Raw genomic sequence first — 115,343 nt, forward strand, 5'->3', positions numbered from 1 at the left:
TTGGTGTAGAAGAAACACGAGGTCACTTAACAGATCATTATGATCCAAGAGTGAAAACGGTTAGACTTTCTTCAGAAAATTATCATGGTCACTCTGTTGCAGCTGCTGCGATTGCTGCGCATGAGGTTGGACACGCGATTCAAGACGATCAAAATTATGCATTTTTACGTTTTAGACATGCATTAGTTCCTGTAGCGAGTCTAGGATCTAATCTATCTTGGATTTTAATTATGGTTGGTATTTTTGCTCAAATTAGTGGGTTGCTTTTATTAGGTATCGTCTTCATGGCGGCAGCCGTAGTTTTCCAGGTTGTCACTCTGCCAGTGGAATTCAATGCTTCCAATCGTGCCATGGATCAAGTGGTTTCGATGGGAATCATTCGCAATGATGAGGAAAGAGAAACAAAACGAGTGCTAGATGCAGCTGCACTAACGTATGTGGCAGCGGCGGCAGTTGCTGTTCTTGAATTAGTGCGTCTGGTATTAATATATACCGGTATGGCAAGAAGTGAAGAGTAAAACAACAAAAAAACAGCCTATGGCTGTTTTTTTTAATGCTCAATTGGGCGTTTGTTTTCATCTAGAGTAAAACCTTCACCTAATACATCATGCACCATGGTAACCGAAACAAATGCGTGAGGATCTACAGAAGTAATTACACGCTTCAATAGAACAATCTCGTTCCGACCAACAACGCAATAGAGAACCTCTTTTTCTTGTTTTGAATATGAACCATGACCTTTTAGAACCGTAACACCACGTTCCATTTCTGTCATTATTTTGTCAGCAATTTCTTGGTTTTTCTCGGAAATAATGATGGCCCCTCTGGCAGAATAAGCACCTTCCTGCATGAAATCAATGACTCTAGCACCAACAAACACGGCAACAAGGGTATACATCGCTTCTTGGTATGTAAGGTAGAAAATTAGGGATAAGGTAATAACAACAACATCAAATAAAAACATCGTCTTACCCATGCTCCAGCCGATATATTTATGGACAAGGCGTGCAATAATATCCACGCCACCGGTCGTGCCACCAAAGCGAAAAATAATTCCTAGACCAACTCCGATGAACACACCCGCAAACAGTGCAGCAAGAGTTAAGTCGTCTTTAAGTGGCATATTGATTTGATAGCGTTGAAAAATCCATAAAAACACAGAGACAGCAAGTGTGCCGATAAGTGTATAATAAAAGACATTTCTTCCTAATAATCGCCAGCCAATAATAAATAAAGGAATGTTTAAGAGAAGATTTGTGTAAGAAGGATCCAAATTAAATAAAAAATATAGTAATAGGGTTATGCCTGTAAAACCACCTTCAGCTAGATTGTTTTGCATATTAAAATGAACAATACCAAAGGAAAAGATAGCGGAACCAAGCAGAATAAAGAAGATGTTCTTCAGTTTAAGCGTAAAAAGCATGTTGTTGACCTCACTTTATAAACGGAAATTTTTAGCTATTTCATTAGTGCGTTTTTAATTATAAGGGAAATCAAAGTTTAAACGCAATATGATAGCTGTTAATCATTGGAACCTGTAATCTAACATATATTCATGATCCTTATTAAAATATTTGTAAATAGTGGTTCTTTTAGCTAACATTGTAATGATAGGTGTAGAGAAAATTGGCTACACACGATATGATATGAGGTGAATACCTTTGGAAAACAATAATAAGTCGATGAAGCAATTGCAAGAAGAAGTAGATACATACATTAGCCAGTTTAAAGAGGGTTATTTTAGTCCACTTGCCATGCTTGCAAGAATGACTGAAGAGTTGGGTGAACTAGCTCGTGAGGTAAATCATTATTACGGTGAGAAACCAAAAAAGGCAACTGAGGAAGAGAATACCATTGAAGAAGAACTTGGTGATATGTTATTTGTTCTCATTTGTTTTGCTAATTCACTCAATATTGATTTAGAGGAAGCTCATAACCGTGTAATGGAGAAATTTAATACACGAGATAAAAATCGATGGACAAGAATTGAAACGGAAGGGGAATAATTGTGGAAAAAATTAAAGTAGTTGTGGCTGGACCTCGTGGTAGAATGGGTTCTGAGGCAGTAAAGCTTGTTATGAATACAGAGGAATATGAGCTTGTTGGAGCAATAGACTATAAGAATAATGGATTGAAGCTTAGTGATATTGGGTTTCAAGATGCAGATTCGCCTATTTTCACCGATATTACAGAGTGCTTCAACAGTGTACAACCAGATGTATTAATTGACTTAACAACCCCTGAATTCGGTATGTACCATGCAAAGACAGCTCTTCAATATGGTGTTAGACCGGTTGTTGGTACGACAGGTTTTTCTGACGAGAACTTAAGAGAGCTAGAGAATCTTTGTGATGAACAAAAAAGAGGCTGTATTATTGCCCCCAACTTTGCTCTAGGAGCGGTCTTAATGATGAAATTTGCTCGTCTTGCTGGGAGATATTTTCAAGATGTTGAGATTATTGAGTTACACCATGATCAAAAACTAGATGCACCATCGGGAACGGCATTGAAAACTGCCCAAATGATTGCAGAAGTAAGGGATCATAAAGAGCAAGGGCATCCAAACGAGAAAGAAACGATCTCTGGCGCAAGAGGAGCCAACTTTGAGGGAATGCATATTCATTCGGTTCGCCTACCTGGATTAATTGCCCATCAACAAGTGATGTTTGGTTCATCAGGTCAAACCCTTACTATTCGCCATGATTCATACAATCGTGAATCGTTTATGTCAGGTGTAAAGCTAGCGGTTGACTCAGTAATGAAGCTTAATGTGTTTGTTTATGGTTTAGAAAATATAATCGAATAAGCAAAAGGGGGAATTATCTTGAATATAGCGTTAATTGCTCATGATAATAAAAAGGATGAGTTAGTTCGTTTTGCCATTGCCTATAAGGAAATTATAGAAGAGCATACATTATTCGCAACAGGTACGACGGGTCTAAGGATTATGGAAGCAACGGGATTGTCGATCCAGCGTTTTCAGTCAGGGCCTCTAGGCGGAGATCAAGAAATCGGTGCGATGATCGCAAAAAACACGATGGATCTCGTATTCTTCTTTAGAGACCCTCTAACTGCGCAACCTCATGAACCAGATGTGACTGCCTTAGTTCGACTTTGTGATGTGTACTCCATTCCTTTAGCGACAAATATCGGTACAGCAGAAGTGCTAATAAAAGGATTAGAGCGAGGTGACCTTGCTTGGAGAGATGTCATCCATCAAGAACAAGGTGAGGGCAATGACAAATAAAATACATATACTATCCTTTGGAGCGCACGCGGATGATGTGGAGATTGGGATGGGTGCAACGATAGCTAAATACACATCTGAAGGAAAAACAGTGGTAATTTGTGATTTAACAAAAGCTGAGCTATCTAGTAATGGAACGGTAGAACTTCGCCAGAGCGAAGCGCTGAGAGCAGCCAAAATTCTCGGTGTAGAGGAACGGATTACGTTAAATCTTCCAGATCGGGATTTATTGCTATCACAGGACGCCATTCGCCAGGTCGTACATATTATACGAACATATCGGCCTGAGATTGTATTCGTTCCCTATGAAAAGGATCGTCACCCTGATCATGGAAATTGTGCCAGAATTGTGGAAGAAGCGTTTTTTTCTGCGGGCATAAATAAGTACCAAACCGGGTTTGATGATATCCCTTACCGTCCAAAACAGCTTTATTATTATATGATTAACGGATTTTCTACTCCTGATTTTGTCATTGATGTATCAAATGTATATCGGAAGAAAAAAGAGAGCCTAGAGGCATATAAAAGCCAGTTTATAAAGCAAGCGGGTAGCGTGGACACACCGCTCACGAATAATTATATGCAAGCTTTGGAGGCAAGGGAGTTTCTTTTTGGTAAAGAAGTAGGGGCTCTTTACGCTGAAGGTTTTAAAGTAAGAGCCCCAATTTTACTTAATCGTGATTTGCTAGGAGATTAACAATGAATAAAAAAATGAAAATAGGTATTACCTGTTATCCAACAGTAGGGGGCTCAGGAGTAATTGCTACTGAGCTAGGGAAAATGTTGGCCGAAAATGGGCACGAAATTCATTTCATTTCCTCAAGCCTCCCATTTCGGTTAAATAGGATGTACCATAATGTATATTACCATCAAGTGGAGGTAAATCAATATTCGGTTTTTCAATATCCACCGTACGATATTGCTTTGGCTAGTAAAATGGCGGAAGTGATTAATCGTGAGGAGTTGGACCTTCTTCATGTCCATTATGCCATTCCGCATGCTGTTTGTGCCATTTTGGCGAAGCAAATGAGTGGAAGGGATGTAAAGATTGTGACCACATTACATGGGACAGATATCACCGTATTGGGATATGATCCTTCATTGACAGACGCCATTCGTTTTGGAATTGAAAAATCAGATATTGTTACAGCTGTATCAAAATCCTTAATTAGTCAAACGTATGACCTAATCAATCCTGATAAGCAAATCGAAACGGTTTATAACTTTATTGATGAAAGAGTCTATAAAAGAGTAGACTCCTCTCATTTAAAAGACGAGTATGGTATTTTACCTGAAGAAAAGGTAATCATTCATGTTTCCAATTTTAGACCTGTTAAAAGAGTACAGGATGTCATTCATACATTCGAAAAAATCACTAAAGGGATTCAAGCGAAGTTATTACTTGTAGGCGATGGACCAGAAATGACAGTGGTTTGTAAACTGGTCAAAAAACTAAATATCCAAGATAAAGTCCTGTTTTTAGGAAAACAAGACAGCGTGGAGGAGCTGTACTCCATTAGTGACCTCATGCTTTTATTATCTGAAAAAGAAAGTTTTGGATTAGTTGCATTAGAAGCGATGGCTTGTGGTGTCCCATGTATTGGAACCAATGTCGGAGGGATACCTGAAGTAATAGTTCATGGTCAATGCGGGTATATTTGTGAACTCGGAGACATCGAGGATATGTCTGAAAAAGCAATTGAGCTTTTGAGGAATTCTGGGCAGCATCAGCAATTCCGAGATGCCTCTGTTAAGCTTGTAAGAGAGAAATTCCAAGCGACGACAATCGTAAAGCAATATGAAGACTTATATAAAAGTTTATTGCAAAGTAGTGAACAACCATATGAAAGAACCATTTAAGTCAGCGATTCCAGTCCTTGAGTTAATTGAAAAAGCCGGGTTTAAAGCGTATTTTGTGGGAGGATCTGTACGTGATTATTTATTAGGCCTCCCTATCAATGATATTGATATTGCTTCTTCTGCCACACCTAGTGAAATTAAAGAGATATTTCCAAAAACCATTGACTTAGGGATTGAGCATGGAACAGTCATGGTTCTATACAAAAATCAATCGTATGAAATCACGACCTTTCGTTCTGAGTCAGATTATGTAGATTATCGAAGACCAGCTCAAGTAACTTTTATTCGATCGATTGAAGAAGACCTTGCAAGGCGTGATTTTACGATGAATGCAGTGGCAATGAATCGTTTTGGTGAGATATTTGATCCGTTTAAAGGGAAAAAGGATATTGATGCGAAAACGATTCGTACAGTAGGAAATTCCAGTGAGCGTTTTTCAGAGGATGCCCTTCGAATGCTAAGAGGAATCCGATTTGTTAGCAAGCTGGGATTTTTATTAGATAAGGATACATATCAAGGGATTAAACATAACAAGCACTTACTTGAACATATTGCGGTTGAAAGGATAGCATCCGAGCTAGATAAACTGCTTCATGGAGATTATACATCAAGCGGAATTCAATTGCTTGTTGAGACAGAATTATATCATTACATAACTGGTCTGCAAGATAAAAAAACAGCATTGTTGGAACTCTCCGCCCTCCCAATTCAATCTTTATTGATTGATGAAAAGTGGGCTTTGTTTTCGCATCTGTTACAAAAAGGTGAAAAAGAAATCAAACGATTCTTTATCGGATTGAGGTTCTCAAATAAAAGAGTTCAAAACATCGTCAATATGACAAGGTGGTTAAAGGAGCGTTCCATCAATAGCTGGTCAATCGAGTCTGTATATGCTTCAGGAAAAGAGACGGCACTACAAGTGGAGAAGATCTACCAACTATACGATAATCAGGTTGATCCGCTTGCATTAGACAAACTCCAAGCGATTATCGAGGTTCTCCCTATTCACTCTTTATCAGATGTAAAAGTTTCAGGGTCAGATTTAATCCAATGGAAACATAAAAAAGCAGGACCATGGGTGAAGGCAGTGCTTAAGGAAATTGAAATGGAAATTCTTCATGGTAGGCTTGAGAATAACAATGAAGATATAAAAGAGTGGGTGACAAGATGCAGTCTGAATTAAGAAAAAAGCTTCTTGAGGCATTTACGAACTCTGAGCAAGAGTATGTTTCTGGACAGTACTTAGCAGATGTAATGGGTTGTTCTAGGACAGCCGTATGGAAGCATATAGAGGATTTAAGAAAAGACGGCTTTGAATTGGAGGCTGTTAGGAAAAAAGGATATAAAATCTTAAATTTACCAAAAAGTATTTCTGCTGATCGAGTACAATTAGGGTTGAAGACAGATTTTATCGGTAAGATCATTCATTACGAAGAAACGGTTGACTCGACTCAAAAGATTGCTCATTTATTATCCCATGAAGGGGCTGTAGAAGGGACGGTCGTAATTGCTGAGGAACAAACAGGTGGAAGAGGCAGAATGGATCGTGTATGGCATTCACCAAAGTCTACAGGAATATGGATGAGTCTTATTTTAAGGCCCAAAATACCAATCCAACGTGCACCACAGCTTACTTTATTAACTGCCGTAGCAATTGTACAAGCAATCGAAGAAACAACGACGTTGACTCCGCAAATAAAGTGGCCGAATGATATATTAGTTGAGCAGAGAAAAGTGACGGGAATATTAACCGAGCTTCAGGCGGATGCGGATCGTATTATTTCGGTGATCATCGGAATGGGTTTGAACATTAATCAAACGGAAGATGATTTCCCACCTGAACTACGTGATATTGCGACTTCTTTACGTGTGAAGGAAGGGAAAGAACTTGATAGGGCTGAGTTAATTAAAGTGATATTTCAAAAGTTTGAAACCCTATATTTGATTTTTTTAGATAAAGGATTTTATCCTATTAAGTTACTTTGGGAAAGCTATGCAATAAGTATTGGAAAAGAAATCACAGCGAGAACCTTGAATGGTTCTATTAGTGGGAAAGCACTTGGGATTACCGATGAGGGTGTTTTAAAGGTTGAGGATGATCTAGGTGAAGTACATCATATTTATTCTGCTGACATAGAACTTCACTAATTTGTAAATAGATAATTTATAAGGATTTTGCTATAATTTGAAGCGTCGGGCAGTATCCAAGGTGAACTGCACCATTTGTGTATATACCCAATTTTATAGTAGTCTGCCTAGATCCATAATGGACCGGGACAGAGGGATAAACAAAACATTTAAATTTTCAGGGATCCTTCTGCGTATTTTTAGGATTCCTTTTTATATTGCAATCAAATGTTTTATTCCTCTCCGGGAAAAGGAGAATGTATATGAAACAGTTGAATGATTTTCGAAGTATGAAAAAAAATGGTGAAAAAATTGTGATGTTAACAGCGTACGATTATCCTTCCGCAAAGCAAGCAGAAGGGTGCGAAGTTGACTTGATTCTGGTTGGTGATTCATTAGGAATGGTTGTTTTAGGTTATGATTCAACGATTCCCGTGACAACCGCTGATATGATTCACCATAGTAAAGCGGTAAGACGCGGAGCTTCCAATACTTTTACAGTTGTCGATATGCCATTTATGAGCTATCATTTATCCGTCCGGGATACATTACTAACTGGAGCAAACATGATTCAAGAAACGGGAGCACAGGCTCTAAAGCTTGAAGGAGCAGATGGGGTACTAGAACATATCCAAGCCTTAACCAATGCAGGCATTCCTGTTTGTGCTCATCTTGGGCTGACTCCGCAATCTGTTGCTGTGTTAGGTGGCTACAAGGTTCAAGGAAAAGATGCTCAAGCGGCAAAAAAATTAATTCAAGATGCGAAGCTTTGTGAGGAAGCAGGAGCATTTATGCTTGTCTTAGAATGTGTACCAAAGCAATTGGCTAGGGAAATTACAAAGCAATTATCTATACCTGTTATAGGTATAGGTGCGGGCGTGGATGTAGATGGTCAAGTTCTTGTCTATCATGATGTGGTTACTTATGGTGTGAATAGAGTTCCGAAATTTGTGAAGACATATGGAAATGTGGATGAGGTAGCTACTAAAGGAATTTCTGCTTATGTTTCTGAGGTGAAGAGCAGTCAATTCCCTTCAGATGATCAAAGCTTTTCAATGAAGGAAGAAGAGTTAAAGGGTCTGTATGGAGGAGAAAGATGAGAGTGATCACTACCATTTCACAAATGCAAAAAGAAGTTCAATTGCTAAAAAATGAAAACCTTTCTGTAGGTTATGTTCCAACCATGGGCTACCTTCACGAAGGACATATTAGTTTAGTGAGAAAAGCAAAAGAAGAAAACGATATTGTTATTTTGAGCATATTTGTTAATCCATTACAATTTGGTCCGAATGAGGATCTAGATGCGTACCCACGTGATTTCGAGCGTGATAGTGAAATAGCCAAAAATGAGAAAGTAGATTTTATCTTTTATCCATCGGTTGACGAAATGTATCCATCTAAACCTTCAGTCACACTAGTTGTTCAAAAGAGGGTCGACGTCCTTTGTGGAAGCTCAAGACCTGGACATTTTGATGGAGTGGCAACGGTATTAGCAAAGCTTTTTCATGTGATACAGCCTAATCGTGCGTATTTTGGTATGAAAGATGCTCAGCAGGTAGCGGTTGTTGACGGGTTAATTAACGATTTGCACTTTCCGCTTGAATTAATTCCTGTAGAAACTGTAAGGGAAGAGGATGGTTTGGCAAAGAGCTCACGTAATGTAAGATTAACGGCGAAAGAGCGAGAGGAAGCATCTATCCTGTATAAAAGTTTAACGGAAGCGGAGAAACAAATTCGTTCAGGTGAAAGGAATATTCAAGTAATCATTTCACATATGCAAAGTTTAATAAAGCAGAACTCATCAGGCACTGTTGATTATATAGAAATCTATTCATATCCAGAATTAGAAAAATTAGAAGTTCTGGAAGGGAAAATCATAATTGCTCTTGCGTTTAAATTTTCGAATGCTCGTTTAATAGATAATCTCGTGTTAACTGTATAAATACCCGAGAGGTGAGAGGAGAAGGTACTATGTTTCGTACGATGATGAACGGAAAGATCCATCGCGCAAGAGTTACTGAAGCGAACTTAAATTATGTGGGAAGCATTACGATTGATACAGATATTTTAGATGCGGTAGGTATGGTTGCTAATGAAAAAGTACAAATTGTAAATAATAATAATGGAGCAAGATTTGAAACATATATTATACCTGGAACTAGAGGTAGTGGTGTTGTCTGCTTAAATGGAGCAGCGGCACGTTTAGTGCAAGAAGGGGACGTTGTTATTATTATTTCATATGCATTAGTTGCAGAAGATAAGGTTTCCACACACGAACCTAAAGTAGCTATTATGAATGAGCAAAATCAAATTGTAGAATTACTTCATGCGGAACCAGAAAGAACGATACGATAATTCCCCCTTTATCAGGGGGTTTTTTCATAGCCATAATTCTATTCAATCAATGGCTACTACTTTTTCTTTTGGTTAATTTGTGTTACCGTTTGATTGAATGAATGTTCGAGGTGTGACGAATGACAAATCGTTTTGTAGTAGTAGATTTAGAAACCACAGGAAATTCTCCGAAAAAAGGAGATAAAATTATTCAATTTGCCGCTGTAGTGGTCGAAAACGGGGAAATCAAAGAAACGTTTTCTTCTTTGGTGAGTTCAGATAAACCCATCCCTCTTTTTATCGAGGAATTGACAGGTCTTAATAACGACATGTTAAAGGACGCACCGACTTTCTCTGAAATTGCACCAAAAATTTTACAGTTGCTTGATGGTGCTTTTTTTGTCGCTCATAATGTTTTATTTGACCTTTCCTTTCTTCAGGAGGAGTTAATTAACTCAGGGTATGAAGGTTTTTTTGGACCCGTTATCGACACGGTAGAGCTTTCAAGAATTGTTTTTCCAACTGCTGATAGCTTTAAACTAACTGATCTTGCAACCAAAGAAGGTCTAGCTCATGATCGTCCCCATCAGGCTGATAGTGATGCTTACGTAACAGCTGAGCTGTTTCTCATATTAATTAAATTGTTACGAGAACTCCCTGAAGTCACCTTAAGACAGCTCTTAAGGCTTGCAGGGGGATTAAAAAGTGATATTTCGTTGTTATTAGATGAGTATGTACTAGGAAAGTCCAGTACAAGGGACGTGATACCTGAGGAACTCGAGATATTTCATGGTCTTGTATTAAGAAAAAAAGAAGAGATAGAAAATATTCAACATTCTGCACAAGGAATATATCCAAGTACGCCCGAAGAAATAGAAGCAATGTTTCTCAGGGCATTTAATGACTATGAGAAGCGGGATGGACAGGTTCAAATGCTCGATCATGTGTATTCAGCGTTTCTAAATGAGCGTCACGCTCTTATAGAAGCTGGGACAGGAGTTGGAAAATCAATGGCTTATTTGTTACCATCAGCCATATTTTCCAACAACACAAATAATAAAATCGTCGTTAGTACTTACACGACACAACTTCAAGAACAGCTGCTAACTAAAGATATCCCTTTGCTAAAAAAAATGGTAGACTTCCCACTGGAGGTAGTACTTTTAAAGGGTAGACACCATTATATAAGCTTAGAAAAGTTTCATCAAACCTTATATGAAGAGGAAGATAACTACGACACTAGCTTAACAAAGATGCAAATTTTAGTATGGCTTACACACACAGAAACAGGTGATTATGAGGAACTGAACCTGTCAAGTGGAGGTCTTCTATACTGGAATCGTATTAAAAATGATAGTTCGTCCTTCGTAAAGGATCGATCATGGTTATCTCACGATTTTTATTTTCTTATTAGACAACGAGTGAATGAGGCAAAGATTATTATTACGAATCACTCATTATTAATGGCTGATTTGAATGCCGAGAATAGCATTCTTCCTCCTTTTGAATACGTCATTATTGATGAAGCTCATCATTTTGAAAAAGCGGTAGGTAAGAGTTTTAATCAATCAATTGATTACTTGTCACTGCGTATGCTGCTAAGTCAGTTTGGCAGTATAGATCAGAGGCAAACTTTTTATGAGCTCGAGCAAATCTTTAAAAATACTCAAATAGAAGATAATCATAAGCTTCTGCACTCTTTTCAAATCAACGAAATGATAGTAGAGCTTCAGTTTGAAATAGATGATTTATTTCGAGCAGTTGCACTTTTTGTTAAGAGGAGCGCTAAAAAGGGGAACCAACGACTAGTCAAACGAGTATCCCATGATGAATCTGCGAAAGAGTGGAGTTCGGCGGTTGCTTCTGCTGAACGATGTCAGTTTTTGTTAAAGGATTTATATGACAGCTTAAATAAATGGGTGGATTTTGTTAAAAGCCAACAGCTTACACTTGATCATCATCAAAGAATAACGATGAACGAGGTCGTTTCGTTCTTAGATGAGATTGAAGAGATCCGAAGTCATATAAAGAATCTTATTATCAAACCCTTATCTAACCAAGTTACATGGATTGAAATGGATGCAAGAGCAACACAGAATTTAACGTCTATCTATTCTCAACCTGTTAGTATCTCTAGACTGTTAAAGGAGAACTTCTTTGACAAGAAAAAAAGTGCAGTACTTACATCCGCTACTATGACAGTTAACCAGTCCTTTGATTTTGTTATGGATTCGTTAGGACTGGAGGAAAAAAATTGCAGTACGCTTCATATTCCTTCTCCATTTGCTTATAAGGAGCAGGTTCAAGTTTTAATTCCGGATGACTTACCGGAAATAAACAAGGTCCCTTTGTCAGATTATGTGGCTGCCATTACAGAACATATTATTTCCATAGCGGAAGCGACAAAGGGAAGGATGCTAATCCTTTTTACTTCCTACGACATGTTAAGGAAAACCTATGATCTCATTAAGGAAAGTGGCTTATTGGATGACTATGTTCTTTTTGCACAAGGAATTACGAGTGGGAGTAGATCAAGACTGACAAGAAATTTTCAGCGGTTTGAAAAATCGATTTTATTAGGAACGAGCAGTTTCTGGGAGGGAATTGACATTCCAGGAGAAGCCCTTAGCTGCCTCGTGATTGTTCGATTGCCTTTTACACCTCCAGACGACCCGATTGCAGAAGCAAAGAGCGAAATCATACAAGCAGAGGGACAAAATCCTTTTTCTAAGCATTCATTACCTGAAGCAGTATTGCGATTTAAGCAAGGTTTTGGAAGGCTAATTAGAAAGAAGACGGATAGAGGATTTGTCATTATATTCGATCGGCGAATTGTAACCACTACTTATGGGAAAGCATTTTTGAAATCGATTCCTACTGTTCCAGTAAAAACCTTGGATATTAACGAAATGTTAAACATAATTGAAGATTGGCTTTAAAATCATATCCCCCTAAATGGATAAATTTTCTTAAACATCACAAACTAAAATTTAGAGTATTAGGGGGGACAGATATGAGCCTAATTTTTACGATTTGTATGATTTTAGCAAATTGGTACTACATCCCTGCGGATTCTCCATTTGTACCTGCAGAAGTAGAAAGCATTGACCTCAACTTAAAAGAAGACGAATTAGCTGTTACTTTTCTTCCATTAACAAATGGAGAAGCAACCCTTATACAAAATGGGCAGGGAGAAAATATATTAGTTAATACGGGTCATCAGGATACGGAAGAAGAATTAAAACGAATTTTAAAGTTATATAACGTTAGTCATATATCAACCATTATTTTGACAAGCTCAGAAGAGGGGTATGTTGGAAACTTAAATATGCTTGCGGAATTTTATGATGTAAAGCAGGTCATTACAAGCAAATCAATTGCAGAAAAAATAGAAACGATAAAAACGGGAAGTAATGAGATACAGGATATGGGGATCCATCTTTGGGCACAGGGAACAAAGCAAATGCTCGTCCAAAATCTAGAAGTAGAAGTATTATACAATGGTGCTTCCACTGGGGAAGGTTTGGACTTATCTTTTACCTATAAAAGTAGCCGGTTTCTCATCCTTACCTCTATGACCGAAGATTCACATAGTACATTGTTAAAGCATGACCTTTCTAATGTAAACATTGTCAAAATTCCACAATTTGCAATAGAGAATTCTATAAATGGGCGATTATTGAAGCATATGGACCCTCAATTGGCTGTCATATTTCAATCTAAATATATGACCCCCCACCAAGATATATTAAAGTTGCTTCAAGATATATGGCTTGATGTTCATTACACAAAAATGCACGGAATACTAACAATAAAATTCACTCCATCGAATTATGAAATCATTTCTATTTCAAAATCAGAGGAATAAAAAAGTCCGCGCTTATATAGCGCGGAAAATTGTGTGTGAACTAGAAAAAAATTTAATATCAATCGCTCAAAAGCTGTTATAATGTTTGGTAAGAAAATAAGAGGTTACTTAAATATAGTGTAACCTTTTAGTGCAAAAGCTATTGCTAACAAATATTAGAGAATGGAGTGAAATATGTAGTGGAAAGTAAAATAGAGGTATTATCGACTGTAAAGGTGGAGTATACATCAGACCTTTATAAGGTGGTCGATGCCTTAAATCGGACATTAAAGAGAGAGAATTTAATGTTCGGCCTAGCTCTAGATCAACAAGATTCCTCAAAAGCAGTATTTACAATTTATCGTACATAAAGTGGTGCTAAGTTCATGAAGAAGTGGTTTTGGATTGCTATAACTGGAATAACCATCCTAATCGGAATTATGATTAAAATATATTTAAACGCTACTGAGCCAATTGCTGATGCCAAAAGTCGTGCTACAGGAATAGTTAAGGAAAAAACAGAAATAACTGATATTACAGAGTTTTCCCTATACCATGGTTCAAAAGCGTATTATGTTATCGAAGGCAGTAACAAAGAAGGCGAACAGTTGATTGCTTGGATTCCTGAAAAAGGTGGGAAAATTGTAGTCTTACCCGCTAAAGAAGGTATCACAAAGTCTGAAGCCATTAATACTTTATCTAATGAAGTCTCTCCTGACCAAATTATAGATGTTAGATTAGGCATAGAAAAAAACAATCCACTATGGGAAATTTACTATCGCTCAAGCAATGATAAAATTAACTACTATTACATTGATTTTGAAACAGGGGAAGAAGTTAGAGAAATAAAGAACTTATAACTTTTTTTTGGAGGCAAAGAAAATGGGATTTGCATTAGCGAAAAGAGTAAAAGCATTAACACCATCTACTACTTTAGCGATTACAGCAAAGGCAAAAGCTTTAAAGGAAGAAGGTCACGATGTAATCGGACTAGGTGCTGGTGAGCCAGATTTTAATACACCGCAGCATATCATTGATGCAGCAGTTGCATCAATGAATGAAGGCCATACAAAGTATACACCTTCTGCAGGTCTTCCTAAGCTTATTTCTGCTATTGCAACAAAGTTTAAAGAAGATCAAGGCATTGACTACACAGCAAAAGAAATTATTGTTACGAATGGAGCTAAGCACGCTCTTTATACACTTTTTCAAGTTATTTTAGACGAGGGGGATGAAGTGATCATCCCAACTCCATATTGGGTAAGTTATCCGGAGCAAGTAAAGTTAGCTGGGGGAGAACCAGTTTATATCGATGGACTTGAAGAAAATGAGTTTAAAATCACACCTGCTCAATTATCTGAGGCAATTACAGAAAAGACAAAGGCAGTGATTATTAACTCTCCAAGTAATCCTACCGGAATGCTGTATACAGAGAAGGAGCTTTTTGAGCTAGGGCAAATTTGTTTACAAAAAAATGTATTAATTGTTTCTGATGAAATTTATGAAAAGCTTGTATATGGAGAGAATAAGCATGTTTCCATTGCGCAATTGTCTCCTGAGTTAAAAGAGCAAACAATCATTATTAATGGTGTGTCCAAATCACATTCCATGACCGGATGGAGAATTGGGTACGCAGCCGGAAATCGAGAAATTATTGGTGCTATGACCAACCTTGCTAGTCATAGTACTTCAAATCCTACGACCACTGCTCAATTTGGTGCGATTGCTGCTTATAATGGTTCACAGGAACCTGTTACAGAAATGAAGAAGGCTTTTGAAGAACGCTTAAATATTATATTTGAACAGTTATTACAAATTCCTGGCGTTACATGTGTAAAGCCACAAGGCGCATTCTATCTATACCCAAATGCGAGCAAAGCGGCTCAGCTTTCCGGTTATGAGTCAGTCGATGCATTTGTTGAAGGGTTGCTTGAAGAAGCAAAGGTTGCGGTTGTACCAGGTTCTGGCTTCGGGACACCTGATAATATCCGTCTTTCATATGCGACTTCATTACATCAATTAGAAGAAGCCATTAGACGTATGAAAAGCTTTGTAGAAAGTAAAATGTCCTAATATAGTGAAAACAGGGTGCTTACGCATTCTGTTTTTCTTTGTTACAGACTTGATAGTCGATTTGTCGAATTGTATAATGAGATGGGACTTTATGCATTCGAAACGAAGTTTAAACTGTTAAAGAGAAGTTGATACTTATTTATAGGTATTAAAAACAAATATTTTATACATACTTGAGCTTCTTTTTAGATTTTTGGAGGGAAATTGTCGTGAATAAAACAACTATTTCGCAAGTTCACAAATATGTTGGAGAAGATGTGAAAATTGGTGCTTGGATTGCTAACAAGCGTTCTAGTGGGAAAATTGCTTTCCTTCAGCTTCGTGATGGGACAGGCTTTATACAAGGTGTTGTTGTTAAAGCAGAAGTAGCTGAGGAAGTCTTTCAGCAAGCAAAAGGAATTACGCAAGAATCGTCCGTATATGTGATCGGAACGGTACAAAAGGATGAGCGTTCCCCATTTGGGTACGAGCTACAAGTAAAAGAAATTGATGTAATTCATCAATCGCTTGATTATCCAATTACACCAAAGGAGCACGGAACAGAGTTCTTGATGGATAATAGACATCTTTGGTTACGCTCGAAGCGTCAACATGCGGTCATGAAGGTTCGTAATGAAATTATCCGTGCCACATATGAATTTTTTAATGAACAAGGCTTTTCAAAAGTTGATCCTCCGATTTTAACGGGCAGTGCCCCTGAAGGAACAACGGAATTATTTGCAACAAAGTACTTTGATGAGGATGCGTATCTTTCTCAGAGTGGTCAGCTTTATATGGAAGCTGCAGCGATGGCGTTAGGAAAGGTATTCTCTTTCGGTCCAACATTCCGTGCAGAAAAATCTAAAACTCGCCGACATCTTATTGAGTTTTGGATGATTGAACCTGAAATGGCATTTGTGGAGTTTGAAGAAAATCTAGAAGTACAAGAACAGTATGTGTCACATATTGTTCAATCTGTTTTGAAAAACTGCCAATTAGAGCTGAAGACATTAGGAAGAGATACTGAAAAACTTGAAAAAATTCAGGCGCCTTTCCCAAGAATCAGTTATGATGATGCGATTCATTTCTTACATGAGAAGGGGTTCACGGATATTTCTTGGGGTGATGATTTTGGTGCTCCACATGAAACCGCTATTGCCGAGGCTTATGATAAGCCTGTGTTTATTACACATTATCCAACAAGCCTAAAGCCATTTTATATGCAGCCGCACCCTAACCGTGGCGATGTTGTTTTATGTGCCGATTTAATTGCACCAGAAGGATATGGAGAAATTATCGGTGGTTCAGAACGTATTCATGATTATGAACTTTTGAAGCAACGCCTAACGGATCATGGATTAGCACTAGAAGCTTACGAATGGTATTTACAGTTAAGAGAATTTGGTTCTGTGCCGCATTCAGGATTTGGTCTTGGTTTAGAAAGAACGGTTGCGTGGATTAGTGGCGTCGAGCATGTTAGAGAGACGATTCCATTCCCTCGTTTGTTAAATCGTTTATATCCTTAATGAAAAAGGCTCGCTAAGGCGAGCTTTTTTTCGTTTTAAGTGAATGACAAAGTAATTACATATCCCTCCTGGTATATATTTGGCAATCAGTGAAAGGTCCTTACTGATAAAGGCTCTTCATGTTATACTAAAGGAGAGGTGTCTTGAATGAAAGAAAACATGATTGAATGGCTGAAATTAGGGAATACCACATTACCTAATGCACTTATTACTTCTTATAAGCTTTTAAATATTGACGAAACAGAATTAATGCTATTAATTCAAGTATATAGTTTCACCGAAAGAGGCAACAGTTTTCCAACCCCAAATGAGTTATCTTCTTTAATGACCATTACAAGCACTCAGTGCTCTGAAATGCTTCGTCGACTTATCCAAAAAGGACTAATTGAAATTGAAGATGGTCATTCAAGCGAAGGAATTCGATTTGAAAAATACTCACTAGATCCGCTATGGGATAAGCTATTGGATGTCTTTCTACAACAGAAAAAAGCCAAAGTTGTTTTGGAGCAACAAACCGTTGAAACAGATGTATATACTTCCTTTGAACAGGAATTTGGTAGACCATTATCACCATTTGAGTGTGAGACTCTTGCGCTCTGGATGGATGATGATCGGCATGACCCCGTTATTATCAAAGCAGCATTAAAGGAAGCTGTTATTTCAGGTAAGTTGAATTTCCGATATATTGATCGGATTCTTTTTGAGTGGAAAAAGAACGGAATTAAAACGGTTGAACAGGCAAAAAATTATGGAAAAAGGTTTAGACCACACCAATCACAGGCGAAAAACCGACAGATTGAGCGTCCAGAAAATAAAACTGAGCCGATTCCATTTTATAATTGGCTCGAGCAATAAAAAATCGTGCACGAGAGCAGAGTCTCTCTTTTTTTTACAATTTTTTTGAAAGTTGAGTGGATGATATGCTAAATAAAGAGCAAATCAGATTTTGTTTAGATAAGATGGGAGAAATGTTTCCTGAAGCCCATTGCGAATTAAATCATTCGAATCCTTTTGAACTGGTTATTGCAGTGGCCTTATCTGCCCAATGTACGGATGTACTAGTAAATAAGGTTACAAAATCTTTGTTTGAAAAATATAAAACTCCTGAAGATTACTTAAAAGTTCCGCTAGAAGAGCTACAAAACGACATTCGGTCAATTGGCCTTTTTCGCAATAAAGCAAAGAATATTCAAAAGCTATCACAGCTTCTAATTGATAAATACAATGGAGAAGTACCAATGGATCGGGATGAGCTGACAAATCTCCCTGGTGTCGGTAGAAAAACCGCCAACGTAGTCGTTTCTGTTGCTTTTGGTGTACCAGCCATTGCAGTTGACACTCATGTAGAAAGAGTAAGTAAAAGACTGGCGATTTGTCGCTGGAAAGACTCCGTGTTAGAAGTTGAGAAAACTTTAATGAAAAAAGTACCAATGGATGAATGGTCATTAACCCACCATCGAATGATTTTCTTTGGCCGATACCATTGCAAGGCACAAAATCCCCAGTGTCCAAGCTGTCCTTTATTGGACTTATGCCGTGAAGGAAAAAAGAGAATGAAAGGGCAGTTGGTTGTCCATGAGCAAAAATGATATTCATAAAGGATTTCAAGAGTGGAAAAACATAGAGAGACGGCTTGAGGAACTTTATAAAATAAGAGAAAAACTAGAAACCTCTGAGCTAATGGATAAAGGATTTTCTTTGTTTTATATCATATTAAAATTAGTAAACAATATGGACCCTACACTTGAAATAATTCCTACCAACAAACTAGTAATCAAGCCCATTAATGTTGAAGAAAGATTGAGTTTTATTCAAGGAAGAAAGGGCTCCTTTCACTCATTTAAACAGTTAGCGGAGCTCTTTAAAGAATTGGAAAAGCTATACGCAAAAAAGGCATCTTTAGAAAAATTCTAAAGATGCCTTTATATTAATTGTTACCGGCGCCTTGATTTCCAGTATTTCCAGTACCAGTACCAGTATTCCCGTTGCCATTTCCAGTTCCGGTACCTGTGTTTCCAGTATTCGTATTACCGCCTGTTTCTCCCGTTTCGGTTGTTCCCTCTTCGGTCTCTTCCCCATTTTCGGTTTCGTCATCTTCCACTTCTTGTTCTTCCTCTTGTGGAATCTTTACCTCAATGGTTGTAGTTGCTGCTTCACTTAGCTGAGTTTCACGAACGGCAATGACCTTAAAGGTATAGTATCCTGGTGTTTCAGCTTTTAAGCGAACCTGCTTCTCTGCTGTGGTTTTTAGAAGTTGTTCTCCACCATCATTTAAGGATCCATATAACTGGAATTGAACACCTTCCACATTGTCACCGTTGTATTCCCAAGTAACAAGTAGTTCCTTCGTAGCTTCATCGAGAGTAACTTTTAAATTACTTGGTGCTGCAGGCTTATCGTATTTGTTAGATACTTGCTTTGGAGCACTTCCTTTAACCGCATACTCAATAATTACTTGATCATTAGGAGTAAACTGGCTCGCTAGCTTAGCAGGGAACGTACCTTTTTCAATACGTACTTTTTCTACACTGCTAGGCACCGTAAAGTCAGGGGTATCTTTCCCTTGTGACACGTGAGTCATAAGGTTTTTAAAAATATATTGTGAGATTTTTTGCTCATCACTAGTGAGCCAATTTTTCGTACGATCATCATATCCTGTCCAGACGGCTGCTGTGTAGTTGGTGGTATATCCAACAAACCAAGAGTCGGGAACCGCACTATTAGGTATTCCGTATTTATTTCTTTCAGCAGATGGATAGTTTGTCGTACCCGTTTTACCAGCCACTGCAAGGCCGTCTACTCTTGCACGAGAACCCGTACCGTAGGTTAAAACATCCTTTAGCATGTCTGTGATCATGAAGGCAGTATAATCCTTCATAACTACTTCAGTTTCGGGTTTTAAATCAAGCTTTGTTCCGTCACGAAGTTCGATCGTAACAACGGAATAAGGTTCTGTGTAAAAGCCATTGTTTCCAAATGCGCTATATGCCCCAGCCATTTGGAGGGAAGAAACGCCCTTATCTGCTCCACCTAAACCACCAATCGAATAGGACTCGGTTAACTCACTTACAGGTATTCCAAGCTTCGCACCGAATTCTTTTGATTTATCTAGTCCAACCTCCTGCATTGCTTTTAATGCAGGGATATTACGAGAAAGGGCAAGGGCTGTTCTCATCGTCATCGAGCCCATATGCTTGTTATCCCAGTTATTAATTTCTTGACCACCTGAATACGTGTATGGTTCATCAACCAACGTATGGTATGTTCCCCAATTTAAGTATTCAATCGCAGGACCGTAGTCTAAAACGGGTTTAATCGTAGATCCCGGCTGACGTCTAGGGTCAGTGGCATAGTTAAATCCAAATGTTTGTGTTTGGTTTCTTCCACCACCAAGAGCTCGAATCGCTCCTGTTTTTGTATCAAGCAAGGTAATTCCTGCTTGGAATTTTTCATCTGGAAACTCAACGATTTCAGTTCCATCTAAAATTTGTTCTACATAGTCTTGAGCACTTTTATCTAATGTCGTGTAAATTTTTAGTCCTTCAGAAAAAGGATCGAGATCAGGATATTTTTCTTCAATTTCTTTAATAACCTGTCCTACAAAGGAGTCATGAGCAATTTCTCCATTGGTCTCACGCTTGTCTTCTGGTACAAGTGCTGTAGTTACATCAACGGATTGTGCTGCGACCATTTCTTCTTTAGTAATATAGCCGTGTTGATTCATTAATGAAAGAACTATATCTCTACGTTTTTTTGCTTTTTCAGGATACTTGAAAGGGTCATAATTTGCTGGACTCTGTGGCAAACCAGCCAATAATGCTGCTTCATCTAATGTAAGCTCATCTAAGGTTTTATGGTAATAGGTATCCGCAGCTGTAGCCACACCGTGTCCGCCACTACCCATCCAGTTTTTGTTCACGTAAATCTCAAAGATTTCTTCCTTCGTATATTTTTGTTCAAGCTGGAAGGAGAGCCATGCTTCCTGTGCTTTACGTGAAAGAGTTTTTTCATGAGTTAAGAAGGAGTTTTTTACCACCTGTTGCGTAATCGTACTAGCTCCTTCTGAACCGAAGCCGTCCGTAACGTTCGCGATAACCGCACCGCCTAAACGGATTAAGTCAATTCCATTATGTTTGAAGAAGCGAGAGTCTTCAGTGGCAATAAAGGCATCCCTTACCGTTTCCGGTATATCTTCATAATTTACGTAATCTCTTTTCACAGAACCTATCTCCGTAAATGGATCCCCGTTCATATCAAATACCTGGGAGGAAATAGGATCCTTTAAAAGCTTTTCATCAAGCTCTGGAGTGTCTTTAATCATATATGCAAATGTAGCTGCGCCGACAACAATCCCTGTAATACCTAGTGCAACAAGGATAAGGAAAATCTTCATAAACAATCCTTTAGCAGGCTTTTTGCCTTTTTTCTTATTTGATTGTTTTTGTTTCTCAAGCTGTTTGCGGCGCTCCTCTCTTGATTGATATTGCTCTGCCATATTGTTTCCTTCCTTTCTTACTAAAAGCTTGGCTATTTATGAATAAGCCAAATTAAAGATGATAAAGATAATCTATTATCTTAATATAGTCAATTCTAGGGCGAAAGCCAAGTGATATAAGATGTGCTGTCGAAAGTACCTCTTCTTTTGTAATTGATTTTCGACCTCCTTCTATCATTCGCTCCCAATACGATAACAATTGCTCTGCCTCTAATAAGAATACTTCTTCTGTACTTGAGAATCGAAGAATAACAAAGCAAATGCCTCCTTGTTGTATCACTTTTCTCATATGCTGAATTTGGTGATCATGAAAATTTTGAAGGGGGAAGGAAGTGGTGTTTTTTGTTTCCTTAGCTTCAAAATCAATGTATTTCCCCTTATAAACGCCGTTGTAATCGGTTGTTGAGGCCTGCTTGAAATAGGCTTCTTTGATTACAGCAGCACTCCTTTTTGGATAATTTACCTCAACGATTTGAACGGGTGTTGGTTTTTTGTGAATAACAGCAATATTATTTAATAAGTAATAATCATTTGTTTCGTTTAAATCCTCCTCTAACGTCATTCCTCGGTTGCTATAGGTTGGGTCTTTTCGTGCTTTCACTGTTTGGCTAGTACTCAGTGGACTCATAAATTTTCTTCCATTTGGATAGTGAATATTCATTTCCTAACACCTCTTTAACTACACTATCATACCAAATTGGCCCCAGTTAGGGGGAATAAAAACTATTGATTAACGAATTATAACGTAAGACAGGATAGAAGGGAGTAAAAAAAATTAATAATTCCTTTGTATATATAGATGACCAACAGCTAGTTAGAGACATTAAGCAAAAAGTTGATTCGAACAATAGAGACAATATTTCAAGAACGGATGCGTATTTTACTTTTTTTTTAAATCATTCCGATATTTTATGGTCTTTTTTAGCGAGTATGGTTTCAAGAAATGCCGGCTGGAACATGTGTGACTTAGAAGGCAAGTGGTTCTCTCAAATTCTAAAAAAAGAAACTAGAAAGCAATTGTTTTTAACCTATGAGCGAGCAAACTGGTTAATATTTCAAGATGCTTATCCCCAATTGTTACTATATGAGTATTCGACGAATCTAAATACGCCAATGTTTCACTTATTACGATATTTTAATGTTTCACCCTTTATGATTAATGAATGGGAGTATTATTGGAGGGAAAAGAATAAACGAAGACTTATGACGGCACTAATTATCAATGAACAAAATGTTATTCAAAAACCAGTAATTGAACATCCTATCTACTATAAAAAAGTGTTTCACTCTATTCTCTTTGCTTTACAGGATTACTTCCATTTTAGTGCAGTAGTGTTTCCTACTTGCCAGGGAGAGCTTTATGGAGCAAGTGTTTATGGCTTTCAAGAGGTGGATAACCGAATTAATCTTGGAAAAAGACTTGCTGATATTCTTTTTGCTCCCGAAGTATTTGGGAAGGTCTTTCACTTTGCAAAAACAACTGCACATTCTGGTTCAAGGTATGATTATGAACAATATATAAATACTAAAGAAAGAGCTACGCCCTTATTAAGAGAAACGTATCCGGTGATGAAACACCATATCCATTTACCTAATGAGTGGACAAAACACCGCCGTGTAAGAAACAAATGGTTTAAACAGGAAATAATCCACCAGCATCCATGGAGAATGACTGATTGGTACTTGCATAAGCAGAAACAAATTCGCGTATGTATTATGCTTTATAAGCTCCTTCGTATTAATAAACGTATATAAAAAGCAAGAATCGTAATGATTCTTGCTTTTATGCCTTTATGTTGAAGGACGGTCGATACCCTCAAGCTTTTTATCTCCGTAACCAGGTTTCGTTTCTTCAAGCTTTTTTGGTTGTTTATTTTCCTGTTCATTACTTCCATTTCTTTTTTTCATTGTTACCACCTCCGAGATTAGTTTGGTTCATCAACCATTTTTTCATTCATGTCGAAACCTAGTTAAGAGAAACAAAAATTTTACCTTCTTTTGCCGAATTGCTTCTAGTTTTGTCATAAGGGAAGGAGGTTAGAAGAAGACAAAGAATAAGTATCTAAGAGATATAAATGGAGCTGGAAAATTTTCTTGGAGGGATGTTCGATGATTCTAAAGTCAGATATTTTACAAATGCTATCCGAAATACACAATGAGCTTGAGGAATTAGAGAAGTCTATTGATTTTAAGTTACCCGATGTAGAAGCTGAGTTGTTAAAGAAACAAGAAAAAAGCTTATGGAAAACAGAAAATCACTATTATATACTAGAGGGGAAATTTAATTTAGCCCAAAACAAGTCTACAAAAGATCGACAACATAAAAGAACGACTGCTTAAATTTTTATTTTTCCTCGTTATCCTTTATAGTAGGGGTATATGTGATAAAGGAGCACTGCAGCATGGAAAACCGATCAATACTAGTAAATTTAAATGAAAGCTTATACGAATATACAAGACAAATCGAGGATAAATTTCTTTCTGTAAAAATGTCTGGTGAGAAGGGTGACTTTTTTACACAAGTGAAACCTTTTGCTGACGAGGTAAAAGAGGCTGTGGATCTGTGGAAAAAGGAAGCCTCTATTTGGATAGTGAAGAATAGACCGAAAAATCTTCATGAGAGTCAAATCGATTCAGCTGCCGAACAAATGGAGATGATTTCTGTCCAAGCCTTTTACCCTGAGACGAGCCGAACAAGGTTTATCAACTACCTTCAATCAGTAAGGTTCGTGTTAACCTTACTACGTGCAAATATAGATAAGTATCAGACATAAAAAGTAGCACACTCGCCATATAGGAGAGGTGCTATTTTTTTTATTTAATATTGGGTGGCAATTTATAAAGATGATTCAAGCTCAGGGGTTTTGGCACCTAGTGTTTCAAGTTCATAAACAAGATTACGGTACTCACAAGTTGTTATTTCATTATAAATATAGCATTTCTTAACAAAATCTAATAATTCGTTCACATCTTGTGCTTCGTATTTTTTAATGGATTGAAAATGGTCTTTTAATTCTTGAATATTCACTGAAATCCCCCTTTATATTAGTTGTTTCTCTTCTCTATCATCGTATCATGCCGAGACCGTATCTATTGTTTTTTTAAAATTGAGACTTCCGACACCGTTAGACAAAAATGGTGATTTATAGTAAAAATTTATTCTTTATTCACCATCTAGGCGAATGAAACATAAATTATAGCAATGAATATGAGAAAGGAGTTGTGTGCCCTTGTTCGGTCAAAGACATAAACGGTCTATCTATAATCGTCAACAAGCACAACCGATAATAAATGAAGCCTACCCGTATTTTTGGGGTAATGAAGCAATCCATACTCGGCCTGAGGCATACGCCAACTACTTGCAACCATCTATGAATTACCCTATGTACAGTGCCATGAACTTCGGAGGACCGGTTCAAAACGGTTATAATTATCTTCCTAATGAATCATTCTATGGCCCGGCGTACCCATACGGTGGAATAGGATTTCAGGGACAAGGATTTGATTATCCTTATCAGGGAAATCAGCCATACCAACAAGAAAAGAAACATAAACTGTCTGAAGCCGTACTCCAAAACCCTCTTCAACAACCTGAAATACCATATCAAAATCAATTTGCGTATAGTCCGTATAATCAACCATTTTCGCATCCTTATCCGAAGCAGTCTGCTATACCGCGACCGCCCTCTGGGATGAAATCAGTAATGAACTCTTTTAAAACACAGGATGGGACCTTTGACGTAAACAAAATGGTCGATACAGCTGGACAGATGATGAATGCGGTAACTCAAGTGTCATCGATGGTTAAAGGACTTGGAGGGATGTTTAAGGTATAGGGTGACCCTATACCTTTTTTTACTTCAAGAAAAAAATAAGCAGCATGAAGACTGCTTAATCATTAATAATATGGATCTTCTTTCCAGGTTGTTTCGGGACGATAATTGTTAACAAGCCATTATGGTAGGAGGCCTTTACTTTTTTTTCATTAATGGGCTGTGGCAAAGTAATCGTCCGACTCATTTGCTGCATTTTATTTTTTCTACTATAAACCTTATGAATATCATCTTCTTCTATAATAACTTCGCCATTTTTTACTGTAATTGTTAGCGTGTTATTAAGGACATCTAAACTAATTTGTTCCTTTTTAATACCGGGGAGTTCTGCAACGATGTGGTGCTCGCGGTCGTAGCTTTTCACAGATACTGGAAAGGTGGCAAACGGAAGGTTGAAGAACTCGTCGATGCTTTGTAAAAACCCTCTGACTGGTCGCTCTTGAAAAAAGTCATTCATCGCTTTTGCAATCTCTCCAAACTTTTCTGTACGATCGTTACGATTTGGCTTATTTGGTAAATTATTTGACATGCTAGATACCCCTCTCTACAGGATTTCTCCATTACAGAATATGCAATTCGTCTATAGGCGGTTCATCCTTTTTAGAGAATAGAAAAAGGCCGCATACACCAAGTATGCGGCCTTTATAATTAAATTAATTCTTCGAGTAAATCATTGAGTACAAAGGTCATGTTACCATTGCTATCAACTTCAATAAGTTCCTCTTTTTTCATTTTTGTGAGCGTACGGCTAACGGTTTCACGTGTTGTTCCAATCATATTTGCTAAGTCTTTATTTGTAAATTCACTATTCAACGTGAACGTCCCATTTGTCTCCCTTCCATGTAATTTTGCTAAGCGGATAAGAAGTTTAATAATTTGTTCATATGTATTATTAAGTATCTGTGCTTCTAACCGATCTTGAAGGTCGACTATTTTTTCACTTAGTACATTAAACACCTTAATACAAAGTGTGGGATTTTCAATAAGGACCTTTTCGAAAGGTAAGATTGGAACGACAACTAAGGTAGTAGCCTCCATTACTTCTGCATAAGCCGGGTATCCACCTTGACGAAAGAAGCCAACATGCGGGAACATTTCACCCTTTTTTAAAATAGCAACGATTTGTTCTTTCCCGTTTATATCACTTTTATAAATCTTAACTTTGCCAGAGTGGATAAAATATACGTTTTCAAGTGGATCATCCTGCATAAAGACATGACTTCCACGATTCCAATCTCTTGAAATGGATATATCAACAATTTTTTGAAGCTCATTTTCATCTAAACTTCGAAACAAGGCGAAGTCAGATAATACCTTTTTTATTTCAGGACTTTTCATTACTACGCACCTCAATCTTTGCATTAACCTAGTTACTAGTTTACCAAAAATCCAAAGCTGAAAGTATAGGTTGTTGGGAATCGTTGTTATTTTTAAACAAACCTTTAATTACGAACGTTTATTCGGTATGATTAGGTATAGAGGTGATCTAGACATGAAGGTTAGAAAAAGTTTACAAGACCTTATCGTTGAGATGAAAAATAATGAAGCATTTAAAGATCAAATCGTGCATTGGCATACAATAGAAGAAAAAGAAGCGAAAACCTCTGAGCTACCTAATGACCTCCATTCTAACTTAAAAGGAGCATTACAGGTGAGAGGGATTGGAAGGCTATTTACACATCAGAAATCGTCATATGAGGCGATTAGACGAGGAGAAAGTGTTGTAGCAGTTACACCCACGGCTTCTGGTAAGACGCTTTGTTACAATCTCCCAGTTATCCAAACGATTATCGAATCACTGGATTCAAGAGCTTTGTATATCTTTCCTACAAAGGCACTAGCTCAGGATCAAAAAAGTGAGCTTAATGAGTTAATTCAAGCAACAGAGCTTCAAATTAATAGCTACACTTATGACGGAGATACTCCTGCAAACATAAGAGAAAAAGTCAGAAAGGCTGGACATGTTGTCATTACCAATCCAGATATGCTACATTCGGCCATTCTCCCTCATCATACGAAGTGGGTATCGTTATTCGAAAATTTAAAATTTGTTGTCATTGATGAGCTTCATATTTATCGAGGAGTGTTCGGAAGTCATGTCGCAAATGTGATAAGGCGTTTGAAAAGAATCTGTCAATTTTACGGAAGCAATCCGATTTTTATCTGCACATCTGCGACAATTGCTAACCCGCTTGAGTTAGCCGAACAGTTGACAGAAACGAAGATGAGGCTAATTGATAATAACGGCGCACCGAGCGGCAGAAAGCATTTTCTTTTTTATAACCCTCCAATCGTAAACAAACCTCTGAATATACGAAGGAGTGCAACGCTAGAGGTTAGGAATCTCGCACGTACGTTATTAAAAAATAAAATTCAAACCATCGTTTTTGCGAAAAGTAGAGTAAGGGTAGAGATTTTATTAACTTATCTTAAAGAGCTTGTAAAGTATCAGCTCGGGCCAAAGGCGATTCGAGGGTACCGAGGTGGATATTTGCCTACAGAGCGACGAGAGATTGAAAAAGGGCTAAGAAATGGGGATATCTATGGTGTTGTAAGTACAAATGCTTTGGAATTAGGAGTGGATATTGGTCAACTGCAGGTTTGTATTATGACCGGTTACCCAGGTTCTATTGCAAGCTCATGGCAACAAGCAGGAAGAGCTGGGAGAAGGCATGGGGAGTCGTTAGTCATTCTTGTTGCGAGCTCTAGTCCGCTGGATCAATATATTATCCAACATCCTGATTATTTTTTTTCAAGCAGCCCTGAAACAGCCCGAATAAACAAAGATAACTTGATTATTCTAATTGACCATTTGAAGTGTGCAGCGTATGAGTTGCCGTTTAAAAAAGGTGACTATTTTGGAGAAACAGAAATCGAAGAGCTACTAGAATATTTAGTAGAGGAACGTGTTCTATTTGAAAATGGAGAGAAATATTACTGGATGAATGACTCATTCCCTGCTCACAACATTAGCTTACGTTCGGCCTCACAAGATAATGTTGTTATTATTGACCACTCAGATGTTTCTAAAGCCCGTGTAATAGGAGAAATGGATTTATTCTCAAGTATGACCTTACTTCATGAAGAGGCCATTTATTTGCATCAAGGAACCCAATTTCAAGTGGAAAAGCTCGATTGGGAGGAAAAGAAGGCATTCGTACGTGAGGTGGCCGTTGATTATTTCACAGATGCCAATTTAGCGGTCGAATTAAAAGTATTAGAGCTTGATAAGCAAAGGGAAAATTCTATTGTAGAGGTTGCATACGGGGATGTTAGTGTATTAGCTAAAGCAACGATATTTAAAAAAATCAAATTTGAAACACATGAGAATATAGGATCTGGACCGATTCATTTACCTGAAGTGGAGCTACATACAAGCTCAGCATGGATTTCTCTTGACAAAAGCGCTACTGAACTACCAGACGAACGTTTGGATCAAGGCTTAATTGGCATTTCTCATGCATTCAAACATATCGCTCCTTTATTTGTCATGTGCGACCCACAAGATATTCATGTCGTTCCACAGGTAAAAGCGGTACATAATGAAAAACCGACGCTGTTTTTCTATGACCGGTATCCAGGTGGAATTGGGTTAAGCGAGAAGATCTATGAAGGAATGGAAGTTATTATTAATGAGGCAAAAGCAATGATTACCCGCTGTCATTGTCACCAGGGCTGTCCGTCTTGTATCGGAACCGATCCTACGGGGGAAACGGCAAAGAATGACTGCTTGAAAATATTAAATATGTTTCAATATGCAGTAAGAAAGGGTAGAGTCAGTTGAGTCTGAAAAATAAGCTAAATCGTTTAAAACCGCATCTATCTAATCCTGAGAAATCAAAAGAGAGTTCAAGGCCTCTACCCTTAAAGACAACCAATGAGATTCCATTTTTAAGTGATTGGAAGGAAAATGGAGTTACTCCATATTTTTTAGGTGATGACTATTGCCTTGTAAGAGAAGTAAAGTACCCATTGGATCACCAACATGGCAGATATCAGTTAGGAGATTTTATTGATGCTGTAAATGCGTGGAATGAAGCAAATATCTCACATCCACTTTCTTCTAAAGGTTTTTTACCAGAGCAGTTGTTCTTTTTCGATACAGAGACAACTGGACTTGGAGGGGGAGTAGGAAATACGATTTTTCTTCTTGGACATGCTACGGTAGAGGACAATCATTTTGTTCTAAGACAGCATATCCTGCCTCGTCCAGGTAGTGAAATTCCTTTGTATACTAGTTTTCTTGAAAAGGTTGATTATACGACTCTTGTCACGTATAACGGAAAAGCTTTTGATTGGCCACAAGTAAAGACCAGGCATACCTTACTAAAGGATCATGTTCCAAATCTGCCCTTGTTTGGCCATTTTGACTTGTTTCATGCTTCTCGAAGAATATGGAAGCATAAGCTAGAAAGATTAAAGCTATCAATCGTTGAAAAGGAAATTCTTGATATTCAAAGAGTTGATGATGTTCCCGGCTTTTTGGCTCCGATGATTTATTTTGATTTTGTAGAAACCCAAAAACCTGAAGGAATGCTTGGAATTATGAAACATAACGAGATAGATATTCTTTCTCTTATTAGTTTGTATACACATTTGACTTTTCAGATTTTAAGAATTGATCAAAATCAAACCGTGAAAGAAGCCTTTGAGGTCGGACGATGGTTTTCCTATCTTGGAGAAGATTCGGCTGCTGAGAATACATTTACACAATTAGCATCTGGGGAAAGTATGGAAGCATACAAATCTCGATGGCAGCTATCTTTGCAATTAAAAAAGAAGAAGGATTATGAGGCAGCTAGTCATGTTTGGTTGAATTTGTCGAATGTAGCCGATGACGAGATTGCCTTTGACTCCTCGCTCGAACTTTCCAAATGGTATGAACATAAAAAAAGAAACTATGAGAAGGCACTTTACTATAGTCAAAATGCAAAAATATTACTTGAAAAACGCTGTGATAGTAAGAAAGATCAAATGATGGATATCGAAAAGCGGCTGGAAAGAATTACGAGAAAATATTGTAACAAAAATGTAAAAAAATAATCGACAAAATCCGCCTTTTTGCTGTTGTCTCCCCTTCCTTTAGAAGGTAAAATGTATCATTGAGTGATAAATAACAGAATAAAAAGTGGAGATGGATGAATTCGATGTATAAAGCAATTTTGTTTATGTTTTTTCTTGTTGTCTGTTTAACTGCGATTATTTTCACAAACTTAAAAGAAAGTTTTTATACACTAATGTAATTTTGGGTTTAAAAAAAGAAAAGAATAGAAAATAGGTATTTGCATTAGTACAAGATGGACTCCTTTATCATAGGCTGTTAATGTAAAGCACAAATAACACTATTCGAAAGGAGACGTTTAGGATATGCATAAACATTGCGGACCTACTAATGTATTGCCTGCTGTTGTTCACCCAACAAAATGCTGTGTAAATCATACTTTCTCAAATAATGTGGTGCCACATATTCATCCTCAGCATACAACAACTGTGAATCACATTAACTATGAACACCAACATTTCTTCCCTCAAACACAGTCTACTGTAACTGAAGTGACAAATACTCAAAGCTTTGCACCACCTCGTCCTGTTCCAGGACCATTCCCAGCACCTGGCTTTGGGGCAGCACCAGTAGCACCTGGCTTTGGAGGAGCGCCGGCAGCACCTGGCTTTGGAGCAGCACCTGGACCATTTTTCAGAAGATAATAAATGACTTTTACAAGGGCTTAAGTATAAGCCCTTGTTTGTTACATAAATAAGGCCTTGAAAGAGGGATTACACATTTGATAAAGGTTCTTTACATTTCGGGTTATAAATCCAGCGAGTTAGGGATATTCAAAGAAAATGATCCTGGGGTTGTATACATTAAACTTGCTATAAAAAAAGCTCTTCTACAGCTGTTAGACCAAGGACTAGAATGGGTAATGGTATCTGGTCAACTAGGAGTAGAGATGTGGGCAGCTGAAGTGGTAGTTGAACTCAGGAAAAAGGATTTCCCGGATTTAAAACTAGCCATAGTCACCCCTTTTTTAGAACAAGAAAGTAATTGGAGTGATAAAAATAAGGAGTGGTATCAATCAATTATACAAATGGCCGATTACGTAGACTCAGTCACAAAAAGGAAGTACGATAGTCCGTCCCAATTTCGGTTAAAAAATCAATTTGCCATCCAAAAAACGGATTCATTGCTCCTTGTGTATGACGAAGAAAGAGACGGAAGTCCGAAATATCTATTGCAAACTGCTAAAAACTTTCAAGAAAAAAAGGAATATCCGATTACACAAATTACCTTTTACGATCTTCAATTATTGGTGGAAGAAGAGCAGCAAAAGCAAAATGATTTTTATTAAAGGTAGTCATATAAAAGAAAAATTGACAAAAGTGCATATTTTTGAAAAAATATAGATAATGTTTCTTTGAGTGACCGAGGTGAAAATTAAATGCAAATAGATAAAGTTAAGCTAACTGCGAAAGACATTTTAGAAAAAGAATTTAAAACAGCTATGAGAGGCTATAAGCCAGAGGATGTTGACAAATTCCTTGATGTTGTAATTAAAGACTATGAAATTCTACAGCAAGAAATCGAAGAGCTTCAACAAGAAAACGCACGAATAAAGAAGCAATTAGAAGAAGCTGTAAGAAGACCTTCTGTTCAGCAACCATCCGCTGGGACAACGAATTTTGACATTCTAAAAAGACTTTCAAACTTAGAAAAGCATGTATTCGGCAGTAAATTATACGATTAACAGAAATTACCATGTAAGAAAGCATTGATATTCCATTCATAATTACATATAATATGTATTGTTCGTTAATAACGTTCGGGTAATCGCTGCAAGGATCGTAAGTGAATTGTAGAGGAAAGTCCATGCTCGCACGGTCTGAGATGTCCGTAGTGTTCGTGCCTAGCCAATTCATAAGCTAGGGCAGCTAGGTTTATACTTGGCTGACGGCAGGGAAAATGCCTAAGTCGATTTCGATATGGCATGAATACCTTGAAAGTGCCACAGTGACGGAGCCCATTTAGAAATGAATGGGGTGGAACGAGGTAAACCCCACGAGCGAGAAACCCAAATTATGGTAGGGGCACCTTCTCTTAGGAAATGAACGAGGGGAAGGACAGGTTCAGTAGAATCTGTAGATAGATGATTGCCACCTGAGTACGAGACGATTAGTCGATGGTAGTACAAAGGAACAAAACATGGCTTACAGAACGTTATTAATGGAATTGTATGAGTGTTTTCTAATGATAGCTCTCCTCTGTTGGAGGGCTTTTCTTATATTACATATTAGATTAGGTTCGTTAAATTCTGTCTGGGGTGAAACGATGACGAAATTTGAATTAATTGCTACTGCAGCGATGGGACTTGAAGCAGTAGTTGCGAAGGAAGTAAGAGATTTAGGGTATGAGTGTATCGTTGAAAATGGTCGTGTCCGCTTTAAAGGGGACGAATTTGCGATTTGTAAAAGCAATCTATGGTTACGTACAGCCGATCGAGTAAAAATAGTGGTAGGAGAATTTAAAGCGAAAACCTTTGATGAATTGTTTGAAAAAACAAAGGCTTTACCTTGGGAAAAATTCCTACCAGAAAATGCGGAGTTTCCTGTATCAGGGAAATCGGTGAAATCAACTTTATTCAGTGTTTCTGATTGCCAAGCAATTGTGAAAAAAGCGATTGTGAATCGTTTAAGTACCTATTATCGCAGGACTAGCTGGTTTGAAGAAAATGGTCCTCTTTTTAAAATTGAAGTATCTATTTTAAAGGATACAGCCATGCTAACCATTGATACAAGTGGAGCAGGATTACATAAAAGAGGATACCGTGCGGAGCAAGGAGAAGCACCAATCAAAGAAACGTTAGCAGCGGCACTAGTATTGTTAACAAATTGGTCGCCAGATCGCCCGTTTGTTGACCCTTTTTGCGGGTCAGGAACGATTCCAATTGAAGCTGCTTTAATTGGCCAAAATATTGCACCAGGCTTCAATCGAGAGTTTGTTTCAGAAGGCTGGAACTGGATTTCTGATAAGCTATGGGACGAGGCAAGAAATGAAGCTGAGGATCTTGCTAATTATGATCAAGAAATCGATATTATTGGTTCAGATATAGACCATAAGATGGTAAATATTGCTAAGGCAAATGCCTTCGAAGCTGGCTTAGGAGAGTTAATTCAATTCAAACAAATGCAAGTGAAGGATTTTACGACGACAAAGGAATTTGGTGTTATTATTGGGAATCCACCGTACGGAGAGAGACTAGGGGATAAACCAATGGTAGAAAAAATGTACACAGAAATGGGACAAGCGCTTTCGCCTTACGAAACATGGTCTGTATACATGCTCACGTCAAATGAGCGCTTTGAAGAATGTTACGGAAAACCGGCAACAAAAAAACGAAAACTATTTAATGGGTTTATCCAAACAAATTATTATCAATACTGGGGTAAGAGACCACCTAGAGAAATAAAATGATGTAAAACTGACTCGCTAACGAGTCAGTTTTTTATCGCTCGATTAGGAAATAAAGTACAGGAGGGGTTATTTTGCAAAAGCAGCTACCATTTACCCTATCTAAATCTGAATCATTCTTTGAGAAATTAGGAGATTGGATCGGGGATGTGTTTTATGATTTATTGCCTGAAGAAGGCTTTGAGGTACGTGACGAACAAATTTACATGGCTTTTCAATTAGAAAAAGCCTTTCAGGAAAATAAAGTCATGTTTGCAGAAGCTGGTGTTGGTACAGGAAAGACCATTGTTTATCTGTTGTATGCAATCTGTTATGCTCGGTATAAAAATCGTCCAGCAATTATTGCATGTGCAGATGAAACACTCATTGAGCAACTTGTTAAAAAAGAAGGAGATATTGCCAAGCTTGAAAAAGCGTTAAAGCTCAATATTGACGTTCGTTTGGCTAAATCAAGAGATCAGTATTTGTGCTTAAACAAACTAGATCAATCTGTTGCTGCTTCTGATGTACATATGGATGTGTTTCATCAATTACCTGATTTTGTCCATACAGGTTTATCTATGCAATCATTTGAACGCTACGGAGATCGTAAGGATTTTCCGGAATTGTCCAATGAAGAGTGGAACGAAATTGCATGGGATAGTTTACAGGACTGTTTCTCTTGTGATCAGAGACATCGCTGTGGACAAACATTGCACCGTGATTACTACCGAGGCTCACAGGACTTGATTATTTGTTCTCATGATTTTTATATGGAGCATATTTGGACGAAGGAAACTAGAAAACGGGAAGGTCAACTTCCGCTTCTACCTGAGAGCTCATGCGTAGTGTTTGATGAGGGACATCTTTTAGAATATGCTAGTCAAAAGGCATTAACGTATAAGTTAACAGAACAAACTCTTGAAACATTACTAGAGCGTTTAACCGCTAACGATGTTAGAGATAAAACCCTTAACCTTATCGATGAATCGATTATTGCTAGTGAACGGTTTTTTGAAGTCTTACATGAGGCATCGGAAAAGACGGTGGGTTCAGAAAAGCAAATGATTAAAAAAACACCTGACGTGTTAGCGAAGGGAAAAAAACTTGCCTCTTTATTATCAGACCTCGAAGAAGAACTTGTCTTCGAAAGTGAATTATATGTGATAAATGAATATGACTTGAAGATAGTAGAAGGATATCTCGAGCAGATTACGTATTCCTTAAGTTTATTTTTAAAGGAACTTAAAGGAATAATTTGGTTTGAAGAATATGATGGAAAGCGAACCCTCGTAATTATGCCGAGAATGGTAGAAGATATCATGCGTGAAGAGGTGTTTTCACAGAAAAAGCCATTCATTTTTTCTTCTGCTACTTTATCGGAAAATGGTTCATTCTCTTATACAGCAAAAAGCTTAGGAATTGATGAATTCCTTTCTTTCCGTGTAGATTCACCGTTTAATTATGAAGAAGCGATGGAAATACAAATGCCTTTCATGACTTCTATTGATGAAAAATGCTTGTACACGATTTCACAATTGAAGGAAGCGGGCGGAAGAGGTCTTGTTCTGTTCTCCAATGAAGAGGAACAACAGCATTTTAAGCGTCAGCTTAGTGAAGAACTTCCTTTCCCAATCTATTTCGAGGGGGATGCGGAAATTAGCACGTTAGTATCTAAGTTTCAATTAGAAGAGAGTGCTGTACTTTGCTCTACCCATTTATGGGAAGGACTTGATATCCCGGGTTCTTCATTAGAGAATGTATTTATCTTTTCTCTTCCATTTCCACCTCATGATCCCGTGTTTACTGCAAAAAGGGAGAGTACGGAAAACGCCTTCGAGGAAGTTGATATTCCGTATATGCTTCTTCGACTTCGCCAAGGAATCGGAAGGTTAATTCGAACGCATGAAGACAAAGGAAAAGTGCATATTTTAATGGACCAAAACGAGTCAAAGAAAATAATAGATCTCGCACATTCCGTCCTACCTATAGCGGTATCAAAATAAGTCTAGGAGCAGATAATGATCTGCTCTTTTCTTTTTAATTCAAGATTTTTCCTGAAAATTGTGATAAAATTTCTTGCAAGAGAGTTCAAAGGAGGGAGCAATTTGGTTGCTGCTATAAAGTATATAGAACAAGAGTTTTTAGATTATGTAAAAAAGATGGGAGCTTATAAAGAAGCGCTTGGGCTCATTTATTGGGATCTTCGAACAGGAGCGCCGAAAAAAGGAGTGGACCAGCGTTCAGAAGTAATTGGACTGCTTTCTAGTGAAGTGTTTAAGATGTCAACTTCTGAGGAAATGGCTGCATACATAGCTAATCTAACCAATGTCAACCATCATAATGAACTGAGCGAGATGACAAAAAAGACAGTTGCTGAATGTAAAAAGGAATATGATCGAAACAAAAAAATCCCAGCTGAGGAATATAAAGAATTTGTTATCCTACAGTCTAAATCAGAGGCGGTATGGGAAGAAGCAAAGGATGTATTAAACTTTTCCCTGTTTCAACCATATCTAGAGAAAATTGTTGAAATGACAAAAAAGTTTATAACGTATTGGGGCTATAAGGAGAATAAATATAATACCCTTCTAGATATGTATGAGCCTGGTATTACAGTAGACATCCTTGATCGAGTGTTTGGAGAGCTTCGAGAAAAAATCGTCCCTCTTGTTCAACAAATAAAGGAATCAGAAAATAAGCCGAATACCGAATTCCTGTTTGAACATTTTCCTAAGGAAAAACAGCGAGAATTTAGCTTGGAAATATTAAAGAAGGTTGGCTATGATTTTGAATCTGGGAGATTGGATGAAACAGTACATCCGTTTGCGACTGGTTTAAACCCCGGGGATGTTCGTGTGACAACAAAGTATGATGAAAATGATTTCCGTACGGCTATATTTGGTACGATTCATGAATCGGGTCATGCATTATATGAACAGAATATATCTTCAGCATTGATTGGAACTCCTTTATGTACCGGAACTTCAATGGGGATTCATGAATCACAATCTTTATTTTATGAAAATTTTGTCGGCAGAAATTTATCTTTTTGGAAAGGTAATTTTAACCTGCTAAAAAAATACGCTCCTACTCAATTTCAAGATGTGACAATAGATGAGTTTTACCGAGCAATCAACGAGTCTAAACCATCACTTATTCGGATTGAAGCGGATGAACTTACCTATGCACTACATATTATGATAAGGTACGAAATTGAAAAGGGTATTTTTAATGATGAAATTGAAGTAAAGGATTTGCCTAAAGTTTGGAATGAAAAATATGAACAATATCTAGGGATTATCCCTGATAACGATGCAAGTGGAGTCCTGCAGGATGTTCATTGGTCCGATGGTAGCTTCGGGTATTTCCCATCCTATGCACTTGGCTATATCTATGCAGCTCAACTGAAGCATGCCATGCTTAAGGATATCCCGAATTTTGACCAGCTGCTTGAGGAAGGAAATCTTCTGCCGATAAAAGAGTGGTTAACCGATAAAATTCATCAGTATGGAAAAATGAAGCTACCTCTTGAAATGATTAAGGATATTACAGGAGAAGGCTTAAATGCTTCCCATCTAGTTACCTATCTTTATGAAAAGTATGAAAATATCTATCAGTTAAAATAAAATCGTAGGATCACAATTTGTCGTCCTTTTTAGGAGGAAATCATGCATCTTGCTTCAAGTATTTCTATCGGGCTAGCTGCATTTTTATGGGGACTACTTGCCCTTTTTGTAAGAGAGCTAAAAGCAGTGGGCTTTACAGCAATGGAAATCGTTACAATCCGAGTTGGATTTGCGTTCCTTTTCCTTTTAATTATTGGGCTAGTCAAGAACCCAGAACAATTAAAAATTAGAGTGAAAGATACTTATCTATTTATTGGAACGGGAATAGTAAGCATTGTATTTTTTAATTGGTGTTATTTTACGTCAATCAATGAAATGAATGTTTCTTTAGCTGTCATACTCCTTTATACGTCACCTGCTTTTGTTTGCATTCTTTCCTTTGTATTTTTAAAGGAGAAGCTTAACAGGAAAAAACTCGTAGCGGTAATTGGTACGATAATCGGCTGTGTTCTCATTGCAGGTCTTCAAATGGAAGAAACAACAAAAATATCTACAATAGGGTTGATCATAGGTTTAGGATCAGGGTTAGGTTATGCCCTATACAGTATATTCGGAAAGTTAGCACTCCAAAGGTATGCTCCGTTTACGGTAACGTTTTATACATTTCTGATTGCTTCTTTATCTCTTGTTCCAACTACTGCTCTTTGGACAAAGTCAAGTATTCTTTTTTCGCCATCAGTAGTTTGGTATAGTGTAGGTCTTGCATTGGTCACGACCGTTACGGCTTATTTTTTATATACATGGGGATTAAAGAAAACGGAGAGTAGCAAGGCGGCTATTATTGCTACAATTGAACCGGTTGTTGCGACACTATTAGGCTTGTACTATTACGATGAGTCACTAAGTATGATACAACTTACAGGGGGGATGATTATACTTGCCTCTGTCATATTAGTGAGCTATGAAAACAATAATAAGTTACGTGTAGAAACAACAAACAGCGCCCATTCATAGGCGCTGTTTGTTTCTTACCATAACTTATAACCTTTTGATCCAATTGGAGCATTTTGAATCATATCAATAAATGGAATCGTATATGCGAACAAGATTAGTAACACAGTAATACCTAACCAGAGCTTCCAATTCTCAAATACCATTGGCGTTTTTTCCGCATGATCACTAATTTCACCAATCGGAAATTCTTCTTCTCCTTTTGGAGCAAAAAAGGCTAAGTTAACAAAAATGTAAAGCATGAGAATGATAGCAATGAAAAGGATAGTACCGCCAACTGCTTGCGCAATTTGATATGGAATCCATTCAGTAGCTTGTGCTGCTCCGCCGTATTCTGAGAAGGAAGATCGACGTGGGGCACCTAGTAAACCAGCTGCATGCATCGCACCTGACATAAATGTCATCCCGATTGCCCAAAGTACACCTTGGTAAATGGCAAGTTTATTCATTGCTTTTGTTAATACCCGGCCTGTTAGATGAGGTACAAGCCAATAAGAAATACCAAAGAATGTCAATACTACTGCGGTTGCAAGGGTTAAATGGAAGTGACCAGTAACCCAAATTGTATTATGAACAACTTGGTTCAACTGATGAGAAGCATTCACCAGTCCACCTGCACCAGCAGGAATAAATGAAAGCATACCGATAAAAGGAACAGTAAATCTTGCATCTCCCCAAGGAAGCTTCTTGAACCAGCCGAAAAGTCCAGTTGCCCCTTTAGAGCGACCAAAGCTTTCGAAAGTAGCAAAAAGGGAGAAGGCGGTCATTAATGATGGAATGACAACCAAAAAGGTTAAGACAACCTGTAAGAATTTCCAAGCAGGATCAATACCTGGCTCCATTAACTGATGGTGAAAACCAACAGGAATAGAGAAGAGTAAAAATAAGATAAAGGACAAACGTGCAAGCGAATCAGAGAAGATTTTTGCACCGATGACTTTTGGAATGACTACATACCATGCCATATAGGCAGGTAATAACCAGAAATATACAAGAGGATGTCCAAAATACCAGAACAATGTACGGCTAATGAGTACGTCCACTCGATCAACAAGTCCAAGTGACCAAGGTAATAGTTGGAATAAAACGGTTGCAGCAACACCTATAGTTGCAACAATCCATAACATTGTATTCACAACAGCCATAAAAGTAATTAAGGGACTTGGCTGACCTGGGTTTTGTTTTCTCCAGTTTATATATTTACCTAATACGGCAGCTCCATCTAGCCAGCTCCCTACAACAACAAGTGTTAGGCCTAGGTAGTAAATGAAATGGGCCTGCAATGGTGCATAAAAGGTATAAAGGACAGAGGCTTTATTTAATAGAATCATTGTAGCTGCCATGAGTGTTCCAGCTGTCATTACCCAAAAGCCAATCCAACCTAATTTTCTCTGTAAGTTGGATAGAGTACCAGATGTACGACTTGTTGCAGCAATTTGAAAGCCCATAATGAAAAATGTTGTTAAAACAAGTCCTAATACAACACCATGAACAGTTAGTATTTGATAATAGCCAATTCCTGCAGGGAGCTGAAATTTCCCTGAACGAACTAAAGTTTGTAATAAGCCCGCAAGTCCACCGACAGCTAATGCAATAAATGCTACATAAAAGTGGGCCATCACTAGTTTTCCATCGCGGCGATCAATTTTAGCGTTTAATGTATTCATTATTTCACCACCTTGATTTTAGACGCCATCATGTGGTGTCCAGAACCACAATATTCATTACATAAAATTAAGTATTCTCCGGCCTTATCAAAGGTCGTTACAAACTCACTTATATATCCAGGTTCTAGCATCATATTAATATTCGTACCAGCTACTTCAAATCCATGGATCACATCTTTTGTAGTTGCAATCACTTTGACTTTTGCTCCAAGTGGAACTTCTATATCGCCTGGAGTGTAGGCAAATGCTTGAGCAACATAAACTAATTCATAATCCCAATCTTTACCTTCTACTTTTTTTAGTCCTGGCTCGTTGAAGGGAGCAGTCGTATCAACCTTCTCAGGATTAATGGTGGCTAAGCAACTTGGTGGTTGATTTCCAAGATAAAATGCACTAACTCCTAAAACGGTTAGGAAAACAAGCAGTGCACCAATCCCGAATATTAGCCAAATTTTTTCAAACTTATGCATATGCATGGCTTACATATCCCCTTTCTCTCTTAAAAACGATTCAAAAATAAGAAGTAAACGCTGACCCATGTCACTATTAGAAAAAATCCTAATAGGAAAACGGAAGCTAACGTCCCTTTTAATGAAGAGCTATCCTCAATTTCCGTTTTTGTTTTTCGGTTGAGTTCAGTTTTCGCCATAACCCTCACTCCCTCCCTAGGTTTCACGATAAATAAATAATTACAATTTCATAATACAAGACAATTGTTTCAATTCCATTAGCTTTCATTGATTTCACAAATTGTTCAATTATTACGTATTTACTATGATAGTAGTGAAAAGTTATTGTGACAGTGATTTAAATCACATTACTTACTCTTGAAATGTGAAATATTTGTGAAGAAGAAGAATTTTAAAAATAGGTGGGAGCGTTTACGAAGGTCGACTTAAAAGCATTTGTAGGAGAGTGATATTTATTACACAATAAAACACACCCTAGAAATCCTAGAGTGTGTTTACACGGTTGTGTCATTCCACTTTGAATATAACCCTGACCCTTCACATCCTGCACAATCATAAATATGGTTAAATGGGATAAACTCACCGGCTGGCGGATATACATGGTACCCTTTCCCATGACACTGAGGGCATTTATCTTCCTCATACATCGCTTCTATATGCTCTTGATATTTTCCTTCTCTCCAATTGAAGAAGGCTTGAATAATACCCAAGGTTATTCACCACCCTAAAAAGCTATGTTTGTTCCTATTATTTCTAATCTAATTTCCTCTATACATATTATTAAGGTGAGTTGGATAAGGTGATGTTAATAATTGGTATTCATGTTCATCTATAAATTTACATATTTATTATTATTTATAGCGATTTAGACGGGTTAGAGGAACCTCTTGGGTAGAAGGAAAATATACTGATAGTAATATTGGTCAGTAAGAAATAGTGAGGGATAATATATGGTGAAATACTATTGTGAACACTGTCGGACCATTTATGATGGAAAGGTAGTGTGTCAAGCGTGCGGTGAAATGGTATGTCAAGAGATTTATATAGAGGTACAAAGACAACAAGATAAGAAATAAGTTTACAGACAGGAAAAAGAAGCCTTTTTCCTTTTCTTTTTGACTGCGCTTTGATATGTTGATTCATATATGAATGAAAAGGGTGTTTACTATGTACTTACCATCATTTCGATTAGATAATAAACATGCAATAGTCACCGGTGCCGGAAGGGGAATTGGAAAAGCGCTAGCAATCGGACTTGCGGAAGCAGGCGCTGATGTAGCTTTACTTTCCCGTACGGAGGGAGATCTGAATGAGACTGCTGAAATTATACGGTCTCTAGGCAGTAGGGTGCTCGTTATACCTACAGATGTGACTTCAAAAGAGGAGGTTCTAAGGGCTGTTTCTATAGTTGAGAATGAATGGGGAGAAATACATATTCTTATCAATAACGCAGGGATGAATATTCGTTCGAAAGCTTTAGAGGTTACGGAAGAAGAGTGGCAGACCATTATGGATACGAATGTAAAGTCAGCCTTTATGATGTCTCAACAAGTTGGTAAGGTGATGCAAAAGTATGGAACAGCAGGAAGAATTATTTCTATATCATCTGTTGCGGGGCATGTAGCTTTAAGAACTGGTGTCGTTTATGCAGCCACAAAGGCAGCAATGATTCAAATGACTAAGGTGCTAGCATTAGAATGGGGTCCACATAATATTAATGTTAATAGTATTGGTCCTTGGTATTTTCGAACTCCCTTAACGGAAAAATTGCTTTCTAACAAAGAGTATGTAGAAGATATCTTATCAGTCACACCTTTAAAACGTGTTGGAGAATTACCAGAATTAGTAGGACCGGTTGTCATGCTAGCTTCTGAAGCTGGAAATTATATCAGTGGCCAAACAATATTTGTTGATGGCGGGATGACGATTCATGGTTTTTAAAAAATGTAGAGAGGAGATCCTCTCTACTTATTTTCTACCATAATAATAAGCTCTATAGTTCCAAAATCTTGAATAGTAATTGGTAAACGGAAGGCTTTATCAAATCCGTAAACCTTTGTTTCCCCCACCAAAACGGTAGGTGGGGTAATATCCGTTTCATGGCCTTTTTGAGAGATGGTTGTCGATAAATTCCCCGCAATCATATTTCCCAACTCGCCTGCAAAGGATTCAAGCATTTCTCCCTCTAAAGCCATTCCGAACATTCCTTCCCCGATCTTACCAAACACCTGTTCATTTCCATCAATAATTATTCGACCCCTTACATCTCCGGTCATTCCAATCAATACACCGATGGAATGCTGTGTGAAAGGCTGTGTAAAAAGAGATGGTTTGTCAACGGCTAGGTCAAATGGAAGAACTGATTTAACTGAATCGATAGTCCCGTTTAATATATCTGTCACTTGCTTTGATAAAGTCATTGATATTCCTCCAACTAGTCGAATATCATAATATTATCATAGTTCTTGCCTGAAATAACATGGTTTTCTTAAATTCTATAGTAAAAAAATAATGGGAGTGAAGTAGTTCTTTTGATTTACTTCTATGGTAAAAATTTTCTAGTGATTTGAAACGAAAACCAACATATAATGGAGGAGCACAGCAACTCCTTCAAGACATGGACAACTCTCTACTTATACAGTAGGGAGTTTTTTTCATGAATAGTTCTTCTATTATTGGAAATAGTATCCTTTATATGGTTAACATGGAAGGAGCATAGAAATGCCAGCAATTCTATCAATAGGTGAAGCGCCTCCGCAATACGAAATTCCACAATCAGAAGTGATGAATTTTTCTCGTCAACTATTTTCTAATGCATTTCACGACATTGAAAGGTTGCTAAAGGCATTTCAACACGGACAAATAAAAAAACGGCATTTTGCTAGAAGCATAGAATGGTTTGAAGAAGAAAGATCATTTAAAGAAAAAAATGATGCTTATATCGAAACAGCCATCCAGCTTGGGGCTAAAGCGATAGAAAATTGTCTACACAATAAAGATTACTTAAAGAAACCAGTAGATTACGAAGATATAGACGCTATTTTTACCATATCAAGTACAGGATTGGCCACTCCTAGTATTGAAGCGAGGATAATGAATATCCTTCCTTTTTCGATACATACGAAGCGCATACCAATATGGGGTCTTGGGTGTGCGGGTGGAGCTTCTGGGCTCTCAAGGGCATATGAATACTGTCTCGCCTTTCCACACGCTAAAGTACTCGTGCTAACCATTGAATTATGCAGCTTAACCTTCCAGAAAAATGATTTATCTAAAAGTAACTTAATCGGTTCTTCATTGTTTGCTGATGGTGTAGCATGTGCTCTTGTAGTCGGGGATCGAGTACAAAAGAAAAACTATAGACAGTTATCCTCTTATCCAACTATATTAGCAACACAGACAACTACTATGAAGGATTCACTTGATGTAATGGGTTGGGAAGTAAAAGAAAAAGGACTTTACGTTGTTTTTTCAAAAGATATCCCGTCCATTATAGAAAAATGGTTAAAGCCTAATGTATATAATTTTCTTTATGAAAATGACTGTCAGATTGAAAATCTTCAGCACTTTGTTGCACATCCAGGAGGAAAGAAAGTGTTAGAGGCCTATATGAAATCATTACAGTTTCCATCGGAGATGCTCGAGATTTCTACAGATGTGTTAAAGAATTACGGGAATATGTCATCAGCGACCATATTATATGTTTTGAATCGGACTATGAAAATGGCCAAAGAGCATGATATGGGTCTTGCAACGGCATTAGGGCCTGGTTTTAGCTCTGAATTACTTCTCTTACAATGGAGGGCAACCTAATGTTTTCTCTATTTTTATCATTTGTGATTTTTCAAAGAGTTTGCGAATTAGCAATCGCTAAAAGGAATGAAAGATGGATGAAAAAGCAGGGTGGGCTTGAATTTGGCAAAACACATTACGTTTTTATCGTTGCTATACATACATTATTTTTCATATCGCTTTGCCTAGAGGTGTTGGTACAAAAGAAAGAGGTCTCGCCATATTGGCCGGTGTTTATAAGCTTGTTTTTGGTAACGCAGATAGGGAGAGTATGGGCACTTTCGTCTTTGGGGAAGTATTGGAATACGAAAATTATCGTTGTACCACAGGCTACAGTTATTAGAAAAGGACCTTATAAGTATCTAAAGCACCCGAATTATTTAATCGTGACGTTAGAATTTCTTGTTATTCCACTTCTTTTTCAAGCTTATGGAACACTTATTGCTTTTTCACTTCTTAATGCCTTAATTCTAATGATCCGAATTCCTGCAGAAGAAAGAGCTCTTTGTAAACATACAAAATACAGTGACGCTTTCCATAAAACGAGCAGAAATATTCGTTACCGATTATGAAAAAAATGTGAATGCTCAGAATTCTTATTGATAGTGATTATCATTCGTGATATAGTGTTCATATGAAAATAATTATCACTCTCATTAAAGAGGACGGTGTTTACAAATGGTAACCCTTTTTATTGGCGGAACAGTTGTCATTTATGGATTGTTAATGAAGCATGTGTTAAAGAATGTAAGCAAACCACAATCATATCAGTTAAATAAATAATGTAAAATCAGGTTATTGAAAAACCTGATTTTTTTTATTTGGGAAATGTGTGAAAAATCAGTTAAAATATAGAGGTAAAAGTCCAAACAAGGGGTAGAAACATGTCAAATACTATTTTTCAACATGATACACAGATTACGTTATCGAGGATTGCCAGACTACATACCTATTTTCTTTCAAGGGGAAATGAAGAAACTGCTCAAAAAGCAAAGCAATTAGCAATTAAACTTCAAGATAGAGAATATGCAATTGCATTTTGCGGTCATTTTTCAGCGGGAAAATCTACCATGATTAATACCTTAATTGGTGAAAGTATTCTTCCTTCCAGTCCCATTCCTACAAGTGCGAATTTAGTAAAGGTAAAGGCAGGGGAGGACTATGCAAAAGTCTACTTTAACGAAGGAAGACCTCTATATTACAAGGCTCCTTACGACTATGGCATGGTCAAAACATACTGCAAAAATGGTGACGAGATAAAGTCGATTGAGATAAGCAAGAGCAACACAAAGCTCTCAGCTGGAACAGCAATATTAGACACACCAGGAATTGATTCAACGGATGACGCCCATCGAATCGCTACAGAGTCTGCTCTACACTTAGCAGATCTTGTGTTCTATTGCATGGATTATAATCATGTTCAGTCTGAGATAAACTTCATGTTTACAAAGGAATTAACTGAAGAAGGCAAGGAAATATACTTAGTTGTTAACCAAATCGATAAGCATCGAGAGGAAGAGTTGAGCTTTGTTCAGTTTCAACAAAGTGTGAGAGAATCCTTTGCCACGTGGGGAGTGAAACCAGGTCGTATATTTTATACGACGCTTAAACAGCCAAACCATCCTCACAATCAGCTAGAAGAACTACAATCTTTTATTGCTGAAAAAATCCAAGCGAAGGATCAGTTGTTAGAACGCTCATTGTCGAACTCTCTCAAAAAGCTTATTCAAGAACAGATTCTATTTGAATACAATCAGGATAAAGATGTAATGGAAAGCCTTGAAAACAAATTAAGTGCTCTTCCTGAAGATGAATTGGATAACCTACACAGTAAAATAGGAGAGTTACAAAAACAGGTAGATGTTCAGACTGTGGCATTAAAGGAACAAGAGAGAAAGTTAGAGTTAGTTATCAATGATATTTTGAAAAATGCGTATTTAATGCCCTTCCAAACTAGAGAACTAGCTGAAAAATTTCTAGAGTCCAGACAGAGAGAGTTTAAAGTTGGATTATTGTTTTCTAAAAATAAAACAGAACAAGAAAGGCAAGCAAGGCTGCAAGCATTTTTTACCGACATGCAAGAGAAAGTAAAATCACAACTTGAATGGCACTTAAAAGAAGCGATTACAGCCTTTTTAAAGCAGGAAGACATCAAGAATCCAGAGTTACTAGCAAAAATTCAAGAGTATTCCGTGCCGTTTACCTCAGAGCTTTTATTGAAGGCTGAAAAGAAAGATGCAAGACTATCTGGAGAATATGTTCTTAACTATACAAGCGATGTAGCGGAAAGTGTAAAAAGCCTCGCGAAGAGAGAACTTGAGCCCTTTATCGAAGAATTATCGAAAACTCAAAGTGATAAGGTGAGCAGTAAGGCTTCAGTATGGGAAGAAGAATTAAAAGCTATAAAAGAAATTGATCATTCATGGTCAGAATTAAAAGACATAACGGATAACCATCAAAAGTCAAAAGAGAGAATGGAACAAATATTAACCGAAAACAATGAAATAAAGGGTCATGAGATTGAAGAACTACTTACTGTTAATGAAGAATTTGAGGTCATGTCTTCTATGGAAAAAGATACGCCTGTGGATGTAGATAGAAATGTGAAGAATTCCATAGAATCAACTTCGGTAGACGATCAGACAACATCAACTGGACTTCAAGTAAAGGACGTAGTTGAAAAACTTAAGGTAGCGTCGAATGTATTAAGCAATGTACCGGGATTTAAAACGAATTCAGAGGAACTTACACTTACATCAGAAAGGTTGGCTAATAAAGGTTTTACGATTGCTCTGTTCGGTGCTTTCAGTGCTGGCAAATCTTCATTTGCGAATGCATTAATTGGGCAGAAGCTACTACCAGTTTCCCCTAATCCAACCACAGCTGCCATCAATAAAATCATGCCTGTTTCAGAAGAGAATAAGCATGGTCTAGTAAAAGTGAAATTTAAAAGTACAGAGAATTTATTTGAGGAAGTAAAAAGGTCATTACACTTGTTTGAGCTTTCGGCTCATTCGTTAGAACAAGCAGTTCAAGTGATACAGACCATCGATCCTAATGGCACCTTTTTAGATGTTCAAGGAAAGGTTCACTATTCTTTTCTAACTGCTTTTTTAAAGGGATACGAGACTGCAAAAAATCACTTTGGAGAAATCCTTCATACACATTTAGAAGAGTTTGCTGATTACGTTGCAAAGGAAGAAAAATCGTGTTTTGTTGAAAGTATTGAATTGTATTATGATTGTGAACTTACTCGTCAGGGAATCACACTGGTTGATACACCAGGTGCCGATTCCATTAACGCTCGACATACAGGTGTTGCTTTTGACTATATCAAAAATTCAGATGCCATTCTCTTTGTGACCTATTATAACCATGCCTTTTCAAAAGCTGACCGCGAGTTTTTAATACAGTTAGGTCGAGTGAAAGACACCTTTTCAATGGATAAGATGTTTTTTCTTGTTAACGCTATTGATTTGGCACGTGATGAAGATGAGGTTCAGGAAGTTCTAGGTTACGTCACAGAGCAACTAACTCAATATGGAATCCGTATGCCACATGTCTACCCTGTATCGAGCATGTTAGGTTTAAAAGAAAAATTAGAAGCGAAACAAGAAGACTCTCGTTTAGCACAATTTGAGGAAAAATTCTATTCATTTATCGAGCACGATTTAACGGATATTGCCCTAAACTCGGCTCTGTCAGAAATGAATCGAGTGAATTCTTTATTAAAAGCCTTTATCCATAATGCGAAAGTAAATCGAGAAGCAAAGGAATCCTATTTAGCAACGCTTCAGGATGAAGAACAGGAAATTGTAAATATACTACATGACAACGATATAGAAAAGAGTCTTCAAAAAAGGTTGAATTTAGAAACAGATGAGCTAGCATTCTATATTAAACAAAGAGTATTTTATCGTTTTCATGATTTCTTTAAAGAAGCGTTTAATCCATCCTTACTAAAGGATGATGGTAGAAGTATGAAACATGCATTACAAAGAGGTCTTGAGGAATTTTTAACTAGTATTGGCTATGACTTTGCTCAAGAATTACGGGCTACTTCACTAAGAATTGAGTCATTCATTGGAAGGTTAATGAAGGAATTTGAACAACTTCTAGAAGATTCAATGGCAGATATTAATAAAGATTTATCCTTTACCTCGTATGAGCTAGGTGCCTGGAAGAGCATTGAGTTTAAGAATGCCTTCGAGAATTTGGAGCCTCAATTGTTTAAGAAGGCACTGAGTTATTTTAAAAATCCAAAATCGTTCTTTGAACGTAATGAGAAAAGGCTAATGATGGAGGAGCTTGAAGCGGTCTTATCCCCTCTAGCAGTCAGGTATGTTGAGGAAGGATGTCAACGATTAAAAGAGCATTATCAAGAAGTGATGACTACGGAAATGAATCAATTAAAAGAGAAAATCAGTAGAGAGTGCTTTGATTATTATGAAGGGTTGCGAGCTGCGCTTAGCGATGAAACTTCGATTGGTGTTTTAGAGGAAATAGAAACAAAGCTAGAGGAATTACTTAAGTAAATAGACATACGTTAATAAATCCCTTTTAAAGGGATTTATTTATTTAATTTGTATGGGTATAATTAGAATTGTAAAAAAATTCTAATTCTTCGGGGGTACATATGATTTCTAGTGGTTATACTGTTACGAAAAAGAAAAAAACTGATTTTACTCAAATGTTAGTTCCGGTAGCCATTATTCTAATCCTTGGTTCTATCTTTATTGCTCTATTTTTCCTTGCGCCTATCCAATTTTTACTTTACCAACCAAATGGTGAATGGTTTTTTGAACCACCTAAGATGGCCTATTATGCCTTTATAGCTGCAATCCTTCTCGTGGCTACGATGTTAATAGTCACAGCCATTGCTATTTATAAAGATAAGATGACTAGGGGAATAAAGGGGTTTATAACATTAGGGTATGTTCTTAGTGTGATGATCTTTTTATTAAGTCTTAATCAATATCATTCTGCAAATCAATCAGGCATTGTTATAAATCGTTTTTTTAGCTTTCAAGATGAGAAATACATATGGGAGGACATCACTTCCGCAGAAGAACAATCAATTGTCAAAAATGGAATTATGAGTAGCGGGAAACTTACCCTCACCTTTTCAAATAATAAGAGTTATAGCTTTTTGTTAAATGAAAATGTTAGGAAGGCAAAACTGGCTATTTACTATGAGTTAGAAAAGCAGGGGATTGAAGTGAAGAGAACGCAATAATGAAAACAATACCATCTTTGCTATCCGAATTTCGTGTTATAATGGGAATTATGCTTTTAGAGGAGGCCTCCTAAATGACAAGTGAAACTACTAATCGTTCCCTATTACTTGTTGATGGAATGGCACTGTTATTTCGTGCGTTTTTTGCAACAAGTGTATCGGGTCAATTTATGATAAATTCTAAAGGGATACCAACAAACGGTGTTCATGGTTTTGTGAAGCATTTTTTAACAGCGATATCGACTTTTAAGCCAAGTCACGTAGCTGTTTGTTGGGATATGGGAAGTAAAACATTCCGAAATGAAATGTTTACAGAGTATAAGGCCAATCGCTCAGATGCCCCAGTCGAATTAATTCCACAATTTGATCTAGTTAAGGAAGTGGTTGCTGCATTCGACATCCCTAATATCGGGTTAGAAGGGTATGAAGCAGACGACTGTATCGGAACCATTGCGAAGTCTTCAAAGGACGATTTTGAAATTAGTATTTTAACAGGAGATCGTGATATTCTTCAATTGTTAGATGAACGCATTAAGGTCATTTTACTTCAAAAAGGATTTGGGAATTATGCCGTTCATACCCCCGATTCTTTCTATACAGAGAAGGGAATCCTTCCTAAACAAATGGTAGATGTAAAGGCACTAATGGGAGACCCTAGTGACAATTACCCGGGTGTAAAAGGAATCGGTGAAAAAACAGCCCTTAAGCTAGTACAGCAATTTGAGCATGTAGAAGGGATTATTTCCAATTTGCAATTGCTTACAAAAGGGCAAAAAACAAAAATTGAGCAAGACCTAGAGATGCTTTATTTAAGCAGAAAGCTTGCCGAGATCAAATGCGATGTTCCCGTATCATTCTCACATGAGGATTCGATATTCCAATTTAATCACGAGAAGGTTCTCTCGAAATTTAAAGAGGTTGAGTTTCGAGGATTGGATCGTTTATTGCCAGACCAACAAATACTAGCGTAAGTAGAGGCTGCCCTGTATAAGGGCAGCTTTTAATACGGTTTATTATATCTTCGTATTGCTTTTTTTTGCTCTATTTTCTAACTCACTCTTTGGATTCGGTGTAAAATCAGCATCTTGACCAAATCCTTGGGGATTTACTCCGCCTGCTTTTGTTCCTCGATTATTTCGCTTTTTTTGTCCCATATGTCAACCCTCCTATAAGTAAAAGGTTATTACATTTTACGATAATATTATTGCCTATTTGTATAATCTCACTCACCTTTCTTCACAATAAAAAGGAGGTGAGAGAATGTGAATAAAGGTGTTTATATAGCACTTTCAAGTATAGTGTTAGCACAGGGATTAAAAATTCCCATTCATTATTTTAGGGAGAAGGAGTTCAGGCCAGATCTGTTTTTTCAAACAGGTGGGATGCCTAGTTCGCATTCCGCTGGTGTGGCTTCATTAACCACATATATTGCACTAAAGCGTGGTCTTCCAACCATTGATTTTGCCCTATCTCTTGTTTATGGATTAATTGTTATGTATGATGCACAGGGGATTAGAAGACAAACCGGTGAGCTAACCTTAAAAGTAAATGACTTGGATGATCTAATGGATAAGGTGAATCATGAAAAACCAGTGCATTTTGAAGAAAAATCCCCAGATAAGTTGAAGGAAATGCTTGGTCATCAGCCAGAAGAAGTAGTTGGTGGAGCGCTTCTTGGGGTGTTAACTGGGACTTTAGGCTATTGGATGGATAGAAATAGATAGAAAAATGTCGATTGATGAGATAAAATCAAGAAGATGTGAAGCAATCATAGGGAGTGTAGAGAAACTTGAGCACGGAAGAGTATGTAAGTCATTTATTAGACAAAGGATTCCTTCTAAAGGATGATGCGATTGGCTTTATTTATTTTGGTAAAAATTATACCGGTGCTTCAGATGAACTAGCTAATGTGGCAATTGAAGTCACCCTTAAGGCCCAAAAAAGCTTTGATGGTAGCTTTTATGTGTCTCTTCTTGAATGGCTTGTGTCAAATTCAATCAAAACAAAAAAAGAGGCTTATGATTTTATTAGAGAAGCCGAGCTCCTGACAATATAAAAAAAGCGTGTGATCCCACACGCTTTTTTTATATAACTTGTTTTTCATCCTTGCTAATAGAAGGTTTTTTCTTCATTGGTAGTTCCGCAAAGATCATCCCAGCAAAAATACAGAAACAGCCAAGTAATGCATGGGGTGTTAATCTTTCATTTGCCCAAACATATGCGGTTATTGCAGCAAATACAGGCTCCATCGCAAAGATCAAGGCTACCCTTGTTGGCGTCGTATATTTTTGAAAGCTTGTTTGAGCAAAAAAGGCGATGGCCGTTGCAAAAACAGAAGTAATGATTAAAGCGATTAATACGTTCTTTTCCAGAAGGATATCTATCCGAAAGGCTAAAGAATAATCCTCAGTTAATAATGCTAACAAACCTGACAAAATAGACACTGTAAAAATCTGAATAACGGTCAGCAACAAGGTGGGGAATTTATCACTATATCTCCCAGTAAAGATGATATGCATAGCAAAACCGATGGCACAGGCTAGAACAAGCGCATCTCCTCGATTTAATGAAGTCATATCTGTTAAAGTAAGTAGATATAATCCAATAGTTGCGATGCTCACTCCGATAATAGCATTTCTTGATGGTTTTTGTTTCAACAATAAAAGAGAAAAAAGCGGAACAAGTACTACACTTAACCCAGTAATGAAACCAGCTTTAGAGGAAGAGGTATAAAGCAGTCCAACTGTCTGGAAAGCGTATCCTGAAAATAGCCATCCCCCAAGTAATAGACCGGACGTAATAATTGAACGATTCAGTTGTTGAAGTTGTTTTCTTTCAAATACAAGTAACCATCCTCCAAGAATGAATGCAGCAAGAAAAAAGCGGATGGCATTAAACGCATTTGGCGGAAGGGTTGCAATTGCATTTTGAACGAGAACAAAGGTTGAACCCCACACAAGGGCAACCATAAGTAAACTGATATCTGCGAATAAAGACTTTTTCATATATCCTCGTTCTCCTTGATCATTCGTTTTTTCGGATAGCAGCTCGAGCAAGTTCATCTGCTGTTTTATTTTCTATACTTGGTATCCATTTCATAAAAAATAAATCAAATTCTTTTGTAAGAGATAATGCCTCCTCGAGTAAGGGAGCATATTGCTTGTTTTTTACGAATTCCTTTTCAACTCCTCGGTTTACAAGTTCCGAGTCCGTTCGAAAGGAGAGTACTCTAAATCCATTCTTTTTACATATTTTTAATGCTTCAATAAAAGCATAATATTCAGCTTCGTGATTGCTCATTACACCTAATGGGATGGAATATCGTTCTACTTTGCCATTCGCTTTAATAAAGATACCAGCACCACTAGGTCCTGGGTTGCCAGCACTAGCACCATCTATGTATACTTCAATCATTGATTTCCTCCAATAAACGATATTTTTACATAGTATAAGCTAGTTTAACATATTTTTAAAATAAACATATGAATGGCCAGAAAAAAAGAGTCACAGATTAAAAATGACTATCTTTTGTAATTTTTCCTTTAAAAAGGAAATGATAAAAACATCCTATGTAAAAACGTAAAATAAATAGTACCTTTGAATGTGAAAAGCAGCAACGCATAAAGAGAGGATGAAAAGCATGAAATATAAATTAGAGTATAAATATCGGATCAAAAATATTGACCCATTGGCTTTAACTTCAAACAATTTTTTGGCAGCTGAGGATGCGATAATAGCAGGTGAGGAGCTTGAAAAAACAGGAAAAGTGTTTGATCTAGAGTTTCATGACGAGATGGGCTCAACTTGGACACTTAAGGAAATGAAAAAGTTAACCGAAGAAATTGAGGAAGAACCTCATGATGTCATAGTCTACTTTGACGGGGGACATGACATAAACAGCAATCGTGCTGGTATTGGCGCGGTCATTTATTATAAACAAGGAAAAAAGAAATTCCGTCTTCGTGCAAATGAAGTAATTGATGAGATGGAGACAAATAATGAAGCGGAATATGCAGCTTTGTACTTTGCCCTTGACTTACTAGAGGAACTCGGAGTCACTAAACTCCCTTGTGATATTAAAGGAGATTCACAGGTGGTATTAAAACAATTGGAAGGAGAATGGCCGTGCTACGAGGAAAATTTGAATCGGTGGCTTGATCGGATTGAAGAGAAAATAAAAAAATTAGGATTACTCCCTCGTTATGAAGCCATCTCCAGAAAAGATAATAAAGAGAGTGACAAATTGGCCACTCAGGCTTTAGAAGGGAAGTCTATACATAGTAAAATGCAGGTGATTTAATAAAAGGTGGGGATTATGCTGGGTAGGCAACAAATATTAAGAGAAGTGGAAGAGTTGATGGTACGATATTGTAAGGAGTGTTTCCTACATAAGCATCACAAAGATGAAAAGGGGAGAAGATACGCCCATCGATTTTGTATTACTAGCTGTACGGTAGGGGAAAAAATTAAAGATATGGGGAAAAGGCTTTCTTGACTAAACAAATAAATAAAGGCTGGCAATAAGCCAGCCTGCTAGTATTATATTGGATTATAGCTTAACTACGTTAGAAGCTTGTGGTCCACGGTTTCCTTCAACGATTTCAAAAGAAACTTCTTGACCTTCTTCTAATGACTTAAAGCCCTCACCTTGGATTGCTGAGAAGTGTACGAATACATCGTCTCCACCTTCAACTTCGATAAATCCAAAGCCCTTTTCATTGTTGAACCATTTTACTTTACCGTTTTGCATATAAACTTTTCCTCCTAAGCCTTTCAAGACACATAAGGTCCCCAAGTATATATTACCATCAAACCGAACATATTTAACTATATGTAACAAGTAAGGAAATATATTCTGATTAATGATGATTCTAATATACACGAAAAATATGTGAATAGTCAATAAATTAGAGCTAGAATTTCACTCATTTTGAAAGACTTTCCACCTATTAGGATCTCATATTTAAAAATGGAAAAAATACCTATTCTACTATAAAGGAATTTGATATGATTTAAATAGATTCATATCCTTAATAGAAGAAGAGGGATGAGCAATGGAGACAGAGCATTTAACTGTTCAAGAGATTGATGACATTCTCGAGAATTTTAGCAACAAAGCTAAAGAGCAGATAAAGTATGGCTACTCGAATAAAGAAGCAATAAAGATGATTACCTCCAAGATCAATGAAGCATCAAAAAAAGTGGAACTGATTTTTTCAAAGTTAATGCTTGGTGAAGAATTAAGTTTAAGTAATATAGAAAAAGAAATCCTTCCTGTTATATCTCAAGCTTCAGAAATCCCTCATATATATTATTTATTTTATGATCTAAATAAAATGGAAGAATATACATACAGACATACCATAGGAGTTGGAATCATCTCTTTGATGATTGGGAAATGGTTAAAGCTCTCTGAAGAAGAACTGACAGAATTGGCTATGGGAGCAACCTTGCATGATATTGGTAAAACAAGAATTGACCCTACTATCTTAAATAAGAAAGGAAAGCTTACGAAGGAAGAATACGAGGAGATACAGCTTCATACTAGCTATGGGTATGAAATCCTTCGTAAAGTAGATCAATTAAGTGACCGGGTGGCTCTCGTGGCTCTTCATCATCATGAGAGGGAGGACGGAAGAGGATATCCAAAGGGGCTTGTAAGCAATCAAATTGATCTATATTCAAAAATTGTTGCGATAGCTGATATGTTTCATGCGATGTTATCTAGACGTTCTTATCAAGAGCCTTTGCCTTTTTATACGGTCTTAAGACAGCTTCAAGATCATGCATTCGGAATGTTGGATGCTAATATTACGCTTTTATTCCTCTATAAATTGATGGATAGTATTATTGGTCGATCAGTTATGTTGAGTGACGGTAGTGTGGGGAAAATTATAATGGTTGATCGGTATGATCCTCTCCGTACCCTTGTCCAGGTAAATGATCGTATCATTGATCTCAAATTGAATCGTGAGTTAAATATTGAGAAAGTCGTAAACGACGAATAAGGTGTAAGCTCTAGCATATATTTTTAGAAGGTAAATTTGAAATATGAGGGTGAGGACATGTACCGATTTTCCATTGATAAAGAGGATTGGATTTTACGATTCTCTCCCAATATCCAAATTCCAAAAGATGTACAGTTAACAATAGTGAATTGGATTATTCAGTTAGGAAATCTTCTCCCATCTTATGCGCATGGCCAGTCCTTTCTTATTAAAAGTGAAGAAGAAGGAATCATCGTTTTTAATGTTGAAAAAGTACCTTCACTTATCCTCACTGTGTCTAACATAATACCTAAAGAAAAATGTTTTCAACAAAAGGGAAAACTAATTAATCATTGGAAATGGTAATTCGGCCTCATGTGGCCGTTTTTTTTATTTTATTTAAGGATTTACCTTATTTGATTTGGTTATTTTGACTAAAAGGGAATAAATATTTAGTTGAAATGCCAATGACTTGATAGAATAATCAAACTATAATAAAAAGGAAATGTGATGAAAGCTGACATAGAAAGGAACATCCTGAAGGAGGAAAAGGGTATGGATGACAACTGGAATGCGTTTATAAACGACCACCTAAATATTAAACAAACGGAATCAGGTCCATTAAAAGGACTTTCCTTTGGTGTAAAGGATGTCTTTGATATTAAGGGTTATCGGAGCAGTGCGGGGAATCCGGATTGGTTACAGTCTCATCAGGCTTCTAAGGGACACGCACCTATTATTAACCAACTGTTAGAGCAAGGAGCCTGCCTTAAAGGCACGACTCATACCGATGAATTAATGTACAGCTTGAACGGCGAAAATTTTCATTATGGGACACCAGTTAATCCAAGGTCGGCAAATCGTATACCTGGTGGATCTTCAAGTGGTTCTGCTGTGGCGGTAGCTGCTAGGTTAGTGGATTTTGCACTTGGGACTGATACAGGAGGTTCCATTCGTGTTCCTTCATCTTATTGTGGGATATTTGGTTTCAGGCCGACACATGGGGTTGTTGGTAGTAAAGGAGTAATTCCTCTTGCCAAAACCTTTGATACTGTTGGCTGGATGACAAGAGACCCAAACTTACTGCTTGCAGTAGGCGAGGTTCTTATACATGAAGGAACGAATGATCAGGAGGGATTTCCCTCTTTGTTTTTTGAAAATGAAGCATGGTCATATGTAGATAACCAAACAAAAGATAGTTACCTAAAGATTATTGAGATTTTAAAAGAAAACTTTAGCACACAATATGTGAACCTTACAAAGGGTGGACTGGCAAACTGGGCGGATTTATTCAGGAATATCCAAGGTATCGAGATTTGGCAGGAACATGGGGATTGGATAAACAGTGTGAAACCTTCCTTTGGTCCAGGGATTTCTGAACGTTTTCAATGGGCAAGTACACTGAATAAAGAATACCTATGTGATTATGAGAAGCAAAGAGAGAAAATAAAGGGTCAACTGTCAGCCTTGTTAAATAGAAATGGGCTTTTAGTTATACCAACTACCCCGGGGGAGGCACCAAAGCGAAATTTATCGGTTGAAGAAATGGAACAATACCGTACCAATACAATGAAACTGACTTGTATAGCAGGACTGGCTGGGTTTCCGCAAGTGACAATTCCTTTAGTAAAAGAGAATGGAATTCCTATTGGGCTATCCTTCATCGCGAATCACCATTCAGATTTAAAATTATTACGTTGGGTACAACAATTAACAAATAAATTAACGATAATTGGTGATGTCCATTAAATTTATAGCGGAAGTGACTACATAAATTTAGTAGATTCTAGGAATTAATGAATTTCTATGGAGGGGTTACGCTATGTATCAATCTTTATATTCTTCCTATCGCCCTACCACTATGGCATCGAATGGTATGATTACCACTCCTCATTATTTAGCCTCGCAAGCAGGTATGAAAGTGCTGCAGGAGGGAGGGAACGCTATAGAAGCGGCCATTGCAGCTGCGTCCACTATCGGTGTTGTATATCCACATATGAACGGTATAGGTGGTGATAATTTTTGGTTAATTTATAATTCCCACACAAAAGAACTGAAAGCGTTAAATAGCAGTGGTCGTTCTGGTGAACTTGCAACGATTGATTTTTACAAGAAGCAAGGATTTGAAAACATCCCATCTAGAGGAGCTTTAGCTGCCAATACTATTCCGGGTGCTGTTGCGGGCTTTGAGAAGGCCTTTCGATATTCAGCCGAAAATATGAGAGGGTGTTTTCGATGGAAAGACTTGCTTACATCTTCTATTCACTATGCTAAAGAAGGGTATCCTGTTACTCCTAGTCAGGAATATTGGACCCGCGTGAATCTTGATGAAGCCGACAATCAGTTAAGGCACTTGCAGAGATACTCTGAATTTAAAAAGATATTTACAAAATCAAATGGTCTTTCCTACTGCGCGGGGGATGTAATGAAGCAACCGGATTTAGCAAGCACTTTAGAGGGAATAGCTGAAGATGGGAGCAACTTGTTTTATAAGGGGACGTTGGCCAAGGATATCACGGAAGACCTTATCGCACATGGAGGAATATTAAGAACTTATGACTTTGCTTCCCATCGATCCGATTGGGTTGAACCTATTTCGGTAGATTATCGCGGACACACTGTGTATAATCTGCCTCCTAATACACAAGGTTTTGCTTCGTTGTCCATTTTAAATATATTAAATCATTTTGACGTACCTTCTTTGACAGAGGGTTCATCCGATTATTATCACTTGCTGATTGAAGCTACTAAACTAGCTTTTGAGGATCGTGATCAATACCTAACAGACCCTGACTTCTCACATATCCCGGTAGAGGAGCTTCTTTCCTCAAAACGAGGAAAAGAGCTGGCTCGTAAAATTATATTTAATAAAAGTAATCAATTTGAGAAGCAGTTGGATCCAAAGGGAGATACGGTGTGGCTTGGTGTAGTTGATCGCCACGGAAATTCTGTATCACTTATACAAAGCATTTACCATGAGTACGGGTCTGGTTTTATCCCTAAGAATACAGGAATTGTCTTACAAAATAGAGGAAGCTACTTTTCTCTAAATGAAAATGATGTGAATAGTCTTCAACCAAAAAAGAGAACCTACCATACTCTCAATCCTGCGATGCTGTTTAAAGGAGGGGACCCATATTTGGTGTATGGGACGATGGGAGGAGAAGGACAGCCGCAAACCCAGGCTGCAATAGTCACAAGGATAATTGATTATCACTATCCCGTCCAAGCCGCTATTGAAGCTCCAAGATGGTTATATGGCCGTACATGGGGGGCTGAATCTAATAGTGTGAAAATAGAAGGAAGAATCTCTAGTGATATCTGTGAAGAACTAAAGGACAGAGGGCATGAACTGGAGAGAGTTTCTGATTTTAGTGATGTTATGGGTCATGCAGGTGCGATATTAATCCATCCGGATAGCAAGATAAGGTATGGTGGTGCAGACCCGCGTGGGGATGGTGTGGCACTTGGTTACTAGCGAAAGAATGTACGTAGCCCGACTACAGAAAGTAGGTGTACTATAATATGAGACTACAATGGGATATTTTTATCGCATTTTTTAGGTCAGGGATGTTAGGGTTTGGTGGTGGTCCCTCTACGATTCCTCTTGTACATAAAGAGGTGGTGGGGACATTTAAATGGATGAATGATCAGGAGTTTAGTGATGTATTGGCGTTAGGGAATTCTCTCCCGGGACCGATAGCAACGAAAATGGCAGGATATATAGGTTACCGGGTGGGAGGGATTAGGGGGATGTTTAATGCTGTAATTGCTACTGTCCTACCAACCATTCTATTAATGCTATTTTTATTAACTTCACTTAATAAAGTAAAGGATCATCCAAGGGTTGAAGGAATGACTAATGGGGTCGTCCCTATTGTTGGAGTCATGATGGCCACGTTAACCTGGGATTTTATTAAAAAAACAAAAAAAGGATTTGGCTGGAAGAAGGGCGTTTTTCTTCTGTTAGGAAGCTTTATCGTGATGGAAATTTTAAGTGTCCACCCAGGAATTGTTATAGGAGGACTATTAGTTATAGCAGTTACCATGTCTGAAAAGAAGGAAAAAATAGAAATTAAAGTCAAAGGAAATAGTGAGAGTCTATGATCTACAAACAAATTTTCATTGCATTTTTCATTCCTGGTATTATTGGATATGGAGGCGGCCCGGCTTCCATTCCCTTAATTGAACATGAAGTGGTTAGTCGTTATGGTTGGATGACGACAAGTGAATTTAGTGAAGTATTAGCATTGGGAAATTCGTTACCTGGACCAATCGCGACTAAAATGGCTGGTTATATTGGTTATGAAGTAGGGGGAGTGCTTGGTGCGGTTGCGGGCGTTCTCGCTACGATTGCCCCTTCATTATTTATCATGATTGTCCTACTAAGGTTGATATTCAAGTACAAAGATTCGCCGAAAGTAAAAAGATTATCAATGTTTGTCCTGCCAGCAGTAGCTGTTTTGATGGCCAGTCTTACTTTTGATTTTTTCCGAACCTCCTACTCTTCAAATGGTTTATGGCCAACCTTTGTGATTGCTATTGTAAGTCTTTTGCTCATCCAAAGGTGGAAGGTGCACCCTGCCTTTGTAATAGTTGGAGGGTTAGCAGCAGGCGCCATTTTCCTAAGTTAATAGATTAAAAATAAGTAAGCTAAACCCCAGTGTATGTACACTGGGGTTTATTATTGTCATTCGTTAATTTCTGCCTTTGTAAACTATGATTTAGAGCTTTGGTTAAAGTAACTAAAAAGAAATGATAAGTTTGTAAATGTTAGCTAATGTCAAATTAATCTGAAAACTATATAATGAGTTTATATCACATTGTATGTTATCTTTTATAACATATTGAGTTTTCAAAAGGGTTAAGATGAGTCATTTATTAATCATTGTTAAATAATATTACATATTAGGGTGAGTTGCAGTCTTGAAAGTAGAAGGAGGAGTTGTAATGGGGGCCATGCAAAAAGAGGTAGTATCTTTTAAGGGTGTGGATAAAATCTACAACACGGGCACGGTGGCGTTAAGTCAATTGGACTTGTCTATTCATGAGGGTGAGTTTATTAGTTTTCTAGGTCCTTCTGGCTGTGGGAAGTCAACCGCTTTAAGAATGGTTGCGGGTCTGGGAGAAGCGACAAAAGGCAAGGTAGAGGTGTTTGGGCAAAACCCGAAGGAACTTATTCGTAATTCGAATGATATTGCTTACGTATTTCAGGATTCGAATTTATTACCTTGGAGAACGGTCCTTGATAATGTGGTGCTCCCTCTAGAGTTAAGAGGATCTAATAAAAATACTAGAAAAGAAATAGCTATGAGAGTTCTAGAAATGGTTGGGTTAAAAGACTACTTAAAATCCTACCCGAGACAGCTTTCGGGTGGGATGAAAATGAGAGTTTCGATTGCCCGTGCTCTAGCTGCTAAACCGAAGTTGCTTTTAATGGATGAACCGTTTGCTGCATTAGATGAAATGACAAGACAATCTCTGCAAATGGATTTATTAGACATATGGAAAAAAGAACGGACGACAATTTTATTTGTTACTCATAATGTATATGAAGCGGTATATCTATCCTCCCAAATCGCAGTTATGTCAGCTCGTCCTGGAAGATTGTCTTCCCTTATTGATGTAGATTTGCCATATCCGAGAGATAGGGTAACTAGTACCTTTACAGAGTATGTTGATTTAGCTTCTCAAAGCCTTGAGTATAGCTTGAATCGAAAGGAGTTGGGGTAGGGATGACCAGTCAAACAGCAACAACGAATCGAAGTGAATTGGTAGTTGAATCAAGGGAAATGGATGAAAAGAAATTTCGAGGGAAGGTTAAGGGAACCGTTTTTGGGCCAATCATCGCTTTAGTAATTTTTCTTTCTTTGTGGCAATCAATCCCGATCGTCTTTGATATGAAACCATTTATTCTTCCGAAACCGACAGATGTATTACAAGCGGCAATTGATGACTGGCATTTACTCTGGCCGGCTATTCAAGTTACAGTTACTGAATCGGTAATTGGGTTTATCATTAGTGCAATCGTAGGAATCTGGATCTCGATTTTGTTAGCTAGTTCTAGGATATTAGAAGTAAGTCTTTATCCGTACGCGGTTATTTTACAGACGATTCCGGTTGTAGCGATTGCTCCGATTATAGTGATTTGGTTTGGATCTGGGTTTAACTCAATCGTGATTATTTCATTTTTAATTGGCTTTTTCCCGGTTGTATCAAACACATTGATGGGTTTAAATTCAGTTGATGAAAATATGGGTGATTTATTTTCACTATATAATGCTTCTAAATGGCAAACGATGTGGAAACTTCGGATTCCAGCTGCTATGCCGTATATGATGTCTGGGTTAAAAATTTCGTGTACATTGGCGATTGTTGGTGCGATAACAGGAGAGTTTATTGCAGGGATTGGTGGAGGCAGAGGTGGTTTAGGGTATGCCATTACTGTAGCTGCTGTGCAATTAAAAACCCCATATTTATTTGCATGTGCCATTGCCGGTGCGATATTTGGAATTGGTTTTTACCTTCTAGTAAGCTTGGTTTCGAGATTCATGCTTAAATCGTGGCACGAGTCATCGATGAAGGTTGAAAAATAAAGAAAAAGAGAAGAAGGGGAGAAGGCAAATGGAAGCATTCAAGAGGATGAGGTATCTTTTGGTGGGGATGGTTATGTTGTTGCTATTAGCTGCTTGTGGTAACACGGAGTCAAGTAGCTCTACAAGTGAGGGAAGTGGGGCTGATGAAGAGGAAGTGAAAGATGTCAAGGTTGTCCTTAATTGGTTTGCAAAAGCTCAACACGGTGGAGTGTACGCGGCACGTGAAAATGGATTATTTGAAGAACGTGGTTTGAATGTGACAATTGAACCGGGAGGACCGCAAGTTTCTTCTATTAATATGGTAGCTTCAGGAAAGGCTGAATTTGGTCTAGCTCATGCGGATCAAATAGTAAATGCTAGAAATGAGGGAATTGAACTAGTTGCTGTAGCTGCTGCTATGCAAGGTAGTCCGCAAGCGTTTATGTTCCATAAGGGTCAAAGAATTGAAGATTTTGACGAGTTGAATGGCAGAAAAGTCTTTGTGCAGCCTGGAATTGTTTACTGGGAGTATTTAAAGACACAATACGATTTGAGTAAGGTAGAAGAATTAGCTCATACAGGTCAACATGGGAATTTTATAGCTGATAAGAATTCTGTTACCCAAGCATTTGTAACGTCTGAACCATATTTTATGAAATTAGATGGGGTAGAAGTAGAAACGAAGCTAATTTCTGATTCTGGTTATGACCCCTACAATATTGTGTTATATGTAACGAAGGATTATTTAGAGGAAAATAAAGAAACGGTGAAATCATTTACTACTGCGTTTGTTGAGGGTTGGAATCTTTACAGAGATTCATATGAGGATATCAACAAAGTGATTCAGAAAGATAACCCGGATATTGAGTTGGAATCATTGAAGTTTGAAGCAGAGGCTCAAAGTGAGTTTGTATATGGTGGGGATGCAGCGGACTATGGAGTTGGTTATATGACAGAAGAGCGCTGGGCAACTCTGATTGACCAGTTAAACGAATTAAAAATACTAGAAGAAACGTTTGACGAAAAAGAGATATTCACAACTGAGTTTTTAACGGAGTAAAGAACTAGAGGGGAGAGGGTATGTGTGACGCTAGTTGTAGAAGGTAGATTGCAAGATGCGGTATTGGAAAACGAATGGCACCCTGTCTATATTTCTAGTGAATTAACAGATAAGCCAGTTGGAGTCATCGTGATGGGAGAAAGGGTTTCTATTTATCGTTCAAAAAAAGGTGTTCATTCTTTTAGGGATCTGTGTATTCATAGAGGAGCGATGCTTTCTGAGGGATATGTTGTCGATGATTGCCTTGTTTGCCCATATCATGGCTGGAAATATGATGATGAAGGAAAATGTGTAAGTATTCCAGCGCAAAGTAAGGATATGAAGATACCGGAAAGAGCTAAAGCGGAGGTATATCATTGTCAAGAGAAATATGGGTTAGTCTGGGTTTGTTTGGGTGAACCTTCAAAGGAATTACCGTACTTAGAAGAATTTGAAGATCCAACGCGTAAGCCTCTGGTTTGTGGTCCTTATGATGTAAGAGCGGCAGGAACGCGTGTAGTAGAAAACTTTACTGATTTTGCTCATTTGATGTATGTTCATGGTGGTTTATTAGGGCATCCTGATTATGCTGAGCTTCCTGACTTTACGATCACAAAAGAGAAAGATCGAATTTTCACCTCTGAAGTACCGATATTTCAGCCGGTGGCACATTCTGGTTCTGAGGCTCGAGAAGGAACTACTTACGTGTATATAAAAGAAGTGTTTCGCCCTATGTCTGCTCGATTATCTAAGCGAGATGCAGATACCGGACAAACTCTATGGATCTTGCTTACGGTACTACCGTTAAGTGAAAAAGAGTGTAAGGTATATATGGTGGTATCCAGAAATTACGGTTTTGAAGTGTCAGATGCAGACTTTATTAAATTCCAGGACACTGTATTTCGACAGGATGCTTGGATCATCGAAACTCAAAAACCAGAATTACTTCCGCTAGATTTACAAGCGGAACTAAACCATAAAGTTGACATCCTATCCGTAGCCTATCGTAGGTGGTTAAAGGAACTAGGAGTTACAATAGGGACTGTGTAGTAAATAGAAATACAAGTCCCTGAGTGGTAAAACTACTCAGGGATATTTATGTATGAAAGAAAGAAATAAGTAAACCACCTACTAAATATAAGTAGGTGGTTAGTGGTGGTTAACTTCCTCTATAAACTTGGTAACCCCACGGGGAGACGAGTAGTGGAACATGATAATGTCCTGGGATGTCTACGATATTGCAGCGTACAGGTATCTTATCTAAAAATGGTGGATTAGGTAAGTTGATGTTCTTGCTACGAAAATAACTACCGATGTGAAAAACTAACTCATAAGAACCTGCTTTTAATTCTTTCTCAGATAAGAAGGGGGAATCGAGTCTCCCATCTTCATTTGTTACAGCGGTTTTTAGAGGGGTCCATTCTGTTGAACTTTCTTCTTGAAAATAGAGTTCAATGGTTACGTTACTTGCTGGTAGTCCGAGAGTTAAATCTAAAATATGTGTAGTTAGACCTGTCATTGTGTCTCCTTTTCTGTATCTGTGTGTTTTGTCGTTGCAACTAATTCTCTTTCGTTCTCCCAATCTCCTGTAAATTCTACTTCTTTATAATTGAAGAAATTTGTCAGTATTTTTTCCTGATCATCTAAAAAAAGTTGGTCGGCTACAGCGGAAACGAGTTTAGGAATCCCGAACTTCATACCAGAAAGTGCGGAGGCGGAAATTCCGCAACTAATTAAAGCGGAATAATTAAAAGCGAATATTCCGTGTAATAATTTTTCTCCATTTTCATCACGGCTTAAGAATGCGAAACCAGGACTTAAATAAGGGTGTGCGTCGAGTATTGGGTTTGCTTCCTCCTCTGTAGGTTGATATCGATCTTCCCATCTGGCAATATGCTTTTCAACAAGTTTTAACTCTGGGCGAAAAGCTGGATCGGTTAGTAGTCCTGTACTGATAATTAAAAAATCAAAATGGAATGTTCCATTTGGTGTGGTGATTTTCGCTCCGACGTTACTTGGTTCGACATGAAGCCACGGAGAGTCTAGGTGGAGGTTAAAGCCAGGGTGGGATGATGCACGAGCAAATGTATCGTTCGTCGGTGGTTGATTATGTTTAAAAAAGTGAGAAATGATTTTATATTTATTTGAATCTGTTAAAGAGTGAAAGCGTTCAATCATGCCTGATGATTCCATTTGGCGAATCGGATTAATTCTTGGGAGTTCCTTTCTCCTAACGAATACATGTGCTTCTGCTACACCTTCTGTAAGAGCGAAATTAGCATTATCAAAGGCGGAGGCACCCCCGCCTAAAATGGCAATCTTCTTCCCTTTTAAACCTTTAAAATCGATTGGTTCTGATGTATGCGCGTAAAGTTGCTTAGGTAAATTTTCAGAAATCATTGGAGGAACATGCCACTCACCCCCGCCTTGTATCCCGGTGGCGAGTATGACTTTTCTGGTTAATAGTTTGTTAGTTGGTGCGCCTTTTCCTTCGATATGAAGCTGATGAATTCCTTCTTGAGTAGGTTCGATTAATGTAAGCTTTGCTTCGTTAATGACAGGAAGTTGGAGTACTTGGCGGTACCATCGTAAATAATTCATCCAATCTCCTCTAGGAATTTTATCAATGTCGTCCCAGCTTTTTTGTCCGAATTGTGCTTCCCACCATGAACGAAACGTGAGGGAGGGGATGCCTAGGTCAACAGAGGTTAATTGCTTAGGTGTTCTCAATGTTACCATTCGAGCGTACGTTTTCCAGGGCCCTTCAAAGCCTTCGGAATTTTCGTCAATAACAAGAATATTCGATATCCGTTCTTTTAATAGTGCGAAGGCAGTGCCTAAGCCGCTTTGTCCACCTCCAACAATGATTACATCGTAGACGTGTCCGTCGGAATGACTATAGGGCTGAACCCAGTCGCTACCCCCGTAAGAAAGATAAGATAGATCTTTTTTCACTTGAAGGTTTAAAGCATCTAAACTCATAAAATATCATCCTTTCATTTAATAATCTCTTCTAAGCGAAGAAGGGCAATTTTGTATATTTCATTTAAAGCTGTTTCAAATTCTAGCTCTTTATTTGAAGAAATTCGTGTTTTCATCGCTTGGTATATTTCATGCTTGTTCTTTCCGTGAACGGCTAAAATGAACGGAAAACCAAACTTTTCCATATACTCATGATTTATTTTAGTAAATTGCTCATACTCATCGTTGGTGAGATTTTGTAACCCGGCGCCGTTTTGTTCCTGGGTGGAATGACTTGTCATCGCAATCCGTTCTCCTAAATTAGGATGAGCTTTAATAAGGGTTAGTTGTTCCTCTTTTGAGGTGTGTTTTACAACCTCGACCATGTTTTGGTGAAGGTGGTGTAAGGAGGTAAAAGGTTTTTTGCTGAAAGCTATTTGAGGAATCCATGGGGAATGCTCAAAAATGCCATTCATGATGGTTTTAAATTCCTCAAGATTCGTATCATTTATTTGATCAATAGTGTACATAAATTTTCTCCTTTCACTTTATGTGATAAAATATAACATTATTTGTTATGAATAATTACATCATAATCAATATTTCACCTTCTGTCATTGTTTAAATTGACTAAAAATTCAGTCTTACCTTATTCATTTTATATAAAAAATAAAAAACTCAAGCCGACACTTAAGTTTTTTGAAGGGGTTTTTAGTTTTGTAACAAGGCTCTAATTCGTAAAGCTATCCTTATTTGTAAGGTTGTTTCAGAATCTTTTAAGCTTTTTCCAAGGATTTCTTCGCATTTTTCAATACGGTAAACGACGGTGTTTCTGTGGATGAATAATCTTTTCGCAGTTTCTGAAATTTGGCAGTGTGTTTCTAAATATACAGACAATGTCTCGAGTAAGGTTTGTTCTTCTTCTATTTTAATATTCGTTAATCTGCTTAAGGCGAAAGAATAAAAGTTTTTTAAATCATCTTGTGGAACCGTACGTAACAATTCGGTTACGTCTTTTGTTTGGAAGTTTTGAATGTAACCGGTCCGCTTTGATAAATTCCCTTGTGATAAAGCATCCAAAGCATCTTTATAGGCATCTTTAACATACAAGAAAGTGTGGCACAAATTACTCATTCCGAACGAGATGGTATTTTCATAGTATTTAAGAACTCTTTCCTGAAGCTGAACTAGAATGGATTCGCAGCAAGTACTTGGATGCGTCATGTGTTCTTCTGCTTCAAATAAAAGAATACAAGACTCGCCTTTTGTAAAGAAGTGTATTTTTGGACTCATAGTAAAGACTTCATCCTCAATGAAATCATAAATAAAGTCTGTTTGTTCATGTCGCTTAGCATAGGTAGGTAGATAGTTATCACCATCAATTTTACCGACTACACAAATGTACTGCTGCTCATTTTTTAACGAGAATTCTGTTGCTCGACCGATAATTTCTTCTTGAGAAGAGAATGTACCATCTAAAAAGTGAAGGAAAAAGTCGTTTCGGATGCTTCTATCTTGTTGTTTTAAAGCACTGTCTTTCATTAAAGAAAAAGAAATGACATTTGTTGCTTGTTCAATTGTTAATGAAGTCAGGTGATCTGTTTTTTCAACCTCACCGTTTATCAAAAGATACCCTTTTTTTCTTTCGCTAATGTGTATAGGAAATATAGTATAGGTATCTCTTGTTGAAGCAATGGAAAAAGAGGTGGGAGACGTAGTTGGTGGAGGGAGCGTTTTTCCATCAAGTAATAAAGGAAGTTTCTCAATTGGTTCTTCATGAAAAATTGATTTAAAATGCTGATCGATTAATTGTACAGGTCGTTGGATCATACGTGATAAATCCTGTAGTAGTAGACCGATTCCTTTACCTTCCATAATTATTTTTGTAAATTGCTTATGAGTTTCAAGAGCGAATGTTAATTCTGACGAGCGTTGATCAAGAATGGCTCGTAAAGTGTGGTTCACTATTTCTCCTAGTGATAAATGTAACGGAAGTTCAATAACTGGTAATGAAAGTTGGTCAGCTAGTTGGATTACTTCATCTGGTATGTTATCTAAGAATCGTTTGGTTTTTATTCCTAACCCAGCACAGCTTTGTTTAGCCATAGCTTCAACTAATTCGGTAAGCATATGGGGTTGATCCTTGAAATGATAAGCAGTAGTGATAAGGAACTCATTCTTGTTTAAGTAATGGATAATATCGGGAGCATCCATCATGTTAACAGACGTTACTTCACGTTCAATTCCTGATTGCCCGGCTATTATATTCATTCCATTTAAATTCGGAACGGTTAAGAGTTGGGATACCTTCAATGGGAACATTCCTTCCATGTAACATGCAGAATATTTAGTATATTTCGTTTAATTTTAGCACAATTTAGTCATTTTGCATAAAAATCTATTGTTAATTTTACAAATACGCTAATGATGTTTAGTTGGAAAGTATGTAAACTAATTATATAACGTATTCATGTGAAGAAAAATAACATGGTTTTTATTTTATAGGGAGTGAAGGGGATGGCCATTCAAGTTAATAAACAATTAGTAGAAGATGGGAAAGTGGGTGCAATGATTGAATGGCTTGCTTCTATCGGAGAAACAGAAAACGGGGGAGTAACAAGACTTCTATATTCATCTGCCTGGCTAGAAGCCCAGTTGGAATTGAAGAGTATGATGGACCAAATGAAGTTTCATACCTATTTTGATAGTGTGGGAAACTTATTTGGTAGGTTACCAGGTACGGAAGGAAATAACAAAACGATATTGACAGGCTCTCATATAGATACGGTAGTAGACGGTGGCAAGTATGATGGTGCATACGGTATTATTGCAAGCTTACTAGCTGCGTTAAGGCTGTTACATAAGTATGGAAATCCTAAAAAAACGGTAGAAGTGGTGTCGTTATGCGAAGAAGAGGGAAGTCGCTTCCCTTTAACCTTTTGGGGGTCTAGGAATATTAGTGGAGCTTATAATCTCACTAAAGTAGAAAATATAAAGGATGGGGAGGGTATTTCATTTTTAGATGCGATGACACAAGTGGGCTTTGATCCGAAATTGTATTCATCACCGGTTCGTACAGATATAGAGCGATTTGTTGAAATTCATATTGAACAGGGAATGATTCTCGAAAGAAATCAAAATCAAATTGGTATTGTTACCCATATCGTGGGGCAGCGTCGTTATACGATCTGTATCAAAGGTGAAAGTAATCATGCAGGTACAACCCCTATGAATTTTCGGAAGGATGCAGTTAGTACTGCTTCTCATTTAATCTCTTTCTTAACGGAAAAAGCTAAGCATACCGACCCAATGTTAGTTGCTACAGTGGGAAGATTAAACGTAAAACCGAATGTACCGAATGTAGTAGCTGGCGAAGTAGAATTTAGTCTTGATATACGTCATCATGAGGAAAAGATTATAGACCAATATTGTCAGAGTATTTTTACAGAATTCAAACGTATCTCTGATGTTTTAAATATAGCCATTGATATTTTGCAATGGATGGATGTTAAGCCAGTTAAGATGGATGAAGAAATGTGTGAGTGGGCAAGTGAGATTGCAGAAAAAAAACAATTTCGTTTCCAAAAAATGATCAGCGGGGCTGGGCATGACGCCCAGGTGTTTGGGGGGGCTTGCCCGACTTCCTTATTGTTTGTACCTAGTCGAGGTGGAATTAGTCATTCACCAAAGGAATATACAAATTTAGAAGATTTGGAGACCGGTATCGAGTTATTAACGGAGGTTTTATATAAATTGGCTTATTAAAGGAGTGATAATGTTGGTTTTCTCTCAGTTGCATACACCGATGCGTACGATTATGACACCAGGTCCGGTTGAAGTGGATCCTCGAGTATTACGTGCGATGAGTACACCCATTTTGGGACAATTTGATCCAGCTTTTACAGGCATTATGAATGAGGTAATGGAAATGCTTCGCCAAGTTTTTCAAACAAAGAACGAATGGGCATTTCCTATTGATGGTACCTCTAGATCCGGAAATGAGGCGATTCTTTGTAGCATCATTGAACCGGGAGATCGGGTGTTAGTCCCGATCTATGGTAGATTCGGCCATTTGTTAGTGGAAATTTGTGAAAGGTATGGAGCAGATGTTTATTCAATAGAGTGTCCTTGGGGAGAAGTGTTTGATCCCACGGAAGTAATTAAAGAGATTGATAAAGTGTCACCCAAGGTTGTGGCCATTGTTCATGGGGAGACTTCAACTGGTAGATTGCAGCCGCTTGAAGAGATTGGAAAGGCTTGTCGAGAAAGAGATGTACTACTTGTAGTAGATGCTGTTGCCTCTATCGGTGGGGTGGAGGTTAAAACCGATGAATGGTTCATAGATGGTATTATTGGTGGTACTCAAAAATGCTTATCCGTTCCTTCTGGAATGGCTCCCATTACGTATAACGAGCGGATCGAAAGCATATTATACGCACGGAAAAAGGTGGAGCGTGGAATTGCAACCAAGGAAGATTTGAAGTACACCAGAAGTAAGAATTCCATTGCAAGTAATTATTTTGATTTAAGTATGATTCAGGATTATTGGGGTCCGCGAAGACTTAATCATCATACGGAGGCAACCTCAATGATATATGCTTTGCATGAAGGTTTAAGGCTTGTATTGTTAGAAGGTCTAGAGGAGCGATTTACTCGGCATCAGTTTCATGAAAGGGCGTTAATTGCGGGACTAGAGGCAATGGGGTTAAAGCTTTTTGGTGATTCTCAGCATAAACTTCCATGTGTGACTTGTATCGAAATTCCGAATGGGGTAGACGGTGAATCGGTTAGGAACATGCTACTTGAAGCATTTAGTATTGAAATTGCTTCCTCCTTTGGTCCTCTTCACGGGAAAATTTGGAGAATTGGCACCATGGGATTTAGCTGTCGCAAAGAAAATGTCCTTGCCGTACTTGGAGCGCTTGAAGCGGTTTTAATCCGGCACGGTGTGAATGTTCATCGGGGAGATGCGTTGCAGGCTTGCTTAGACGTATATACGAGTGAGAATCAAAGTTTGCTAAAGTTATAGTAGAGGTGACGGTGCATGACTGAATATGATCTATTGATTCGTAATGGCTTTGTCGTATTGTCAAATGAAGTAACACAAACAGACATAGCAGTTAAAGATGGTGTCATTGTAAGAATTGAAGCTGGTATAGATGCATCGGCACTAGAGGAGCGGGATGCAACAGGGATGTATATTTTTCCTGGTATGATCGATGTACATGTTCATTTTAGTGAACCAGGTCGGGAGCATTGGGAAGGATTTGAGACTGGCTCTAAAATGTTGGCTGCTGGCGGTTGTACAACTTATTTTGACATGCCGTTAAATGGAATTCCCTCCACTATTAATGACAGAGCTTTACAAGAAAAGGCAGTGATCGGACAAAGTAAGTCCGTAGTTGATTTTGCCTTATGGGGTGGGCTAGTCCCTAATAATGAAAAAGATTTAAAAGGGCTTGCAGAATATGGAGCTATCGGTTTTAAAGCCTTTCTATCAGATACAGGCAATGATGAATTCGAAAGATCTGATGAGTATACACTGTTAAACGGAATGAAAGAAATTGCTTCTTTAGGAAAGATTCTAGCGTTACATGCGGAAAGTGCCCCGATAACCAACTGGCTAATGAGGGAGAAACAGCAAAAGGGGTTAGTCAGTCCTAACGATTACCTTGAGTCCCGTCCGATCATCGCAGAAGCAGAGGCGGTGGATCGGGCTATAGCCTATGCAAAGCTCACTGGATGCGCGTTGCATTTTGTTCATATAAGTAGTGAAGCAGCGATAAACAACATTGAAGCAGCAAAATTAGCTGGAATAGATATTACGGTTGAGACCTGTCCTCATTATTTATTATTTTCTCATCAGGCTCTTGTGGAGAAAGGGGCTATTGCCAAATGTGCTCCACCATTAAGGGAGAAAAAGGAACAAGAAAGACTTATACAATTATTAATAGAAGGAAAGTTTGATATGATATCGTCTGACCATTCCCCTTGTCCTTATTCAATGAAAGACCCTTCTGTTTATAATTTGTTTGAAGCCTGGGGAGGAATTAGCGGTGGACAATTTACGCTATTATCGATGATTGAGTTAGCAATCAATCATAATATTCCTTTTACAAGGATAGCAGAATGGACCTCAGCAGCACCCGCAAAACGATTTCATCTGCATTCAAAAGGAAGTATTCAAGTAGGAATGGATGCTGATTTTGCGATTGTATCTATGGAGAATCTTACAGTAACAGAGGATAATTTCTTCGCCAAACATAAACAAAGTCTTTACTTAGGGCATACCTTTCCATGTCAAGTAACCGCGACATATAACCGAGGGAAGTTAATTTTTGAAAATGGGGATATGATTGAATCTGGTAGTGTTGGAAAGTGGCTACAAGGAAGTAATATACATTAAGTAAATTTATTTACAAAAAAGTAAAGGAGGAGATCCTTTGCTTTTTTTGTTCAACAAATCTTAAACCTTACAATCTAAAATTGTGGTAAAATAGTATACTGGTCTAGTTCTAGAAAAGTGAAATCACATAGGTATATGGTTGATTTCTTCTTAATAAAGTAGGTGAAATAGTGAGTAGAGTGATTATCACTGAAAAGCCATCTGTTGCTAAAAATATTGCAGATGCATTGAAAATTAAAGGCAGACAAGATGGATATTACGAAGGTAATGGTTATATTATAACCTGGGCATTTGGACACCTTTTGCAACTTTATGATGCTAAAGATTATGATGAGAAAATGGTCAGATGGAATATGGAAAACTTCCCTTTTATTCCTCCTAACTTTCGGTATAAAGTAAAAAGTGATCCAAGGAATAGAGAGAAGGAAGATTTAGGTGCAAGAAAGCAACTAAAGATTATCTACCATTTAATCAAACGAAACGATGTAGAGATGGTTATATCTGCTTGCGACTATGATCGAGAGGGACAAATTATCGGGGATACGATTATTTATAACCTTAAAACCCAAAAGCAAGTATACCGATTGTTACTTAATGAATGGACACCTGATGAGGTGTTACGAGGGCTTCAAGAAATGAAGCCTAACGCAGAGATGAGACCTCTTCAAGATGCTGGAATTGGCCGTCAATGGGCGGATTGGGTGATAGGCATTAATTTGACCTCTGTTGCAACGTTAAAGTTCCAAAAGGGAAAAGGGAAGGCCCTTAATATTGGTAGAGTTCTTTTGCCAACGTTAAAAATTATTTATGATCGTGATAAAGCGATTGAGAATTTTAAACCAGAAGAATACTTCAAACTAGCTGCTACCTTTAGGACACAGGCTGGGGAAGTGTACGAAGGTAGTTATATTGAAAACGAGGAAGAAAAGTTTTCCGATAAAGAGGACCTCGAACACGTTCAACAAGCTTTACAGAGTCAATCGGCAACGATAGCCGATAAACAAGTGGAACGCAAAAGAGAGTATCCTCCATATTTATTCAATCTATCGAATTTACAGGGGTTTATTACTAGTAAATTTAAAGGCTGGACCTCAGATAAAGTTTTAAAAGTGGCCCAATCCCTATATGAGAAAAAATATATAACGTACCCAAGAACGGCTAGTGTTGTGCTAGAGGAAAGTCTTGTTGGAAAAACAGCAAAGGTTGTAGAAAATATTACTAAAGGACTTCCCTATGAGAATGAAGTGAAGTTTTCGAAACTCAAGCGAGTGTTTGATAATTCAAAGGTTGAAAGTCACAGCGCGATCATACCAACCTACCTAATTCCAAAATCGCTAACGAAAGACGAAGAAATTGTTTATCATGCGATAAAGAACCGTTTGATCATGCAATTTATGCCTGTAGCTGAACATGAAGAAACAAAAATTATGACCCAAATAAATAACCTTACTATCAAAGGTGTGTTTGTCTCAAAGGGTAGGGTTCAACTTGTTGAAGGATGGAGAAAGGTGGAAAAAATTGAATCGAAAGATACGGTTTTACCACTTGTCACGATCAATGAGCCAGTTGAAATTATAGGTGACAAACTTACTTCGCATGCCACGAAACCACCGAAGTACCACACTGAAAAGACTCTTCTTAAAGTGATGGAGACTTGTGGAAAAGGGCAGGATGATGAAGAAAGTGAAGAAATGATGGCTGCCATCCTAAGTGGTTATAGTATTGGTACTCCAGCTACAAGAGCGGAAACGATTAAGAAGCTGAAGGATATCGGTTATATCGAAGCTCGAAATAAAAGTTTAATTTGTTCCGAACTTGGAAAGAGCCTTGTTGAGACTTTTCCAGTGAAGGAATTATTTGACTTAGAATTTACCGGACGTCTTGAAAAAACACTATCAGATATAGAAAAACAAAAGTTTACGAAAGAAAGTTTCTTGAATCTGATTTTTGATTTCACCACAAGTGCGGTAAATACGATTAAAAATGAAAAAGATATTATTATTAATGAAGTGTCTTATGAAAACAAGTCCATTGAGGTGTTAGGAAAATGCCCCGCATGTAATTATGGGAGTATTATTGAGGGCCAAAAAGGCTTCGGCTGCAGCAATTGGAAAAATGGTTGCAAATTTGTTGTTTGGAAAAATGATAAATTTTTGGCTGCTTTAAAGAAAAAGCCATCAAAAACAATGGTGAAGATGCTCTTGAAGAATGGGACAGCAACTGTAAAAGGCTTAACCAGTAAAAAAGGGAATAAATTTGATGCAAATTTACGTTATGAAAAAAATCCTGATAATGACTACTATAGCTGGAAATTGGAATTTTTGAAATGAGTGTTTGATTGGAAGGGAATTCCCTTGTCTCCATTTTTTAACTATAGTAAACTTTTAATATTGATGATGCACGCGGGAGGGTCAATGGATGCCAACACCGAGTATGGAGGATTATATCGAACAGATATACAATTTAATTGAAGAAAAAGGCTACGCACGAGTTTCGGACATTGCGGAAGGTTTATCTGTTCATCCCTCTTCAGTTACGAAAATGGTCCAAAAGCTAGATCGAGATGAATACTTAGTATACGAAAAGTATAGAGGACTTATTTTAACACCGAAGGGTAAAAAAATAGGAAAAAGACTCGTTTATCGTCATGAACTTCTAGAACAGCTGCTACGAACGATAGGTGTGAAAGAAGATAATATTTATGATGATGTCGAGGGGATTGAGCATCACTTGAGTTGGGATGCAATTGACCGAATTGGAGATTTAGTTCAATTCTTTGAAGAAGACGAAAGTCGAATAGACGCATTAAGGGAAATACAAAAGAAGAATGAAGATAATTAGTAAAAAGGAGAGTGTAATAAACACTCTCCTTTTTGTTTATTCCCAAATATATGGTGTTTGCTGATAAACATAGTAGTTGAGCCAGTTTGAGAAGAGTAGATGAGCATGTGAGCGCCATTTGTTGCTAGGGACTTGTTTCGGATCATTATTTGGAAAATAATTTTCCGGAACATGGATATCTAGACCTTTATTTAAGTCCCGAGAGTACTCCTCAGATAATGTAGTGGATTCGTACTCTAAATGTCCAGTAATCATAATATGCTTTCCCTCGTTGGCACTTATGATAAAAGGACCTGCTTCTTCTGAGCTTGATAATAATTTAAGGGAAGGATGATTGATTATTTCCTCAATCATCACATCTGTGTATCTAGAGTGAGGAGCGAGGTATTCATCATCAAACCCTCTTAATAGTTTGTCTGAACGGTCATGAACATGGTGTGAGAAAATGCCAGAGCACTTTTTTGATAACTCATATTTTCCAATACCATAGTGATGATACAAGGCTGCTTGTGCCCCCCAACAAATATGTAATGTTGAAGTGACATTCGTTTTAGACCAGTCCATAATCATCTTTAGTTCTTCCCAATAATCTACCTCTTCAAAGGAAAGCAGCTCAACAGGAGCTCCAGTAACGATTAATCCATCATATTTTCTGTGCTTAATTTCAGAGAATGATGTGTAAAATTGGTCAAGATGCAGCTGGCTTGTATTTTTCGCTTGATGAGTAACGGTTTGTAAAAAAGAAATATTAACTTGTAGAGGAGTATTCCCTAAAAGTCTAAGTAACTGGGCCTCTGCCTTTTGCTTTTCTGGCATTAAATTTAGGATGACAATATTTAACGGGCGGATGTCTTGGTGATTAGCTCTTTCGTCGTCCATAATAAAGATATTTTCAGATTCTAGTATTTCTCGAGCCGGTAAAAGCTTCGGAATTTTGATTGGCAATGAACTTCAACCCCTTTATTCAATATTCAGGCTATTTATATTATATACTGGATTTTTTTAGTATCAAGAATAATGATAAAAGAACTTAAAAAAAGAGTGAATACAAAGAACATTTCCAAATGGTACAATATACATGAAAAAATATGGGCATGGAGGTAACATCTTTGAACATCAAGGTTAGCGTAAAAAGTGATATTGAAATTGCACAATCTGCAGAAATGAAACCGATCATTCAAATTGCTGAAAAAATTGGATTAACAGATGATGACCTTGAGCTGTACGGGAAATATAAAGCGAAGCTCTCATCTGACACATTAAGTAAAATCCAAGGGAATCCAAATGGCAAAATCATTCTTGTAACAGCGATTAACCCAACTCCTGCTGGAGAAGGGAAGTCCACTGTCACTGTGGGATTAGGCGATGCTTTTGCCGGGCTTGGAAAAAAGGTGATTATTGCTATGAGGGAACCATCCTTAGGACCTACGATGGGAGTGAAGGGTGGAGCCGCAGGTGGTGGATATTCTCAAGTACTTCCGATGGATGAAATAAATTTACATTTTACAGGTGATCTACACGCCATTACCACCGCTAATAATGCATTAGCCGCACTAATTGATAATCATATTCAGCAAGGAAATGAACTACAGATCGACCAAAGAAGAATTGTTTGGAAGAGAGCACTCGATTTAAATGATCGTGCCTTACGGAATATCATTATCGGGTTAGGTGGGCCGATGCAGGGTGTACCACGTGAAGATGGATTTGATATTACCGTTGCTTCAGAAATTATGGCTGTTTTATGCTTAGCGAACGATTTAAAGGATTTAAAGCGACGACTGTCTGAGATGGTGGTAGCCTATAATATTGACAAACAGCCGGTAACGGTTTCACAACTGGGTGTGGAAGGCGCTTTAGCACTAATTTTAAAAGATGCCGTTAAACCCAATCTTGTACAAACGATTGAGCATACACCAGCCCTTGTACACGGTGGACCGTTTGCTAACATTGCCCATGGATGTAATTCAATCATTGCCACGACAGCTGCGTCTAAGCTTGCGGATTTCGTAATTACAGAAGCTGGTTTTGGAGCCGATCTTGGAGCAGAAAAGTTTTTACATATTAAAGCAAGAAACGGAGATGTATTGCCAGAAGCGGTTGTTGTCGTTGCAACGATTAGAGCTCTGAAAATGCATGGTGGTGTTGGGAAACAAAATCTAAATCATGAAAATGTTGAAGCGCTCATTGCAGGCTTTGATAATTTGAAAAAACATGTGGAAACGATCAGAAGCTTTGGCTTACCTGTCGTCGTTGCCATTAACAAGTTCATATCAGATACCACTCTTGAAGTGGACACCTTATTGAAACTGTGTGAAAAAGAAGGTGTCCAAGTTGCACTAACCGAAGTATGGGAAAAGGGTGGGCAAGGTGGTATTGCCTTAGCAGAGAAATTGTTAAAAGTCATCGAAAATCATGATGAAGAATATGCTCCTTTATATAATGTGAGTGACTCGATTGAAGAAAAAATCCGTTCTATTGTTCAAAAGGTATATGGAGGCAAAGATGTCGAGTTCTCATCAAAGGCTAAAAAGCAAATGAAGGACTTTGAGCAATACGGATGGGATCGTCTTCCGATTTGTATGGCCAAAACACAATATTCCCTTTCAGATGACCCGAGTAAGCTTGGTAGACCAACCGATTTTACGGTTTCAGTTAGAGAATTAAAACCTTCAATCGGTGCTGGCTTCCTCGTTGCTTTAACAGGAGATGTTATGACGATGCCGGGATTACCGAAGCAACCAGCAGCGCTGAAAATGGATGTTGATGAACAAGGCAATGCGGTAGGGCTATTCTAAACGAATGATGAATAAATGAGGTATTAATGAATGTTTGATCCTACGGCTTTTGATAATGTAAAGGTGGTTTTAGAAGGTGCCCTCTATGACCTAGATCTTGCGGGTCAACTTTGCATAACTGATCGAAACGATGTTGTAAATATGGCAAAGCTATCTCGACAATTTGAAATAACAGCAAAGAAGAGTATAGAAAGTAAGATTAGCTGTACAGTCTTTTTGCGTGCAGATATTACGAATCTTGCAGCAGAGTTACATCCCATGTTGCAATCAGAAAAAGAAGCGGGCTGTCACTTTAAAATGGTGTACTCTATACTCGAGCAAAGCACGTTTGATATAAGAACTCTGGAGGTTCTTCAATCCATCTGGGGGAAGGATAGGGAGTATCATTGCAAGGTCATCTCTGATCCACTACAGGATAAGGCTGGCAATATAATAGAGATTGAAGTTCATTTTAAAAGACTCATTTATGAAGAGCAAATCGAAGACTTAACGGTACTTGCTGATTTTATCTTGCAATCCTTAGAAAATCTTGTACAGGATTTTAGAAAATAGGAGGAGTAAAGGGATGACTGTATATCAATTTGAAGTGAAGCAAATTAATGGTGAAACCATATCTCTATCAGAATATAAGGGAGATGTTCTATTAATTGTAAACACAGCTAGTAATTGTGGTTTTACCCCTCAATACAAACAACTCCAAGAGCTTTATGAACAATATAAAGAAAAAGGATTTACTGTTTTAGGCTTTCCTTGTAATCAGTTTATGAATCAAGAACCAGGTACTGAAGCAGATATCCAGTCCTTTTGTGAAATGAATTTCGGTGTCACCTTTCCATTGTTCTCAAAGGTTGATGTAAATGGGAAAAATGCTCATCCTCTTTTTCAGTACGTAACGGAAGAGGCGCCAGGAGTATTAGGAGTGAAAGCTGTTAAATGGAATTTCACTAAATTTTTAGTGAATCGTTCAGGAGAAGTAGTTGAAAGGTATGCTCCCAATACTAACCCAAAAGAAATTGCACAGGACATTGAAAAATTGATTTAAAATGAACCCCTTGCTTTGGCAAGGGTTCTTAATTAATGAAAATTTTCTGAATTATCTTTACATGAACTATATTTATTACTACTATAAAAATAAAAGGGGGGAATTAGAATGAAGAAAATTGCATGGGTTACTGACAGTACAGCTTGTTTAGATAAAGATTTATCCAACCATCCAGATGTTTTCACCGTACCAATGACGATCGTTTTAAACGAAAAGGAATATAAGGATGGAATCGATTTAACAGCAGAAGAGCTCTATGCCAAATTAAAGAATCTCAAAGTTCCACCAAAAACGTCTCAACCTTCTGTAGGTGAGTTTGTTTCCTTATTTGAAAAGCTTGAAGGGACATATGATCATGTGTTTTCTGTTCTAGTTTCAGCCAAATTAAGTGGGACGGTCTCTTCTAGTCTTCAAGCTTCTAATATGGTGAATATACCAATAACTACAATTGATTCAAAAATCCTTTCATATCCCCTTTCCCGATTGATAAAAAAAGGAATGGAAGGGATAGAAGCTGGTGATTCCGTTGAGGAAGTTGAAAATAAGGTCAGAGAACTTGCTAATACGAACGAAACCTTTGTCCTAATTGGAAGTTTAGAACAATTGCATAGAAGTGGTCGAATGAACGGGTTATCCTTTTTTCTAGGTAGCATGCTAAATATTAAACCCATTATTTCTATTGAGGACGGTGTATTACAGGCAAAGGAGAAGATTAGAAGCGAAAACAAAGGGATGGAAAAAATCATCTCCTACCTACAAGCTTCCATTGAGACTAATGCTGTAAAGGAAGCCTATATTTTATACGGTCTTCATGATTCGGAAGCAAGAAAATGGCAGGATGAGTTATGCAAACGGTTCCCTGATGTTACTTTTGGTATATATCCTTTAGGAGCAACCATAGGCGTACACGCAGGAGAAAACACAATCGGTATTAGTTGGTTTAACGGTCTTTAACGGGAAGCGCACGTTATGTGCACTTCCTTTTCTTTTTCGAAAAAAAGAAGTTCATGGTAGAATATGAGTGGAAAGAATGAGGTGGTTTAATGGTAGACCTTATTGCCAAGACAGAAGAGTTTGTAAAACGGGAAATGTATGAAGATTCAACTGGTCATGATTGGTTTCATATTGATAGAGTACGTAATATAGCACTTCAAATTCATGAAAAGGAAAAGTCAGGAGATCCTTTGATTATTGAGCTAGCTGCTCTTCTTCATGATATTTCTGACGAAAAATTACATACCTTGAAAGAAATTGGAGATGAAAAGCTTACTACTTTTTTGAACCTGTTACCTTTAAATGAAGTAAAGAAAAATCATATTAAAGAAATAATCGAAACAATTTCATTTAAAGGTGGCAATAATCGAAACATTACATCGGTTGAAGCGGCCATTGTTCAAGATGCCGATCGGCTTGATGCCATAGGAGCAATAGGCATTGCAAGAGCATTTGCCTATGGAGGGAAAAAGGGGCAGTCCATCTATGATCCTTCTATTTCTATCCGAACAAGTATGACAAACGAGGAGTACCGGAAAGGCAAATCCTCCTCGATTAATCATTTTTATGAAAAGCTACTAAAGCTAAAGGAAACAATGAATACAAAATCGGGTACAGAAATAGCCGAAACCCGCCATGCTTTTATGGAGAGTTTCTTACATGAATTTTACAATGATTGGAATGGAAAACGTCAATGATAAGTATAGATAATGTGACAAAAACATATGGAGAAAAGGAATTATTTAATGAAGTTTCTTTTACAATCAGTCGGAAAGAAAGAGTCGGACTGATTGGGGTAAATGGGACAGGCAAATCCTCTTTATTAAAAATAGTAGCAGGTGTTGATTTCCCTGATTCAGGAGAAGTATCCGCCCCAAAGGATTACCGAATTGCTTATTCTGAGCAAAATCCAGAATTAAATCCAGAGTTAACCGTCCTTGAACAGGTTTTTGCGGGAGAGGCACCTGTACTAAAACTTTTAAAAGAATATGAAGAAACTCTTCTAGAGCTTAATAGAAAACCGGCTGATAGTAAAATTCAGGAAAAACTTTTTGACTTACAAAAGAAAATGGATGCCTTAGATGGATGGGATGCTAGTACAAACGCCAAAACAATATTAAATAAGCTTGGAATTGAGGATTATGAAAAAAAGGTTGGTGAATTATCCGGTGGCCAGAAAAAGCGAGTCGCTCTTGCCCAGGTGTTAATTCAATCACCCGATTTGCTGATACTTGATGAACCTACCAATCACTTGGATTTCGAATCAGTAAAATGGCTTGAGGATTACTTAAGTCGTTATACTGGCGCATTATTGCTGGTGACGCATGATCGTTATTTCTTAGACCGTGTGACAAACCGAATGTTTGAACTAGAGGGTGGCAAACTTTATAGCTACAAAGGAAACTATGCTGATTTTCTTGAAGCTAAGGCGATTCGTGAAGAAAATGAAGCAGCGACCTTGGAGAAACAAAAAAACTTATTCAGACGAGAGCTTGAATGGATTAGACGGGGCGCTAAGGCGCGAACGACAAAGCAAAAGGCAAGAATTCAACGCTTTGAAAAGCTTGATGAGAATATAAGCTCTGTTAAAACTACGGAAAAGCTTGACTTATCGTTATCAGGTAGTCGTTTAGGGAAGCAAGTATTCGAACTAAAAGATGCAACAAAAACATATGAATCCACTGTAATCCTGCGGTCTTACGATTTACTAGTGAAACCTCATGATAGAATTGGAATCATTGGGAAAAATGGTACAGGTAAATCAACCTTATTAAATGTTCTAGCTGGTAGAATCCCTCTTGATTCCGGGGAAAGAATCATTGGTCAAACGGTAAAGGTTGCTTTTTACACACAAGAAAATGAAGACATGGACGTTTCAAAACGGATGATTGAATACATCAAAGAGACCGCTCAGGTGATCAATACGTCGGATGGGAAAACCATTTCAGCGACACAAATGCTTGAAAGATTTCTATTCCCTTCATACACTCATGGCACCCCAATCAGAAAGTTATCGGGTGGGGAAAGACGTCGCTTGTATTTATTAAAGCTGCTAATGACAGAACCAAATGTATTGTTATTAGACGAACCAACGAATGATCTAGATACTCAAACCCTTACTGTGCTTGAGGACTATTTAGAAGAGTTTCCTGGAGTTGTTATTACGGTATCCCATGATCGCTATTTCTTAGATAAAGTGGCGGAACAGCTACTAGTCCTTGAAGGAAATGGAGTCATTGATTCTTTTTATGGAAACTATAGTGAATTTCTAGAAAAACAAGTAGAAAAGCCAGTGGCCAGAGCAACTGTACCAGTAGAGAAACCTGTGGAAGAAGAAAAAGCAAAGAAGAAGCGTATGAGTTATAAGGAAAAGCTTGAATGGGAATCCATCGATTCTGATATTGAAAATGCTGAAAAAAGACTCGAGGAAATTGCTGACGAGATGGGTAAAACAGGAAGCGATTTTGAAAAGGCTCAAGCTTTAATGGAAGAGGAAAATGCCTTAAATGAAAAACTTGAGTATTTGATTGAGCGCTGGAGCTACTTATCAGAAATCGCAGAGAATAGTTAATTTTTAACAACAAGGGAAGGATGAAGAGACTTGAAAATACGATCCATTGAACCTACTCCTAGTCCAAACACGATGAAGGTTATATTAAATGAAGAGCTACCAATGGGAAAAAGTACAAACTATAAAAAAGAGACGAGTGGTGATGCACCAAAGGTTATTCAAGATATTTTAACCATTGAAGGGGTAAAAGGCGTCTATCATGTAGCAGATTTTCTAGCTGTTGAAAGAAATGCGAAGTACGACTGGAAAGAAATCCTACCCAAGGTTAGGTTAGCCTTTGGTGAAGAAGCGGAATTAGTGGAGAAAGAAGATACGATTAATGAGCATTATGGGGAAATACAGGTGCTTGTTCAGATGTATAAGGGGATCCCGATGCAAATTAAGCTGACGGATGGAACGGAAGAAAGACGATTCGGATTACCTGAACAGTATAAAGAAGCTGTATCAAAGGCACAGGATCCAGAGGATAATGTGGTAATGGTTAGGCGATGGAAAGAGTTTGGCGTTCGTTACGGAGACTTTGATCAAATCGGCCAGGAAGTGTTAGAAGAATTAATGGCTGCTTATACAACAGAACGACTAGAAGAACTCGTTCAAGATGCGAAGAACAAAGAAACAACCAAGGTGGTTAAACCTCCAAAACAAAAGCTCGATGTTGAATCATTAAACGATCCTGACTGGAGAAAAAGATATCAGCTCCTTGAGCAAATGGACGATCCAGAGGTGGAAGATCTCCCCGTATTAGAAAAAGCGTTGAAGGATGAAAAGGCATCGATTAGAAGGTTAGCTACTGTTTACCTAGGAATGATTGAAGACAAGAAAGTATTACCTCTCCTCTATAAGGCACTAAAGGATAAAACAGTAACGGTAAGACGTACAGCTGGAGATTGCTTATCTGATTTAGGCTTTGAAGAGGCAATGGAAGAAATGATGAACGCTCTAAGTGATGATAGTAAGCTAGTGCGTTGGAGAGCGGCCATGTTCTTATATGAATTGGGGGATGACCGTGCACTTCCGGCCTTAAAGGCAGCAGAAGACGATCCTGAGTTTGAAGTGAGTTTACAAATTAAACTGGCAATTGAAAGAATTGAACTAGGTGAGGATGCAAAAGGGTCGGTCTGGAAGCAGATGACGGAAGCTAGAAAACAAAACTAAGAAAATTGCATCATTTGAAGCAAATATAGTATGCTAACAATGGATATAGTTAGTAGGAGGGATTTTTTATGTCAATGGCATATGAGGAATATATGAAACAAATGGTAAAGCCGATGCGTGAAGAACTGGTTCGTGCGGGCTTTGAAGAGTTACAAACAGAGGATGAAGTAGAAAGTTTTATGGAGCAAAATGAAGATACTGCGTTAATATTTGTTAACTCAGTATGTGGTTGCGCAGCAGGCTTAGCACGACCAGCAGCAACACAAGCAGTTGTTAGAACAGAGAATAAACCTGCCAAGCTTGTAACGGTTTTTGCTGGTCAAGATAAGGAAGCGACGGCTAAAATGCGTGAGTATTTTGAAGGATTCCCACCATCATCTCCTTCGATGGCACTTGTAAAAGGAAAAGAAGTGATTCACTTTATCCATCGTCACGAAATTGAAGGCAACACAATGGAAGAAATCATGGATAATCTTCAATCTGCATTTGAACAAAATTGTTAAGGAAAAAGGGATGTCAGCTGACATTCCTTTTTTTCTGAAAGGAAAGAATTTTATATGTTTGTCACAACAGCAGGACGAACCAATCCAAACATGATTGAAGCAGCAAAGCAGGTAGCATCTGACCTCGACTGTCTTTATCAGGAACGCAGGAAAAAATCAATTCAGACTCTACAATCCTGGTTAAAGGATGACTGCATTGTTGTTGGAAAAGAGAGACTAGAGTTGTTTTTAATGGAGAGTGAGGAGCCGTTTTTCTTTCATCCGAATTCCTCTATGTTCAGAATTAAAAGGCTGCTAAAAAATGAACATGACCCATTTATTGATGCAACGGGTCTAGGAAAGGGAATGAGTCTACTTGATTGCACATTAGGACTTGCATCCGATAGCATTGTTGCAAGCTTTGTCGTTGGACCGACTGGAAAAGTAGTCGGAACGGAAGAAAATAAATATTTAGCTTATCTTGTCAGTCGCGGATTAAAGGGCTGGGAGTCCGGTTTGGCAGGGATGGATGATGCTATGCGGGCCATTTCGGTACAACACACAACAGCACTTACGTATTTAAAGAATATTCCAAGCAACGAGTTTGATTGCGTTTATATTGATCCAATGTTTGAGGAAACGATATTAGAATCGGACGGGATTCGTGCATTAGCTGAGCTAGCCGTATATAAAGAAGTGAGTGAAGAGTTCATCTCGGAAGCAAAGAGAGTCGCGAGGAAACGACTCGTACTTAAGGATCATTTTCGTAGCAATCGTTTCGAGCAGTTTGGATTCTCAGTAATAAAAAGACCCTCTGCAAAATTCCATTTCGGTATTATTACAAAATGATTATATTTGTAATTTATTCTCCCACTTTCTACTGTAAAAAGAGTATAATGTGAGAAAGAGTCATTATTTTCAAAACACTCTGAGACGCTGTTAGAAAGGATTGGATATCATGCCAAAATGGTTGCAAAAATCCTTCGTTGTGTTGGTTACAATTTTAACATTTGGTTTGGTAACACCTTCCCAAACCTTTCTATATAATCAAGCTACAGCAGACAAACCAACACGTGAAGACGCGGTTAAAGCCGAAACAACATATACTCAAATCGAAGAAATCAGTGAAGAAGAGCCCGACAGTAGTGGCCAGATCATACAAAGCTGGTTAAGTGAAGCAGAAGAATTATCCTACATAAAATTTGGAAGCAGAATCAAACCTGTTATAGAAGACGAATTCAAGCAGGTCATCCTCCCAAATATTCATAAAGCCATTGAAGAAGTAGCCGAACAGTACCCGGAAGAAAAACTAGCATACCTAGAATTAAGTGAAGTCCCAACAGGAGGCAACGCTGAAAAAATTTTTCACCTGTATAGCAAAGAAAGCAACAAAGACATTATCCGCTTCCACGTAAGAAAGGACCATCCACCCCAAAGTGGATACTGGTTTAACTTTCACTACCACACAAGCGATGACAACTTTGAGGCCCATCATGACCTCGGCTCTATTTATTGGGACACAAACACCCCACCTAAGTGGATGAGTTGATGATAAGGAACCCCCCTTTGACTGATGTTGGAGGGGGTTTTTGATGTTTTGTTGGGTCAGTTTAGTTTAGCTTAGCTTCCTAGGAACCCAGGATTTAGTAGGTTGAGGGCACCAAAAAGGAATTTAGTGCCCTGGAAATCCAGTATATAGTAGAATGAGGGAGCCGAAATAGAATTTGATGCCCTGGGAATCCAGAATTTAGTAGGTTGAGGGCACCAAAAAGGAATTTAGTGCCCTAGAAATCCAGTATTTAGTAGAATGAGGGAGCCAAAATAGAATTTGATGCCCTGGGAATCCAGAATTTAGTAGGTTGAGGGCACCAAAAAAGAATCTAGTGCCCTGGAAATCCAGTATTTAGTAGAATGGGGGAACAAAGATAGAATATTGTAGACTACTTATAGTATTTTGATCTACCATTCCCAACGGATTGGAAATAATTATTCAAAAGACTCCGTGTTACCTTTAATGAGGGAATAATTTCACACCAAATGTAAATCTCTTTCGTTGTGATCTTTTTAGTAGGGAACAGAAGTCTATATGCTTCAACAGTACGAACAAAAGCATTTACGATAAATTCTGAATTTCCGCAGTATTGGCAATGTAGAATCGATTCCCCCCATTCAACAAAAAACTCACCACACCCCCTACATTTAATCCCTTTTCTCAATGATTCATAACTGTAACTAGGTACTCTCAAGAATGGAGTAGAAGTCACATGATCATCGCACAATTGTTTTGCTAGTTTCGTATGCTGGGTAGTAAGAACTCCTCTTTTAGATTCGATTGTACTTTGAAGTTGCTGAAGTTGAGTGGGGAAGATAGCGGGTAAATCGATAGGTGCTTGATATAGGGTGAAGGTCGGGTGTACAAAAACAACTTTTGATTCAATTGGGACAGAAAAGCGGTGGGTATGAAGGTATTTACGGAGTAAGGTCTCGCTTCTGTCCAATTGCAGGATGGGGTTATTAACCTCTTTTCGACTAGACAATAAATACCACTTGTGGGACTGAATAAAAAAATTATCTTCAAAGTTTTTGACTTCGAACATACATATCATATCTTTACAAATAAGTAAGCTATCGATTTGAAAAAGGTTGTTGGTTACCTCGAGTGTTATATCATTTACGATTAAACAGTTATCCCCTACATTTTTGGTTAATTCATCAAACTTTAGTTCTCCTTCATATCCTTTCTCTAGATTCAGATGGTACATTCTTTCTTTTTCAGAGAACACCATGCGATGTTTCAAACACCTAAATACCTGCAACTCCATAGAAATCCCGCGCTCTTTGACTATCAAAACAACACATCCTCTCCTCAAAAACAACAAATGTGAATAACAGCGACAATCACTTGATCCAAACTTCTTCATAGGATAAGTGGCCAAATACCTCAATTTTAAACACTCAGCCAATTCACACTCACCTACTTTGTCATCAAAACTCTTAACCTCTGTAATCGTTCCATACGGACGCAAGTAGTCAAAATGCCACCGAAACACTGTGTCCACCTTTAAATGACGATTCACCCGTGCAAGAATATTTTTCTTAGCACTTCCGATATAAATATAACGTCCCTTTAAAAAGTGATATGTTCCAAGTTTGCCGATAGCGAGGGTTCTGTCTTCTTCCATAAAAAAGAACACCGCATATCTCGTATGACCTGGGTCTACAAATAACTCCAAAAACTTCGCCTCCTTCCATTGACCTGACATCGAAATAATTATAACCTTGTAGAAGATTAGTATTTCGTAAAATTTGTGACAGTAGGTGGAAGAATGAAACAATATTTAGAGCTATGTAAGCATGTGTTAGAAAATGGGGTAAAAAAACAAGATCGTACGGGGACAGGCACCATTAGTACATTTGGTTATCAAATGCGTTTTGATTTACAAGAAGGGTTTCCTCTTGTTACAACCAAAAAACTACATTTGAAATCAATCCTTCACGAATTGCTTTGGTTCCTTCAAGGGGATACGAATATAAAGTACCTTCAAGATAACGGCGTTCGTATTTGGAATGAATGGGCGGATGAAGAGGGGAATTTAGGTCCTGTGTACGGACACCAGTGGAGATCATGGACGACTTCCACAGGGGAAACGGTGGATCAAATTACTGAACTTGTAAATCAAATAAAAACCAATCCCGATTCTAGACGTTTGATCGTAAATGCATGGAATGTTGGAGATATTGAGAAAATGGCACTTCCGCCTTGTCACTGTCTTTTTCAATTTCATGTGGCAGACGGAAAGCTCAGTTGTCAGCTTTATCAACGCTCGGCGGATGTGTTTTTAGGGGTTCCATTTAATATCGCTTCTTATGCACTTTTAACGTTGATGGTGGCACAGGTATGTGATCTTGAACCAGGTGAATTTATTCATACCTTTGGGGATGCACATATTTACTTAAATCATGTGGAGCAAGTCGAGTTGCAGCTCACAAGACAGCCACATCCATTACCTACTTTAAAAATAAATCCAGAGAAAAAAGATTTGTTTGGATTTACGTATGAGGATTTTGAGTTGGTTGGTTACGAAGCCCATCCCCATATTAAAGGGGTTGTAAGTGTATGATTTCTCTTCTTTGGGCAATGGACCAGAATCGAGCAATAGGTCTCAATAACCAACTTCCTTGGCATCTTCCTGAAGATTTGAAGTATTTTAAAAGAGTGACAATGGGTAAGCCCATTGCAATGGGCCGGAAAACATATGACTCAATTGGAAGGCCACTTCCTGGGAGAGAGAATATTGTTATTACACGTAGCCAAGGAGCAACCATTGAAGGATGTACGGTTATTCATGACGTAAAAGATTTGTTAAAGCGTGAGGATGAAGAGCTTTTTGTCATTGGAGGCGCTGAAATTTTTAAAGAGATTATGCCATTTGCAGATCGCCTATATATTACTGAGATTCGTGAAGTGTTCGAGGCGGATACGTTTTTCCCTGAAATCAATATGGACAATTGGGAGTTAATCGAATCCACTCCAGGAATCAAAGATGAAAAGAATCCATATAACTATGAATTTTTTGTGTACCAACGTAAGCGGTGAGTGATCACTGCTTATTTTTTATAGGTAAAATGAATACAATCCAGTATAATTAGGTTTGGTTATTACTATGGAGGGTGAACAGGATGATAAGGCTAATTGCTGTCTTTTTGTACATGAGTGGTTATTTAATTTATAGTATTCCAACATTGAAGAAAATGAAAAATCTAGACAAAGGTTTATCGGTTTCTGAAAGGGATCAGCTAATTCATACGATTCCAAACCAATGGTCGAAAATCATTATGAAGTTAACGGGTTCTAAGGTGAAGGTAGAGGGGACTGAGAATCTTCCTGAAGGTGCTGTAGTATTGATCAGCAATCATGAAGGGGATTTTGATATTCCTACATTGTTGGCTAGCATTGAAAAACCATTTGGTTTTATCTCAAAGGTTGAAGTGAAAAAAGTTCCGATTCTTTCGTCTTGGATGGAGATCATGAACTGTGTGTTCCTTGATCGAAGCGACCGTCGCAAATCTGTTCAGTCAATCCGAGAGGCTGTTAAGCTACTAAAAGAAGGTCACTCAATTGCCATTTTTCCTGAAGGAACAAGGAGTAAAGGTGGACCGGTTGGAGAGTTTAAATCTGGTGGATTTCGACTCGCTAAGGATGCCAAAGTACCAATTGTTCCAATTAGTATTTCTGGCACGTCTCATGTTTTTGAAAAAAATGGACGTTTAGTGAAACCAGCTTCCATTCACGTACGGATATTACCTAGTATCCCTTCTTCCATATTTGATCAAAAGGATATGAGAGAAGTTTCGGATTATGTAAGAGAGATCATTGTTAATTCCTTAAAGGATGAAAAAATAGCATCATAGAAAGCTAGGCTTCCGAGTCTAGCTTTTTTCATTTTTATTCTGTAATTCCCTTGTTCTATAAATTGAAAAATACAAATTTTTCGATAATAGGCTTGAAATGGTGGGAGAGAGTGGTATAATGTACTGATTATAACGGGAAAATGGAGGATGGATATGGAACAGAAAGTGATGAAAAAAAGATGGGTGCAGGTTGAAGATATTTTAATAGCGCACCACCAGCTCAAAGACATCGTAGCCCATACACCGTTACAAAAAAACGAGCGTTTATCTGAAAAATATAACTGTAATGTGTATCTAAAAAGGGAAGACTTGCAGCACGTTCGCTCTTTTAAGCTAAGAGGTGCTTTTTATAAGATGAAAGCGTTAGGTAAGGACAATCTCTCTAATGGGGTTGTTTGTGCAAGCGCAGGGAACCATGCTCAAGGTGTAGCATATGCTTGTCGCCATCTTGGTGTACAAGGGAAAATTTATATGCCAACAACAACACCAAAGCAGAAGGTTGGCCAAGTTGAGTTGTTTGGTAGAGGATTTATCGAAATTATTCTTGTCGGGGATACGTTCGATGATTCTTACACAAAAGCGATTGAATGTGCGGAAAAAGAGGGGAGAACCTTTATTCATCCTTTTGATGACGAGCTTGTCATTGCGGGGCAAGGAACGGTAGCTGTAGAAATTCTACAGGATTGTGAAGAGCCCATAGATTTTGTGTTTGCGAGTATTGGTGGTGGAGGACTAATGGCCGGTGTGAGCACGTACGTAAAAAGTGTCTCTCCTCAAACAAAGCTAATTGGAGTTGAACCATACGGGGCTCCAGCAATGAAGACCTCTTTCCATAATCAAGGAGTCACTTCTCTAGACGAGATTGATAAGTTCGTCGATGGTGCTGCTGTTAAAAGTGTTGGTAGTAAAACATTTGATACTTGCTTTGAATTATTGGATGATATTCTACTGGTTCCAGAAGGAAAGGTATGCACAAGTATTTTAGAATTATACAATGAGCATGCAATTGTTGCTGAACCAGCGGGTGCCTTACCAATTGCAGCACTCGACCTCTACAAGGATGAAATCAAAGGGAAGAATATTGTCGTAATTATAAGCGGAGGAAATAACGATATCGGTCGTATGCAAGAAATTAAAGAACGTTCATTGTTGTACGAGGGACTTCTATATTATTTTATCGTTAACTTCCCTCAACGTGCAGGTGCGCTACGTGAGTTTTTAGATGAGGTATTGTCACCAACGGATGATATTACACAATTTGAATATACTAAGAAAAATAATAAAGAAAATGGCCCTGCCCTAGTAGGAATCGAGATTCAGAAGAAGGAAGACTACAAAGGCTTGATTGAAAGATTAAACAAAAAAGGTTTTGCATTTACAGAGGTAAATAAAGATAGTTACTTATTTAATTTGCTCATTTAATGTATAATGATAAGAGAAAAATCACTACTAAATTTGTGAACTTCTTATGACAATGTGTTGTATATTAACCCATCCGTTGTTAAAAGTACTATAATCGTAGTAGATTAGTTATTCTAATTAACCAAAGGGGATGTTCTACAGTGTTTTCAAACATCGGAGTTCCTGGATTAATCCTTATCCTTGTACTTGCTTTAATTATTTTCGGACCTAAAAAGCTCCCTGAGATTGGTCGTGCATTCGGTCAAACTCTCCGTGAATTCAAAAAGTCAACCCGTGAGCTAACAAGTGATGTAATGGACGAACTTGATGATGATAAAAAGAAGAATGCTACGAAATAAGGTGTAAGATTTTCTTACACTTTTTTCTTCGATTAAATTATGTTTATGGTAGGGGACTTGAATGGAAGATAAAGAATTACAGCTTGTTGATCATCTGGACGAATTAAGAAAAAGATTAATTATCTCTGTTTTAGCTTTTTTTGTATTTTTTGTAGTTGGATTTATTTATGTGGAAGAGATCTATAAGTGGTTTGTTCGGGATCTTGATGTTAAGCTGATTGCATTAGGACCGAGTGATATCGTATGGGTTTATTTCATGTTAGCAGGTTTAATTGCGATTGCCGGTACCATTCCTGTTCTTGCGTTGCAGATATGGTTGTTTGTTAAACCAGCATTAAAGCCTATTGAACGAAGGATTTCTTTAAGTTATATCCCAGCTTTGTTTATTTTATTTATTGTTGGTCTATGCTTTGGTTATTTTGTTATTTTTCCGACCGTAATGGGATTTTTAATCGAACTCAGTGGAGACATGCTTATTACTAATTTTACAGCGGACAAGTACTTCCGATTTATTATGAATATGTCGCTGCCATTCGGATTTTTATTTGAGCTTCCTGTTGTGGTTATGTTTTTAACTTCCTTAGGAATAGTAAATCCGTATGTACTTCAAAAAATACGTAAATATGCATATTTTATCTTAGTAGTTATTTCTGTAGTAATCTCTCCTCCTGATTTTATGAGTGATATTTTAGTGACCATTCCACTTCTTTTTTTATACGAAATCAGTATAAATCTTTCGAAAATCGTTTATAAAAGAAAGTTAAAAAAAGAGAAAGAATGGGACTTGGAAGAGGATGAAAAAGTAGACCTAGGATAAATGATTAAACTCACTTTTTAATAAAGTGGGTTTTTTATTATTTTGGACAGTATTAATGTAAATTTTAAAATTTTTTCATTATAGGTATATATTGAGACAGACTTCGACAAATATATATTGTATAATATATACAAACGGGTGAAAAAGAGGATTGATATTTTGCTATTCAAAAGCCTAGAGTTCAAAAATGTTGTTGGACAGAAGGTAAAAGTCATTGAAATTCCAGTATTGGAGGAAGATAGCCCTTATTATTTTTTAATCCAAGTCCGTTTGCAAACATTTATTTCGTCTCTATACCAGGACAAACAAGCGAAGAAATGCTATTCTTTTAGAGACTATCTGAAAAAAGCGTTAAAGTGGCCAGTTTATCAGGATGTATTCCAAGTGCCTGAGCTAAAGAATAACGCATGATTGATGTATTTGTTTTTCTTTGACATGATTGTCTTTACATGAAGAGTATCGGTACTTGCCGATGCTCTTTCTTTTTTTCGACATTATCCTATATTTCTGTATAATAAGTAGTGAGATTTTAGCATTAGGATGTGAAGGAATTTGAGTAAAATTAAAATAGTGACGGATTCAACTGTAGACATGTCCGATGAATTAATTAAGAAGTATGATATTGAGGTTGTTCCTTTATCCATTCAAATTGAAGGAAGGACATACCTTGATCGGGTTGATCTAACGCCTAAGGATTTCTTGGTAAAAATGAAGGCAGCGAAGGAGCTACCCAAAAGCTCACAACCTCCTGTTGGGGTATTTGCTGAGTTGTATGATCGTTTAGGTTCAGAGGGGTACGATGTTCTGTCAATACATATGACTGGTGGGATGAGTGGTACGGTTCAGTCAGCAGAAACGGCAGCCTCTATGTCTAAGGCAAATGTAAAAGTTGTAGATTCTCGTTTTATATCGAAAGCCCTTTCATTCCAGGTGATAGAAGCTTCACAGATGGCTAAAGAGGGAAAGAGTATGGATGAGATATTGGCTAGGCTCGATCAAATTCGATCAAATACAAGATTGTTTGTAGTTGTTGACACTCTTGAAAATCTTGTGAAGGGCGGAAGAATTGGAAAGGGAAAGGCAATGATTGGTTCACTTCTTAATATTAAACCAATCGCCTCACTAGAAGGTGGCGTATATACACCTGTTTCAAAAGCTCGTAGTTATAGTCAAGTTGCAAACTACCTTTCAAAGCAATTCGCTGAAGATACAGCAGGTCGTACGATTCAGGGGGTTGGACTGGTTCACGCAGAGGCTCCAGAGTTAAATGAAAAGCTGATTTCCGCCTTAAAGAACATAGCTGGTTATGATCTAATAGATATTGAATACACAACTCCAATCATCACTACCCATACCGGGGAAGGCGCTATTGGTTTTATGTATTATTTCGAGTAAAAACCTGAACAGACTTTGTTCAGGTTTTTTTACAATGTTTTTTAAATATGTGTAAAGATTTTATAAAAAAGGAAGGAAAGACAAGGATTTTGGTAAGTAATGTCGAATAAAGCAAAGAGTGAAACCCAATAAAAAGGGAACGGTGTATGTATGAAAAAATGGATCCGGCATCTTTCTTTATATAAACAAGTATTATTTTTTTCATTTTTTATTACGTTTGTAGTGGTTTTCATGATTTCAACAATAAGCTTTGCTCTTCAAGCAAAAAAGGACATAGAACAGTTGGCGGATCGAGTGGAAGGATTATCCATGCTTTGGACAGCTGTTGTTTCTCCAGAAGACGTAGAGGAAACCATTTCGTTAAAGGACCCGAATGAACCTGCAGCTAAAAGACTGCAGCAGCAGGTTAACGTAATTAATGAGAGAAATTCTTCTTTTTTACATAGCGGGATAGTATCTACTTCTTTTAAAGGAAATGGAGAGATATACGCGACTGTTGTCTCGAATAGTTATGAGGGATTAAAGCCTTTTTCTTTTTATAAGTCGGTTGACATTCATATGAATGCTTTAAAAAAAGCGATTGAAGAAAAGAAAGTGGTTAGTACAAAGGTGTATACAGATGATTTTGGAACGTGGTTATCCGCGTTTGCACCAATCCAGAATGAAAAAGGCAATGTAGTTGGCGTATTAGTCATTGATGCAGACGCTTCCTTTATAAAGAAATCACAGCTAGAAACGATTTTATATTTAACAGTTGTTTTTGTCATAACGATTGTGGTCGTATTTTTTACTCTAAAATATGTGTTAAATAATGTGATGGAGCCTGTAGATGAAATATTGTACGGGTTACATGAAGTAAGTGTTGGAAACTTTAACATTCACTTAAGTGGTAAGAGAAATTCTAGCCTTGAACCATTATATGAACGGTTCAATTTCATGACTCAGCAGTTAGCAATCTTGTTTGAAAGATTATCTATATCAAGCCCAATAAATGGTAAGCAAGCAGTATCTGAAGAGCAATTACATACATTTGAAGTGGCTATTGGGAAAATGGACACGATCATTAAAGAAACAAAATTGCTTAAGGAGCTTCAACGAGCCGAGAAAATGAATGCCATAGGCCAGTTAGCCGCTTCAGTAGCTCATGAAATTCGAAATCCGATGACAGTAGTAAAAGGTTTTTTACAAATCTTTTTATCTAAAGATGGTTTGAGTGAAGAAGAGCATATGTATGTAAAATTAATGCTTGAAGAAATGAATCGTGCCGAGAAAATCATTAATGAATACCTATCCTTAGCGAAGCCAGACCTGGAATTTTCAGAAAAGGTTCATGCAGGTGAACTGGCCCATAAGGTGATGGATTTAATGAATTCTTATGCTCTTATGTCAAAAAGCATTGGGATGCAAACGAAAGTGGTTGGCGATATCTATATTAAAGGAAATGTTAGCGAGTTAAAGCAGGTACTTATAAATATATTAAAAAATGGTATCGAAGCGATGAAAGATGGAGGCACTCTTAGTCTGACCGTACGGGAGGAAGGTCATAATGGCATTTTTGAAATCTTTGACACGGGAATTGGAATGAGTGATGATGAGCTTCAAAGATTAGGTACCGCATTCTATTCATTGAAGGAAAAGGGCACAGGTATGGGGCTAATGGTTTGTTATCAAATCATTGAAAGGATGCGAGGTTCCATTGAAGTAGAAAGTCAAAAAGGTATTGGAACAACCTTTCGAATTATCCTTCCGTTATACAGGGAATAAAGTATTTAAATCTTTTCCCTTTCATCTTATCAACACGTTTGCTAGAATAAACTTGAATAGAACGATGAATGCAGGTGGATAAATGAAGCTTAAGATGTTTAAATGGGTAAGTATATTGATGGTATTTATTCTGGCGGCATGCGGGAATAATGGGATACCTGATGCAAAAAATTGGCCTGTTGCTGATTTTACGTATACAAATCAGGAAGGCAAGCCCTTCGGTTTAAAAGATTTAGAAGGGAAAATTTGGGTGGCGGATTTTATTTTCACTAATTGTGAGGACGTGTGTCTTCCAATGACGTATAATATGGAAAAGCTACAGAAAATGGTAAAAGATGAAGGAATTGAAAATGTTGAGTTTGTGTCTTTTTCGGTTGATCCCAATGTGGACACGCCAGACGTACTAAAGGAATTTGGCGAGTATTTCAAAGTTGATTTTTCTAACTGGAATTTCCTTACTGGTTATGAGCAAACACATATAGAAGAGTTTGCAATGGATTCGTTTAAGACGATTGTTAAAAAACCAACGAACCAGGATCAGGTTATTCATGGAACGGATTTTTATCTCGTTAATCAAGATGGGAAAATAATGAAATATTATACTGGTCTTAATGAGATTCCATACGAGGAAATCATAAATGATATGAAAGCCCTTCAATAGACCTTTTAAAAGGTCTATTTTAGTTTATTTGACAAGCAGTTCACCATAGACTATACAAAAACTATAAAGGCAGGTGTTTTTCATGAGGGTGGCCTTTATTCTTATTATCACTTTCGTACTTGCTTCTTGCAGTCATTTACAAAATCAAGAGTTAGATCAAATACAACTCAGAGAAACAATGGTTGAAGAAAAACCTCCAGTTCCTATTGATTTTATCTCCCACTCTTTTAACATTGTTTCCGTTGGAGATTCTTTGACCCAGGGTGTAGGGGACAGTACCAACCGTGGAGGTTATGTGCCTTACTTAAAGGAATACTTAGAAATGGAAAAAGGGATAACGGAAGCGAAAATGGTTAACTATGGTGTAAGAGGAAATCGAACATCCCAGCTTATTAGTAAGCTAAAGACAGCAGAAGTGAAGGATTCGTTAAAGACAGCTGATTTGGTACTTATCACCATTGGTGGTAATGACGTAATGAAAGTTGTAAGAGAGAATTTTTCAACGCTAGAGCTGGAGTTATTTGAAACGGAAAAGAAACAATTCGAGAAAAACATCCGCACCATTATTGAATCGATTCGAGAGGTAAATCCCTTGAGTACGGTTGTGTTGATTGGCTTGTATAATCCTTTTTATGAGTGGTTTCCTGATGTAGAAGAGATGGATATCATTATGCAGGATTGGAATCTAACGAGTCGTACGATATTAACCGATTATGAACGAGCGTATTTTGTCGATATTGCTAATATTTTTCGAGAAAGTGAAGAGAATCTTTTATATACGGATTACTTCCACCCCAATGACCTGGGTTACGAAAAAATTGCTGTTCGAATATATGAAACTCTTGCATTAGGTATACTGACGGAACGATATGAGCTGATATCGGCTGCCAGAAATGAGGCAACAACAAATGAATAGTTGGAAAAAACTTTTTATAGGTTTATTAATCTTAAATATCATCATAGTAATAGGAGTGTTTTTCTTAGTCTTCCTACCAACTAAGGATGATGAGATTACTCTAAAGGATATCAATCAAGATGATTATGTGCAATTTCACGTTCAATCCAACAAGTCGGATTTGAACCAATTGATCAATCATTATATAGAAGAACAAGGACTTAATAAGAAAATTAAATACAACGTTATACTTACTGATCAGGTAGAGTTGTATGGGACGATGGAGGTATTTACGCAAGAGGTAGAATTAAAACTAACCTTTGAACCGGAGTCTTTAGATAACGGTGATTTAATTCTTAGACAGAAAACCATTTCCATTGGGCATCTGCAATTACCTGTTCCTGTCGTATTGAAGTTTATTCGGGATAGCTATGATTTCCCTTCATGGGTTACAATTCGACCAAATGAGGAAGAGGTATACGTCAATCTTCATGATCTAAAACTGAAAAGTGATACGAAGGTAAGAGTAAATACATTTGATTTAAAACGAGATCATATTATTTTTACTCTTCTTGTTCCAATAAAATAGGTGGCGTCATGGCCACCTGTTTTATTCTCTTTCTGTTAAAACAATAGGTTCAATGGACGGTTCTCCATTGCTCAGTCCTACCGCCACAAGTGTATAGACTTGATTTCTTTGGAACGTTAAGCCGGATATAGGAAGAAGTACATCCTTTGTTCCTGTTGCTCTTACTTCTAAGTCGACTGTTAATGGCGAAAGAGGTAAATAATCACTAGAACGCCTAAACCCTATATTACGGAAAACAACATCACCGTTCTTTACGGCTATGTCAACTGGTTGAGTATCAGGTGAGAGATGAACAAATCGAACTTTTGTTTCCCCGGATGGTACTACTGGATGATCCTCAATAACAACTAGCTTCAACTTTTCAACAATGTCAGCTGCTGCAACTGTATATTGCTTTCCTGCCTCAACAGTTACCTTTCTACTAAGAACAGTTGAAACCATATCTCCTGCGGGATAAATATCTATTTGATATCTACCAGCAGGTAGCGATAAGTAATTGCTGGTTTCTTTAAATGAAAAATCACGTAAAATCCGATTTCCATTAATATATATATCAACATTCGGAGCATCAGGTGAAGCATGGAGGACTCTTATTCTGGCCGGCGAATTACTTTGATAATAGTTAGCGACAGATTGAGCTCTTAAAGAACTCATGGCTTTGTTCATAGACCTAATGTGTTTTTGATAGTAGTGAATATGCATGGATGGATCTAAGTATTTATAATATTGGGCTAATAAATCATACATAGCAGCTTTTTGCAGATAGTCATCATGGTTTCTATTATTAGACAAACCCCTCACTCCTTAAAGGATATTCTCGTTGTAACATATGCTATAAAGGTCTGTGAGGTGCCTATGTTTGATTTTTGTTTACATATTCCTTAATATGGATTATAATACAAATATTATATAAAAGGTGGTGTTGTGTGATGATGAAATCAAGCATTGTATATAGTGTTTCATGTCAATTTCACACAGCCCAGTCAGTTACTAGATAATGGTCGTTTATCCATTCCTTTAGGTACGGTAAAACCATGGGCTGTGTATGCCTATGGTTTTTTTAGTATGTATTTTAGGAGGATAAAAGGTGAATTTACAAACAATCGGATATAATAAATTTTTCGAGCAAGAATTTTCTATCTATAATAACAATCAAGTGATCGTTGGAAGAATTGTATTAGAACATAAGCATTTATATCGTGTGATAACAGAGCATGGAGAGTTACTTTGTGAGATATCAGGTAAATTGATCTTTCAAGCGGAAACGAGGGAGGATTATCCAGCGGTGGGTGATTGGGTTGTAATTAAGCCTAGTGTACCTGAATCAAAGGGGGTAATCCAAGCCATTCTACCTAGACAAAGTAAATTCTCTCGAAAGACAGCAGGAGCTGTGACGGAAGAACAAATTGTCGCTACAAATGTGGATACCGTTTTCTTAGTTAATTCACTAAACGACGATTTGAACTTACGTCGAATGGAGAGATACATGCTATTAGCTTGGGAAAGCGGTGCTAACCCGGTTATTGTTTTAACCAAATCAGATCTATGCGCGGACGTACAAGATAAAGTAAAGCAAGTAGAAAGTGTCGCATTAGGTGTACCAATTGTTGTGATTAGTTCGGTTGTGGGTACCGGTTTTGATGACTTAAAGGCTCATTTGATTCCTGGTAAAACCGTAGCTCTTTTAGGATCATCAGGAGTTGGGAAATCTACGCTCACAAATTACTTACTAGGAATCGAGAAACAAAAAATTCAATCTATTCGAGATACAGATGATAAGGGACGTCATACTACGACCCATAGAGAACTTGTCCTTTTACCAAATGGAGCTTTATTAATTGATACCCCAGGAATGAGAGAAATCCAACTTTGGGAAGGCGGAGTTGGAATCGAAGAAAGCTTCTCGGATATTTACGAACTCCGAAACCATTGTAGATATAGAGACTGCAAGCATGAGGATGAACCTGGATGCGCGGTTAAGGGGGCTATTAGGGAAGGTCTATTGGATATGGGACGCTTCCAAAGTTATAAGAAGTTAGAAAAAGAACTGGCTTATCTGGATCGTAAGCTTAATAAAAAAGCTCAATCGGATGAAAAGAAAAAGTGGAAAAAAATTAATAAACAATTAAAACAAAAACAATAGTCCTACTAAAACCTCTTTTTTAAGGGGTTTTTTAACTTTATAAAAGCTCCTTGTTTGCATTGAATGTCTTAATGAAATACTCTATATATATGAATGAGTCATTAGAAAAGAGGTGCCTTATGGAGAAACTTGCGACATTTGCTGGTGGATGCTTTTGGTGTATGGTAAAGCCGTTTGACGAACAGCCCGGAATTATTTCTGTCATCAGTGGCTATACAGGAGGGCATAAGGAAAACCCAACATATGAAGAGGTTTGTAGAGAAACAACCGGGCATTACGAGGCTGTACAAATTACGTATGACCCTGAAATCTTCTCTTATGAAGAGCTTTTACGTACATACTGGCAACAGATTGATCCAACTGATCCTGGTGGACAGTTTTATGATCGAGGGCAATCGTATGAAACGGCAATCTTTTATCATGACGAAGAACAAAGAGTGTTAGCCGAGCATTCTAAGCTGGAGCTGGCACAAAGTGGGCGTTTTTCAAAGCCTATTGCAACGAAAATTTTACCAGCAAAAGAGTTTTATGCCGCTGAAGAATATCATCAGCAATTCTATAAAAAGAACCCATTACGATATGGAAGATATCAAGAGGGGTCTGGGCGTGCTGCCTTTATTAAGAAATCTTGGGGGGAAGGGCAATGACAAAAGAAGAGGATTTAAAAGAAAGACTAACTCCTATACAATATGAGGTGACACAAAGAAACGGAACGGAACCGCCTTTTCGAAATGAGTATTGGGATCATTTTGGGGACGGAATTTATGTAGATATTGTTTCAGGAAAGCCACTCTTTAGCTCGAAGGATAAGTATGATGCAGGGTGTGGATGGCCTAGTTTTACGAAGCCCATCGAAGAGGAAGAAGTCATTGAGAAAATGGATCGCAGTCACTTTATGGTTCGTACAGAAGTGCGTAGTAAATCTGCAGATTCGCATCTTGGTCATGTGTTTGATGATGGACCAGGTCCAACGAACCTAAGGTATTGCATTAATTCGGCTGCTCTTAAGTTTATCCCCTTAGATGAACTAGAGAAAAAGGGTTATGGGAAATATAAAGTATTATTTACTTGAAAAACAAAAGGTAAAAGCCATTAAATGGCTTTTACCTTTCTTTAATTATCTACCTCTACTACGTTCGTTTTCTTAGATGTCATTCCTCCAGAAAGAATGAACTTCATTGCATCTTCTGGCTTTACATCAATAAATTCAACATCTTCCTTAGGGATTAAAAAGGTGAATCCTGCTACCTGAAAAGTTTGTGGGACATACACTGCAATATACTCTTTTAAAGGCTCATAGAAAGCCTGTAGTTCCTCTGAGGTAACAAATCCAAGGCTTTTCATATTTGTCCCAGGAAGCCTAACAAGTGCGACCTTTGAGAAGGATTTTTTTTCTCCTAAAAAGGAATGGACAGTGTCCTTTATAACTGAATAAATCGTTTTAACGAAAGGAATCTTCTCTAATAGCCTGTCAATTATTCGGAATATCGTACCAGTAATAAATTTCGTAGATAAAAACCCTAAAATAGTAATTAAAAGTAATGTTGCCAGAATTCCAATACCTGGAACATACGACTCTTTAAAGTATTGCTTTAGGAAACCACCTAATAAACCATCTAGAAACATAAAGGTTTTATAAGTTACGTATATAACTAGAATAATGGGGACTATCGTTAAAATACCATTTACAAAGCTCTTTAATATACTTTTCATCACGCATAACTCCTAATCATTTAATATAGCAACATTACAATGTTTATTCGGTTTTGACAAGGAATACCCTGGATGCCTAAAACTTTTTAGAAAAAAATGGGCATATGCACATGCGGGACAAGAACCTACTACATATTGTGAATATTGTAAAAGGAAAGCTTAATTAGGAGGTATAAACTTATGCATTACGGACATGGATGTGACCCTTGTTACCCAGGTTATGGATACCCTACAGCTGTTGCGCCTGCAGCGGTTGGACCAGTTGGTGGATATGGATACGGTGGTGGATTTGCACTAATCGTTGTCCTATTTATTCTACTCATCATTATCGGTGCAAGCTTCTACGGAAAAGGATGCTGCTAATATAAACACAAGCTCGAGCGATTGTTGCTCGGGCTTTTGTTTTCTTTTTTACCCTTATAAATACGAACATTAATTAAAGGTTTTTTAAAAATGTTCGTACTTTTAGTTGACTGACTACTCTGTATTTGATATATTTACAAATGGTTAAAGGAAAAGCGAATTATACATAGCAACCGCGGAGGGAATACCTTGAAAACAAATTATGATGTTATCGTTGTTGGAGCAGGTCCAGCTGGAATTTTTACATGTTATGAACTTACACTAAAAATGCCGGAAGCATCCATATTACTAATTGATAAAGGTCACGACATATATAAAAGAAACTGTCCGATTTTACAAAAGAAAATTGAAAAATGTCCACCAGCTGCTGGAAGGAAGGAATTTGCCGGCTGTCTACCTGCGTGTTCCATTACTAATGGATTTGGGGGTGCGGGTGCGTACTCAGATGGAAAATTCAACATAACAAGTGAGTTTGGTGGCTGGATGACTGATTATTTACCAGATTCGCAGGTTGTCGATTTAATAAATTACGTGGATCGAATCAACCTTGACCATGGAGCAACTGAAAGCATAACTGATCCATTAACTGATAAAGTTAGAGATATTGAGAGACGAGGGTATGCAGCGGGATTAAAGCTCTTGCGTGCTCAAGTAAGGCATTTAGGAACAGAGCAAAACCTGCAAATCCTTCAAAGTATTTACGAATACTTAAAAACAAAGATAGATATGGTATACAAGGCAGAAGTTGAGGACTTAATCACTGAAAAAACGCCAGATGGTCATAAGGTTACGGGAATTAAATTAAAAGCTGGGGAAAGCTTATCTGCTGAGAAAGTGGTTGTGGCTCCAGGACGTGACGGTTCGGTATGGCTGGCAAAACTACTAAAATCAAGACGACTTAAAATGATTAATAATCAAGTGGATATTGGTGTTCGTGTAGAAACATCAAATATTGTAATGGAAGAAATTAATGAGCATTTATACGAAGGGAAATTTACGTTTAACACTTCAGTTGGCACACGTGTAAGAACGTTTTGTAGCAACCCTTCAGGACATGTCGTTGTCGGGAATCATTCAGGAATCATGCTGGCGAATGGCCATGCTTACAAGGATCCAAAATTAGGCAGTCCGAACACAAATTTTGCTTTACTAGTATCTCATACATTCTCTGATCCATTTGATAAGCCAAACGAGTACGCACATGAAATATCTAGACTTGCAAATAGCTTATCGAACGGTGGACTAATTGTTCAGAAGTACGGAGATATATTACAAGGACGTCGCTCCACAGAAAAGCGTATAAAAGAGGGCTTCCTAGAGCCGACGCTTAAGGAAGCAGTACCTGGTGATTTAGGCTTAGTGCTTCCATATAACACACTAAAGAGCTTAATAGAAATGACCGAAGCGTTAAATCATGTATCACCAGGTCTTGCCTCTGAACACACATTGTTCTATGGGGTCGAAGCGAAGTTTTACTCAGCAAGACCAAAACTAAATGATCGTTTTGAAACGGAAATTAGCGGGTTATATGTTGGTGGAGATGGAGCAGGGGTCACTCGAGGTCTTGCGCAAGCAAGTGCCTGTGGGGTTTGGATCGCTAGAGATATCGTTGAAAAATCAACTAAGAAAACAATTACTGAGCCTGTTTTGGTATAATACAAAGGACCTGTCAAATCATGGCAGGTCTTTTTATCTATTAAATAAAGGGGGATGAATTCTAGTGGGGATTGTTCCACGACGTTTACAACCAGGTGATGAGGTTCGTATCATTTCACCTTCTAGAAGTATGGCAATTTTAAAGGAAAAACAGGTGGAAATAGCAGTAAAACGATTAGAAGCTTTAGGCTTTCATGTAACGTTTGGAAAGCATGTACACTCGCATGATGAGTTTTTTAGTACGTCCATCGAGGAGCGTATAGAGGATTTGCATAACGCCTTTCTTGATCAAAATGTAAAAGGGATTTTTACAGCAATTGGAGGATATAACGTTAATCAATTGCTTTCGTATATCGATTTTACCCTGATAAAAAATAACCCAAAGGTACTTATCGGTTATAGTGATATTACTGCGCTAAGTTTAGCGATCTATCAAAAGACAGGGATTGTTACATACTCAGGGCCACATTTTTCTTCCTTTGGAATGAAGCATGGTTTTGATTATACAATGGACTCTTTTATCCAAGCGGTTACAAATGATGCCCCTTATGAAATTACTCCATCTGAGTCTTGGAGTGATGACCCGTGGTTTCTTGACCAAGAAGATCGCAATTTTCACGAGCAAAAGGAATATCTTGTTCTACAAAAAGGGAAAGCAGAAGGGACTCTTATCGGAGGCAATCTCTGTACGATGAATCTACTTCAGGGCACTGAATATATGCCATCCCTGAAAGGCAGTGTCCTGTTTATTGAAGATGATTACGAGTCACATGCCCTTACCTTCGACCGAGATTTGCAATCGGTCTTACACTTACCTGATGCCCGAGACATCCAAGCCATATTAATTGGAAGATTTCAAAAGGATTCTCAAGTGACAGAGGAGGCATTGCGTAAAATAATATCTTCAAAAAGGGAGATATCACACATCCCAGTGATCGCAAATGTAAACTTTGGTCATGTCAGTCCGATTGCGACCATTCCGGTTGGAGGCAAAGCAATCATTGAAGCTAGCAATGGGAACTGCTTGATACAAATAGAACAATGATAAAAGTAAGTAGGAGCCATTAATTTTGGCTCCTTTTTTCACTTAAAATACATTTAATTAGGCTCTAAAATCTTTTGTATAGAAAGATTTCCCCTTCTTACTCATACAATCTTATAAGGCACTGCCTTACGCTGGTATGGAACGGGGGAGTCAAATGGAGCATTCCTATTTAATTAAACCATTGCTTGATGAGGTATACCCAACAATTGATTATGGGAAAGGAATTTATTTATACGACAAGGAAGGAAAGAAGTATGTTGATGCTTCATCTGGGGCTGTAACGTCCAATATTGGTCATGGTGTTCCAGAAATTATCGATGCGATGGTTGAACAAGCAAAACGGGTGTCCTTTGTCTACCGATCGCAGTTTACTAGTGAAGCAGCTGAAACACTTGCTAGGTGGATAGCTGACCAATGTGTTGGGCAATTGAACTGGAGTTTTTTTGTAAATAGTGGTTCGGAAGCTACTGAGACAGCTATGAAAATAGCAATTCAGCATTGGCAGGAAAAAGGGATTAAAACAAAAAATAAAATTCTGTCACGATGGGTTAGCTATCATGGAATTACCCTTGGTGCGCTATCTATGTCAGGTCACACGCTAAGAAGAGCTAGATTTGTCCCTCTGCTTGAAGAATTTCCAGTCATCCAACCTCCTTATTGTTACCGTTGTCCATACAGTTTAGAGCCTACATCCTGTAAGTTTGCCTGCGCGACAGAACTTGAACATGTAATAAAAAAAATAGGTGCAGACCAAATAGCGGCTTTTATAGCAGAGCCGGTCATTGGGGCTGCTGGTGGGGCCATCTCCCCACCTGAGGGTTATTACAAAGTGATAAGGGATATCTGTGATCAAAATAATATTCTTTTTATCGCAGATGAGGTGATGACTGGATTTGGCCGGACAGGCAAAATGCTAGCTTGTGAGCATTGGGGAGTTGAACCAGATATTGTGGCTCTTGGGAAAGGGATGGGAGCAGGTTATGCCCCCATTGCGGCTACTGTAGTAAGTGACAAAGTGATGGAGCCTATCTTGTCTGGATCGAAAAGCGTTATGAGTGGTCACACTCTTAGTGCGAATCCACAATCATGTGCTGTTTCACAAGCAGTTATGGAATACTTACAAAATAATAGAATTATAGAACAAGTTGAATTCAAGGCCTTTTACTTATTTCATCATTTACAAGATTTAAAAGAAGAATTTTCGTTTATTGGAGATATTCGCGGTAAAGGATTATTAATTGGCATTGAATTTGTTCAATCTCTTGATCGTAAAGAGCCTTTTTCAAGAGAAAAACAAGCTACACAAACGTTGATTAAACTTGCCGCTAACAATGGTTTACTGCTTTACCCTTCCGCTGCTGGACTTGACGGAATTCATGGGGATGCCATCATCATTGCTCCACCTTTAACGATCTCAAAAGAGGAAATCGACGAATTGTTAGAGCTACTTCGTAAGACCTTCTTAGATTTTTCTAATGAAGTATTAGAAGGGGGAGGTGAATCATGAGAAACCGCTTCAATAAAATTACAACAGTTGAAAAAGTATTAGAGTTCTTTCATGATGGTGGAACGATCATGTTTGGTGGTTTTGGTGGGGTAGGATCACCACCAACCCTTATTGATGGACTGGTTAATAAGGGAGTTAAGGAGTTAACGCTTATCGGTAACGATACAGGATTTCCACATATAGGGATTGGTAAGCTGGTTGCAAACGGTCGAGTAAAAAAAGTCATCGCCTCTCATATTGGATCCAATCCTGTTGCCGGTCAGCTTATGACTGAGGGAAGTCTAGAGGTGGAGTTTTCACCCCAAGGAACGTTAGTGGAGAGAATTAGAGCAGGTGGAGTGGGAATTCCAGCGTTTTTAACGGATATTGGAATGGACAGTGAATTTGTTTCAAGCAGTAAAGAGAAAGTTATGTTAGAGGGTAAGAGTTATTTAATTGAGACAGCATTAAGTGCGCCTATTTCTATTGTCTACGCGAAGAAGGCAGATGAATATGGCAATCTTATTTATGATAAAAGTGCAAGAAATACAAATCCTCTTGTAGCGATGGCTGGAGATATTACCATCGCAGAGGTGGAGGAAATTGTTGAAGTGGGTGAACTTGATCCGGATGAAATCGTCACATCTGGAGTGTTTGTCAATTATATTGTACCGACGGAAGGGGTGAACTGGAAATGGGTATGGGAATAGGGATTCGTGACCAAATGGCGAAAAGGGCTGCTGCAGAAATCAAAGAGGGCATGGTGGTCAATTTGGGGATTGGCATTCCCTCGCTCGTTCCCAATCATCTTTCTTCAGAAATGAATGTCATGTTTCATGCTGAAAATGGAATCGTTGGGATGGGGCCTTCTCCCAGTCAGGGGGAAGAGGATGAAAACCTATGTAATGCTGGAGGTTATCCAGTTAGCTTAGTGAGTGGAGGCTCCTACTTTGATAGTGCCATTGCCTTTGGAATGATACGTAGGGGATTTGTTGATATTACGATATTAGGAGCATTACAGGTAAGTGAAAAAGGTGACTTAGCCAACTGGATTGTCCCAGGTAAAAAAATTCCTGGTATGGGCGGCGCGATGGAGCTTGCACAAAAAGCACAAAAGGTTATCGTATTAATGAACCATACGGATAAAGCGGGAAACAGCAAAATTGTAAAAGAATGCTCGTTTCCATTAACCTCTCGAGGATGTGTGGATATGATTATCACCGATATGGCTGTCTTTCATGTTACTGAAGAGGGGTTAGTTTTGTGTGAGGTTTTTCAACCGTATACATTGCAACAGGTTCGAGAGTCTACGAACGGTTCTTTTTTGATAAGAGACGATACTGATAAAGGGGCGAAGATGGATGGATGATGAGCTTCGCAAAGTAAGGAAATGCATCAAAGGAAATCAGGTAAAGGCAACAAGGCTTCTGCAACAGCTTGTACAAGAGGGAAGTGTAAGGGGGAAAGAAGCCGCTGCACAAGCAATTATTATTGAAAAGTGCAGGGAATTAGGTCTTCAGCTCGATATTTGGGAAATAGGTGATAAAAATCTGACTGATCACCCTGCCTACTGTTCGGATCGAAAGGACTATACTGGAAACCCGAATGTTGTTGGAATTTTAAGAGGAACCGGGAATGGAAAATCACTAATTTTAAACGGCCATATTGATGTGGTGCCAGAAAATAATCTAGCTGAATGGAAGCATGATCCTTTTAGCGGATTCATTCAAGAGGGAAAGCTATATGGTCGGGGCTCTACAGATATGAAGGGAGGAACGGTGGCCCTTCTCCTGGCACTGGAAGCGATCATAAATACAGAGATTAAGCTGAAGGGTGATATAATCTTCCAAAGTGTGATAGAGGAAGAAAGTGGAGGTGCAGGAACCCTGGCTGCAGTGCTAAGGGGATATCGAGCGGATGGAGCAATTATTCCTGAGCCTACCAATCTAAAGATCTTTCCAAAGCAGCAAGGCTCCATGTGGTTCCGCGTGACCGTTAAAGGTCGATCAGCACATGGTGGTACTAGGTACGAAGGGGTCAATGCAATTGAAAAAGGGATAGTAGTTATCAATCAATTGAGTGAGCTCGAAAAGGTTCGAAATAGTAGAGTCGTAGATCCTTTATATGAAAATATACCGATTCCCGTACCGATTAATATTGGGAAAATTCATAGTGGTGATTGGCCATCCTCCGTTCCTGATCTTTGTATCATAGAGGGAAGAATTGGTGTAGCACCAGACGAAGACATGTCTAAAGTTCAGGCTGAATTAGAACATGCCCTACAGGAGCTTGGCAATAAGGACAGCTGGTTTAAAGACCATCCAACCACGGTTGAGTGGTATGGTGGAAGGTGGATTCCAGGAGATTTAGAATCAGACCATCCGTTACTTTCTACGCTAGAGTCATCATACTTAGATGTTACGGGAACCTCTCCTGTTATAGAAGCTTCCCCATGGGGGACAGATGGGGGAGTTTTATCAAAAATTGGAGATATTCCTGTTGTCGTCTTCGGTCCAGGTGTAACAGAGGTAGCTCATGATGCAAACGAATACATCGTTCTGGAAGATTTATTTACCAGTGCGGATATCATTGCTACAACTATACTCCACTGGTGTGAAGTAAGCAGCGAAGATTAATTGTATAAAAAAATGAAGAAAGTCTGACCAAGTATTTGGTCGGGCTTTCCCTTTAGGAGGAGAATTCATGACTCAACTGCCAGCTTTTCGAACCATTGAGGAGAGTGGGATTAGATTCGGAGTCTACATGGACCATTTTAATAAGCGGTTACGAGTGGATCATTACGTAGGGGACCCATATCTTGTCATACAAACAACAGAAGAGCTTGCAAAGGAGACGAATAGTGAAAAAATAATCATTAAAGGGAAATGGGAGGATTACAAAATATTCTTAGAGAAGGGATATAGGAATGAAGCGATTATTGATGGGTATTTTTTAGGATCGGATGGATATTTTTTTTGTAAATACTTTGAACCGGATAGAGCAAGTATGGGTCATCTTCAAGTGGAGGAGGATATAATTTCTTCTGTCCAGCACTTAAAAAGATCATCACAAGTAATCATGCCACCAGCAGATTACAAGATTATGAAAGTGAGTGAGAAGGAAGCAGAAATGCTTTCCGATTTATATCGGGAGGTGTTTCAAATTTATCCTACTCCCCTTCATGATTCCGATTATGTAAAGAAGACCATGGAAGAAGGTACCATCTATTATGCCTTCCTTTATAATCATGAAATTATTAGTGCAGCATCTGCTGAAGTAAACCACCGGTTTCGTAATGCAGAATTAACGGATTGTGCGACTAAGAAAGAGCACCGGAAATTTGGATTAATGAAGATTCTCTTAAAAAAGCTAGAAGAGGATTTATTTCAACAACAAATTTTTTGTTCTTATTCTATTGCCAGATCGTTATCCTTTGGAATGAATGCGGTTCTCCACCAATTAGGCTACCATTATCGAGGACGGTTAGTGAAGAATTGTTATATTTTTGATAAGCTGGAAGACATGAATGTATGGGTTAAGGATTTATCCACTTACCAAGCTGCCGAAAATTCATAAATAGTGACAGTTTTTCGGCACGAAGGCATATATATGCTTTAGGTAGGTGATGACAATGTTTGAAGAAAACAGTGTTTCCATCGAGGTAGTGACGGAAATTTTAAGAGGCGTTGATGAGGGGATTCACGTAGTGGATCTAAATGGCAAGACGATTTTTTATAATGAGGTGGCAGCCCAACACGATGGGCTAACGGTTGGTGAAGTTGTAGGAAAGCCGTTACTGGATGTGTTTCCTTCGTTAACAGAAGAGACGAGTACGTTATTAAGAGTACTGAAGTCTAGAAAAGAAATTGTAAATGTCGCTCAATCGTATTACAACATCCATGGGAAACAAATTGAAACGATCAATTCAACGATTCCTATCCGTATACATGGCGATTTTTTTGGCGCAATGGAAATAGCAAAGGATTATTCCAGCATTAAAAGGTTATCCGAACAGCTATTGGATTTACAAAAGGAAAAACAAGTTTTGAAATCAAAGAAAAAGAACAAAAACGTGAAGTATACGCTTGAAGATTTACTAACAGAAAACAATGAATTTAAACAAATGAAAAAAGAGGCTTATAAGCTAGCAAAATCTCAATCCTCTATATTAGTATATGGGGAAAGTGGAACGGGAAAAGAACTGTTTGTCCAGGGGATTCATGATGCTTCTAATCGAAGAAATTTCCCTTTTATTGTCCAAAATTGTGCGGCCATTCCAGAAACCTTGCTCGAGAGTATTCTTTTTGGAACGGCAAAAGGGAGTTACACGGGAGCTATTGATCGACCTGGATTATTTGAGCTTGCTGATGGAGGAACGCTCTTTTTAGATGAGCTTCATGCCATGCCCATCGATTTGCAGGCAAAGCTATTACGTGTTCTTGAGGACGGAATGATTCGACGCATTGGATCTTCTAAAAATGTACAGGTAGACGTACGGGTAATAGCAGCCATGAATGTTCACCCTAGAAAAGCGCTGGAAGAGAAACTGATTAGAACAGATATCTTTTACCGATTGAATGTATTAACCTTCGAGCTATTGCCCCTACGGAAAAGACCTGAAGACATTCTATTTTTATCAGAAAAATTTATAGGGATTTTTAATGGTCTTCTTCATAAAAATATACAAGGTGTGTCCACAGATGTGATAAACGCATTTCAAACTTATGACTGGCCAGGAAATGTGAGGGAGCTTAAGCATACAATTGAGTATATGATGAATGTTTGTGAAGAAGCTATTCTGGATTTGGAGCATCTCCCGGCCATGCTTAAGGAAAATACCTTAGTAGCAAGGTCAACTGCGGAAACCTACTACCTCAAAGATCAGTTGCATCAATTCGAAAAAGATCTCATTATGAAAGCGCTAAATCACACGAGCAATAATATAAAAAAAGCTGCAAAACTGTTGGGAATTCCCAGACAAACCCTTCAATACAAAATTCATAAATATGAGTTGCAAGGTGCCGATTAATCGGCATCTTTTTTATTTGGAAATTTGTTAGTAAGGATTTTGGAACGATGCAATCCCGCTTCTAGCAAGGTACCTCCCTTTTTTTATGTTGGAACGGTTCTTGCATATAAGTAAGTAAGAAAGCACGTTAGGGAGGAATGAAGAATGAAACATTCATTATATAAACCCGATCGACATTGGTCTACCATAGAGCTTTGGAAGGATGTTACGGAAGAGCAGTGGAATGATTGGATCTGGCAGCTCACAAATACGATTCGAACACTTGATGATTTACGAAAAGTAATTAACTTGACCCCTGAAGAGGAAGAGGGAGTTAAGATCTCTACAAAGACCATTCCACTGAATATTACGCCATACTATGCATCGTTAATGAATCCAGATGATCCAAGATGTCCGATACGAATGCAATCGGTTCCTATTTCAGAAGAGATTGTTAAAACAAGATACGATCTAGAGGATCCCCTCCACGAAGATGAAGATTCTCCAACTCCAGGACTAACACACCGTTATCCGGATCGAGTGTTATTCCTCGTCACAAACCAATGTTCCATGTATTGCCGCTACTGTACGAGACGCCGCTTTTCTGGTCAAATTGGGATGGGTGTTCCGAAAAAGCAATTAGACGGTGCAATTAGTTATATAAGAAATACCCCTCAGGTAAGAGATGTTCTCATTTCTGGAGGAGATGGACTCCTGATCAATGATAATGTCCTAGAATATATATTAAAGAACCTTAGAGAAATCGATCATGTAGAAATCATAAGAATAGGCACAAGAGCGCCGGTTGTCTTTCCACAACGAATCACAGAAAACCTTTGTAATATCCTAAAGAAGTACCACCCAGTTTGGCTGAATACTCATTTTAATACATCAATTGAAATTACGGAGGAATCGAAAAAGGCGTGTGAAATGCTTGCAAACGCAGGAGTACCAATCGGAAACCAATCGGTTATCTTAGCAGGTATTAACGATTCTGTCCCAATCATGAAAAAGCTCATGCATGACTTAGTGAAAATAAGAGTTCGCCCTTATTATATTTATCAATGTGATCTTTCAGAAGGGATCGGTCATTTCCGAGCACCTGTATCAAAAGGCTTAGAAATTATTGAAGGATTACGAGGCCATACGTCTGGATATGCAGTCCCGACCTTTGTAGTAGATGCACCTGGTGGAGGAGGGAAAATCTCCCTTCAACCAAATTACCTCATTTCACAAAGTGCTGAGAAAGTGGTACTACGCAACTTTGAAGGGGTAATAACCTCTTATCCGGAGCCTCAGAACTATGTACCTGGTAGAGCGGAGGATTATTTCAAGAGTGTTTATTCGGAATATGAAAAATACAAATCCGAAGTCGGAATTTCGGCACTTATGAACGACAGCAAATTCAACCTTGTCCCGGAAAATCTACAACGGTTAGACAGAAGAGAAAAATATCAGGAAGACCAGAATCACTCTTCGTTAAAAGATAAACGTCAAAAGCGTGATGAATTGAAAGAGAAGAAATTTAAGGCACAACAACAAAAATCAACTGGACTGTCTGAGCAAGAAACAGACAAAACGGTTAATGAGTAGGTGATTGGGGTTTGGATATGAAGTGCCAGTGGTGCGAAGGGAAGGCAAGTACAGGTGAAAGCTCTGTATATTGGGAGCTACCAGATGGATCAAGGGCAATTGAAATTACTAAAACACCGGCCATTATCTGTATGGAATGTGAAATGGTGTATCAGGAAGAAAAGGTGATTAAGGAAATAGAGGATCAGTTGTTTTTGGTTGATACAAGACAAATCGGAAGTACTACAAGTTTTAAGGAAATGATGGAATTACCAAGGTTACTGAAGAGAAATTACTTTGATTTTTCTTCTTAGCTATTAAGTTTGAATGGCACCTCAGTAGAGGTGCCATTCGTTTTTATATTATCTAGTTTAGTCATAATAAGTAAAAATTTAGTGAGTGGTTACTTTAATATATTTAGGGATTAGTATAAACTATTTTTATTTCTTCATAAATAGACCGTACAGAACTTCTATTAACACTAATAGGCTTTGTAAACACCATGGTCGCTGTAAATAAGCCTATCTTCTAATGATGTAACGACCTCAAGTACTACAGAATCTTATCAAAACTGTACAGATTTAAGAAACGTTTATTCAAATGGGGTTACTTCAATAGTAGGCTCTTTTTAGACCTGTTGTACTCTATCAATTACTAAAGTATAGTTTTCTTTAATTTTTAAATAATATCGTTAATAAAGGTGGTCTCAATAGATATGGCTAAGTTGATGTCTCCATTTTGGTTTAATTTAATTTTAGAGACAATATGGGTATGATATTGTTATTGAGCTGTAAGGGAAGGTGATTTAATGAAAAATCTTTTTACAATAGGGGAAATGGCCAGACTCCATAATACTTCTATGAAGACACTGAGATATTATGATGAAATTGGTTTACTGGAGCCGATACGGGTTGACCAAAATAATGGATATAGATACTATTCAACCGAACAATTTGAAAAACTAAATACGATTCAGTATTTAAAGAAGTTAGGTCTTCCTTTAAAGGAAATCAAGGGTCACCTAGACCAAAGGGATATCGATGGTTTTTTAGATTTATTAGAGAAACAAAAAAAACTAACAGAGCAAAAAATAAAGGAACTAGAACGAGTTAGCCGTCGATTTCACAACCGTATTAAGGATATTAATTTAGCTCGTGAAATAACGGAATTGGAAGTTGTAAAAATAATAGAAGTGAAAGAGAGGAAAGTAGTTAGATTAACTCAGAAAATCGGTTCAGAACCTGAGATGGAGGTGTCGCTGAGGCAATTAGAAAACTTGGCAAATATGAACTCGTCCATTTTTATTGGAGGTGTGGGCCTTACAATAAATATAAATAATATTAAGAATAAAAAGTTTGATGAATATAACTCTATTTTTATTCTGAATGAGGAAGAAGAGATACAAAGTCCACTACATACAATATTTCAGAAAGGAAAATATGCCAGTATTTTTTATAGAGGGGATCATAGCGACTCATCTCGTTACTATAAGATTTTACTGGATTACATAAACGAAAGAGGTCACCAGGTTTTAGGAGATTCCATTGAACGGACGATAATTGATCATTACATCTCCAAAAACAAAGAAGATTTTCTAACAGAAATTCAAATTCCAATTAATTATTGACCTTCCCCTTACAGGAAGGTTTATTATTTGTATTGCAATTTAAAGTGGAGATTTCCATCTAGAGAAAGGAGAAAAAATAATGACTCTCATAAATAATAAGATTTGGTCAATGTCATTCATTTTCGTAGTGATTTCAAATGCCTTGGTTTTTATGATCTTTGAAATGCTGTTACCTACCCTTCCCTTATTTGTTACGGCTTTAGGAGGAGGAGCAAGTCAAGTTGGCTTAGTAACAGGGATCTTTATGTTATCAGCTATATTAATTCGTCCATTTGCGGGTTTACTTTTAACTAAATTTGATAAAAAATTACTTTTAGTTATGGGAATTATGATCATCGCCCTGTCTACGGGTGCTTATTATCTATCTACGAATATATCAACGTTACTAATTATTCGTTTAGTCCATGGGGCTGGATTTGGTTTAGCGACAACTTACTTTGCCACTCTTGCAGCCGAAATTATCCCTAAGGCTCGTCGAGGAGAGGGGCTAGGATACTTTGGTGTTGGAGAAACGATAGCGATCTCTATAGGTCCAATGATTGGAATCATGACGCTAGAATTATACGACTTCCAACGATTATTCTTAGGAGGAATGGCCGTTCTTTTTTTAGCTGTTATTATGGCAATTTGTGTAAAGACAGCAAATCAAGGAAAGGTGTTACAAAAACAAGAGAATGTAAGACTTAAAATAGTTGAAAAGCGGGTTCTATTTCCTTCACTGCTTATTTTCCTTATTGGAATTGCAGCAGGAGGAATTATGTCTTTCTTTTCTTTATATGCATTGGAGAAGGAATTCACTCAAGTAGGATTGTTCTTCCTATTGATTGCAGCAGCAAGTTTTGCCATTCGACTACTTTCAGGTAAATTATTTGATTTATACGGACCCTCTATAATATTAATACCCGGATCGGTTTTGTCGATTATAGGGTTGATTATGCTATATGTAGCAGTTAACGATAGCATGTTTTTTATTGCAGCTATATTATATGGTTTTGGGTTTGGTGCTATCTTTCCAGCCATTCAAACCTGGTGTATGAACTTAGTAGAGGAACATGAACATGAGGATGCAATGGC

General features: G+C 37.8%; 119 protein-coding genes and 1 other RNA gene (2 of these 120 cut by a window edge). 97 read left to right on the top strand and 23 right to left on the bottom strand.

Annotated elements, in window-relative coordinates:
* Positions 1-518: the 3' portion of a zinc metallopeptidase gene (locus tag BKO01S_RS01140; protein ID WP_066047613.1), read on the top strand. 163 nt of this gene lie to the left of the window's left edge; 518 of the gene's 681 nt are visible here — the last part of the coding sequence; its start codon lies beyond the left edge, outside the window; it ends in the stop codon at positions 516-518.
* A gap of 32 nt (positions 519-550) precedes the next feature.
* Here BKO01S_RS01140 and BKO01S_RS01145 read toward each other — a convergent pair whose 3' ends face one another.
* Positions 551-1,423 (bottom strand): YitT family protein, encoded by an 873-nt coding sequence (locus BKO01S_RS01145; protein ID WP_066047614.1) that lies wholly within the window; start codon positions 1,421-1,423, stop codon positions 551-553.
* A gap of 259 nt (positions 1,424-1,682) precedes the next feature.
* On the opposite strand from BKO01S_RS01145, the gene BKO01S_RS01150 reads away from it, so the two are divergent.
* The 19 genes from BKO01S_RS01150 (at position 1,683) to BKO01S_RS01235 (ending at position 18,907) form a co-directional block, all read left to right on the top strand.
* A complete protein-coding gene (locus BKO01S_RS01150) occupies positions 1,683-2,006 on the top strand; it encodes a nucleotide pyrophosphohydrolase (RefSeq protein ID WP_066049461.1) in 324 nt (107 codons plus the stop codon).
* 2 nt (positions 2,007-2,008) lie between these two features.
* Positions 2,009-2,806, top strand: a complete 798-nt coding sequence (dapB, locus tag BKO01S_RS01155) for a 4-hydroxy-tetrahydrodipicolinate reductase (RefSeq protein WP_066047616.1) — start codon at positions 2,009-2,011, stop codon at positions 2,804-2,806.
* 18 nt (positions 2,807-2,824) lie between these two features.
* Positions 2,825-3,247, top strand: coding sequence for a methylglyoxal synthase (gene mgsA / locus BKO01S_RS01160; RefSeq protein WP_066047619.1), 423 nt, complete (start codon positions 2,825-2,827; stop codon positions 3,245-3,247).
* Positions 3,237-3,944, top strand: a complete 708-nt coding sequence (bshB1, locus tag BKO01S_RS01165; protein WP_066047621.1) for a bacillithiol biosynthesis deacetylase BshB1 — start codon at positions 3,237-3,239, stop codon at positions 3,942-3,944. Before mgsA ends, bshB1 begins: the two co-directional genes overlap by 11 nt.
* A 2-nt stretch (positions 3,945-3,946) precedes the next feature.
* Complete coding sequence (gene bshA / locus BKO01S_RS01170) at positions 3,947-5,107, top strand: N-acetyl-alpha-D-glucosaminyl L-malate synthase BshA (RefSeq protein WP_066047624.1); 1,161 nt, start codon at positions 3,947-3,949, stop codon at positions 5,105-5,107.
* Entirely contained in the window at positions 5,091-6,290 is a 1,200-nt protein-coding gene (locus tag BKO01S_RS01175; protein ID WP_066047628.1) for a CCA tRNA nucleotidyltransferase, read from the top strand. The genes bshA and BKO01S_RS01175 overlap by 17 nt, the downstream gene beginning before the upstream one ends.
* Positions 6,275-7,255: a biotin--[acetyl-CoA-carboxylase] ligase gene (locus BKO01S_RS01180; RefSeq protein WP_066047630.1), complete on the top strand. Its 981-nt coding sequence runs from the start codon at positions 6,275-6,277 to the stop codon at positions 7,253-7,255. Before BKO01S_RS01175 ends, BKO01S_RS01180 begins: the two co-directional genes overlap by 16 nt.
* A gap of 242 nt (positions 7,256-7,497) precedes the next feature.
* The gene (gene panB / locus BKO01S_RS01185; protein WP_066047633.1) at positions 7,498-8,334 is read left to right on the top strand and encodes a 3-methyl-2-oxobutanoate hydroxymethyltransferase; all 837 of its coding nucleotides are present in this window, start codon (positions 7,498-7,500) and stop codon (positions 8,332-8,334) included.
* Positions 8,331-9,176 (top strand): pantoate--beta-alanine ligase, encoded by an 846-nt coding sequence (gene panC / locus BKO01S_RS01190; protein WP_066047635.1) that lies wholly within the window; start codon positions 8,331-8,333, stop codon positions 9,174-9,176. The genes panB and panC overlap by 4 nt, the downstream gene beginning before the upstream one ends.
* A 29-nt stretch (positions 9,177-9,205) precedes the next feature.
* Entirely contained in the window at positions 9,206-9,589 is a 384-nt protein-coding gene (panD, locus tag BKO01S_RS01195) for an aspartate 1-decarboxylase (protein ID WP_066047637.1), read from the top strand.
* A gap of 119 nt (positions 9,590-9,708) precedes the next feature.
* The gene (dinG, locus tag BKO01S_RS01200) at positions 9,709-12,507 is read left to right on the top strand and encodes an ATP-dependent DNA helicase DinG (RefSeq protein ID WP_066047639.1); all 2,799 of its coding nucleotides are present in this window, start codon (positions 9,709-9,711) and stop codon (positions 12,505-12,507) included.
* Positions 12,508-12,581: 74 nt separating this feature from the next.
* The gene (locus BKO01S_RS01205; RefSeq protein ID WP_066047641.1) at positions 12,582-13,436 is read left to right on the top strand and encodes a ComEC/Rec2 family competence protein; all 855 of its coding nucleotides are present in this window, start codon (positions 12,582-12,584) and stop codon (positions 13,434-13,436) included.
* Positions 13,437-13,615: 179 nt separating this feature from the next.
* On the top strand, positions 13,616-13,786 hold the full coding sequence (locus BKO01S_RS23750; RefSeq protein ID WP_084361899.1) for a YpmA family protein: 171 nt from the start codon (positions 13,616-13,618) through the stop codon (positions 13,784-13,786).
* A gap of 15 nt (positions 13,787-13,801) precedes the next feature.
* On the top strand, positions 13,802-14,275 hold the full coding sequence (locus BKO01S_RS01210) for a cell wall elongation regulator TseB-like domain-containing protein (protein WP_066047642.1): 474 nt from the start codon (positions 13,802-13,804) through the stop codon (positions 14,273-14,275).
* Between the two features lie 22 nt (positions 14,276-14,297).
* Entirely contained in the window at positions 14,298-15,488 is a 1,191-nt protein-coding gene (locus tag BKO01S_RS01215) for a pyridoxal phosphate-dependent aminotransferase (protein ID WP_066047644.1), read from the top strand.
* Positions 15,489-15,697: 209 nt separating this feature from the next.
* Positions 15,698-16,993, top strand: a complete 1,296-nt coding sequence (gene asnS, locus BKO01S_RS01220; RefSeq protein ID WP_066047646.1) for an asparagine--tRNA ligase — start codon at positions 15,698-15,700, stop codon at positions 16,991-16,993.
* A gap of 147 nt (positions 16,994-17,140) precedes the next feature.
* Positions 17,141-17,848: a DnaD domain-containing protein gene (locus tag BKO01S_RS01225; protein ID WP_066047648.1), complete on the top strand. Its 708-nt coding sequence runs from the start codon at positions 17,141-17,143 to the stop codon at positions 17,846-17,848.
* Between the two features lie 65 nt (positions 17,849-17,913).
* Complete coding sequence (gene nth / locus BKO01S_RS01230) at positions 17,914-18,582, top strand: endonuclease III (protein ID WP_066047649.1); 669 nt, start codon at positions 17,914-17,916, stop codon at positions 18,580-18,582.
* Complete coding sequence (locus BKO01S_RS01235; RefSeq protein WP_066047651.1) at positions 18,569-18,907, top strand: YpoC family protein; 339 nt, start codon at positions 18,569-18,571, stop codon at positions 18,905-18,907. The genes nth and BKO01S_RS01235 overlap by 14 nt, the downstream gene beginning before the upstream one ends.
* Before the next feature lie 13 nt (positions 18,908-18,920).
* Here BKO01S_RS01235 and BKO01S_RS01240 read toward each other — a convergent pair whose 3' ends face one another.
* On the bottom strand, positions 18,921-21,488 hold the full coding sequence (locus BKO01S_RS01240; RefSeq protein ID WP_066047653.1) for a penicillin-binding protein 1A: 2,568 nt from the start codon (positions 21,486-21,488) through the stop codon (positions 18,921-18,923).
* A gap of 52 nt (positions 21,489-21,540) precedes the next feature.
* Entirely contained in the window at positions 21,541-22,149 is a 609-nt protein-coding gene (gene recU, locus BKO01S_RS01245) for a Holliday junction resolvase RecU (RefSeq protein WP_066047655.1), read from the bottom strand.
* A 161-nt stretch (positions 22,150-22,310) separates the two neighbouring features.
* On the opposite strand from recU, the gene BKO01S_RS01250 reads away from it, so the two are divergent.
* From BKO01S_RS01250 to BKO01S_RS01260, 3 genes are all read left to right on the top strand, one after another.
* On the top strand, positions 22,311-23,243 hold the full coding sequence (locus BKO01S_RS01250; protein WP_232311158.1) for a DUF2515 domain-containing protein: 933 nt from the start codon (positions 22,311-22,313) through the stop codon (positions 23,241-23,243).
* 354 nt (positions 23,244-23,597) lie between these two features.
* Positions 23,598-23,828 (top strand): hypothetical protein, encoded by a 231-nt coding sequence (locus BKO01S_RS01255; protein ID WP_066047659.1) that lies wholly within the window; start codon positions 23,598-23,600, stop codon positions 23,826-23,828.
* A gap of 62 nt (positions 23,829-23,890) precedes the next feature.
* Positions 23,891-24,262 (top strand): YppE family protein, encoded by a 372-nt coding sequence (locus BKO01S_RS01260; protein ID WP_066047661.1) that lies wholly within the window; start codon positions 23,891-23,893, stop codon positions 24,260-24,262.
* A 62-nt stretch (positions 24,263-24,324) separates the two neighbouring features.
* Here BKO01S_RS01260 and yppF read toward each other — a convergent pair whose 3' ends face one another.
* A complete protein-coding gene (gene yppF, locus BKO01S_RS01265; protein WP_066047663.1) occupies positions 24,325-24,516 on the bottom strand; it encodes a YppF family protein in 192 nt (63 codons plus the stop codon).
* 202 nt (positions 24,517-24,718) lie between these two features.
* On the opposite strand from yppF, the gene BKO01S_RS01270 reads away from it, so the two are divergent.
* On the top strand, positions 24,719-25,324 hold the full coding sequence (locus BKO01S_RS01270; protein ID WP_066047665.1) for a YppG family protein: 606 nt from the start codon (positions 24,719-24,721) through the stop codon (positions 25,322-25,324).
* Between the two features lie 55 nt (positions 25,325-25,379).
* Here the strand turns inward: BKO01S_RS01270 and BKO01S_RS01275 are convergent, their stop codons facing one another.
* Positions 25,380-25,850: an Hsp20/alpha crystallin family protein gene (locus BKO01S_RS01275; RefSeq protein WP_066047666.1), complete on the bottom strand. Its 471-nt coding sequence runs from the start codon at positions 25,848-25,850 to the stop codon at positions 25,380-25,382.
* Positions 25,851-25,969: 119 nt separating this feature from the next.
* Positions 25,970-26,659 carry a Crp/Fnr family transcriptional regulator gene (locus tag BKO01S_RS01280; RefSeq protein WP_066047667.1) on the bottom strand — a complete coding sequence of 230 codons (690 nt, stop codon included), beginning with the start codon at positions 26,657-26,659 and terminating at the stop codon, positions 25,970-25,972.
* A gap of 154 nt (positions 26,660-26,813) precedes the next feature.
* Between BKO01S_RS01280 and BKO01S_RS01285 the strand changes: the two genes are divergently transcribed.
* From BKO01S_RS01285 to BKO01S_RS01330, 10 genes are all read left to right on the top strand, one after another.
* A complete protein-coding gene (locus BKO01S_RS01285) occupies positions 26,814-29,105 on the top strand; it encodes a DEAD/DEAH box helicase (RefSeq protein ID WP_066047669.1) in 2,292 nt (763 codons plus the stop codon).
* Positions 29,102-30,364, top strand: a complete 1,263-nt coding sequence (locus BKO01S_RS01290; protein ID WP_066047672.1) for a ribonuclease H-like domain-containing protein — start codon at positions 29,102-29,104, stop codon at positions 30,362-30,364. The genes BKO01S_RS01285 and BKO01S_RS01290 overlap by 4 nt, the downstream gene beginning before the upstream one ends.
* Before the next feature lie 324 nt (positions 30,365-30,688).
* Entirely contained in the window at positions 30,689-31,027 is a 339-nt protein-coding gene (locus tag BKO01S_RS01295; RefSeq protein ID WP_066047674.1) for a CotD family spore coat protein, read from the top strand.
* A gap of 80 nt (positions 31,028-31,107) precedes the next feature.
* Positions 31,108-31,671, top strand: coding sequence for an SLOG family protein (locus BKO01S_RS01300; protein WP_198158760.1), 564 nt, complete (start codon positions 31,108-31,110; stop codon positions 31,669-31,671).
* A 90-nt stretch (positions 31,672-31,761) separates the two neighbouring features.
* Entirely contained in the window at positions 31,762-32,067 is a 306-nt protein-coding gene (gene gpsB, locus BKO01S_RS01305) for a cell division regulator GpsB (RefSeq protein WP_066047677.1), read from the top strand.
* Positions 32,068-32,138: 71 nt separating this feature from the next.
* Positions 32,139-32,535: RNase P RNA component class B (gene rnpB / locus BKO01S_RS01310), an RNA gene on the top strand.
* A 113-nt stretch (positions 32,536-32,648) separates the two neighbouring features.
* A complete protein-coding gene (locus BKO01S_RS01315) occupies positions 32,649-33,791 on the top strand; it encodes a THUMP domain-containing class I SAM-dependent RNA methyltransferase (RefSeq protein WP_066047679.1) in 1,143 nt (380 codons plus the stop codon).
* 71 nt (positions 33,792-33,862) lie between these two features.
* On the top strand, positions 33,863-35,773 hold the full coding sequence (locus BKO01S_RS01320) for an ATP-dependent DNA helicase (protein ID WP_157077252.1): 1,911 nt from the start codon (positions 33,863-33,865) through the stop codon (positions 35,771-35,773).
* Between the two features lie 102 nt (positions 35,774-35,875).
* Complete coding sequence (locus BKO01S_RS01325; RefSeq protein WP_157077254.1) at positions 35,876-37,396, top strand: carboxypeptidase M32; 1,521 nt, start codon at positions 35,876-35,878, stop codon at positions 37,394-37,396.
* Between the two features lie 42 nt (positions 37,397-37,438).
* On the top strand, positions 37,439-38,350 hold the full coding sequence (locus BKO01S_RS01330; RefSeq protein ID WP_066047683.1) for a DMT family transporter: 912 nt from the start codon (positions 37,439-37,441) through the stop codon (positions 38,348-38,350).
* A 14-nt stretch (positions 38,351-38,364) separates the two neighbouring features.
* Here BKO01S_RS01330 and BKO01S_RS01335 read toward each other — a convergent pair whose 3' ends face one another.
* The 4 genes from BKO01S_RS01335 to BKO01S_RS01350 form a co-directional block, all read right to left on the bottom strand.
* Positions 38,365-40,014 (bottom strand): b(o/a)3-type cytochrome-c oxidase subunit 1, encoded by a 1,650-nt coding sequence (locus tag BKO01S_RS01335; protein WP_066047685.1) that lies wholly within the window; start codon positions 40,012-40,014, stop codon positions 38,365-38,367.
* Complete coding sequence (locus tag BKO01S_RS01340) at positions 40,014-40,490, bottom strand: cytochrome c oxidase subunit II (RefSeq protein ID WP_066047687.1); 477 nt, start codon at positions 40,488-40,490, stop codon at positions 40,014-40,016. Before BKO01S_RS01340 ends, BKO01S_RS01335 begins: the two co-directional genes overlap by 1 nt.
* A 23-nt stretch (positions 40,491-40,513) precedes the next feature.
* On the bottom strand, positions 40,514-40,663 hold the full coding sequence (locus BKO01S_RS01345) for a subunit I/II of b(o/a)3-type cytochrome C oxidase (RefSeq protein WP_066047690.1): 150 nt from the start codon (positions 40,661-40,663) through the stop codon (positions 40,514-40,516).
* A gap of 315 nt (positions 40,664-40,978) precedes the next feature.
* Positions 40,979-41,194 carry a methionine aminopeptidase gene (locus tag BKO01S_RS01350; RefSeq protein WP_066047692.1) on the bottom strand — a complete coding sequence of 72 codons (216 nt, stop codon included), beginning with the start codon at positions 41,192-41,194 and terminating at the stop codon, positions 40,979-40,981.
* 457 nt (positions 41,195-41,651) lie between these two features.
* On the opposite strand from BKO01S_RS01350, the gene BKO01S_RS01355 reads away from it, so the two are divergent.
* Positions 41,652-42,425, top strand: coding sequence for an SDR family NAD(P)-dependent oxidoreductase (locus tag BKO01S_RS01355; RefSeq protein WP_066047694.1), 774 nt, complete (start codon positions 41,652-41,654; stop codon positions 42,423-42,425).
* Positions 42,426-42,448: 23 nt separating this feature from the next.
* Here the strand turns inward: BKO01S_RS01355 and BKO01S_RS01360 are convergent, their stop codons facing one another.
* A complete protein-coding gene (locus BKO01S_RS01360) occupies positions 42,449-42,904 on the bottom strand; it encodes a chemotaxis protein CheX (protein WP_066047696.1) in 456 nt (151 codons plus the stop codon).
* Between the two features lie 301 nt (positions 42,905-43,205).
* On the opposite strand from BKO01S_RS01360, the gene BKO01S_RS01365 reads away from it, so the two are divergent.
* The 5 genes from BKO01S_RS01365 (at position 43,206) to BKO01S_RS01385 (ending at position 50,483) form a co-directional block, all read left to right on the top strand.
* On the top strand, positions 43,206-44,297 hold the full coding sequence (locus BKO01S_RS01365; RefSeq protein WP_066047698.1) for a type III polyketide synthase: 1,092 nt from the start codon (positions 43,206-43,208) through the stop codon (positions 44,295-44,297).
* Positions 44,297-44,848 (top strand): isoprenylcysteine carboxyl methyltransferase family protein, encoded by a 552-nt coding sequence (locus BKO01S_RS01370; protein ID WP_157077256.1) that lies wholly within the window; start codon positions 44,297-44,299, stop codon positions 44,846-44,848. Before BKO01S_RS01365 ends, BKO01S_RS01370 begins: the two co-directional genes overlap by 1 nt.
* A 312-nt stretch (positions 44,849-45,160) precedes the next feature.
* On the top strand, positions 45,161-48,811 hold the full coding sequence (locus BKO01S_RS01375) for a dynamin family protein (RefSeq protein WP_066047701.1): 3,651 nt from the start codon (positions 45,161-45,163) through the stop codon (positions 48,809-48,811).
* Between the two features lie 101 nt (positions 48,812-48,912).
* Positions 48,913-49,512, top strand: coding sequence for a hypothetical protein (locus BKO01S_RS01380; protein ID WP_066047703.1), 600 nt, complete (start codon positions 48,913-48,915; stop codon positions 49,510-49,512).
* 74 nt (positions 49,513-49,586) lie between these two features.
* Positions 49,587-50,483, top strand: a complete 897-nt coding sequence (locus BKO01S_RS01385; protein WP_066047704.1) for a 5'-3' exonuclease — start codon at positions 49,587-49,589, stop codon at positions 50,481-50,483.
* Positions 50,484-50,525: 42 nt separating this feature from the next.
* On the opposite strand, the gene sspL is transcribed toward BKO01S_RS01385, so the two are convergent.
* Entirely contained in the window at positions 50,526-50,666 is a 141-nt protein-coding gene (gene sspL / locus BKO01S_RS01390; RefSeq protein WP_066047706.1) for a small, acid-soluble spore protein L, read from the bottom strand.
* 108 nt (positions 50,667-50,774) lie between these two features.
* Between sspL and BKO01S_RS01395 the strand changes: the two genes are divergently transcribed.
* Both BKO01S_RS01395 and BKO01S_RS01400 read left to right on the top strand, forming a co-directional pair.
* Positions 50,775-51,236 carry a divergent PAP2 family protein gene (locus BKO01S_RS01395; protein ID WP_066047708.1) on the top strand — a complete coding sequence of 154 codons (462 nt, stop codon included), beginning with the start codon at positions 50,775-50,777 and terminating at the stop codon, positions 51,234-51,236.
* A gap of 65 nt (positions 51,237-51,301) precedes the next feature.
* The gene (locus BKO01S_RS01400; protein WP_066047709.1) at positions 51,302-51,568 is read left to right on the top strand and encodes a DUF6123 family protein; all 267 of its coding nucleotides are present in this window, start codon (positions 51,302-51,304) and stop codon (positions 51,566-51,568) included.
* A gap of 28 nt (positions 51,569-51,596) precedes the next feature.
* On the opposite strand, the gene BKO01S_RS01405 is transcribed toward BKO01S_RS01400, so the two are convergent.
* Both BKO01S_RS01405 and BKO01S_RS01410 read right to left on the bottom strand, forming a co-directional pair.
* The gene (locus BKO01S_RS01405; RefSeq protein ID WP_066047712.1) at positions 51,597-52,517 is read right to left on the bottom strand and encodes a DMT family transporter; all 921 of its coding nucleotides are present in this window, start codon (positions 52,515-52,517) and stop codon (positions 51,597-51,599) included.
* Between the two features lie 19 nt (positions 52,518-52,536).
* Positions 52,537-52,926 carry a reverse transcriptase-like protein gene (locus BKO01S_RS01410; protein WP_066047714.1) on the bottom strand — a complete coding sequence of 130 codons (390 nt, stop codon included), beginning with the start codon at positions 52,924-52,926 and terminating at the stop codon, positions 52,537-52,539.
* Positions 52,927-53,152: 226 nt separating this feature from the next.
* Between BKO01S_RS01410 and BKO01S_RS01415 the strand changes: the two genes are divergently transcribed.
* Positions 53,153-53,812, top strand: coding sequence for a reverse transcriptase-like protein (locus BKO01S_RS01415; protein ID WP_066047716.1), 660 nt, complete (start codon positions 53,153-53,155; stop codon positions 53,810-53,812).
* A gap of 15 nt (positions 53,813-53,827) precedes the next feature.
* Entirely contained in the window at positions 53,828-54,007 is a 180-nt protein-coding gene (locus BKO01S_RS01420) for a zinc-finger domain-containing protein (RefSeq protein ID WP_066047718.1), read from the top strand.
* A 54-nt stretch (positions 54,008-54,061) separates the two neighbouring features.
* Here the strand turns inward: BKO01S_RS01420 and cspD are convergent, their stop codons facing one another.
* The gene (cspD, locus tag BKO01S_RS01425) at positions 54,062-54,262 is read right to left on the bottom strand and encodes a cold-shock protein CspD (RefSeq protein WP_066047720.1); all 201 of its coding nucleotides are present in this window, start codon (positions 54,260-54,262) and stop codon (positions 54,062-54,064) included.
* A gap of 304 nt (positions 54,263-54,566) precedes the next feature.
* Between cspD and BKO01S_RS01430 the strand changes: the two genes are divergently transcribed.
* The 10 genes from BKO01S_RS01430 (at position 54,567) to BKO01S_RS01475 (ending at position 64,163) form a co-directional block, all read left to right on the top strand.
* A complete protein-coding gene (locus tag BKO01S_RS01430) occupies positions 54,567-55,520 on the top strand; it encodes an HD-GYP domain-containing protein (protein ID WP_066047722.1) in 954 nt (317 codons plus the stop codon).
* Between the two features lie 36 nt (positions 55,521-55,556).
* The gene (locus BKO01S_RS01435) at positions 55,557-55,865 is read left to right on the top strand and encodes a hypothetical protein (RefSeq protein WP_232311136.1); all 309 of its coding nucleotides are present in this window, start codon (positions 55,557-55,559) and stop codon (positions 55,863-55,865) included.
* A 189-nt stretch (positions 55,866-56,054) separates the two neighbouring features.
* Positions 56,055-57,248: an amidase gene (locus BKO01S_RS01440; RefSeq protein ID WP_066047724.1), complete on the top strand. Its 1,194-nt coding sequence runs from the start codon at positions 56,055-56,057 to the stop codon at positions 57,246-57,248.
* A 73-nt stretch (positions 57,249-57,321) separates the two neighbouring features.
* Positions 57,322-58,977 carry a gamma-glutamyltransferase gene (gene ggt / locus BKO01S_RS01445; protein WP_066047726.1) on the top strand — a complete coding sequence of 552 codons (1,656 nt, stop codon included), beginning with the start codon at positions 57,322-57,324 and terminating at the stop codon, positions 58,975-58,977.
* Positions 58,978-59,024: 47 nt separating this feature from the next.
* A complete protein-coding gene (locus BKO01S_RS01450; protein ID WP_066047728.1) occupies positions 59,025-59,606 on the top strand; it encodes a chromate transporter in 582 nt (193 codons plus the stop codon).
* Positions 59,603-60,133, top strand: coding sequence for a chromate transporter (locus tag BKO01S_RS01455; RefSeq protein ID WP_066047730.1), 531 nt, complete (start codon positions 59,603-59,605; stop codon positions 60,131-60,133). Before BKO01S_RS01450 ends, BKO01S_RS01455 begins: the two co-directional genes overlap by 4 nt.
* Positions 60,134-60,449: 316 nt before the next feature.
* On the top strand, positions 60,450-61,232 hold the full coding sequence (locus BKO01S_RS01460; protein ID WP_066047732.1) for an ABC transporter ATP-binding protein: 783 nt from the start codon (positions 60,450-60,452) through the stop codon (positions 61,230-61,232).
* 2 nt (positions 61,233-61,234) lie between these two features.
* Positions 61,235-62,095 (top strand): ABC transporter permease, encoded by an 861-nt coding sequence (locus tag BKO01S_RS01465; RefSeq protein WP_066047734.1) that lies wholly within the window; start codon positions 61,235-61,237, stop codon positions 62,093-62,095.
* A 28-nt stretch (positions 62,096-62,123) separates the two neighbouring features.
* Positions 62,124-63,134 (top strand): ABC transporter substrate-binding protein, encoded by a 1,011-nt coding sequence (locus tag BKO01S_RS01470; RefSeq protein ID WP_066047735.1) that lies wholly within the window; start codon positions 62,124-62,126, stop codon positions 63,132-63,134.
* 24 nt (positions 63,135-63,158) lie between these two features.
* A complete protein-coding gene (locus BKO01S_RS01475) occupies positions 63,159-64,163 on the top strand; it encodes an aromatic ring-hydroxylating dioxygenase subunit alpha (RefSeq protein WP_066047736.1) in 1,005 nt (334 codons plus the stop codon).
* A 109-nt stretch (positions 64,164-64,272) separates the two neighbouring features.
* On the opposite strand, the gene uraH is transcribed toward BKO01S_RS01475, so the two are convergent.
* The 4 genes from uraH to BKO01S_RS01495 all read right to left on the bottom strand — a co-directional run bounded on the left by uraH (position 64,273) and on the right by BKO01S_RS01495 (position 68,387).
* The gene (gene uraH, locus BKO01S_RS01480) at positions 64,273-64,632 is read right to left on the bottom strand and encodes a hydroxyisourate hydrolase (protein WP_066047738.1); all 360 of its coding nucleotides are present in this window, start codon (positions 64,630-64,632) and stop codon (positions 64,273-64,275) included.
* Positions 64,629-66,095, bottom strand: a complete 1,467-nt coding sequence (locus BKO01S_RS01485; RefSeq protein WP_066047740.1) for an NAD(P)-binding domain-containing protein — start codon at positions 66,093-66,095, stop codon at positions 64,629-64,631. Before BKO01S_RS01485 ends, uraH begins: the two co-directional genes overlap by 4 nt.
* 14 nt (positions 66,096-66,109) lie before the next feature.
* Complete coding sequence (uraD, locus tag BKO01S_RS01490) at positions 66,110-66,604, bottom strand: 2-oxo-4-hydroxy-4-carboxy-5-ureidoimidazoline decarboxylase (RefSeq protein WP_066047742.1); 495 nt, start codon at positions 66,602-66,604, stop codon at positions 66,110-66,112.
* 181 nt (positions 66,605-66,785) lie between these two features.
* Positions 66,786-68,387: a PucR family transcriptional regulator gene (locus tag BKO01S_RS01495; protein ID WP_066047745.1), complete on the bottom strand. Its 1,602-nt coding sequence runs from the start codon at positions 68,385-68,387 to the stop codon at positions 66,786-66,788.
* A gap of 204 nt (positions 68,388-68,591) precedes the next feature.
* Between BKO01S_RS01495 and allC the strand changes: the two genes are divergently transcribed.
* From allC to mntR, 5 genes are all read left to right on the top strand, one after another.
* Entirely contained in the window at positions 68,592-69,839 is a 1,248-nt protein-coding gene (gene allC / locus BKO01S_RS01500; protein ID WP_066047747.1) for an allantoate deiminase, read from the top strand.
* A 10-nt stretch (positions 69,840-69,849) separates the two neighbouring features.
* Positions 69,850-71,103: a pyridoxal-phosphate-dependent aminotransferase family protein gene (locus BKO01S_RS01505; RefSeq protein WP_066047748.1), complete on the top strand. Its 1,254-nt coding sequence runs from the start codon at positions 69,850-69,852 to the stop codon at positions 71,101-71,103.
* Positions 71,104-71,118: 15 nt separating this feature from the next.
* Positions 71,119-72,480 (top strand): allantoinase, encoded by a 1,362-nt coding sequence (locus BKO01S_RS01510; RefSeq protein ID WP_066047751.1) that lies wholly within the window; start codon positions 71,119-71,121, stop codon positions 72,478-72,480.
* A 170-nt stretch (positions 72,481-72,650) separates the two neighbouring features.
* The gene (locus tag BKO01S_RS01515) at positions 72,651-74,810 is read left to right on the top strand and encodes a type IA DNA topoisomerase (RefSeq protein WP_066047753.1); all 2,160 of its coding nucleotides are present in this window, start codon (positions 72,651-72,653) and stop codon (positions 74,808-74,810) included.
* Positions 74,811-74,898: 88 nt separating this feature from the next.
* Positions 74,899-75,321: a transcriptional regulator MntR gene (gene mntR / locus BKO01S_RS01520; RefSeq protein ID WP_066047755.1), complete on the top strand. Its 423-nt coding sequence runs from the start codon at positions 74,899-74,901 to the stop codon at positions 75,319-75,321.
* Positions 75,322-75,357: 36 nt separating this feature from the next.
* Here the strand turns inward: mntR and metA are convergent, their stop codons facing one another.
* On the bottom strand, positions 75,358-76,266 hold the full coding sequence (gene metA, locus BKO01S_RS01525; protein ID WP_066047757.1) for a homoserine O-acetyltransferase MetA: 909 nt from the start codon (positions 76,264-76,266) through the stop codon (positions 75,358-75,360).
* A gap of 149 nt (positions 76,267-76,415) precedes the next feature.
* Between metA and BKO01S_RS01530 the strand changes: the two genes are divergently transcribed.
* The 10 genes from BKO01S_RS01530 to BKO01S_RS01575 all read left to right on the top strand — a co-directional run bounded on the left by BKO01S_RS01530 (position 76,416) and on the right by BKO01S_RS01575 (position 85,912).
* Positions 76,416-78,119 carry a formate--tetrahydrofolate ligase gene (locus BKO01S_RS01530; RefSeq protein ID WP_198158747.1) on the top strand — a complete coding sequence of 568 codons (1,704 nt, stop codon included), beginning with the start codon at positions 76,416-76,418 and terminating at the stop codon, positions 78,117-78,119.
* Between the two features lie 30 nt (positions 78,120-78,149).
* Positions 78,150-78,671, top strand: coding sequence for a hypothetical protein (locus BKO01S_RS01535; RefSeq protein ID WP_066047760.1), 522 nt, complete (start codon positions 78,150-78,152; stop codon positions 78,669-78,671).
* A gap of 13 nt (positions 78,672-78,684) precedes the next feature.
* Positions 78,685-79,161 (top strand): glutathione peroxidase, encoded by a 477-nt coding sequence (locus BKO01S_RS01540; protein ID WP_066047762.1) that lies wholly within the window; start codon positions 78,685-78,687, stop codon positions 79,159-79,161.
* A gap of 108 nt (positions 79,162-79,269) precedes the next feature.
* Positions 79,270-80,115, top strand: coding sequence for a DegV family protein (locus BKO01S_RS01545; RefSeq protein WP_066047765.1), 846 nt, complete (start codon positions 79,270-79,272; stop codon positions 80,113-80,115).
* An 89-nt stretch (positions 80,116-80,204) separates the two neighbouring features.
* Positions 80,205-80,852, top strand: a complete 648-nt coding sequence (locus tag BKO01S_RS01550; RefSeq protein ID WP_066047767.1) for an HD domain-containing protein — start codon at positions 80,205-80,207, stop codon at positions 80,850-80,852.
* Positions 80,849-82,726, top strand: a complete 1,878-nt coding sequence (locus BKO01S_RS01555; protein WP_066047769.1) for an ABC-F family ATP-binding cassette domain-containing protein — start codon at positions 80,849-80,851, stop codon at positions 82,724-82,726. The genes BKO01S_RS01550 and BKO01S_RS01555 overlap by 4 nt, the downstream gene beginning before the upstream one ends.
* 30 nt (positions 82,727-82,756) lie before the next feature.
* Entirely contained in the window at positions 82,757-83,881 is a 1,125-nt protein-coding gene (locus BKO01S_RS01560; RefSeq protein ID WP_066047773.1) for a conserved virulence factor C family protein, read from the top strand.
* A gap of 68 nt (positions 83,882-83,949) precedes the next feature.
* On the top strand, positions 83,950-84,384 hold the full coding sequence (locus tag BKO01S_RS01565) for a BrxA/BrxB family bacilliredoxin (protein WP_066047775.1): 435 nt from the start codon (positions 83,950-83,952) through the stop codon (positions 84,382-84,384).
* Positions 84,385-84,438: 54 nt separating this feature from the next.
* The gene (locus BKO01S_RS01570) at positions 84,439-85,212 is read left to right on the top strand and encodes a class I SAM-dependent methyltransferase (RefSeq protein WP_066047777.1); all 774 of its coding nucleotides are present in this window, start codon (positions 84,439-84,441) and stop codon (positions 85,210-85,212) included.
* A 109-nt stretch (positions 85,213-85,321) separates the two neighbouring features.
* A complete protein-coding gene (locus tag BKO01S_RS01575; RefSeq protein ID WP_066047780.1) occupies positions 85,322-85,912 on the top strand; it encodes a YpjP family protein in 591 nt (196 codons plus the stop codon).
* A 391-nt stretch (positions 85,913-86,303) separates the two neighbouring features.
* On the opposite strand, the gene BKO01S_RS01580 is transcribed toward BKO01S_RS01575, so the two are convergent.
* The gene (locus BKO01S_RS01580) at positions 86,304-87,596 is read right to left on the bottom strand and encodes a DUF123 domain-containing protein (RefSeq protein WP_066047782.1); all 1,293 of its coding nucleotides are present in this window, start codon (positions 87,594-87,596) and stop codon (positions 86,304-86,306) included.
* Positions 87,597-87,689: 93 nt separating this feature from the next.
* On the opposite strand from BKO01S_RS01580, the gene BKO01S_RS01585 reads away from it, so the two are divergent.
* The 12 genes from BKO01S_RS01585 (at position 87,690) to BKO01S_RS01640 (ending at position 97,656) form a co-directional block, all read left to right on the top strand.
* Positions 87,690-88,484, top strand: a complete 795-nt coding sequence (locus BKO01S_RS01585) for a thymidylate synthase (protein ID WP_066047784.1) — start codon at positions 87,690-87,692, stop codon at positions 88,482-88,484.
* On the top strand, positions 88,481-88,960 hold the full coding sequence (locus BKO01S_RS01590) for a dihydrofolate reductase (protein WP_066047786.1): 480 nt from the start codon (positions 88,481-88,483) through the stop codon (positions 88,958-88,960). Before BKO01S_RS01585 ends, BKO01S_RS01590 begins: the two co-directional genes overlap by 4 nt.
* Before the next feature lie 83 nt (positions 88,961-89,043).
* Positions 89,044-89,775, top strand: a complete 732-nt coding sequence (locus BKO01S_RS01595; protein ID WP_066047790.1) for a lysophospholipid acyltransferase family protein — start codon at positions 89,044-89,046, stop codon at positions 89,773-89,775.
* A 153-nt stretch (positions 89,776-89,928) separates the two neighbouring features.
* Entirely contained in the window at positions 89,929-91,197 is a 1,269-nt protein-coding gene (gene ilvA / locus BKO01S_RS01600) for a threonine ammonia-lyase IlvA (RefSeq protein ID WP_066047792.1), read from the top strand.
* Between the two features lie 140 nt (positions 91,198-91,337).
* On the top strand, positions 91,338-91,535 hold the full coding sequence (locus tag BKO01S_RS01605) for a twin-arginine translocase TatA/TatE family subunit (RefSeq protein WP_066047794.1): 198 nt from the start codon (positions 91,338-91,340) through the stop codon (positions 91,533-91,535).
* 61 nt (positions 91,536-91,596) lie between these two features.
* Entirely contained in the window at positions 91,597-92,352 is a 756-nt protein-coding gene (gene tatC, locus BKO01S_RS01610) for a twin-arginine translocase subunit TatC (RefSeq protein ID WP_066047796.1), read from the top strand.
* A 159-nt stretch (positions 92,353-92,511) separates the two neighbouring features.
* On the top strand, positions 92,512-92,763 hold the full coding sequence (locus BKO01S_RS01615) for a DUF2535 family protein (protein ID WP_066047798.1): 252 nt from the start codon (positions 92,512-92,514) through the stop codon (positions 92,761-92,763).
* Between the two features lie 141 nt (positions 92,764-92,904).
* A complete protein-coding gene (locus BKO01S_RS01620; RefSeq protein WP_066047800.1) occupies positions 92,905-93,747 on the top strand; it encodes a DegV family protein in 843 nt (280 codons plus the stop codon).
* A 231-nt stretch (positions 93,748-93,978) separates the two neighbouring features.
* A complete protein-coding gene (locus BKO01S_RS01625) occupies positions 93,979-95,511 on the top strand; it encodes an ATP-binding protein (protein ID WP_232311137.1) in 1,533 nt (510 codons plus the stop codon).
* 82 nt (positions 95,512-95,593) lie between these two features.
* On the top strand, positions 95,594-96,172 hold the full coding sequence (locus tag BKO01S_RS01630) for an SCO family protein (protein WP_066047805.1): 579 nt from the start codon (positions 95,594-95,596) through the stop codon (positions 96,170-96,172).
* Positions 96,173-96,254: 82 nt separating this feature from the next.
* Positions 96,255-97,088: an SGNH/GDSL hydrolase family protein gene (locus BKO01S_RS01635; protein ID WP_066047807.1), complete on the top strand. Its 834-nt coding sequence runs from the start codon at positions 96,255-96,257 to the stop codon at positions 97,086-97,088.
* Positions 97,081-97,656 carry a YpmS family protein gene (locus tag BKO01S_RS01640; protein WP_232311138.1) on the top strand — a complete coding sequence of 192 codons (576 nt, stop codon included), beginning with the start codon at positions 97,081-97,083 and terminating at the stop codon, positions 97,654-97,656. Before BKO01S_RS01635 ends, BKO01S_RS01640 begins: the two co-directional genes overlap by 8 nt.
* A 21-nt stretch (positions 97,657-97,677) precedes the next feature.
* On the opposite strand, the gene BKO01S_RS01645 is transcribed toward BKO01S_RS01640, so the two are convergent.
* Positions 97,678-98,448, bottom strand: a complete 771-nt coding sequence (locus BKO01S_RS01645; protein WP_066047811.1) for a DUF4397 domain-containing protein — start codon at positions 98,446-98,448, stop codon at positions 97,678-97,680.
* 295 nt (positions 98,449-98,743) lie between these two features.
* On the opposite strand from BKO01S_RS01645, the gene rsgA reads away from it, so the two are divergent.
* The 3 genes from rsgA (at position 98,744) to msrB (ending at position 100,871) form a co-directional block, all read left to right on the top strand.
* Positions 98,744-99,799: a ribosome small subunit-dependent GTPase A gene (rsgA, locus tag BKO01S_RS01650; protein ID WP_066047814.1), complete on the top strand. Its 1,056-nt coding sequence runs from the start codon at positions 98,744-98,746 to the stop codon at positions 99,797-99,799.
* 119 nt (positions 99,800-99,918) lie between these two features.
* Positions 99,919-100,446 carry a peptide-methionine (S)-S-oxide reductase MsrA gene (gene msrA / locus BKO01S_RS01655; RefSeq protein WP_066047816.1) on the top strand — a complete coding sequence of 176 codons (528 nt, stop codon included), beginning with the start codon at positions 99,919-99,921 and terminating at the stop codon, positions 100,444-100,446.
* Positions 100,443-100,871, top strand: coding sequence for a peptide-methionine (R)-S-oxide reductase MsrB (gene msrB / locus BKO01S_RS01660; protein WP_066047819.1), 429 nt, complete (start codon positions 100,443-100,445; stop codon positions 100,869-100,871). Before msrA ends, msrB begins: the two co-directional genes overlap by 4 nt.
* Positions 100,872-100,912: 41 nt before the next feature.
* On the opposite strand, the gene BKO01S_RS01665 is transcribed toward msrB, so the two are convergent.
* Positions 100,913-101,512 (bottom strand): DUF502 domain-containing protein, encoded by a 600-nt coding sequence (locus BKO01S_RS01665; RefSeq protein ID WP_066047822.1) that lies wholly within the window; start codon positions 101,510-101,512, stop codon positions 100,913-100,915.
* A 180-nt stretch (positions 101,513-101,692) separates the two neighbouring features.
* Between BKO01S_RS01665 and BKO01S_RS01670 the strand changes: the two genes are divergently transcribed.
* From BKO01S_RS01670 to BKO01S_RS01730, 13 genes are all read left to right on the top strand, one after another.
* On the top strand, positions 101,693-101,875 hold the full coding sequence (locus BKO01S_RS01670; protein ID WP_066047824.1) for a YjcZ family sporulation protein: 183 nt from the start codon (positions 101,693-101,695) through the stop codon (positions 101,873-101,875).
* Between the two features lie 189 nt (positions 101,876-102,064).
* On the top strand, positions 102,065-103,531 hold the full coding sequence (locus BKO01S_RS01675; protein ID WP_066047826.1) for an NAD(P)/FAD-dependent oxidoreductase: 1,467 nt from the start codon (positions 102,065-102,067) through the stop codon (positions 103,529-103,531).
* Positions 103,532-103,601: 70 nt separating this feature from the next.
* On the top strand, positions 103,602-104,576 hold the full coding sequence (locus BKO01S_RS01680; RefSeq protein ID WP_066049473.1) for a S66 family peptidase: 975 nt from the start codon (positions 103,602-103,604) through the stop codon (positions 104,574-104,576).
* Positions 104,577-104,730: 154 nt separating this feature from the next.
* Positions 104,731-106,083 (top strand): aspartate aminotransferase family protein, encoded by a 1,353-nt coding sequence (locus tag BKO01S_RS01685; protein ID WP_066047827.1) that lies wholly within the window; start codon positions 104,731-104,733, stop codon positions 106,081-106,083.
* On the top strand, positions 106,080-106,772 hold the full coding sequence (locus tag BKO01S_RS01690; RefSeq protein WP_066047829.1) for a 3-oxoacid CoA-transferase subunit A: 693 nt from the start codon (positions 106,080-106,082) through the stop codon (positions 106,770-106,772). The genes BKO01S_RS01685 and BKO01S_RS01690 overlap by 4 nt, the downstream gene beginning before the upstream one ends.
* Positions 106,757-107,431 carry a 3-oxoacid CoA-transferase subunit B gene (locus tag BKO01S_RS01695; protein ID WP_066047831.1) on the top strand — a complete coding sequence of 225 codons (675 nt, stop codon included), beginning with the start codon at positions 106,757-106,759 and terminating at the stop codon, positions 107,429-107,431. The genes BKO01S_RS01690 and BKO01S_RS01695 overlap by 16 nt, the downstream gene beginning before the upstream one ends.
* On the top strand, positions 107,424-108,698 hold the full coding sequence (locus tag BKO01S_RS01700) for a peptidase (protein ID WP_066047833.1): 1,275 nt from the start codon (positions 107,424-107,426) through the stop codon (positions 108,696-108,698). Before BKO01S_RS01695 ends, BKO01S_RS01700 begins: the two co-directional genes overlap by 8 nt.
* Before the next feature lie 67 nt (positions 108,699-108,765).
* Positions 108,766-109,638, top strand: a complete 873-nt coding sequence (gene ablB / locus BKO01S_RS01705) for a putative beta-lysine N-acetyltransferase (RefSeq protein WP_066047834.1) — start codon at positions 108,766-108,768, stop codon at positions 109,636-109,638.
* Positions 109,639-109,693: 55 nt separating this feature from the next.
* Positions 109,694-111,091 carry a sigma-54 interaction domain-containing protein gene (locus tag BKO01S_RS01710; RefSeq protein ID WP_066047835.1) on the top strand — a complete coding sequence of 466 codons (1,398 nt, stop codon included), beginning with the start codon at positions 109,694-109,696 and terminating at the stop codon, positions 111,089-111,091.
* Between the two features lie 144 nt (positions 111,092-111,235).
* The gene (gene kamA, locus BKO01S_RS01715; protein ID WP_066047837.1) at positions 111,236-112,663 is read left to right on the top strand and encodes a lysine 2,3-aminomutase; all 1,428 of its coding nucleotides are present in this window, start codon (positions 111,236-111,238) and stop codon (positions 112,661-112,663) included.
* 11 nt (positions 112,664-112,674) lie between these two features.
* Complete coding sequence (locus tag BKO01S_RS01720; protein ID WP_439951026.1) at positions 112,675-112,956, top strand: YokU family protein; 282 nt, start codon at positions 112,675-112,677, stop codon at positions 112,954-112,956.
* Positions 112,957-113,450: 494 nt separating this feature from the next.
* The gene (locus tag BKO01S_RS01725; RefSeq protein WP_066047838.1) at positions 113,451-114,269 is read left to right on the top strand and encodes a MerR family transcriptional regulator; all 819 of its coding nucleotides are present in this window, start codon (positions 113,451-113,453) and stop codon (positions 114,267-114,269) included.
* A 79-nt stretch (positions 114,270-114,348) separates the two neighbouring features.
* Positions 114,349-115,343, top strand: partial view of an MFS transporter gene (locus tag BKO01S_RS01730; protein WP_066047839.1) — the 5' portion only. Its footprint extends 202 nt past the window's final position; only the first 995 of its 1,197 coding nucleotides appear in the window; its start codon is at positions 114,349-114,351; the stop codon falls past the right edge of the window.

This window comes from Robertmurraya korlensis NBRC 107688 (assembly GCF_001591645.1).
Classification (GTDB): domain Bacteria; phylum Bacillota; class Bacilli; order Bacillales; family Cytobacillaceae; genus Robertmurraya_A.

Excerpts from the sequence above, each read along its gene's own strand:
- BKO01S_RS01145 (WP_066047614.1), bottom strand. The coding sequence starts at position 1,423 with ATGCTTTTTACGCTTAAACTGAAGAACATCTTCTTTATTCTGCTTGGT.
- BKO01S_RS01545 (WP_066047765.1), top strand. The coding sequence starts at position 79,270 with ATGAAGAAAATTGCATGGGTTACTGACAGTACAGCTTGTTTAGATAAA.
- BKO01S_RS01595 (WP_066047790.1), top strand. The coding sequence starts at position 89,044 with ATGATAAGGCTAATTGCTGTCTTTTTGTACATGAGTGGTTATTTAATT.
- BKO01S_RS01365 (WP_066047698.1), top strand. The coding sequence starts at position 43,206 with ATGCCAGCAATTCTATCAATAGGTGAAGCGCCTCCGCAATACGAAATT.
- BKO01S_RS01180 (WP_066047630.1), top strand. The coding sequence starts at position 6,275 with ATGCAGTCTGAATTAAGAAAAAAGCTTCTTGAGGCATTTACGAACTCT.
- BKO01S_RS01505 (WP_066047748.1), top strand. The coding sequence starts at position 69,850 with ATGTTGGTTTTCTCTCAGTTGCATACACCGATGCGTACGATTATGACA.
- dinG (WP_066047639.1), top strand. The coding sequence starts at position 9,709 with ATGACAAATCGTTTTGTAGTAGTAGATTTAGAAACCACAGGAAATTCT.
- BKO01S_RS01335 (WP_066047685.1), bottom strand. The coding sequence starts at position 40,014 with ATGAATACATTAAACGCTAAAATTGATCGCCGCGATGGAAAACTAGTG.
- BKO01S_RS01625 (WP_232311137.1), top strand. The coding sequence starts at position 93,979 with ATGATTTCAACAATAAGCTTTGCTCTTCAAGCAAAAAAGGACATAGAA.
- panB (WP_066047633.1), top strand. The coding sequence starts at position 7,498 with ATGAAACAGTTGAATGATTTTCGAAGTATGAAAAAAAATGGTGAAAAA.
- msrB (WP_066047819.1), top strand. The coding sequence starts at position 100,443 with ATGACAAAAGAAGAGGATTTAAAAGAAAGACTAACTCCTATACAATAT.
- BKO01S_RS01275 (WP_066047666.1), bottom strand. The coding sequence starts at position 25,850 with ATGTCAAATAATTTACCAAATAAGCCAAATCGTAACGATCGTACAGAA.
- BKO01S_RS01255 (WP_066047659.1), top strand. The coding sequence starts at position 23,598 with ATGATTCTAAAGTCAGATATTTTACAAATGCTATCCGAAATACACAAT.
- bshA (WP_066047624.1), top strand. The coding sequence starts at position 3,947 with ATGAATAAAAAAATGAAAATAGGTATTACCTGTTATCCAACAGTAGGG.
- sspL (WP_066047706.1), bottom strand. The coding sequence starts at position 50,666 with ATGGGACAAAAAAAGCGAAATAATCGAGGAACAAAAGCAGGCGGAGTA.
- BKO01S_RS01360 (WP_066047696.1), bottom strand. The coding sequence starts at position 42,904 with ATGACTTTATCAAAGCAAGTGACAGATATATTAAACGGGACTATCGAT.
- BKO01S_RS01415 (WP_066047716.1), top strand. The coding sequence starts at position 53,153 with ATGAAATATAAATTAGAGTATAAATATCGGATCAAAAATATTGACCCA.
- mntR (WP_066047755.1), top strand. The coding sequence starts at position 74,899 with ATGCCAACACCGAGTATGGAGGATTATATCGAACAGATATACAATTTA.
- BKO01S_RS01700 (WP_066047833.1), top strand. The coding sequence starts at position 107,424 with ATGGATGATGAGCTTCGCAAAGTAAGGAAATGCATCAAAGGAAATCAG.
- BKO01S_RS01410 (WP_066047714.1), bottom strand. The coding sequence starts at position 52,926 with ATGATTGAAGTATACATAGATGGTGCTAGTGCTGGCAACCCAGGACCT.
- panC (WP_066047635.1), top strand. The coding sequence starts at position 8,331 with ATGAGAGTGATCACTACCATTTCACAAATGCAAAAAGAAGTTCAATTG.
- BKO01S_RS01235 (WP_066047651.1), top strand. The coding sequence starts at position 18,569 with ATGAGCAAAAATGATATTCATAAAGGATTTCAAGAGTGGAAAAACATA.
- BKO01S_RS01345 (WP_066047690.1), bottom strand. The coding sequence starts at position 40,663 with ATGGCGAAAACTGAACTCAACCGAAAAACAAAAACGGAAATTGAGGAT.
- BKO01S_RS01670 (WP_066047824.1), top strand. The coding sequence starts at position 101,693 with ATGCATTACGGACATGGATGTGACCCTTGTTACCCAGGTTATGGATAC.
- ilvA (WP_066047792.1), top strand. The coding sequence starts at position 89,929 with ATGGAACAGAAAGTGATGAAAAAAAGATGGGTGCAGGTTGAAGATATT.
- BKO01S_RS01710 (WP_066047835.1), top strand. The coding sequence starts at position 109,694 with ATGTTTGAAGAAAACAGTGTTTCCATCGAGGTAGTGACGGAAATTTTA.
- BKO01S_RS01210 (WP_066047642.1), top strand. The coding sequence starts at position 13,802 with ATGAAGAAGTGGTTTTGGATTGCTATAACTGGAATAACCATCCTAATC.
- BKO01S_RS01630 (WP_066047805.1), top strand. The coding sequence starts at position 95,594 with ATGAAGCTTAAGATGTTTAAATGGGTAAGTATATTGATGGTATTTATT.
- BKO01S_RS01405 (WP_066047712.1), bottom strand. The coding sequence starts at position 52,517 with ATGAAAAAGTCTTTATTCGCAGATATCAGTTTACTTATGGTTGCCCTT.
- bshB1 (WP_066047621.1), top strand. The coding sequence starts at position 3,237 with ATGACAAATAAAATACATATACTATCCTTTGGAGCGCACGCGGATGAT.
- BKO01S_RS01205 (WP_066047641.1), top strand. The coding sequence starts at position 12,582 with ATGAGCCTAATTTTTACGATTTGTATGATTTTAGCAAATTGGTACTAC.
- BKO01S_RS01460 (WP_066047732.1), top strand. The coding sequence starts at position 60,450 with ATGGGGGCCATGCAAAAAGAGGTAGTATCTTTTAAGGGTGTGGATAAA.
- BKO01S_RS01370 (WP_157077256.1), top strand. The coding sequence starts at position 44,297 with ATGTTTTCTCTATTTTTATCATTTGTGATTTTTCAAAGAGTTTGCGAA.
- BKO01S_RS01695 (WP_066047831.1), top strand. The coding sequence starts at position 106,757 with ATGGGTATGGGAATAGGGATTCGTGACCAAATGGCGAAAAGGGCTGCT.
- nth (WP_066047649.1), top strand. The coding sequence starts at position 17,914 with ATGCTAAATAAAGAGCAAATCAGATTTTGTTTAGATAAGATGGGAGAA.
- BKO01S_RS01285 (WP_066047669.1), top strand. The coding sequence starts at position 26,814 with ATGAAGGTTAGAAAAAGTTTACAAGACCTTATCGTTGAGATGAAAAAT.
- BKO01S_RS01430 (WP_066047722.1), top strand. The coding sequence starts at position 54,567 with ATGGAGACAGAGCATTTAACTGTTCAAGAGATTGATGACATTCTCGAG.
- BKO01S_RS01570 (WP_066047777.1), top strand. The coding sequence starts at position 84,439 with ATGTTTGTCACAACAGCAGGACGAACCAATCCAAACATGATTGAAGCA.
- BKO01S_RS01240 (WP_066047653.1), bottom strand. The coding sequence starts at position 21,488 with ATGGCAGAGCAATATCAATCAAGAGAGGAGCGCCGCAAACAGCTTGAG.
- BKO01S_RS01450 (WP_066047728.1), top strand. The coding sequence starts at position 59,025 with ATGAGACTACAATGGGATATTTTTATCGCATTTTTTAGGTCAGGGATG.
- BKO01S_RS01530 (WP_198158747.1), top strand. The coding sequence starts at position 76,416 with ATGGAGGTAACATCTTTGAACATCAAGGTTAGCGTAAAAAGTGATATT.
- BKO01S_RS01685 (WP_066047827.1), top strand. The coding sequence starts at position 104,731 with ATGGAGCATTCCTATTTAATTAAACCATTGCTTGATGAGGTATACCCA.
- BKO01S_RS01690 (WP_066047829.1), top strand. The coding sequence starts at position 106,080 with ATGAGAAACCGCTTCAATAAAATTACAACAGTTGAAAAAGTATTAGAG.
- BKO01S_RS01565 (WP_066047775.1), top strand. The coding sequence starts at position 83,950 with ATGTCAATGGCATATGAGGAATATATGAAACAAATGGTAAAGCCGATG.
- BKO01S_RS01640 (WP_232311138.1), top strand. The coding sequence starts at position 97,081 with ATGAATAGTTGGAAAAAACTTTTTATAGGTTTATTAATCTTAAATATC.
- msrA (WP_066047816.1), top strand. The coding sequence starts at position 99,919 with ATGGAGAAACTTGCGACATTTGCTGGTGGATGCTTTTGGTGTATGGTA.
- recU (WP_066047655.1), bottom strand. The coding sequence starts at position 22,149 with ATGAATATTCACTATCCAAATGGAAGAAAATTTATGAGTCCACTGAGT.
- uraD (WP_066047742.1), bottom strand. The coding sequence starts at position 66,604 with ATGTACACTATTGATCAAATAAATGATACGAATCTTGAGGAATTTAAA.
- BKO01S_RS01330 (WP_066047683.1), top strand. The coding sequence starts at position 37,439 with ATGCATCTTGCTTCAAGTATTTCTATCGGGCTAGCTGCATTTTTATGG.
- allC (WP_066047747.1), top strand. The coding sequence starts at position 68,592 with ATGGCCATTCAAGTTAATAAACAATTAGTAGAAGATGGGAAAGTGGGT.
- ggt (WP_066047726.1), top strand. The coding sequence starts at position 57,322 with ATGTATCAATCTTTATATTCTTCCTATCGCCCTACCACTATGGCATCG.
- BKO01S_RS01510 (WP_066047751.1), top strand. The coding sequence starts at position 71,119 with ATGACTGAATATGATCTATTGATTCGTAATGGCTTTGTCGTATTGTCA.
- BKO01S_RS01375 (WP_066047701.1), top strand. The coding sequence starts at position 45,161 with ATGTCAAATACTATTTTTCAACATGATACACAGATTACGTTATCGAGG.
- panD (WP_066047637.1), top strand. The coding sequence starts at position 9,206 with ATGTTTCGTACGATGATGAACGGAAAGATCCATCGCGCAAGAGTTACT.
- kamA (WP_066047837.1), top strand. The coding sequence starts at position 111,236 with ATGAAACATTCATTATATAAACCCGATCGACATTGGTCTACCATAGAG.
- BKO01S_RS01260 (WP_066047661.1), top strand. The coding sequence starts at position 23,891 with ATGGAAAACCGATCAATACTAGTAAATTTAAATGAAAGCTTATACGAA.
- BKO01S_RS01440 (WP_066047724.1), top strand. The coding sequence starts at position 56,055 with ATGGATGACAACTGGAATGCGTTTATAAACGACCACCTAAATATTAAA.
- BKO01S_RS01295 (WP_066047674.1), top strand. The coding sequence starts at position 30,689 with ATGCATAAACATTGCGGACCTACTAATGTATTGCCTGCTGTTGTTCAC.
- BKO01S_RS01635 (WP_066047807.1), top strand. The coding sequence starts at position 96,255 with ATGAGGGTGGCCTTTATTCTTATTATCACTTTCGTACTTGCTTCTTGC.
- BKO01S_RS01465 (WP_066047734.1), top strand. The coding sequence starts at position 61,235 with ATGACCAGTCAAACAGCAACAACGAATCGAAGTGAATTGGTAGTTGAA.
- BKO01S_RS01175 (WP_066047628.1), top strand. The coding sequence starts at position 5,091 with ATGAAAGAACCATTTAAGTCAGCGATTCCAGTCCTTGAGTTAATTGAA.
- BKO01S_RS01485 (WP_066047740.1), bottom strand. The coding sequence starts at position 66,095 with ATGAGTTTAGATGCTTTAAACCTTCAAGTGAAAAAAGATCTATCTTAT.
- BKO01S_RS01555 (WP_066047769.1), top strand. The coding sequence starts at position 80,849 with ATGATAAGTATAGATAATGTGACAAAAACATATGGAGAAAAGGAATTA.
- BKO01S_RS01665 (WP_066047822.1), bottom strand. The coding sequence starts at position 101,512 with ATGAAAAGTATATTAAAGAGCTTTGTAAATGGTATTTTAACGATAGTC.
- ablB (WP_066047834.1), top strand. The coding sequence starts at position 108,766 with ATGACTCAACTGCCAGCTTTTCGAACCATTGAGGAGAGTGGGATTAGA.
- BKO01S_RS01540 (WP_066047762.1), top strand. The coding sequence starts at position 78,685 with ATGACTGTATATCAATTTGAAGTGAAGCAAATTAATGGTGAAACCATA.
- BKO01S_RS01340 (WP_066047687.1), bottom strand. The coding sequence starts at position 40,490 with ATGCATATGCATAAGTTTGAAAAAATTTGGCTAATATTCGGGATTGGT.
- BKO01S_RS01725 (WP_066047838.1), top strand. The coding sequence starts at position 113,451 with ATGAAAAATCTTTTTACAATAGGGGAAATGGCCAGACTCCATAATACT.
- BKO01S_RS01355 (WP_066047694.1), top strand. The coding sequence starts at position 41,652 with ATGTACTTACCATCATTTCGATTAGATAATAAACATGCAATAGTCACC.
- BKO01S_RS01225 (WP_066047648.1), top strand. The coding sequence starts at position 17,141 with ATGAAAGAAAACATGATTGAATGGCTGAAATTAGGGAATACCACATTA.
- BKO01S_RS01280 (WP_066047667.1), bottom strand. The coding sequence starts at position 26,659 with ATGAAAAGTCCTGAAATAAAAAAGGTATTATCTGACTTCGCCTTGTTT.
- BKO01S_RS01385 (WP_066047704.1), top strand. The coding sequence starts at position 49,587 with ATGACAAGTGAAACTACTAATCGTTCCCTATTACTTGTTGATGGAATG.
- BKO01S_RS01215 (WP_066047644.1), top strand. The coding sequence starts at position 14,298 with ATGGGATTTGCATTAGCGAAAAGAGTAAAAGCATTAACACCATCTACT.
- BKO01S_RS01380 (WP_066047703.1), top strand. The coding sequence starts at position 48,913 with ATGATTTCTAGTGGTTATACTGTTACGAAAAAGAAAAAAACTGATTTT.
- BKO01S_RS01150 (WP_066049461.1), top strand. The coding sequence starts at position 1,683 with ATGAAGCAATTGCAAGAAGAAGTAGATACATACATTAGCCAGTTTAAA.
- cspD (WP_066047720.1), bottom strand. The coding sequence starts at position 54,262 with ATGCAAAACGGTAAAGTAAAATGGTTCAACAATGAAAAGGGCTTTGGA.
- gpsB (WP_066047677.1), top strand. The coding sequence starts at position 31,762 with ATGCAAATAGATAAAGTTAAGCTAACTGCGAAAGACATTTTAGAAAAA.
- BKO01S_RS01550 (WP_066047767.1), top strand. The coding sequence starts at position 80,205 with ATGGTAGACCTTATTGCCAAGACAGAAGAGTTTGTAAAACGGGAAATG.
- BKO01S_RS01315 (WP_066047679.1), top strand. The coding sequence starts at position 32,649 with ATGACGAAATTTGAATTAATTGCTACTGCAGCGATGGGACTTGAAGCA.
- tatC (WP_066047796.1), top strand. The coding sequence starts at position 91,597 with ATGGAAGATAAAGAATTACAGCTTGTTGATCATCTGGACGAATTAAGA.
- BKO01S_RS01455 (WP_066047730.1), top strand. The coding sequence starts at position 59,603 with ATGATCTACAAACAAATTTTCATTGCATTTTTCATTCCTGGTATTATT.
- uraH (WP_066047738.1), bottom strand. The coding sequence starts at position 64,632 with ATGACAGGTCTAACTACACATATTTTAGATTTAACTCTCGGACTACCA.
- BKO01S_RS01585 (WP_066047784.1), top strand. The coding sequence starts at position 87,690 with ATGAAACAATATTTAGAGCTATGTAAGCATGTGTTAGAAAATGGGGTA.
- BKO01S_RS01470 (WP_066047735.1), top strand. The coding sequence starts at position 62,124 with ATGGAAGCATTCAAGAGGATGAGGTATCTTTTGGTGGGGATGGTTATG.
- BKO01S_RS01575 (WP_066047780.1), top strand. The coding sequence starts at position 85,322 with ATGCCAAAATGGTTGCAAAAATCCTTCGTTGTGTTGGTTACAATTTTA.
- BKO01S_RS01420 (WP_066047718.1), top strand. The coding sequence starts at position 53,828 with ATGCTGGGTAGGCAACAAATATTAAGAGAAGTGGAAGAGTTGATGGTA.
- BKO01S_RS01590 (WP_066047786.1), top strand. The coding sequence starts at position 88,481 with ATGATTTCTCTTCTTTGGGCAATGGACCAGAATCGAGCAATAGGTCTC.
- BKO01S_RS01535 (WP_066047760.1), top strand. The coding sequence starts at position 78,150 with ATGTTTGATCCTACGGCTTTTGATAATGTAAAGGTGGTTTTAGAAGGT.